The 115,343-nt window shown below is 64.3% G+C and carries 102 protein-coding genes and 3 tRNA genes (1 of these 105 running past the window's edge); 45 read left to right on the plus strand and 60 right to left on the minus strand.

Annotated elements, in window-relative coordinates; translation table 11 throughout:
- From AWB81_RS08010 to AWB81_RS08040, 7 genes are all read right to left on the minus strand, one after another.
- The coding region (locus tag AWB81_RS08010; RefSeq protein WP_144444089.1) for a methyl-accepting chemotaxis protein at positions 1-1,004 on the minus strand (1,004 nt) is incomplete at its 3' end.
- Positions 1,005-1,215: 211 nt separating this feature from the next.
- Positions 1,216-2,169, minus strand: a complete 954-nt coding sequence (gene rbsK, locus AWB81_RS08015) for a ribokinase (RefSeq protein WP_062633961.1) — start codon at positions 2,167-2,169, stop codon at positions 1,216-1,218.
- A 45-nt stretch (positions 2,170-2,214) separates the two neighbouring features.
- Positions 2,215-3,255 carry a LacI family DNA-binding transcriptional regulator gene (locus AWB81_RS08020; protein ID WP_062633964.1) on the minus strand — a complete coding sequence of 347 codons (1,041 nt, stop codon included), beginning with the start codon at positions 3,253-3,255 and terminating at the stop codon, positions 2,215-2,217.
- A 251-nt stretch (positions 3,256-3,506) separates the two neighbouring features.
- Positions 3,507-4,523, minus strand: a complete 1,017-nt coding sequence (locus AWB81_RS08025; protein WP_062633965.1) for an ABC transporter permease — start codon at positions 4,521-4,523, stop codon at positions 3,507-3,509.
- Positions 4,524-6,182 carry a sugar ABC transporter ATP-binding protein gene (locus AWB81_RS08030; RefSeq protein ID WP_062633967.1) on the minus strand — a complete coding sequence of 553 codons (1,659 nt, stop codon included), beginning with the start codon at positions 6,180-6,182 and terminating at the stop codon, positions 4,524-4,526.
- A 223-nt stretch (positions 6,183-6,405) separates the two neighbouring features.
- Positions 6,406-7,368 (minus strand): sugar ABC transporter substrate-binding protein, encoded by a 963-nt coding sequence (locus tag AWB81_RS08035; protein ID WP_062633969.1) that lies wholly within the window; start codon positions 7,366-7,368, stop codon positions 6,406-6,408.
- Between the two features lie 217 nt (positions 7,369-7,585).
- Complete coding sequence (locus AWB81_RS08040) at positions 7,586-7,867, minus strand: hypothetical protein (protein WP_062633971.1); 282 nt, start codon at positions 7,865-7,867, stop codon at positions 7,586-7,588.
- Between the two features lie 427 nt (positions 7,868-8,294).
- Here AWB81_RS08040 and AWB81_RS08045 point away from each other — a divergent pair, with 427 nt between their 5' ends.
- The 3 genes from AWB81_RS08045 (at position 8,295) to AWB81_RS08055 (ending at position 10,357) form a co-directional block, all read left to right on the plus strand.
- Positions 8,295-8,612 (plus strand): PsiF family protein, encoded by a 318-nt coding sequence (locus AWB81_RS08045; RefSeq protein ID WP_062634197.1) that lies wholly within the window; start codon positions 8,295-8,297, stop codon positions 8,610-8,612.
- Positions 8,613-8,875: 263 nt separating this feature from the next.
- Positions 8,876-9,346, plus strand: a complete 471-nt coding sequence (locus tag AWB81_RS08050) for a hypothetical protein (RefSeq protein ID WP_062633973.1) — start codon at positions 8,876-8,878, stop codon at positions 9,344-9,346.
- Positions 9,347-9,766: 420 nt separating this feature from the next.
- Entirely contained in the window at positions 9,767-10,357 is a 591-nt protein-coding gene (locus AWB81_RS08055; RefSeq protein WP_062633975.1) for a BPSL1445 family SYLF domain-containing lipoprotein, read from the plus strand.
- A gap of 121 nt (positions 10,358-10,478) precedes the next feature.
- On the opposite strand, the gene AWB81_RS08060 is transcribed toward AWB81_RS08055, so the two are convergent.
- The 10 genes from AWB81_RS08060 to mltG all read right to left on the minus strand — a co-directional run bounded on the left by AWB81_RS08060 (position 10,479) and on the right by mltG (position 20,213).
- Complete coding sequence (locus tag AWB81_RS08060; protein WP_062633977.1) at positions 10,479-11,546, minus strand: glycosyltransferase family 4 protein; 1,068 nt, start codon at positions 11,544-11,546, stop codon at positions 10,479-10,481.
- Between the two features lie 331 nt (positions 11,547-11,877).
- Positions 11,878-13,263, minus strand: a complete 1,386-nt coding sequence (gene otsA / locus AWB81_RS08065; protein ID WP_062633978.1) for an alpha,alpha-trehalose-phosphate synthase (UDP-forming) — start codon at positions 13,261-13,263, stop codon at positions 11,878-11,880.
- A gap of 95 nt (positions 13,264-13,358) precedes the next feature.
- Positions 13,359-14,636 (minus strand): mechanosensitive ion channel family protein, encoded by a 1,278-nt coding sequence (locus AWB81_RS08070; RefSeq protein ID WP_062633980.1) that lies wholly within the window; start codon positions 14,634-14,636, stop codon positions 13,359-13,361.
- A gap of 191 nt (positions 14,637-14,827) precedes the next feature.
- Positions 14,828-15,184, minus strand: a complete 357-nt coding sequence (locus tag AWB81_RS08075; protein ID WP_062633982.1) for a Rap1a/Tai family immunity protein — start codon at positions 15,182-15,184, stop codon at positions 14,828-14,830.
- A gap of 180 nt (positions 15,185-15,364) precedes the next feature.
- Complete coding sequence (locus AWB81_RS08080) at positions 15,365-16,117, minus strand: ankyrin repeat domain-containing protein (RefSeq protein WP_062633984.1); 753 nt, start codon at positions 16,115-16,117, stop codon at positions 15,365-15,367.
- A gap of 52 nt (positions 16,118-16,169) precedes the next feature.
- Positions 16,170-16,958, minus strand: a complete 789-nt coding sequence (locus AWB81_RS08085) for a TatD family hydrolase (protein ID WP_062633986.1) — start codon at positions 16,956-16,958, stop codon at positions 16,170-16,172.
- 44 nt (positions 16,959-17,002) lie between these two features.
- Positions 17,003-17,524, minus strand: a complete 522-nt coding sequence (locus AWB81_RS08090) for a GNAT family N-acetyltransferase (protein ID WP_062633988.1) — start codon at positions 17,522-17,524, stop codon at positions 17,003-17,005.
- A gap of 18 nt (positions 17,525-17,542) precedes the next feature.
- Complete coding sequence (locus AWB81_RS08095; protein ID WP_062633989.1) at positions 17,543-18,574, minus strand: DNA polymerase III subunit delta'; 1,032 nt, start codon at positions 18,572-18,574, stop codon at positions 17,543-17,545.
- An 8-nt stretch (positions 18,575-18,582) separates the two neighbouring features.
- On the minus strand, positions 18,583-19,203 hold the full coding sequence (gene tmk, locus AWB81_RS08100) for a dTMP kinase (RefSeq protein WP_062633991.1): 621 nt from the start codon (positions 19,201-19,203) through the stop codon (positions 18,583-18,585).
- Entirely contained in the window at positions 19,203-20,213 is a 1,011-nt protein-coding gene (gene mltG / locus AWB81_RS08105; RefSeq protein ID WP_062634199.1) for an endolytic transglycosylase MltG, read from the minus strand. Before mltG ends, tmk begins: the two co-directional genes overlap by 1 nt.
- Before the next feature lie 78 nt (positions 20,214-20,291).
- Between mltG and ygfZ the strand changes: the two genes are divergently transcribed.
- Both ygfZ and AWB81_RS08115 read left to right on the plus strand, forming a co-directional pair.
- Positions 20,292-21,278: a CAF17-like 4Fe-4S cluster assembly/insertion protein YgfZ gene (gene ygfZ, locus AWB81_RS08110; protein WP_062633993.1), complete on the plus strand. Its 987-nt coding sequence runs from the start codon at positions 20,292-20,294 to the stop codon at positions 21,276-21,278.
- A 22-nt stretch (positions 21,279-21,300) separates the two neighbouring features.
- Positions 21,301-22,134 carry an NRDE family protein gene (locus AWB81_RS08115; RefSeq protein WP_062633995.1) on the plus strand — a complete coding sequence of 278 codons (834 nt, stop codon included), beginning with the start codon at positions 21,301-21,303 and terminating at the stop codon, positions 22,132-22,134.
- A 9-nt stretch (positions 22,135-22,143) separates the two neighbouring features.
- Here AWB81_RS08115 and AWB81_RS08120 read toward each other — a convergent pair whose 3' ends face one another.
- From AWB81_RS08120 to AWB81_RS08160, 9 genes are all read right to left on the minus strand, one after another.
- Positions 22,144-23,100 (minus strand): alpha/beta hydrolase, encoded by a 957-nt coding sequence (locus AWB81_RS08120; protein WP_062633997.1) that lies wholly within the window; start codon positions 23,098-23,100, stop codon positions 22,144-22,146.
- Between the two features lie 23 nt (positions 23,101-23,123).
- The gene (locus AWB81_RS08125) at positions 23,124-23,993 is read right to left on the minus strand and encodes an SDR family oxidoreductase (RefSeq protein WP_062633998.1); all 870 of its coding nucleotides are present in this window, start codon (positions 23,991-23,993) and stop codon (positions 23,124-23,126) included.
- A gap of 36 nt (positions 23,994-24,029) precedes the next feature.
- Positions 24,030-25,028, minus strand: coding sequence for an NADP-dependent oxidoreductase (locus AWB81_RS08130; RefSeq protein ID WP_062634000.1), 999 nt, complete (start codon positions 25,026-25,028; stop codon positions 24,030-24,032).
- A gap of 114 nt (positions 25,029-25,142) precedes the next feature.
- Positions 25,143-25,613 (minus strand): PaaI family thioesterase, encoded by a 471-nt coding sequence (locus tag AWB81_RS08135; RefSeq protein ID WP_062634002.1) that lies wholly within the window; start codon positions 25,611-25,613, stop codon positions 25,143-25,145.
- An 8-nt stretch (positions 25,614-25,621) separates the two neighbouring features.
- The gene (locus AWB81_RS08140; protein WP_062634004.1) at positions 25,622-25,924 is read right to left on the minus strand and encodes a Dabb family protein; all 303 of its coding nucleotides are present in this window, start codon (positions 25,922-25,924) and stop codon (positions 25,622-25,624) included.
- Between the two features lie 78 nt (positions 25,925-26,002).
- Positions 26,003-27,169, minus strand: coding sequence for an acetyl-CoA C-acyltransferase (locus tag AWB81_RS08145; protein WP_062634006.1), 1,167 nt, complete (start codon positions 27,167-27,169; stop codon positions 26,003-26,005).
- A gap of 31 nt (positions 27,170-27,200) precedes the next feature.
- Entirely contained in the window at positions 27,201-27,830 is a 630-nt protein-coding gene (pncA, locus tag AWB81_RS08150; protein ID WP_062634008.1) for a bifunctional nicotinamidase/pyrazinamidase, read from the minus strand.
- 27 nt (positions 27,831-27,857) lie between these two features.
- On the minus strand, positions 27,858-29,942 hold the full coding sequence (locus tag AWB81_RS08155) for a 3-hydroxyacyl-CoA dehydrogenase NAD-binding domain-containing protein (protein ID WP_062634201.1): 2,085 nt from the start codon (positions 29,940-29,942) through the stop codon (positions 27,858-27,860).
- A 175-nt stretch (positions 29,943-30,117) separates the two neighbouring features.
- A complete protein-coding gene (locus AWB81_RS08160) occupies positions 30,118-31,776 on the minus strand; it encodes a 3-(methylthio)propionyl-CoA ligase (protein ID WP_062634010.1) in 1,659 nt (552 codons plus the stop codon).
- 118 nt (positions 31,777-31,894) lie between these two features.
- Between AWB81_RS08160 and AWB81_RS08165 the strand changes: the two genes are divergently transcribed.
- The 5 genes from AWB81_RS08165 to AWB81_RS08185 all read left to right on the plus strand — a co-directional run bounded on the left by AWB81_RS08165 (position 31,895) and on the right by AWB81_RS08185 (position 35,785).
- Positions 31,895-33,466, plus strand: a complete 1,572-nt coding sequence (locus AWB81_RS08165; RefSeq protein ID WP_062634012.1) for a protein adenylyltransferase SelO — start codon at positions 31,895-31,897, stop codon at positions 33,464-33,466.
- Between the two features lie 51 nt (positions 33,467-33,517).
- On the plus strand, positions 33,518-33,940 hold the full coding sequence (gene msrB, locus AWB81_RS08170) for a peptide-methionine (R)-S-oxide reductase MsrB (protein ID WP_062634014.1): 423 nt from the start codon (positions 33,518-33,520) through the stop codon (positions 33,938-33,940).
- Between the two features lie 121 nt (positions 33,941-34,061).
- Entirely contained in the window at positions 34,062-34,598 is a 537-nt protein-coding gene (locus AWB81_RS08175) for a septation protein A (RefSeq protein WP_062634015.1), read from the plus strand.
- Positions 34,595-34,912: a BolA family protein gene (locus tag AWB81_RS08180; RefSeq protein WP_062634017.1), complete on the plus strand. Its 318-nt coding sequence runs from the start codon at positions 34,595-34,597 to the stop codon at positions 34,910-34,912. Before AWB81_RS08175 ends, AWB81_RS08180 begins: the two co-directional genes overlap by 4 nt.
- 90 nt (positions 34,913-35,002) lie before the next feature.
- Entirely contained in the window at positions 35,003-35,785 is a 783-nt protein-coding gene (locus AWB81_RS08185) for a peptidylprolyl isomerase (protein ID WP_062634019.1), read from the plus strand.
- 72 nt (positions 35,786-35,857) lie between these two features.
- Here the strand turns inward: AWB81_RS08185 and purL are convergent, their stop codons facing one another.
- Entirely contained in the window at positions 35,858-39,892 is a 4,035-nt protein-coding gene (purL, locus tag AWB81_RS08190; RefSeq protein WP_062634021.1) for a phosphoribosylformylglycinamidine synthase, read from the minus strand.
- A gap of 474 nt (positions 39,893-40,366) precedes the next feature.
- Here purL and AWB81_RS08195 point away from each other — a divergent pair, with 474 nt between their 5' ends.
- The 3 genes from AWB81_RS08195 (at position 40,367) to pgi (ending at position 45,061) form a co-directional block, all read left to right on the plus strand.
- Positions 40,367-41,644: an FAD-dependent oxidoreductase gene (locus AWB81_RS08195; RefSeq protein ID WP_062634023.1), complete on the plus strand. Its 1,278-nt coding sequence runs from the start codon at positions 40,367-40,369 to the stop codon at positions 41,642-41,644.
- Positions 41,645-41,703: 59 nt separating this feature from the next.
- Positions 41,704-43,254: a bifunctional ADP-dependent NAD(P)H-hydrate dehydratase/NAD(P)H-hydrate epimerase gene (locus AWB81_RS08200; RefSeq protein WP_062634025.1), complete on the plus strand. Its 1,551-nt coding sequence runs from the start codon at positions 41,704-41,706 to the stop codon at positions 43,252-43,254.
- Between the two features lie 184 nt (positions 43,255-43,438).
- A complete protein-coding gene (gene pgi, locus AWB81_RS08205) occupies positions 43,439-45,061 on the plus strand; it encodes a glucose-6-phosphate isomerase (protein WP_062634027.1) in 1,623 nt (540 codons plus the stop codon).
- Positions 45,062-45,107: 46 nt separating this feature from the next.
- Here the strand turns inward: pgi and AWB81_RS08210 are convergent, their stop codons facing one another.
- Positions 45,108-45,809 (minus strand): ABC transporter ATP-binding protein, encoded by a 702-nt coding sequence (locus AWB81_RS08210; RefSeq protein ID WP_062634028.1) that lies wholly within the window; start codon positions 45,807-45,809, stop codon positions 45,108-45,110.
- Between AWB81_RS08210 and AWB81_RS08215 the strand changes: the two genes are divergently transcribed.
- Both AWB81_RS08215 and AWB81_RS08220 read left to right on the plus strand, forming a co-directional pair.
- On the plus strand, positions 45,808-46,491 hold the full coding sequence (locus tag AWB81_RS08215; RefSeq protein WP_062634030.1) for an arylesterase: 684 nt from the start codon (positions 45,808-45,810) through the stop codon (positions 46,489-46,491). The two genes, AWB81_RS08210 and AWB81_RS08215, sit on opposite strands and share 2 nt — an antisense overlap.
- A gap of 141 nt (positions 46,492-46,632) precedes the next feature.
- On the plus strand, positions 46,633-46,974 hold the full coding sequence (locus AWB81_RS08220; protein WP_062634031.1) for a hypothetical protein: 342 nt from the start codon (positions 46,633-46,635) through the stop codon (positions 46,972-46,974).
- 114 nt (positions 46,975-47,088) lie between these two features.
- Here AWB81_RS08220 and AWB81_RS08225 read toward each other — a convergent pair whose 3' ends face one another.
- The 8 genes from AWB81_RS08225 to tig all read right to left on the minus strand — a co-directional run bounded on the left by AWB81_RS08225 (position 47,089) and on the right by tig (position 56,096).
- The gene (locus tag AWB81_RS08225) at positions 47,089-49,014 is read right to left on the minus strand and encodes a SurA N-terminal domain-containing protein (RefSeq protein ID WP_062634033.1); all 1,926 of its coding nucleotides are present in this window, start codon (positions 49,012-49,014) and stop codon (positions 47,089-47,091) included.
- Positions 49,015-49,102: 88 nt separating this feature from the next.
- Positions 49,103-49,179: transfer RNA gene (locus AWB81_RS08230), tRNA-Asp, on the minus strand.
- A 47-nt stretch (positions 49,180-49,226) separates the two neighbouring features.
- Positions 49,227-49,302: transfer RNA gene (locus AWB81_RS08235), tRNA-Val, on the minus strand.
- 66 nt (positions 49,303-49,368) lie between these two features.
- Positions 49,369-49,641 (minus strand): HU family DNA-binding protein, encoded by a 273-nt coding sequence (locus tag AWB81_RS08240; protein ID WP_062634035.1) that lies wholly within the window; start codon positions 49,639-49,641, stop codon positions 49,369-49,371.
- Between the two features lie 267 nt (positions 49,642-49,908).
- Positions 49,909-52,332, minus strand: coding sequence for an endopeptidase La (gene lon, locus AWB81_RS08245; protein WP_062634037.1), 2,424 nt, complete (start codon positions 52,330-52,332; stop codon positions 49,909-49,911).
- A 189-nt stretch (positions 52,333-52,521) separates the two neighbouring features.
- Positions 52,522-53,793: an ATP-dependent Clp protease ATP-binding subunit ClpX gene (clpX, locus tag AWB81_RS08250; protein WP_062634039.1), complete on the minus strand. Its 1,272-nt coding sequence runs from the start codon at positions 53,791-53,793 to the stop codon at positions 52,522-52,524.
- A 163-nt stretch (positions 53,794-53,956) separates the two neighbouring features.
- On the minus strand, positions 53,957-54,610 hold the full coding sequence (clpP, locus tag AWB81_RS08255) for an ATP-dependent Clp endopeptidase proteolytic subunit ClpP (protein WP_062634041.1): 654 nt from the start codon (positions 54,608-54,610) through the stop codon (positions 53,957-53,959).
- 139 nt (positions 54,611-54,749) lie between these two features.
- The gene (gene tig, locus AWB81_RS08260) at positions 54,750-56,096 is read right to left on the minus strand and encodes a trigger factor (RefSeq protein ID WP_062634043.1); all 1,347 of its coding nucleotides are present in this window, start codon (positions 56,094-56,096) and stop codon (positions 54,750-54,752) included.
- A 460-nt stretch (positions 56,097-56,556) separates the two neighbouring features.
- Between tig and AWB81_RS08265 the strand changes: the two genes are divergently transcribed.
- Entirely contained in the window at positions 56,557-57,702 is a 1,146-nt protein-coding gene (locus AWB81_RS08265) for a glycerate kinase (RefSeq protein ID WP_062634045.1), read from the plus strand.
- A 98-nt stretch (positions 57,703-57,800) separates the two neighbouring features.
- On the opposite strand, the gene AWB81_RS08270 is transcribed toward AWB81_RS08265, so the two are convergent.
- From AWB81_RS08270 to AWB81_RS08280, 3 genes are all read right to left on the minus strand, one after another.
- Complete coding sequence (locus AWB81_RS08270; protein WP_062634046.1) at positions 57,801-59,228, minus strand: PepSY-associated TM helix domain-containing protein; 1,428 nt, start codon at positions 59,226-59,228, stop codon at positions 57,801-57,803.
- A 38-nt stretch (positions 59,229-59,266) separates the two neighbouring features.
- Positions 59,267-61,642, minus strand: a complete 2,376-nt coding sequence (locus AWB81_RS08275; RefSeq protein ID WP_062634048.1) for a TonB-dependent receptor — start codon at positions 61,640-61,642, stop codon at positions 59,267-59,269.
- A gap of 81 nt (positions 61,643-61,723) precedes the next feature.
- A complete protein-coding gene (locus tag AWB81_RS08280) occupies positions 61,724-62,176 on the minus strand; it encodes a DUF2946 domain-containing protein (protein WP_062634050.1) in 453 nt (150 codons plus the stop codon).
- Between the two features lie 277 nt (positions 62,177-62,453).
- On the opposite strand from AWB81_RS08280, the gene AWB81_RS08285 reads away from it, so the two are divergent.
- Positions 62,454-62,540: transfer RNA gene (locus tag AWB81_RS08285), tRNA-Leu, on the plus strand.
- A 196-nt stretch (positions 62,541-62,736) separates the two neighbouring features.
- Positions 62,737-63,576 carry a squalene/phytoene synthase family protein gene (locus tag AWB81_RS08290; RefSeq protein ID WP_062634052.1) on the plus strand — a complete coding sequence of 280 codons (840 nt, stop codon included), beginning with the start codon at positions 62,737-62,739 and terminating at the stop codon, positions 63,574-63,576.
- A 4-nt stretch (positions 63,577-63,580) separates the two neighbouring features.
- Here AWB81_RS08290 and AWB81_RS08295 read toward each other — a convergent pair whose 3' ends face one another.
- A complete protein-coding gene (locus AWB81_RS08295) occupies positions 63,581-64,591 on the minus strand; it encodes a DUF1501 domain-containing protein (RefSeq protein WP_062634054.1) in 1,011 nt (336 codons plus the stop codon).
- Positions 64,592-64,610: 19 nt separating this feature from the next.
- Positions 64,611-65,015, minus strand: a complete 405-nt coding sequence (locus AWB81_RS08300) for a hypothetical protein (RefSeq protein WP_062634203.1) — start codon at positions 65,013-65,015, stop codon at positions 64,611-64,613.
- 246 nt (positions 65,016-65,261) lie between these two features.
- Here AWB81_RS08300 and ompR point away from each other — a divergent pair, with 246 nt between their 5' ends.
- From ompR to AWB81_RS08320, 4 genes are all read left to right on the plus strand, one after another.
- The gene (gene ompR / locus AWB81_RS08305) at positions 65,262-65,987 is read left to right on the plus strand and encodes a two-component system response regulator GluR (protein WP_062634056.1); all 726 of its coding nucleotides are present in this window, start codon (positions 65,262-65,264) and stop codon (positions 65,985-65,987) included.
- Positions 65,988-66,039: 52 nt separating this feature from the next.
- Positions 66,040-67,410 carry a two-component system sensor histidine kinase GluS gene (locus AWB81_RS08310; protein WP_062634057.1) on the plus strand — a complete coding sequence of 457 codons (1,371 nt, stop codon included), beginning with the start codon at positions 66,040-66,042 and terminating at the stop codon, positions 67,408-67,410.
- 212 nt (positions 67,411-67,622) lie between these two features.
- On the plus strand, positions 67,623-68,171 hold the full coding sequence (locus AWB81_RS08315) for a peroxiredoxin (protein WP_062634059.1): 549 nt from the start codon (positions 67,623-67,625) through the stop codon (positions 68,169-68,171).
- A gap of 110 nt (positions 68,172-68,281) precedes the next feature.
- A complete protein-coding gene (locus AWB81_RS08320; protein WP_062634061.1) occupies positions 68,282-68,806 on the plus strand; it encodes a carboxymuconolactone decarboxylase family protein in 525 nt (174 codons plus the stop codon).
- 60 nt (positions 68,807-68,866) lie between these two features.
- On the opposite strand, the gene ispF is transcribed toward AWB81_RS08320, so the two are convergent.
- Together ispF and ispD are read right to left on the minus strand one after the other, a co-directional pair.
- The gene (ispF, locus tag AWB81_RS08325; RefSeq protein ID WP_062634063.1) at positions 68,867-69,358 is read right to left on the minus strand and encodes a 2-C-methyl-D-erythritol 2,4-cyclodiphosphate synthase; all 492 of its coding nucleotides are present in this window, start codon (positions 69,356-69,358) and stop codon (positions 68,867-68,869) included.
- A gap of 24 nt (positions 69,359-69,382) precedes the next feature.
- A complete protein-coding gene (ispD, locus tag AWB81_RS08330) occupies positions 69,383-70,099 on the minus strand; it encodes a 2-C-methyl-D-erythritol 4-phosphate cytidylyltransferase (protein WP_062634065.1) in 717 nt (238 codons plus the stop codon).
- Between the two features lie 111 nt (positions 70,100-70,210).
- On the opposite strand from ispD, the gene mfd reads away from it, so the two are divergent.
- The 3 genes from mfd (at position 70,211) to AWB81_RS08345 (ending at position 76,328) form a co-directional block, all read left to right on the plus strand.
- The gene (gene mfd / locus AWB81_RS08335) at positions 70,211-73,687 is read left to right on the plus strand and encodes a transcription-repair coupling factor (RefSeq protein WP_062634067.1); all 3,477 of its coding nucleotides are present in this window, start codon (positions 70,211-70,213) and stop codon (positions 73,685-73,687) included.
- Positions 73,688-74,079: 392 nt separating this feature from the next.
- The gene (argE, locus tag AWB81_RS08340; protein WP_062634069.1) at positions 74,080-75,297 is read left to right on the plus strand and encodes an acetylornithine deacetylase; all 1,218 of its coding nucleotides are present in this window, start codon (positions 74,080-74,082) and stop codon (positions 75,295-75,297) included.
- Between the two features lie 23 nt (positions 75,298-75,320).
- A complete protein-coding gene (locus AWB81_RS08345; RefSeq protein WP_062634071.1) occupies positions 75,321-76,328 on the plus strand; it encodes a threonine/serine dehydratase family protein in 1,008 nt (335 codons plus the stop codon).
- A gap of 57 nt (positions 76,329-76,385) precedes the next feature.
- Here the strand turns inward: AWB81_RS08345 and AWB81_RS08350 are convergent, their stop codons facing one another.
- From AWB81_RS08350 to AWB81_RS08365, 4 genes are all read right to left on the minus strand, one after another.
- Positions 76,386-77,204 (minus strand): ABC transporter permease subunit, encoded by an 819-nt coding sequence (locus tag AWB81_RS08350; RefSeq protein ID WP_062634206.1) that lies wholly within the window; start codon positions 77,202-77,204, stop codon positions 76,386-76,388.
- Positions 77,204-78,130 carry an ABC transporter permease subunit gene (locus AWB81_RS08355; RefSeq protein ID WP_062634073.1) on the minus strand — a complete coding sequence of 309 codons (927 nt, stop codon included), beginning with the start codon at positions 78,128-78,130 and terminating at the stop codon, positions 77,204-77,206. Before AWB81_RS08355 ends, AWB81_RS08350 begins: the two co-directional genes overlap by 1 nt.
- Positions 78,127-79,293 (minus strand): ABC transporter ATP-binding protein, encoded by a 1,167-nt coding sequence (locus AWB81_RS08360; RefSeq protein WP_062634075.1) that lies wholly within the window; start codon positions 79,291-79,293, stop codon positions 78,127-78,129. The genes AWB81_RS08355 and AWB81_RS08360 overlap by 4 nt, the downstream gene beginning before the upstream one ends.
- 154 nt (positions 79,294-79,447) lie before the next feature.
- Positions 79,448-80,551 carry a polyamine ABC transporter substrate-binding protein gene (locus AWB81_RS08365; protein WP_062634077.1) on the minus strand — a complete coding sequence of 368 codons (1,104 nt, stop codon included), beginning with the start codon at positions 80,549-80,551 and terminating at the stop codon, positions 79,448-79,450.
- 611 nt (positions 80,552-81,162) lie between these two features.
- Here AWB81_RS08365 and AWB81_RS08370 point away from each other — a divergent pair.
- From AWB81_RS08370 to AWB81_RS08380, 3 genes are all read left to right on the plus strand, one after another.
- Positions 81,163-82,488: an Nramp family divalent metal transporter gene (locus AWB81_RS08370; RefSeq protein ID WP_062634079.1), complete on the plus strand. Its 1,326-nt coding sequence runs from the start codon at positions 81,163-81,165 to the stop codon at positions 82,486-82,488.
- Between the two features lie 267 nt (positions 82,489-82,755).
- Positions 82,756-84,024: a phospholipase A gene (locus tag AWB81_RS08375; RefSeq protein ID WP_062634081.1), complete on the plus strand. Its 1,269-nt coding sequence runs from the start codon at positions 82,756-82,758 to the stop codon at positions 84,022-84,024.
- A gap of 57 nt (positions 84,025-84,081) precedes the next feature.
- Positions 84,082-84,285: a DUF1289 domain-containing protein gene (locus AWB81_RS08380; protein ID WP_062634083.1), complete on the plus strand. Its 204-nt coding sequence runs from the start codon at positions 84,082-84,084 to the stop codon at positions 84,283-84,285.
- On the opposite strand, the gene AWB81_RS08385 is transcribed toward AWB81_RS08380, so the two are convergent.
- From AWB81_RS08385 to AWB81_RS08405, 5 genes are all read right to left on the minus strand, one after another.
- Entirely contained in the window at positions 84,286-85,440 is a 1,155-nt protein-coding gene (locus AWB81_RS08385) for an NAD(P)H-dependent flavin oxidoreductase (protein WP_062634091.1), read from the minus strand.
- 200 nt (positions 85,441-85,640) lie between these two features.
- Positions 85,641-87,233 (minus strand): ABC-F family ATPase, encoded by a 1,593-nt coding sequence (locus AWB81_RS08390; protein ID WP_062634093.1) that lies wholly within the window; start codon positions 87,231-87,233, stop codon positions 85,641-85,643.
- A 198-nt stretch (positions 87,234-87,431) separates the two neighbouring features.
- Positions 87,432-88,880, minus strand: a complete 1,449-nt coding sequence (gene thrC, locus AWB81_RS08395; RefSeq protein ID WP_062634094.1) for a threonine synthase — start codon at positions 88,878-88,880, stop codon at positions 87,432-87,434.
- A gap of 10 nt (positions 88,881-88,890) precedes the next feature.
- A complete protein-coding gene (locus AWB81_RS08400; RefSeq protein ID WP_062634096.1) occupies positions 88,891-90,213 on the minus strand; it encodes a homoserine dehydrogenase in 1,323 nt (440 codons plus the stop codon).
- Between the two features lie 23 nt (positions 90,214-90,236).
- Positions 90,237-91,475: a pyridoxal phosphate-dependent aminotransferase gene (locus AWB81_RS08405; protein WP_062634098.1), complete on the minus strand. Its 1,239-nt coding sequence runs from the start codon at positions 91,473-91,475 to the stop codon at positions 90,237-90,239.
- Positions 91,476-92,018: 543 nt separating this feature from the next.
- Between AWB81_RS08405 and AWB81_RS08410 the strand changes: the two genes are divergently transcribed.
- The 13 genes from AWB81_RS08410 to AWB81_RS08475 all read left to right on the plus strand — a co-directional run bounded on the left by AWB81_RS08410 (position 92,019) and on the right by AWB81_RS08475 (position 104,873).
- Positions 92,019-92,393, plus strand: coding sequence for an Mth938-like domain-containing protein (locus AWB81_RS08410; protein WP_062634100.1), 375 nt, complete (start codon positions 92,019-92,021; stop codon positions 92,391-92,393).
- 357 nt (positions 92,394-92,750) lie between these two features.
- Complete coding sequence (locus AWB81_RS08415; protein ID WP_062634102.1) at positions 92,751-94,430, plus strand: glycosyltransferase family 39 protein; 1,680 nt, start codon at positions 92,751-92,753, stop codon at positions 94,428-94,430.
- A gap of 67 nt (positions 94,431-94,497) precedes the next feature.
- Positions 94,498-94,869, plus strand: coding sequence for an SMR family transporter (locus AWB81_RS08420; protein ID WP_062634103.1), 372 nt, complete (start codon positions 94,498-94,500; stop codon positions 94,867-94,869).
- Positions 94,870-94,896: 27 nt separating this feature from the next.
- The gene (locus tag AWB81_RS08425) at positions 94,897-96,057 is read left to right on the plus strand and encodes a DegT/DnrJ/EryC1/StrS family aminotransferase (RefSeq protein WP_062634105.1); all 1,161 of its coding nucleotides are present in this window, start codon (positions 94,897-94,899) and stop codon (positions 96,055-96,057) included.
- A gap of 30 nt (positions 96,058-96,087) precedes the next feature.
- Positions 96,088-97,125: a glycosyltransferase gene (locus AWB81_RS08430; RefSeq protein ID WP_062634107.1), complete on the plus strand. Its 1,038-nt coding sequence runs from the start codon at positions 96,088-96,090 to the stop codon at positions 97,123-97,125.
- Positions 97,122-98,108 (plus strand): formyltransferase, encoded by a 987-nt coding sequence (locus AWB81_RS08435; protein ID WP_062634109.1) that lies wholly within the window; start codon positions 97,122-97,124, stop codon positions 98,106-98,108. The genes AWB81_RS08430 and AWB81_RS08435 overlap by 4 nt, the downstream gene beginning before the upstream one ends.
- A complete protein-coding gene (locus tag AWB81_RS08440; protein WP_062634111.1) occupies positions 98,105-99,148 on the plus strand; it encodes a bifunctional UDP-4-keto-pentose/UDP-xylose synthase in 1,044 nt (347 codons plus the stop codon). The genes AWB81_RS08435 and AWB81_RS08440 overlap by 4 nt, the downstream gene beginning before the upstream one ends.
- 9 nt (positions 99,149-99,157) lie before the next feature.
- Positions 99,158-100,054 carry a polysaccharide deacetylase family protein gene (locus AWB81_RS08445; RefSeq protein ID WP_062634113.1) on the plus strand — a complete coding sequence of 299 codons (897 nt, stop codon included), beginning with the start codon at positions 99,158-99,160 and terminating at the stop codon, positions 100,052-100,054.
- Between the two features lie 105 nt (positions 100,055-100,159).
- Complete coding sequence (locus AWB81_RS08450) at positions 100,160-100,621, plus strand: peroxiredoxin (protein WP_062634115.1); 462 nt, start codon at positions 100,160-100,162, stop codon at positions 100,619-100,621.
- A gap of 90 nt (positions 100,622-100,711) precedes the next feature.
- Positions 100,712-100,891: a hypothetical protein gene (locus AWB81_RS08455; RefSeq protein WP_062634116.1), complete on the plus strand. Its 180-nt coding sequence runs from the start codon at positions 100,712-100,714 to the stop codon at positions 100,889-100,891.
- Between the two features lie 126 nt (positions 100,892-101,017).
- Positions 101,018-102,874, plus strand: a complete 1,857-nt coding sequence (locus AWB81_RS08465; protein WP_062634117.1) for a PhoH family protein — start codon at positions 101,018-101,020, stop codon at positions 102,872-102,874.
- 179 nt (positions 102,875-103,053) lie between these two features.
- Positions 103,054-104,004 (plus strand): C40 family peptidase, encoded by a 951-nt coding sequence (locus AWB81_RS08470; RefSeq protein WP_062634118.1) that lies wholly within the window; start codon positions 103,054-103,056, stop codon positions 104,002-104,004.
- A gap of 62 nt (positions 104,005-104,066) precedes the next feature.
- A complete protein-coding gene (locus AWB81_RS08475) occupies positions 104,067-104,873 on the plus strand; it encodes an SDR family oxidoreductase (protein ID WP_062634119.1) in 807 nt (268 codons plus the stop codon).
- Between the two features lie 38 nt (positions 104,874-104,911).
- Here the strand turns inward: AWB81_RS08475 and AWB81_RS08480 are convergent, their stop codons facing one another.
- From AWB81_RS08480 to AWB81_RS08515, 8 genes are all read right to left on the minus strand, one after another.
- Positions 104,912-105,922, minus strand: coding sequence for an inorganic phosphate transporter (locus tag AWB81_RS08480; protein ID WP_062634120.1), 1,011 nt, complete (start codon positions 105,920-105,922; stop codon positions 104,912-104,914).
- A gap of 107 nt (positions 105,923-106,029) precedes the next feature.
- Positions 106,030-106,656 (minus strand): DUF47 domain-containing protein, encoded by a 627-nt coding sequence (locus AWB81_RS08485; RefSeq protein ID WP_062634122.1) that lies wholly within the window; start codon positions 106,654-106,656, stop codon positions 106,030-106,032.
- A 149-nt stretch (positions 106,657-106,805) separates the two neighbouring features.
- A complete protein-coding gene (locus AWB81_RS08490; protein WP_062634124.1) occupies positions 106,806-108,197 on the minus strand; it encodes a replicative DNA helicase in 1,392 nt (463 codons plus the stop codon).
- Between the two features lie 121 nt (positions 108,198-108,318).
- Entirely contained in the window at positions 108,319-108,774 is a 456-nt protein-coding gene (gene rplI, locus AWB81_RS08495; RefSeq protein WP_062634126.1) for a 50S ribosomal protein L9, read from the minus strand.
- Positions 108,775-108,802: 28 nt separating this feature from the next.
- A complete protein-coding gene (gene rpsR / locus AWB81_RS08500) occupies positions 108,803-109,078 on the minus strand; it encodes a 30S ribosomal protein S18 (RefSeq protein ID WP_062634128.1) in 276 nt (91 codons plus the stop codon).
- A gap of 2 nt (positions 109,079-109,080) precedes the next feature.
- Positions 109,081-109,380 (minus strand): primosomal replication protein N, encoded by a 300-nt coding sequence (gene priB / locus AWB81_RS08505; RefSeq protein ID WP_062634130.1) that lies wholly within the window; start codon positions 109,378-109,380, stop codon positions 109,081-109,083.
- A 32-nt stretch (positions 109,381-109,412) separates the two neighbouring features.
- Entirely contained in the window at positions 109,413-109,784 is a 372-nt protein-coding gene (rpsF, locus tag AWB81_RS08510) for a 30S ribosomal protein S6 (protein ID WP_062634132.1), read from the minus strand.
- A gap of 182 nt (positions 109,785-109,966) precedes the next feature.
- Entirely contained in the window at positions 109,967-110,878 is a 912-nt protein-coding gene (locus AWB81_RS08515) for a LysR family transcriptional regulator (protein ID WP_062634133.1), read from the minus strand.
- 163 nt (positions 110,879-111,041) lie between these two features.
- Between AWB81_RS08515 and gcl the strand changes: the two genes are divergently transcribed.
- The 4 genes from gcl to lysM all read left to right on the plus strand — a co-directional run.
- Complete coding sequence (gcl, locus tag AWB81_RS08520; RefSeq protein WP_062634135.1) at positions 111,042-112,817, plus strand: glyoxylate carboligase; 1,776 nt, start codon at positions 111,042-111,044, stop codon at positions 112,815-112,817.
- A gap of 75 nt (positions 112,818-112,892) precedes the next feature.
- Entirely contained in the window at positions 112,893-113,705 is an 813-nt protein-coding gene (hyi, locus tag AWB81_RS08525) for a hydroxypyruvate isomerase (RefSeq protein ID WP_062634136.1), read from the plus strand.
- A 22-nt stretch (positions 113,706-113,727) separates the two neighbouring features.
- Positions 113,728-114,636, plus strand: a complete 909-nt coding sequence (locus AWB81_RS08530; protein ID WP_062634138.1) for a 2-hydroxy-3-oxopropionate reductase — start codon at positions 113,728-113,730, stop codon at positions 114,634-114,636.
- 362 nt (positions 114,637-114,998) lie between these two features.
- Positions 114,999-115,343, plus strand: partial view of a peptidoglycan-binding protein LysM gene (gene lysM, locus AWB81_RS08535; protein ID WP_062634140.1) — the 5' portion only. Its footprint extends 150 nt past the window's final position; 345 of the gene's 495 nt are visible here — the first part of the coding sequence; it begins with the start codon at positions 114,999-115,001; the stop codon falls past the right edge of the window.

The following is a 115,343-nucleotide window of genomic DNA, read 5'->3' on the forward strand; positions in this document are numbered from 1 at the left end:
CTGCCCTTGTTGGCGATCTCCGACGCGTTCGCGGCGAGCGTGCTCGCCTGGCGGGCGTTGTCGGCGTTCTGTTTGACGGTGCCGGTGAGCTGCTCCATGCTCGACGCCGTTTCCTGCAGTGCGGAAGCCTGTTCCTCCGTCCGCGACGACAGGTCGATATTGCCCGCTGCGATTTCCTTGGTCGCCGAGGCGATGGATTCGCTGCCGGAGCGCATCGTTTCGACCGTACCGACGAGACTCGCCTGCATCTTCGCGAGGCCGCGCAGCAACTGGCCCATCTCGTCGTTCGAGCGCACGTTGACCTTGTGGCGCAGGTCGCCGGCGGCGATTGCGTCGAAGTGACCGAGTGCCTCGTCGAGCGGACGGGCGATTGCACGGCGCAGCGACACCCATGCGAAACCGGCCGCGAGCAGGCCCGCGACGATCGCGGCGATGCTCACCGTGCGGAACAGGCTGAAGCGCTGTTGTGCTTCGTCGTAGGACTGGCGCGAGCCTTCCGTGAGTTCCTTGCGCAGCGCGTCGTTGGCATTCGACAGGTCGTTGTAGCTCGCCTGCATCGCCTTGGCTTCGGCGATGATGCGGTCGTGATCGTTGGCCACGACGGCCGCGATGCCCGCGTCCACGCGCTTTTGCAGTTCGAGCCGCCGGGCCTGCGCGGTGTCCGCGAGCGCCTTTTCGGACGGCGACTGCGGCAGCGACGTGTATTCCTTCCAGTACTTGTCGGCGCGCTCGCGCATCATGCGCGCACGGTCGATGGTCGCAGCCGCTTCCGTGGTGCCCGCGAGGAGCGCCGCGCGGTCGAACACGAGGCGCTCGCGCGCCGCGTACAGCTCGGTGTTGCCGACCGCGATCGCGCTCGGCATCTGGTTCGAGAACGTATCGAGAAATGCGTCGTTGGAACGGCTCATGCCGACCAGGCCGAGCGCGCCGATCGCGATGAGCAATGCGCCGAGAAACGCCATCGAAATGCCGAGGCGCGCCTTGATCGTCAAACTCTTGGTCATGATTGTCCTTGATGCCCGGTTGTCTTGATGCCGGAAGCGAGTACGGTCATTGGGATCGCCGACAGCCCTGCGCCGTCGCCGCAAGCGGAACGCCGTGCGCGCCGCTTATCTCCGGATTACGGCGTTCGCCCGGGGCACTTGAGGAATATTTTTCGTCTGACGAAAAGCGGTGCGCGAACAAACGTTCTTTTTATGCGCCCACTGAAGAGCTTTATTCCTCGATTTCGCTGCGGTGCGGAATGGACGGCTGGGCGCCCTCTCGCGTGACCGCGACGGCCGCCGCGCGCTGGCCGAAAGCAATCGCTGCCGGCACCGCGCTACCACGCGCCAGTTCCGCGGCAAACCCGCCGATAAAGGTGTCGCCGGCGGCGGTGGTGTCGATGGCCTGCACTTCCGGTGCGCCGATGTGCTCGCCCGCGCCGTCTTCCAGGAGCGCGAAGACGCCTTTCGAACCGAGCGTCACAATGACGTTTCGAGCCCCTTTTTGCCGCAGTGCGAGAGCGGCGCGACGGGCGTCTTCGGGACTGGCGATTTCGATGCCGGAAAGCGTCGCCGCTTCCAGTTCGTTCGGAATGAGATAGTCGACGAGCGGAAACCAGTCGTCGGGCAGTGCGTTCGCGGCCGGGGCCGGATTGAGGATGGTCGTCTTGCCGAGGCGCCGGCCCGCGGCGAGCGCCGCGCGCACGGTGTCCGGCGGCGTTTCGAGCTGGCAGACGATCACGTCCGCCGTGGCGAGAAGCGCCTCGTTTCGGGCGATGGTCTGCGGCGTGACGTCTGCGTTGCTGCCCGCGACGATGACGATCGCGTTCTGGCTGCTGTCGTCGACGATGATCAGGGCAACGCCCGTCGGCGATGCGCTCGTGCCGAGCGCTGCACAATCGACCGATTCGGCTTCCAGGCCCTGCCTGAGCGTCGCGCCGTTCGGATCGTCGCCGATGCAGCCTAGCATCGCGACCCTTGCGCCGAGCCGTGCCGCCGCCACCGCCTGGTTGCCGCCCTTGCCGCCCGGCACCTGCGCGAACGCGTGACCGGCGAGCGTTTCGCCCGGCAACGGCTGCCGCGGCGCCCGCGCGACGAGGTCCATGTTCAGGCTGCCGACCACCACTACGCGGCCACGGCGATCGTCCGTGGAAGAATTCGAGGGTGTTGCCTGGGCGGCGGACATTTCGAGTTCGTCTCCGTTCTGAGTTCGGGCCGCGTCGTCCGGCGCTCAGCCCTTCTGTGCGGCCGTGCGCCTCGGTACGCGCGTTTCGGATACTACTGCCGTCGACTCGCGCCACAAAAGGCGCGGCGGCACCACGCGCCGGCGCGTCGTGCCGGCGAGCTTGCCGGTGATGCGGTCGATCAGCGTCAGCGCGGCCATTTCGCCCAGCGCGCGCACCGACTGGCCGACCGTCGACAGCGCCGGATACGTGTAGCGGCTCAGCTCGACGTCGTCGAAACCGATGATCGAGCAGTCGCCCGGCACGCTGATCTGGCGCTCCGCCGCCGCCCGCAATGCGCCGATGCCCATCATGTCGTTGCACGCGAAGATTGCGCTCGGTTTCAACGAATCGAACAGCTGCGAGGCCGCCGCGTAACCGCCCGTCGCGGAAAAATCACTTTCGACGATCGCGCCCGGCTCGATCTCGATGCCGCGCTCTGCCATGGCGCGGATGAAGCCGTGCACGCGCATCGCGCTCACCGCCGTCGACACCGGCCCCGTGATGCAGCCGATTTCCGCGTGGCCGAGCTGCAGCAAGTGCCGGGTCGCGAGATAGGCGCCCTTTTCGTGGTCGATCTGCACGAGATCGGCCGAGATGCCCTCAATGTTGCGGTCGACGATCACGAGCGGCTCGCGCGAACCCGCGAGCGACTGCGCGAGCACCGCGTCCTCGCCCGCCGAGGCGATCACGAGCCCGTCGATGCGTTTTTCCTGCAGCACGCGCAGGTAGCTGCGCTGCTTGGCGGGGTCGTCGTCGGAATTGCAGAAGAACACGCAGTAGCCGTTCTTCGCGCAGCCGTCCTCGACGCCGCGCGCCAGTTCCGCGAAATACGGATTGGTCGCGTTAGGCACGAGCAGGCCGATCGTCGCCGTCGAGCGCGCCTTCAGCGAGCGCGCGACCGCCGACGGCACGTAGTCCAGCTCGCGGATCGCGCGCTCGACTTTCGCCCGTACATCGGCCGACACCGGCCTCGAATTGTTCACTACGTGGGATACCGTCGTAAACGACACCCCTGCAATGGCTGCCACGTCTTTGATCGTCGCCATACTTGGTCCTTCTCCGACTTTGGTCCGACTTGCTGCTTTTTTTGATGGAGGGCTACCGGCACGCGCAACCCTTTCGCGCGCTCGCTTTCATCGATTCCGCCTTGACGGTCGATGTTCCCCGTCCGGTCACCCGCTCTGTCGTGTTGCTTTCTGCGTTCCTGCTGTTTCGTCTGCCAGTGTGGCTGGTCTGTCGCCGCCGGCGGCTTGCGCCGCCCTTGCAGGCTCGTGTCCGGTTCTGTTCTCCACTGCGTTCACGCGCGCCTTTTCTTGCTGCGATACGTGTCGAGCACGACCGCCACCACGATCACCGCACCCGTGATGATGCGCTTGGTTGGCTCGTTCGCGCCGATCTGCGCAAGTCCTGCCGCCAGCACCGATATGATCAACACGCCAAAAAAAGTACTGATCACGGAGCCGCGTCCGCCCATCAGGCTCGTCCCGCCGATCACGACCGCCGCGATCACCTGCAGTTCGAGCCCCGCGCCCGCGTTCGGATCGGCGGCTTCGAGCCGGGAGATCTGAAACAGCGCCGCGAGCCCCGAAAGCGCGCCCATCAGCGCGAACACGATCACTTTGTAGGGCCGCGGATTGACGCCCGCGAGCCGCACGGCTTCCTCGTTGGTGCCGATTCCGACCAGATAGCGCCCGAACACCGTCCGGGTGAGTATGAGGTGCGCCACTATCATTACGGCAACTGCGATCAAAAATGCAGGGGAAATTCCAAAAGCGATCGGATTCGACAAAAAATCGAATGCGTCGCCGATATAGGCCGTCCGCGAATTCGTCATCTGATACGCGAGTCCGCGCGCCGCTTCGAGCACGCCGAGCGACACGATGAACGACGGAATCCGCCATGCGACCGTCACCATGCCTGTCACCGTGCCGGTCAGCGCGGCGGCCGCAAGCCCTAGCAGCGCGGCGGGCAGCGCCGGCCAGTGCCACTGCAGGGCCGCCACGCTCACGACCGACGCGCCCAGCGCCAGCACCGATCCCACCGACAGGTCGATCCCCGCGATGATCAGCACGAACGTCATGCCCACCGACATCACGACGAGATCGGGAATCTGGTTCGCGATCGTGCTGAACGTGTCGTAGGTGAGAAAGTGCGAACTCAGCGTCGAGAACAGCGCGATCATCACGATCAGCGCGCCCGCGAGGCCGAGATAGTTCGAAAACCCCAGTCGCGTGCCGACTGCCTTCGCCGCCTTGGGCGGCTCGGCCTGCACATCCGTCCTCCCCGGCTCCGTCCCGCTCGGCTGGCTCGTCATTCAATGCTCCAACGTGTTGTTGTCCGCCGCGTTCGCGCCCGGCAGGTCGGGCGCCTTCGCATCGGGTTCGAGCGGCTCGTGCATGATCGCCTCGCGGTTCTCGTAACCCGCGAACGCGGCGGCGAGCAGCGCATCCTGCGACCAGTTCTCGCGGCTGAACACGCCCGTCATCCGCCCGGCAGACATCACGCCGATCCGGTCGCAGATCAGCATCAGTTCGCGCAAATCGCTCGACACCACGACGAGCGCGCGCCCCTGCCGTCCGAGCGCGCCCATCAGCCCGTAGATATCGAACTTCGCACCGACGTCGATGCCGCGCGTCGGTTCGTCGAAGAGCAGCACCGTGCAGTCGCGCGCGAGCCAGCGGCCGATCACCACCTTCTGCTGGTTGCCGCCCGACAGTTCCGACACCGCCTGCGCCGGGCCCGAACTGCGGATGCGCATCGCGTCGATCTGAGTCTGCGCGAGCGCGGCTTCCTTTTTCGCGTCGACGATGCCATGCCGCGCCACCTCGCCGATGTTGCCGAGCGAAATGTTCGCGGCGATCGGCAGCGGCAGCAAGAGGCCCTCGCCCTTGCGATCCTCGGTGATGAGCGCGATGCCGTGCTTCACGGCGTCCGCAGGCGAAGCGATCCGCGCCGGCTCGAGCGGTCCCTTGTGGGCCACCTTCACGACGCCCGCATCGGCTTCGTCCGCGCCGTAGATGAGGCGCATCAGTTCCGTGCGTCCCGCGCCGATCAGCCCGCTCACGCCGAAGATCTCGCCTGCGCGCACCTCGAACGACACGTCGCGCACGACTTTCCCGCGCGTCATTCCTTCGACCTTCAGCGCCACCTCGCCGATCCGGCGCTCGCCGAGATCGATCCGCTCGCCGATGTCGCGCCCGACCATCAGCGTGACGATCCGCTCGCTCGACAGTTCGGCCATCCGGCCGACGTGCACGAGCCGTCCGTCGCGCAGCACGGCCGCCCGCTCTGCGATGCGCTTCAGTTCCTCCAGCCGGTGCGAGATATAGACAAGCGCCACCCCGCGCGCCTTCAGGCGCTCGACCTGCTCGAACAGCAGGTCGACTTCGCGCGCGGTCAGCATCGCCGTGGGCTCGTCGAGAATCAGCACGCGGCAGTCGCCGATCAGGTTGCGCGCGATCTCCACCATCTGCTGGTGGCCGATGCCGAGTGCGGCGACCGGCGTGTCGGGATCGATCGCATCGAGCCCGACCTGCGCCATCGCGTGCCGCGCGTTCTCGGCAAGCGTGCGGCGGTCGATCCAGCCGAGCCGGCCGCCTTTCGTCGGCAGCCGGTTCAGAAAGAGGTTCTCCGCGACCGACAGCGTCGGCAGGAGATTCAGTTCCTGCATCACCATGCGCACACCGAGCGCCTCGGCGTCACCGCGGCTCGCGGGCGCGTACGGCGCGCCTGCGAGCGTCATCGTGCCGGTCGTCGGCGTCACGAGCCCGCCGACGATCTTCGACAGCGTGCTCTTGCCCGCGCCGTTCTCGCCCGTCAGCGCGAGCACTTCGCCGGCATGCAGGTCGAGCGAGACGTCGGACAGAACTGGCTCGACATAAGTCTTGCCGATCCCGTCGACGCTGAGCACGGCGGGCGCTCCCGGCGCTCCCGGTCCGTCAATGGCGGCTGCAGGTTGGGCTTGGTTGGGCATCCTGTTCCTAGTGGAAAAAGCGACGCTCGCTTCTTCCGGGGCGCGTGAGACATGGCGCCGCTGTGTCTCGCAACGTAGCGGCGGCCGCCCGCCCCCGGCGCTTCTGCGACCAGCGGGCGGCGCCCGGCGTACCGGGAATCACGCTCTTCACCGGCTTATCGGCGCCGCTCGGGGAAACTTTAGGCCTTCCGGCACGCGCGGCGCGCGGCTTCGCGACGGACCGCTACTTCGTGACCAGATCGACCGGCGTTTCCACCACGCCCGACAGCTCCGACTGCTTCTTGTGGCCGGCGATCGCCTTCAATGCGACGTCGATGCCGAACACGGCCTGCTTCGCCGCGTACTGGTCGGCGGTGGCGAGCACGCGGCCGTCCTTGAGCATCGGCTTGATCGCGTTGATGTTGTCGTAGCCGACCACCTGCACCTTGCCCGCCTTGCCCGCCGCGCGAATCGCCGAGACGGCGCCGAGCGCCATGTTGTCGTTGCCGCAGAGAAGCGCCTTGACGGTCGGATTGGCGTTGAGAATCTGCCCGGCCACCGCGTTCGCCTTGTCGATTTCCCAGTCGCCCGACTGGAGCGCGACGACCTTCATGCCGCCCGCTTCCATCGCGTCCTTGAAGCCGGCGGTGCGCTGCTGCGCGTTGGTCGTAGTCGAGACGCCTTCGATGATCGCGACGTCGTCGCCGGATTTCAGGCGCTTGGCGAGATAGTCGCCGACCTTCTTCGCGCCCTTGCGGTTGTCCGGGCCGACAAACGGCACGTTCAGGTCCTTCGACTTGAGCACGTCCGGGTCGAGCCGGTTGTCGATATTGACGACGATGATGCCCGCATCGACCGCTTTCTTGATGACCGGCACGAGCGCCTTCGAATCCGCCGGCGCGATGATGATCGCGTCGACCTTCGAGACGATCATCTGCTCGACGATGCGGATCTGGTTGGCGGTATCGGTTTCGTCCTTGATGCCGTTCGTGATCAGGTCGAACTGGCTGGCGTTGTGTTTCTGGTAGTCCTTGGCGCCGGATTCCATCGTGAGGAAGAACTCGTTCGCGAGCGACTTCATCACGAGCGCGACTTTCGGCTTCGCCGGCGTTTGCGCCTGGGCGACGGAAAACGGCAGCGGCAGGACAGTACAAACGGCGAGCGCGACGGCAGCCGACAGAACGCGCCGGCGGATGTTTCGGTTCATGCGTATCTCCAGTTATATCGTTTTGCGTTGTCTGGTTCGTGCAGCTTCGACGGGCGGTTGCGGCCTGTAGCGTGCTGGACGCAATGCGGCCAGCGTTTGCATGCAGCGCATGACTTTTCCGGCACTTGCCCGCTCCGCCCGCCGTCGATTCTCGGTTGCGGCGCGCCTCTGGTCAACCGGGCATCGCCCCGTGGTGGCGGCCGACCTGAACGCGGACTTACAACTCGTCGACGGACTGGCCTTCCACCTTGTTGTCGATGATGTCGCGCGCGTAGTCAATGCCGGCGCGCGTCGCGTCGATCGGGCTCTCGAACGGCTCCTGGTCGGGCACGCCGAACATTTCCGCGCGGCCGCTCTCGCCGCTCGAACTGCGCGAAATGGTCACGACGATGTCGAAATGTCGCGGGCCGTCGTCGGGTTCGTCGCGTTCCTTCGCGCGCCGCAATGCCTGCACCTTGATTTCGAAGCCTTTGTAGTGATCGGACAGCGGGGTAGACATGAGCGACTCCTTCGATCGGTTTTAGTGTGGCGCAGGCACAAGGCATCGCGACGACATTCCGACGCATGCGGCAGGCGCGCTGTTGTGGTCGTGCAACGCAAATGTGCGGAACACGCACGACTTGGCGGGATGGTCTGCAAGCGATGTTCCAGCCGGCATCGGCGCAACTGTAAGGCGAATCCGCCAGATGCACGGGTCGCGCGCCATTGCAGCTTACAACCGGCGGAGTGTTTCCGCGAACCGCGTCGTGGACAGTTCGCCCGCCGTGGCGTCCCGATTTCCCCTGAGCTCGCACAATCGCGATATTCGGTTTGCCATAATGCGCTGGCGAACGCCGGTCCGCATGCCGCGCATCGATCTTCCTCGCGTCGCCGTCCTTCCCACAAGAAGCGCCAAGCAGGTCAAAATCAACTCAAGGGAGCGTCATATGAACATCCGATCCAACCGATTCATCCAGTCGAGCGTCGCCGTTGCCGTGCTCGGCATGGCGCTCGCCGCACCCGGCGCATTCGGCGCGAACAGCCAGCAGTCGAAGATGACCGACTGCAACAAACAGGCGGCCGACAAGAAAGGCGACGAGCGCAAGGCGTTCATGCAAACCTGCCTCTCGGCATCGGCGCCCGTGGCGGCTTCGGCGCCGATGACGCAGCAGGAGAAGATGACCGCGTGCAACAAGTCGGCGAACGGCAAGAAAGGCGACGAACGCAAGGCGTACATGAAGGATTGTTTGAGCGCCAAGGGCTGAGCGCGCGCACTTTCTCAAACACCTCACCGCACCTCGCCGCGCCGGGCCGGAAAGCCCGGCTCATCTTCCCGCACGATCTTCTCCAAGAGATGTGCGCGGCATTTCGCCCCACTCATATTGCAGTGCACCTATAAAGGTGATACGCGACGCCGCCTTTTTCTCATAAGATGGCGCGAAGGCGGCCCCCACATTCGAACTAGAAACGCGCCATCGGCCGCCGCGGGTTTTCCGGCTTGCAGCATTGCATCGGACGGAGACAGTGGATGGCCTGGAAACACAAGAACCGCTGGTTCCGGCGGTGGCTGCTGGTGATCGTCTTCTGGGCGGTCCCGGTGATGATTGTCGCGGTCAACGAGATCCGCGAAGAGATGGCCTATAACAAGGTCGATCTCGAACGCGCGCTGTCCACCTGGCAATTCACCGACGTCCAGCGCGCGCAAGGCGCGCCCGCGCGCTGCCACGGCTCGCCCGACGAGGCCCGCACCGCAGGCTGTCCGGCCGACGTGCTCTCCGCCAACGCGGCGAAGCATCAGGACGCCATCGACGAATACGAGCATCGCAAAAGCACGCTCGCCGCCTACCTGTGGCACGCGTTCGTCGGTTATTGGGTGGTCCCGGCGGCGTTCCTATTCGGACTGGGCGTCGTGATCGGCGCGATCCGGCGGGCGCTCCGCCGCCCTTCGCAGCAGGCGCACGCGAGCCGGCCCGAAGTCGAATCGACGCCGCGTCCCTGAATCGCTGCCACCCTGGCACGCTCATTGCTGTTCATTCCCCGCCGAAAGAAGAATGCGGCATTCGCGCAACATGGCGGGGGTGATTTCCCTGATCCTTCGGATCGATCCTCATACCAAACGCGCGGGTAGTTTTGACCGCTTTCGCCCGCCGGACGTACAGCGAGCGACATCGCGACGGGTTGTTCCGATGCGACAAAGCTCAGTGCAATACCCGTTTAAAACCTCGCAAATACGTTGTAAAACGGAGTAAGCTCTGAAGTCAAAATTACCGCCTGAATTCGTGCGGGATCAGCCGACCCAAGCTGGACAAGGCTTGGCGCGATTCTCACGAGACGTTGTGCGCAGGTTGCTGTGCTATAACTTCGCATGCTGCACCCTCCCGCTTAAATGGGGTTTCCCAAGACCACGATGGAGAAAATGATGCAAAGACGAAACTTCATGCTCAAGTCGACCGCTGCGCTCGCTCTGGGAGGCCTCGCGCTTGCCGGCTGCACGACGACCTCGAACAAGGGCGAGCAAAAGACCGCCGGTGAGTCGGACGAACGGCGCTCCATCGACGCCGACGTCGACGCAACCATGCAGCGTCTGTACGCGACCGTCCGCGGCTCGCGCGAACTCGTCGGGAAGTCGCGCGGCGTGCTGGTGTTCCCGTCGGTTATCCAGGCGGGCTTCGTGATTGGCGCGCAATACGGCAAGGGCGCGCTGCGAGTCGGCGGCGGCACGGTCGGCTATTACAGCACGACCTCGGCATCGGTCGGCCTGCAGGCCGGCGCGCAATCCAAGTCGCTGATATTCCTGTTCATGACGCAGGACGCGCTCGACAAATTCCGCAACTCCGACGGTTGGGCTGCGGGCGTCGACGCATCGGTGGCGCTCGTGAAGATGGGCGCGAACGGCACGGTCGACACGACCACCGCCACTGCACCGGTCGAAGCGTTCATCCTGACGAATGCCGGCCTGATGGCCGACGTTTCGCTGGCCGGCACGAAGGTCTCGAAGCTGAAGATCTGACGCATCGCACGCCGGCTTCGGCTGGCGCGTTGCTCGCGGCAAAGCAAAACCGCCGCGCGGTACGACTTCCGGGGCGTGCCGCGCGGCGGTTTTGTCTTTTACCGGGACGCTCGCCTGGAGTTCAGGTCGTCGCGCGGTCGATCAGCTTGAAGCGTGCGCGTTTTTGCGCGCGCACGACAGCCTGATAGGCATCGACGTATTGCTGCGCCATCCGGTGCGACGTAAAGCGCTCTTCGAAGCGCTGCCGCACGCGTGCGCGCGAGAGCGTATGCAGGCGGTTGACGGCAGCCACCGCACCGATCTCGTCCTCGACAATGAAGCCCGAAACGCCCTCGTCGATCACTTCGGACACCGCGCCGCGGTTGAACGCGATCACCGGCGTGCCGCACGCCATCGACTCGATCATCACGAGGCCAAAGGGCTCCGGCCAGTCGATCGGAAAGAGCAGCGCATGCGCGCCGGAGAGAAAATCGGCCTTCTGGCTGTCGTTGATTTCGCCGACGAATTCCACGTAAGGCAGCTTGAGCAGCGGCGCAATCTCGCGCTCGAAGTACTCGTGATCGGCGGAATCGACCTTGGCCGCGATCTTGATTTGCATCCCGCAGCGGCCCGCAATGCGGATCGCGGTATCGACACGCTTTTCCGGCGAGATACGGCCGAGAAACGCGAGGTACTTCTGCTCGACGGGCTGCGGTTCGTAGAGCTTCTCCGGCAGGCCGTGATAGACCGTGGTCAGCCACTTGGCCTGCGGCAGCGGATGACGCTGCGAATCCGAAATCGAAATCACCGGCGCCGTGTTGAACGTATCGAAGACGGGCTGCTGTTCCGGCAGATCGAGCCGGCCATGCAGGGTCGTGACGAACGGCGTGTCCTGCCGCTTGAAGAGCGAGAACGAGTAATAGTCCATATGGAAATGGAGCACGTCGAATTCGTCGGCGCGGCGACGGACCATCTCCATCAGCAGCATGTGCGGGGCGATCCGGTCGCGGATTGCCGGATCGAGGCGCAGCGCGCGCGGCCAGACGGCTTCGAGGGTCGCTTTCGTCTGCGAATCGCCGGTTGCGAACAGCGTCACGTCGTGGCCGAGTTCGACAAGCGCCTCGGTGATATAGGACACGACGCGCTCGGTGCCGCCATACAGCTTCGGCGGAACCGACTCGGTCAGAGGGGCAATCTGGGCAATTCTCATTGATTCGTCTCCACGGGTCTTCACTTGCGGATGTCGGGCGCTCGATTGCGTTCGCGTTTTGCGTTCACGCTCGCGCGCCGTCGCTCCGGCTCGGCGCGCGCGGCCGTCCGGGCGCACGAGTATGACAGCCGCGCGGTGCGCCGGACAACGAGGTTTGCCCTAACTGGCGGCGCGTGGCGGATCGCGTTTCGATCCGGCCGCGCATGCACTTCGCGCCATGTAACGCGCGCAGGACCATTATCGACGCGAGCCGGGCAACTTCGTCCGACTCTTTCATTTCCATTGCCCTGTTACATTCAGGAAACATTCCCCCGACCAGGCCCGTGGGGGCCTATTTGACAGCTGCGCCCCGCAAATCGGCCAGAAAATTGTCGCGCCACACGCCCAGATCGTTTTCGCGCAGCGCGACCATGTTCGTCTTGTAGCGCTCCTGGCGCTCGGCGAGCGGCATCGAGAGCGCGCGTCCGAGCGCATCGCTCATGCCGACGATGTCGTGCGGATTGACCATCAGCGCACCCGTCATTTCGTCGGCGGCGCCGGCGAATTGCGACAGCACGAGCACGCCCGGATCGTCCGGATTTTGCGCAGCGACGTATTCCTTCGCGACGAGATTCATCCCGTCGCGCAACGGCGTGACAAGCCCGATCTGCGATTCCCGGAACAGCGACATCAGTTTCCAGCGGTCGTATCGCTGGTTGAGATACCGGATCGGCGTGTAGTCGAGGCCCGAATAGCGGCCGTTGATCCGCCCCGCTTCGTATTCGAGGTTCTGGCGGATCTGCTGATAGGTGTCGACGTCCGAACGCGTCGGCGGCGCGATCTGCACGAGCGTGACATTGCCGCGCCACTCGGGCGACTTCTCCAGGAACTGCTCGAACGCGCGAAAGCGCTCGACGAGACCCTTCGAATAATCGAGCCGGTCGACGCTCATGATCAGCTTGCGGCCTTCGAGGCTCTGCTTCAGGTCCATCACGTCCTGCCGCGCTTCGCCACGCCGCGCCTGCTCTGCGATTTCGTCGGGGAACACGCCGATCCGGTAGACGCCCGTCTTGAGCTTGCGCCCGAAGGCCTCGACCTGCCCGTCGGGCGTGGCGGTGCCGTGCGCGTGCCGTACGATGTAGTCGTGAAAAGCGATCCGGTCACCTTCCGTCTGAAATCCTACGACGTCATAGCAGCACAGCGACTTCACGAGTTCCGCGTGCGGCGGGATGTTCAACAGAATCTGCGGCGACGGAAACGGAATATGCAGGAAGAATCCCATGCGATTCGTCACGCCTTCGGAACGCAGCGCTTCGCCGAACGGGATCAGGTGATAGTCGTGGACCCAGACGATGTCGTCGGGTTGCAGCAGCTTGATCGCCTTGTGCGCGAGCCACGAATTCACGCGACGATAGCCCGCGTATTCCTCGCGGTCGTACACGGCCAGATCGTTGCGGTAGTGAAAGACCGGCCACAGCGTCGCGTTCGAAAAACCGCGGTAATACTGGTCGTAGTCCTTCTTCGGCAGGCCGACCGTCGCGAAGGTCACGGCACCGTCCTGGACGAGCGTCGGCCCGGAGTTCGCCACGCTCTCGCTCACCACGTCGCCGCTCCAGCCGAACCAGACACCCCCGCTGTCCTTCAGCGCGCCGAAAACGCCGACGGCAAGGCCGCCCGCCGAACCCTTGGTTTCGGTGGGCGAGGCAACTCGATTGGATACGACAACCAGGCGACTCATGTACTTCTCCTTGCTTCGAATCTGGGATGGGCTCGGGTTCGACGATGCGCATGCGCCGGGCATCCGGCGGGCGACACGTCGAACCGCGTCTGATTTTACGACTCGCGGGAAAGCGCAGGGTTTCCGGCGCCGTCGACCGGCGGCTGCTGCGTGGTCGAGGCCATCGCATGCGCGGACGGGTCGGGACCGGAGCGCTCGCCCCGGCTCGCCACCGGGTCGGCGGCCGTGTTGGCCGTGCTCGCCGCCTTCGGCGCGGGCCCCGCGCGTTCGAGCGGCGGCGCGAATTCGGTGTGCGGGACGTGCTCCTTGTCCGACGACAAATCCGCCCGCGTGCGCGGCAGATACTGCGGGTACGCTGCCTGCACGAAATTGAGCAGACCCTCGCGCACGCGGCATCGCAGGTCCCAGTTCAGGCCGGAATCGAACGAGCTGACGAGCACACGCAACTGCATCGAGCGCTCGGTGGCGTCGGTCACCTGCAGCACCTGCACGCGGCCGTCCCACTCCGGTGCGTGCTCCAGAATGCGTTCCAGTTCCTCTCGCAATGGCAGGATCGGCATGCGGTAATCGACGTAGAAGAACACCGTTCCGATGATTTGCGAGCTGTTGCGCGTCCAGTTCGTGAACGGGTTCTCGATGAACCATTGCAGCGGCACGATCAGGCGCCGCTGGTCCCAGATACGGATCGACACATAGGTGCCGGTGATTTCCTCGACGCGCCCCCATTCGCCCTGGATCACGACGACATCGTCGAGCCGGATCGGCTGCGAGAGCGCGATCTGAAGGCCCGCGATCAGGTTGCCGAGCACCGGCCGCGCCGCGATACCGGCGACCAGTCCGGCGACGCCCGCCGACGCGAGCAGGCTCGCCCCGATCTGCCGCACGCTCGGGAAGGTCATCAGCGCGCCGCCGAACCCGATGATCACGATCACGACCATCACCGAGCGCGCGAGCACGCGCGCCTGCGTGTGGATGCGGCGCGCGTGGAGGTTGTTCTCGGTGTCGAGCGGATGCGCCTGCACGATCGCCTCGCCGACCGCGCCCGCCGAACGCGCCGCGAGAAACGTCAGCGCGACGATCAGCGCCACGGTCGCGAGATCGCGCAGCACGGCGGCGAACGGCAGCGTATCGGGCGCCTCGAACAGCACAAAGCCCAGCGCGAGGATGATAAGCAGGACGAGCGCGGGCGTGTCGATATAGCGCAGCACGACGCTTATCAGCGGATACGGCCGCGCGATGCGCTTAAGGATGCGCGAGCCCACGCGATGCACGCCGATCGCGAACACCACGCCGACCGCCGCGACACAGAGCGCGCCGGGCCACGTGTGCAGCGGCGCTTCGGCAATGCGAAGGAAATCGTCGAAGGAGATCATGAGCGTCGTGGAATCAGCCTCGCTGGAAGGTGTTGACGACGGTCGGAATACCACGCGTGACGACGCGGGCCCGGCGCGGAGAAGGCGCAAGTCACGGGCAAAAAAACAAACGGCCGGTCACGCGGACCGGCCACGCCGGTTCTGCGCCGGACGCGGGGCAATGCCCGGCATCCGGCGTCAGCACACGATATTCAGCGCTCCGCCTTGCACGGAAATGCCTTGCCGAGGCCGAGCGAAACCATCGTGGTGGCGTTGAAGCCCGCCTTGTCGGGGTTGTCGGCGATGTACTTGCGCACCGCGTCGGTGAGTTGTTGCGGTTTCACATCAGCGGGCAGACAAAAGTATTGTCCGACTTGCGGGCCAGAGGTTCCCCCGATCGCCTCGATCGTGTTGTAAATGCCGTCCGACGCGCCTTCGATATAGGACGCGCACGCGCTGCGCGACACCGGATCGGTCTTGGTGCAGAGCTTGTTGAGATCGTTGCCGGTGAACGCGGCCGCGGAAAGCGGCGCTGCAAGGACACTGGCCATCACGAAAAACCGCAGCATGATGTTCCTTTTCTAGTTGAGCGGTTGCGATTCGGGTGTTTGAGTCGGGGTCCTGGCCATTCGATTGGTCGCGCGCAACTCTCGTTTTCGTTTTGCCCGCGCCGACGCCTCGCTGAACGTGTTTCGCCGCCGGGTTTCCACAGAACGCCGGGCGTGGGTCATCGCACCCCGGCAACCGCATTATTTTGCACTGTTTGCGCCGCTTTGCGGAGCGCTCGCGCCGCCTTGCTGCATCGACTGCAGACGGGCCGCGAGCCCTTCCGCGACGTCCTTCTCGTTGTATTTCCACGCGAAATCGACCGCGGTCATGCCGATCTGGTTCTTCACGCGCAGGTCGGCGCCTTCGTCGAGCAGCAGCTTCACCGTCGACAAATGCCCGCCGCGCGCCGCCATCATCAAAGGCGTCGTGCCGTTGGGCGAGCCGGCGTCGATATAGGCCGAATGGTCGAGCAGGATTTTCACGATGTCGTCGTGGCCGTTGGTCGCCGCGTAATGCAGCGGCGTCCAGCCCTTCTTGTTCACCTCGGCTTCCTTTGCGATCAGCAGGTTCACGAACGTCGCGTCGCCGTTGAGGGCCGCGAGCATCATCGCGTTTTCGCCCGCCGGGTCCTGCTTTTCGAGGTCGGTCTTCGGGTTGTCGGCGAGAATCTGGCCGACCTTGTCCGATTTCTCCCGCGCCGCGATCACGAGGAGCGGCGTTCCGGTGTTGTCGACGAGATTCGGGTCCATGCCCTGAGCGAGCTGCTTCTTCACCTCCGATACATCGTCGAACTTGATGGCCTTGATCATCGTATCGACGGGTGCGGCGAACGCGGGTTGCGCGAGCGCGCAGGCCGCAAGCACGACACCCGCGAGCACGGCGCGCGCGTGACTGAACCGGCGACCGGAGTCGAAACGGGACGAAGAAGCGTTGAGCATCGAGTAGTTGTTCATGTGAGCCTTGAATTGCCTGATTGCGTTCGTTGAAACTGCTGATCGAGTCGCATCATGCGCCCGGCCGCGCGATCTTGAAGAGCCGGAAGAAGTTGTCGGTGGTGGCCTCGGCGAGCGCTTCGTCGGCCATGCCGCGCAGTTGCGCGATGAAACGTCCGACATAACTGACGTAAGCAGGTTCATTCGGCTTGCCGCGATACGGCACGGGCGCGAGATACGGCGAATCGGTTTCGATCAGAAGCCGTTCGAGCGGCACGCGTTGCGCGACATCCTGCACGTCCTTCGCGCTCTTGAACGTGACGATGCCTGACAGCGAGATGTAAAAATTCTGCGCGAGTGCGGGTGCGGCGACGCTCCATGGCTCGGTGAAACAGTGCATCACGCCGCCGGGCACGCTCGCGCGCTCCTCTTCCATGATGCGCAGCGTGTCTTCCGACGACGAGCGCGTATGCACGATGAGCGGCTTGCCCGTCGCGTGCGCCGCGCGGATATGTGTGCGAAAGCGTTCACGCTGCCATTCCATGTCGGCGATGCTGCGGCCTTCCAGGCGGTAATAGTCGAGCCCCGTCTCGCCGATCGCGACGACCTTCGGATGCGACGCCAGTTCGACCAGTTGCGCGACGCTCGGCTCTTCGGCGTCTTCATGATCGGGATGCACGCCCACCGACGCGTAGATGTTCTCGTGCTTTTCCGCGAGTTCGAGCACCGAAGGCAGCGTCTCCAGATCGACCGATACGCACAGCGCGTGCGTGACCTGAAGCTCGCGCATTTTGGCGAGCACTTCAGGCATGCGGTCGGCCAGGCCTTCGAAATTGATGTGGCAATGTGAATCGACAAACATGTGGCGTTCCTGTGTTGACTCGACGGCAGTGCGGATCAGGCGGATCAGGCGGTTCCGGCGGTGCTCGGCGCTTCGAGACGCCGGCCGAGGATCACTAGATCGCGCTCGACGCCATCGAGCGCCGCTACGCGCGGCAGCGTGCCCCACGCTTCGAAGCCAAAGGCCTGGAAGAGTCTGACGCTCGGCACGTTGTGTCCGAAGACGAAGCCGAGCACGGTATCGATCTGAAGCTCGGGCGCCTTTTCGAGCGCAGCTTGCAGAAGTTTCTTGCCGAGGCCTTTACCGCGCGCGCTTTCATCGAGATAAATGCTGACTTCGGCCGTGCGCGAATAGGCCGGGCGACCGTAGAAGTCGGAAAAACTCAGCCACGCGACGATCTTCCCGCCCTCTTCGACCACCCACAGCGGCCGTGCGTGCGGTCCGTGCGCATGAAACCACGCGACGCGGCTTTCGACCGTCACCGGATCGAGGTCGGCGGTGACCTGACGGGAAGGCACCGTCGAGTTGTAGATGGCGACGATCGCGGGAAGGTCGTCGAGAGTGGCGTCGCGGTAGGTCGGGCTCATGAATGACAGTGGCAGTGTTCAATTCGCGAAAACGTCGCGATAACCGATGAAAAGCTCTTCGAAGACGAGCCGCGCGTTCAGCGGATGGTTTTCCACCGCGCGCTGGCGGGTGACCGTCTTCATGTAGCGGACGAGCGCGTCGCCGTCTGCCTGGCGGGCGCAGCGATCGAGCGCCTTCGCGGCATTCGGAAAGTAGCGCGGACGGCCCGCCGTGCGCTGCGCGAGCAGATCGTAGAGCCAGCGCTGCAGCCAGCCGAGCACCAGCGGCACGGGCAGCTTTTGAAGATTTTCGCCGCACGCGAAGGCGTCGCAGTTCGGGCCGGCTGCGAGTTGCGCCAGGGTGAAATCGCGCAGCGGCCGATTTTCGTCGGCGGCGAGCGCGAGCGCTGCGAGCGGCGCGCCGCCGGCTTCCGAGAGAAGCGCCGCCGGATCGGCGACGCCCTGCTCCGCGAGCCAAGCGACTGCCGCGTCGGGCTGCGGCACGGACATCGGCCACTGGCGGCAGCGGCTGATGATCGTCGGCAGCAGGCGGTCGACGCGCGCCGAAACCAGCAGGAACACGACGCCCGAAGGCGGTTCTTCCAGTGTCTTCAGCAACGCGTTCGCCGCGGCGACGTTAAGCGCCTCGGCCGGATACAGCAGCACGACGCGCGCGCCGCCGCGATGCGAGCCGAGACTGCAGAAATCCAGCAGCGCGCGAACCTGTTCGATCTTGATTTCCTTGCTCGGCGTGCGCGTTTTCTTGCCTTCGTCGCCGTCGGACTTTTCGTCCGATTCGCCTTGCTGCGCGCCGACGAGCGCCGCCAGCGCCTCGGGCACCAACGCGCGGTAATCCGGGTGATTGCCCTGGCTGAACCACACGCACGCCGCGCATTTCCCGCAGGGCTCGCCATTGGGCTGCTGCGCTTCGCAGAGCAGCCCCTGCGCGAGGTGCTGCGCGAACTTCAGTTTGCCGATGCCCGCTTCGCCATGCAGCAACAGCGCATGCGGCCAGTGCGCGCGCAATTGCTGGAGTCGGGACCAGTCATCGGTTTGCCAGGGATAGATCATGTTCTATATCAGATACTTGCGACGACTTCTTCGAGTTCTTGCTGAATATCTTCGATGGACCGTGTTGCGTCGACGATCACGAAGCGTTCCGGCGATTCCGCAGCCCGTCGCAGATATTCGTCGCGCGTGCGGTTGAAAAACGCCTCCGACTCGCTCTCGAACTTGTCCGGCGCGCGTGCCGCGCCGCGCCGTTCACTGGCGGTCGCCGTCGGCACGTCGAAGAGCACGGTCAGATCCGGCTGGAAACCGCCCTGCACCCACCGCTCCAGCGCCTCCAGCTTGTCGCGCGGCAGCCCGCGGCCGCCACCCTGATACGCGAATGTTGCATCGGAAAAACGGTCGGAGAGCACCCAGTCGCCGAGCGCGAGCGCCGGCTCGATCACCTGCGCGAGATGTTCGCGGCGCGCCGCGAACATCAGGAGCGCCTCGGTTTCGAGGTCCATCGGCTGGTTCAGCAGGATGCCGCGCAGCGTCTCGCCGAGCGCCGTGCCGCCGGGCTCGCGCGTCATGACAACCGAACGCCCGAGCGGTGCGACGCGCGCTTCGAGTCGCTTTCTGAACCAGTCGAGATGGGTCGTCTTGCCCGCGCCGTCGATACCTTCGAACGTGATGAATTTGCCGCGCGCCATCATTGACCCCGGATGTACTTGTCGACGGCCTTGTTGTGCTCGCCGAGATTGTCGGAAAAGATGCTGCTGCCGTCGCCGCGCGACACGAAATAGAGCGCGGTGCTCGACGCCGGATTCATCGTCGCGGCGAGCGCGGCGACGCCGGGCAGCGCGATCGGCGTCGGCGGGAGGCCGTTGCGCGTGTAGGTATTGTACGGAGTGTCCGTTTGCAGGTCCTTTTTCTTCAGCCGCCCGCCGTAAGCCGGGCCGAGACCGTAAATCACCGTCGGGTCGGTCTGCAGCGGCATGCCGATCTTCAGCCGGTTCGCGAATACCGCCGCGACGAGCGGCCGGTCTGCCGCGCGCCCGGTCTCCTTCTCGACGATCGACGCCATGATGAGCGCCTCGTAAGGCGTCTTGTAAGGCAGATCCGGCGCGCGCGCGTTCCAGGCTTCGGTAAGCCGCAGTTGCATCAGCCGGTACGCGCGCTTGTAGACGGCGAGATCGCTCGTGCCCTTGTCGAAGAGATAGGTGTCCGGGAAAAAGAGCCCTTCCGCCGACGCCTTGTCCACTTCCGGCGCGCCGATCGTCTTCAGCAAATCAGTGTCGCTCATGCCGGCGGTGTCGTGCGCAAGCGCCGGATTACCGTCGAGTTCGGCGCGCATTTTCTGCAGCGTCCAGCCTTCGATGACGGTTGCCACGTATTCGTTCACGTCGCCGCGCGCGATCTTCTGCAGCACCTCGTAAGGTGTGATGCCGCTCTTGAACTCGTAATTGCCCGACTTCAGCTGCGATTGCAGGCCGAGCACGCGCGTCATCAGCACGAAGAGCTCGGGCTCGACCGAGACGCCGCCGCGGTTCAACTGGGCGCTGACGCTGCGCAGGCTGCTGTGGGGCTTGATGGTGACGTCGAGTTGCGGCGAGGCGAGCGTAACGGGGCTCGTCGCCCAGTGATACACGCCGCCGGCGAGCGCGATCACGATCGCGACGGCCACCGCCGCCGCGATGAAGCATTTCTTCAAGAGGGACATGCGAAACACGCTTGAGATAGACCCCATATAATACTTGTTCGCTTCCGCCAAAGTCAGGATTGACTTCCAGCACACTCCATGAATTCCCCGACCGCCTCACCCGACATCACCGAATTCACCGCCGTGCTGAACGCGGGCGCGTTCATGCCGCTCACGCAGTTCGGCGTCATCGACGTCAAGGGCGAAGACGCCGCCACGTTCCTTCACACCCAGCTGACCAACGACGTCCAGCATCTCGATGCCTCGACCGCACGCCTCGCCGGCTATTGCTCGCCGAAGGGGCGCTTGCTCGCATCATTCCTGATGTGGCGCACGGGTGATGCCGTGCGCCTCCTGATTTCGCACGACGTGCAGGCGCCGGTCCAGAAGCGTCTCTCGATGTTCGTTCTGCGCGCGAAGGCGAAACTGTCCGACGCGACGCCGGAAGTCGGCGCGATCGGCTTTGCGGGCGACGTCCGCGCGGCGCTCTCCGGCATCTTCGACGCGTTGCCTGACGGTGTGCACGTGAAAGTGGAAGGTCCGCACGGCGCGCTGATCCGCGTGCCGGACGCGGCGCACCGCGCGCGGTTCCTGTGGGTGGGACCGAAAGCCGATATCGAGGCGCAACTTCCAAAACTCGAAGCGAAACTCACGCGCGCGTCGGCGTCGATGTGGGACTGGCTCGACATTCACGCGGGCGAACCGCGCATCACGCAGCCGACGTCGGAGCAGTTCGTCCCGCAGATGGTCAATTTCGACGTGCTCGGCGGCGTGAACTTCAAGAAGGGCTGCTATCCGGGACAGGAGATCGTCGCGCGCAGCCAGTATCGCGGCACGCTCAAGCGGCGCACGGCACTCGCGCACGCGGAATCTGCGAATCCCGGCGACGAGGTCTTTCACTCCGACGACCCCGGCCAGCCGTGCGGCATGGTCATCAACGTGGCGCCGGCGCGAGATGGCGGCGTCGATTGCCTCGTCGAGATCAAGCTCGCGGCGCTCGATCACGGCGCGGTGCACGTCGGCTCGTCCGACGGACCGGCGCTCGCGTTTTTGCCGCTGCCCTACGCTTTCCCCGCCGACGCCTGATAACCCGAGCCTGAGCGCAACCATGTGCCTGATCGTTTTCGACTGGCGGCCCGATGCGCATCGCTCGGGGAGCGTTCGTCCACTTCTCACGCTTGCCGCGAACCGCGACGAGTTCTTTCGCCGCGACACCGAGCCGCTTTCCTGGTGGGCGGATGCGCCGAACGTGCTCGCGGGCCGCGATTTGTCGGGCGGCGGAACGTGGCTCGGCGTGACGCGCGACGGACGTTTCGCCGCGCTCACGAACTATCGCGCGCCGAGCGAAGTGCGCACCGATGCGCCAACGCGCGGTGCGCTCGTTTCCGACTTTCTCGCCGATGCGCCGGTTGCACCGCTCGACTATCTGCACCGCGTGGCCCGCGAAGGCGATCGCTATAACGGTTTCAACCTGCTCGTCGGCGATTTCACGCGGCGTGAGATCGGCTGGTACGGCAATCGGGCCGATACGCCGCCGTCGCTGCTCGAACCGGGCGTGCACGGGCTGTCGAACAGCCTGCTGAACACGCCCTGGCCGAAGCTCGTCGCCCAGCGCGACGCGTTGCGCGACCTGATCCACGAAAGCGATGAAAGCGGACAGCCTTCGCTCGACCTGCTGATTGACACGCTGCGCGATCCGCGCATCGCCAACGACGACCTGCTGCCCGCAACCGGCATCTCAATCGAACGCGAGCGCGTGCTCTCGGCGGCATTCATCGAATCGCCCGACTACGGCACGCGCAGCACGACGGCGCTGCAAGTTTTCGAATTCGACGACGGCCTGAAGGTCGAGATCAAGGAACGCAGCGACGACGACGGCTCGCATCGCATCGTGCGGCCGGGCGCGTTCGAGCGCAGCTTCGCGTTCGACGTGGAGCGCTAGGCGCCTCGCCTACGATTCGAGCGCATCCCGCAAAGCGCGGACCGCGTCGGCGTGCGCATGCGCGACGTCCGGCACGAAGCCGCCCATCTTGAAGAATTCGTGGATCATCCCTTCGTAGCGCACGAGCGTCACGGTCACACCCGCGTCATCGAGTTTCCGCGCATAGGCGACGTCTTCGTCGAATAACGGATCGTGGTCCGCCGCCGCGATCCACGCGGGCGCCACGCCTTTGAAATCGGGCTGGCCGCGCGCGGCGTCGAGCGGAGCAAAGCGCCAGTCGTCGCGTTCCGAGTCGTCGTTGAGATATTGCGCGAAGAACCACTGGATCGTCTCGCCCGACAGCAGAAAACCTTCTGCATAGCGCGTGTGCGAGCCGGTCTGCTGGCGCGCGCTCACGCCCGGGTAGATCAGCAACTGCAGCCGCAGCGCGAGCCCCGCGTCACGCGCAAGCGCCGCGCAGACGGTCGCGAGCGTGCCGCCCGCGCTGTCGCCGCCGACCGCCATGCGCGCCGCATCGATACCGAACGTGCCGGCCTGCGCGTGGAGCCACTGAAGCGCGTCGAATGCGTCGTTCATGGCGACCGGAAACTTGTGCTCGGGCGCGAGCCGGTAATCAACCGATGCCACGACGCAGCAGGCATCGCTCGCGAACTTGCGGCACAGCGCGTCGTGCGTGTCGACGCTGCCGACGGTGAAGCCGCCGCCATGGAAAAACACCAGCGCGGGCGCGGGCTGCGCCCAGCTTGGCTCGAACGGAAAATAGAGGCGCGCGCGGATCGCGGCGCCATCGCGGGTCGGGACGTCGACGTCCTGAACGTCGTACATCGGCGCCGGCGCAATGTCGAGGATCTGCGCGCTCATCGCGTACGCCGCGCGCGCCTGTTGCGGGGACAGCGTGTGATACGGCGGACGATTGGCCCGCGCGACCATTTCGAGAATCTGCGCGATCTTGGGATTGAGCGGCATGGATCAGGAAAACGCGTTCGGAGTCAGTTGCCCGCTTTCACGCCAGGCTTCAACGAAAGCGGATCGGTGGGATTGCGCAACTGCGCGATGTCGTCGAGGCGCAATTGCACCGACGCCATGATGATCGGATGCGTGATCACGTAGAAACGGCGCTCGCGGATGGCGTCGAACGTGATCTCGGCGACTTCCTGCGCCGAGAGCCGTCCGCCCTGCACCGCCTTCGTCAATTGCCTGCCGGCGAGTTTCTGCGACGCGGTCAACGGCGCGTCGTTGCGCAGGTCACCGGGACGCACGCGCTCGGCGTTCGCGATGCCGGTCGGCACGAACGCCGGACACAGCAGCGAGCAGTCGACCTGGCCGCCCGCGAGCCTCAGGTCGTGATAGAGCGTCTCCGTCATTCCGACGACCGCGTGCTTGGACGCGTTGTAGACGCCCATCGCGGGCGCCGCGAGCAGGCCCGCGACCGACGCCGTGTTGACGATATGCGCCGGCTCGTTCTGCGCGAGCATGACCGGCGTGAAGGCGCGCAACCCGTTCGCGACGCCCATCACGTTGACGCCGAACACCCATCGCCAGTCGTTCGCGCTGTTTTCCCAGACGAAGCCACCCGCGCCGACGCCCGCATTGTTGAAGAGCAGATGCACGGCGCCGAAGGTGTCGAGCGTGGTCTTGGCGAGGGCGTCGACCTGCGTGGCATCGGCGACGTCGGTCGGCACGCCGAGCGCCTCGGCGCCCGATGCGCTCAGCATCTCGACGGTTTCGGCGAGCGCGTTCGGGTCGATATCGGCAAGCACGAGCTTCATGCCGAGCGACGCGCCCTTGATCGCGAACTCGCGGCCGAAGCCGCTGCCGCCGCCGGTGATCACCGCGACCTTGCCTTCGAACTGATCCACGCTCGGTTCCTTTTTCGCTGTGACTGGGTCGGGAGGTCAGATCAGCTTCACGAGCTGCTTGCCGAAGTTGCGGCCCTTGAGCAGGCCGAGGAACGCTTCCGGCGCGTTTTCGAGGCCGAGCGCAATGCTCTCGCGATAATGCAGCTTTTTCTGCGCGACCAGCCCGCCGAGTTGCGCGAGCGCCTGCGGCCAGTCCTCCATATGCTCGCTCACGATGAAGCCCTGCAGTTTCAGCCGCTGCGTGAGGATGAGCGCGGGGCGCTTGAGCGGCAGCGGCGCGCCGTCGTAGCCCGCGATCATCCCGCACAAAGCGATGCGGCCGAACGCGTTCATGCGCAGGAGCACCGCGTCGAGCACTTCGCCGCCGACGTTCTCGAAGTAGCCGTCGATGCCGTTCGGCACGGCGGCCTTCAGGTCTTCGTGAAGCTTGCCGGCCTTGTAGTCCACGCAGGCGTCGAAGCCGAGCGATTCGACCACGTAGCGGCACTTGTCCTCGCCGCCCGCGATGCCGACCGCGCGGCAGCCCGCGGCCTTCGCCAGCTGCCCGACGACGCCGCCGACCGCGCCGCTCGCCGCGCTCACGACGACGGTTTCGCCCGCTTTCGGCTCGATGATCCGGTTGAGCCCGTACCAGCCTGTTACGCCCGGCATCCCGACCGGGCCGAGATAGGCCGAGAGTGGCACGTGGGTGTCGTCGACGACTTTCAGGTTCGTGCCGTCCGACGTGCCGTAGTCCTGCCAGCCGAACATGCCGACGACCTTGTCGCCCGCCTTGAACTTCGGATGTTTCGACTCGACCACTTCGCCCACCGTCCCGCCGATCATCACTTCGTTAAGCGGTTGCGGCGGCGCATACGACTTGGTGTCGTTCATGCGGCCGCGCATGTACGGATCGAGCGAGAGGTAGTGATTGCGCACGCGCACCTGGCCGTCGCCGAGCGGAGCGAGCGGCGTTTCGACGAGCCGGAAGTTGTCGGCGCGCGCCTCGCCTTCGGGGCGCGAGACCAGCAGGATTTGTCGGTTTTGCTCGGTCATGCGTGTCTCCTTTGTCGACCAGGGTTGGCCTCTCAGCGCTTACTCTAGTCCCTTGCAACAGGGTTGCTGACGTTATCGCGGCTCATCTTCGCAGCCCAAGCCGGGGACCGATCTTCAGGCATCGCTCGGACCGGGCTTCGCGGCGGGATCGGAGCGGAGCTTCTGTTTCACGATGTCGCGCCCGACGGCGAGCCGCTTCATGTATTTGAACGTGCCGAGCGCCTTCGCGACGAAGTGGCCTTCGCTGTCGCGGATTTCGCCTTCGCAATAGGCCATCGTGGTCGAGCGGTGCAGCACGCGGCCGAAAGCGCGCAGCTCGCCCCGGCCGGGCTGCATAAAATTGACTTTCATCTCGACGGTGACGACGCCGATGCCATCGCCCGCGAGACTGCGCGCGGCCATGGCGAGCGCGACGTCGGCGAGGGTCATCGTTACGCCGCCGTGAGCGATGCCCCACGTGTTCAGGTGGCCGCTCGCGAGCGGCATCGCGACTTCGCTCGCGCCGTCGGCGGCTTTGATGAGCTGGACGCCGAGGTTGTCTACAAAGGGACTCTCGATGACGGGGTCGCGCGGGTCTTGGGACATCGTTGCGCTCACACTTCGTAGTCGACGCACTGGCGCCCTTCGGTCACGGCGCCGACGAAATCCTTGATCGCGACGTGCTTCGGGTGCTTTTGATAGGAATCGAGGGCGGCGCTGTCGTCGAAGTCGGAGACGAGGACGACGTCGAAGGTCGAGCCCGGAAGACCGAGCCCGATGCCCACTTCGAAATGCCCCTGCCCCTGGACGATGCTGCGGCAGGTTTCCAGCGTGGCTTTCAGTTTTTGTGCGTTCTCGGCGCGATCGGCGCCTTCGGCGGTTGCCTTCAGTTTCCACATGACGATGTGACGCAGCATGGGCGGCTCCTTCGGGGAATTTGATCGAGGGCCCCAAGCGTATCAAATGCGGCAGCGACGCGCTTGGGCTCCCTCACTTCAAACGACCTCGAACAACCCTGCCGCCCCCTGGCCGCCCCCAATACACATCGTCACCACGACGAACTTCGCCCCGCGCCGTTTCCCTTCGATCAGCGCATGCCCGGTCAGCCTTGCGCCCGAAACCCCATACGGATGCCCGACCGCGATCGCACCGCCGTTCACATTGAGCCTGCCGTTCGGAATTCCGAGCGTGTCGCGGCAATACAGAACCTGCACGGCAAACGCCTCGTTCAGTTCCCACAGACCGATGTCCTCGACCTTGAGACCGGCGCGCTTGAGCAATTTGGGAACAGCAAACACCGGTCCGATTCCCATCTCATCCGGCTCGCACCCCGCCACCGCGAACCCGCGGAAAATCCCCAGCGGCTGCAGCCCTTCCCGCTCCGCAACCGACGCGTTCATCACGACGCAAGCTGAAGCGCCATCGGAAAACTGGCTCGCGTTGCCCGCCGTGACGACGCCGCCCGGCAGCGCAGTACGAATCTTCGATACCCCTTCAAGCGTTGTATCCGCCCGAATGCCCTCGTCCGCGGCGATCGTCACTTCCTTCGTGAAGAGTTGCCCCGAGGCCTTGTCGGCGACACCGGCCAGCACCGTCATCGGCACGATCTCGTCGTTGAAGCGACCCGCCGCCTGCGCCGCCGCCGCGCGCTGCTGAGACTGCACGCCGTATTCGTCCTGGCGATCCCTCGAAATCTCGTAGCGCTTCGCGACGTTTTCCGCTGTCTGCAGCATCGACCAGTAGATCGCCGGCTTGTGCTCCATCAGCCAGCCGTCGGTCAGCATGTGCTGGTTCATTTCGTTCTGCACGCACGAAATCGACTCGACCCCGCCCGCCACATAAACATCGCCCTCGCCCGCGATCACGCGCTGCGCCGCAAGAGCGATCGTCTGCAGGCCCGACGAGCAGAAGCGGTTCACCGTCATGCCGGGCACCGTGACCGGCAGGCCGGCGCGCAGCGCGATGTTCGCGCCCGTCGCGCCTTCGGGATTGGCGCAGCCCATGATCACGTCCTCGACGCGCGCCGGGTCGATCCCCGCGCGCTCGACTGCGGCCTTCGTCACATGGCCGCCGAGCGTCGCGCCGTGTGTCATGTTGAATGCGCCGCGCCAGGATTTGGCGAGGCCCGTGCGTGCTGTCGATACGATTACTGCGTCCGTCATGTTGTCTCCTGCAATTGATGTTCGGTGTATTTCAGCGCGCAAGCAAAGCGCTCGAATCGATGCGCCCGACGCCCGCGGCCGTCATGTCTTCCCAGGCTTTCGCGAGCGACCCGTTGAGGTCGATCGCGCGGCACGCGTCTTCGATCACGCTCACCGCGAAGCCCGCGCTGCGCGCATCGAGCGCAGACCACGCGACGCAATAGTCGGTCGCGAGTCCGCACAGATAGACGTGCGTGACGCCCACGTCGTGCAGATAGCCGGCGAGGCCCGTCGGTGTCCTGCGGTCGGCTTCGACGAATGCCGAGTAGCTGTCGACATCCGCGTGATGGCCCTTGCGGATCACGAGCCGCGCGTGCGGCACGTCGAGATCGCGATGCAGCGCGGCGCCTTCGGTGTCCTGCACGCAATGGGTCGGCCAGAGAACCTGTTCGCCGTAGGGGAGCGTCGTCATCTCGAAGGGCGCGCGGCCCGCGTGATTGGCCGCGAACGAAATGTGCCCGCGCGGATGCCAGTCCTGCGTCAGCACGACATGCGAAAACTCGCGGGCAAGGCGGTTCACGATGGGCACGATTTCATCGCCGCGCGCGACCGCGAGGGCACCGCCCGGCATGAAATCGTTCTGGACGTCGACTGCGAGCAGGACTTCGTCTGCGCCTTTCATCGCCGGCTCCGTGTTGGCTGTGAAAACTTAGCTGTTGAAACCCTTGCCCTGCGCGGCGAGTTCAGTCACGCGCTTCGCGGGCACCCAGGCGTCGCCGTTCGGCTGCGCGGCGTATTTGCGGATCGCGCGCTCGACGTTGTAGAGGCCGACCGTATCGGCGTACAGCATCGGGCCGCCGCGATAGAGCGGGAAGCCGTAGCCCGTGAGATAGACCATGTCAATATCCGACGCCTTCGACGCAATCCCCTCATCGAGAATCGTCGCGCCTTCGTTGACGAGCGCGAGCACGAGCCGCTCGACGATCTCGTCGTCGGAAATCTTGCGGCGCTCGATGCCCCGCTCCTTCGAATACGCAACGATCATCTCGTCGACGAGCTTCGACGGCAGGGCGTTGCGCTCGCCCGCCTTGTAGTCGTACCAGCCTGCGCCGGTCTTCTGGCCGAAGCGGACGGCCTCGCACAGGCGATCCGCGATGCGCGAATAGTGCAACTCCGGCTGCTCGCGATAGCGGCGCTTGCGGATCGCCCAGCCGATATCGTTGCCGGCGAGATCGCTCATGCGAAACGGTCCCATCGCAAAGCCGAATTTCTCGATCGCGCGATCGATCTGCGCGGGCAGCGCGCCTTCTTCGAGCATGAAGAGCGCCTGGCGGATGTACTGCTCGATCATCCGGTTGCCGATGAAACCGTCGCAGACGCCCGAGACCACCGCGGTCTTCCTGATCTTCTTCGCGAGCTGCATCACGGTGGCGAGCACGTCCTTCGCGGTCTTCTCGCCACGCACGACTTCGAGCAGCTTCATCACGTTGGCGGGACTGAAGAAATGCATGCCAACCACGTCTTCCGGACGCTTCGTGAAGGCGGCGATCTTGTCGACGTCGAGCGTCGAGGTGTTCGATGCGAGGATCGCGCCGCGCTTCCCGACTTCATCGAGCTTGCTGAACACCTGCTCCTTCACGCCGAGTTCCTCGAACACGGCTTCGACGATGAGATCGGCCTGCCCGAGGTCTTCATAAGCGAGCGTCGGTGTGATGAGCGCCATGCGCTGTTCGAGCTTCTCGGCCGTGAGCTTGCCCTTCTTCACCTGCGCTTCATAGTTCTTGCGGATGGTGGCGATGCCGCGGTCGAGCGCTTCCTGCTTCGTCTCCAAGAGCGTGACCGGCAGCCCCGCGTTGAGGAAGTTCATCGCGATGCCGCCGCCCATCGTTCCCGCACCGATCACGCCGACGCGATCGATCGCGCGCACGGGCGTGTTCGACGGCACATCGGGAATCTTGCTCGCCGCGCGTTCGCCGAAGAACGCATGTCGCAGCGCGCGGCTCTCGGGCGTCTGCACGAGCGCGAGAAAGCACTCGCGCTCGAAGGCGAGACCCTTGTCGAAGCCTTGCTTCACGCCCGCTTCGACGGCGTCGATGCACTTGTGCGGCGCCGGGAAATTCCTGGCGATGGCCGCGACGCTGTTGCGCGCGAACTGGATGAAGCCCTCGGCATTCGGATGCTCGATCTTGCGGTCGCGCACTTTCGGATGCGGGCCGCTGCGTGCGCCGGCTTCTTTCGCGAAGCGGATGGCTTCGTCGAGCAGATCGCCCGCGGCAATCGCATCGAAGAGCGCCGTGCCCGCGAGCTTTTCGGACATCACGGGCGTCCCCGACACGATCATGTTCAGCGCGGTTTCGAGGCCGACGGCGCGCGGCAGGCGTTGCGTGCCGCCTGCGCCCGGCAGGATGCCGAGCTTCACTTCGGGCAGCGCGATCTGCGCACCCGGCGCGGCCACGCGGTAATGGGCGCCGAGCGCCAGTTCGAGCCCGCCGCCCATCGCGACGCTGTGGATCGCCGCGACGACTGGCTTCGCGCTGCCCTCGACCGCCTGAATGACGGTGTGCAGCGTCGGTTCCTGGGTGGCTTTCGGCGTGTTGAATTCGGTGATGTCGGCCCCGCCGGAGAACGCGCGGCCGGCGCCGGTGATCACGATGGCCGACACCGCTGCATCGTCGCGCGCACGCTCGATGCCTTCGACGATCCCGAGCCGCGTCGAGTGTCCAAGGCCGTTGACGGGCGGGTTGTCGAGCGTGATGACGGCGATGCCGTCGCGGATGGTGTAGTCCACTGCCATTTCGTCTGCCTCCATTCGATACCGCCTGCGCTGACGCGAAGCGGTCACGGTGTCTCGGGATATTCTGAGTTACCGCGCCAGAATACACAAAAAAGAACGATCGTTCAATTTGTGATGGCAATCGAATGTCGGGGATTACCCGGTCCTGCCCGTCCCGGTGTCCGCGAAAGGGGCGTCAGGCGGGGTCTTCGGCGACGCTCGGCAGCACGTAATCGCGATACAGCTCGCGCAGACGGAGCTTCAGCAGCTTGCCCGTTGCGGTGTGCGGAAGTTCGTCGGCGAAGACGACGTCGTCGGGTACCCACCATTTCGCGACCTTGCCTTCGTAGAACCCGCGCAGTTCCTCGCGCGTCACCGTCGCGCCCGGACGCAGCACCGCCACGATGAGCGGCCGCTCCGTCCACTTCGGATGCGAGCACGCGATGCATGCCGCCTCCGCCACCTGCGGATGCGACACAGCGATGTTCTCCAGATCGATTGAGCTGATCCACTCGCCGCCCGACTTGATCACGTCCTTGCTGCGGTCGGTGATCTGCATGAAGCCGTCGGGATCGATGGTCGCGACGTCGCCGGTCGGGAACCAGCCGTCGACTAGCGGCGACTCGTCGCGGCGGAAGTAGCTGTCGATCACCCACGGTCCGCGCACGTGCAGGTCGCCGAACGAGCGGCCGTCCCACGGCAGTTCGCGGCCGTCGTCGCCGACGACTTTCATGTCGACGCCGAAGATCACGTGCCCCTGCTTCTCGCGCGACTTGCGCTGCTCTTCGGGCGGGCGCTGCTTCTGCCTGAAGTTCAGGCGCGCGAGCGTGCCGAGCGGCGACATCTCCGTCATCCCCCACGCGTGAATCACCTCGACGCCGTACTGGTCCTCGAATGCGCGCAGCATCGCGGGCGGACACGCCGAGCCGCCGATCACCGTGCGCCTGAGCGTCGAAAAGCGTACGTCCGCCTCCTTCATGTAATTGAGCAGGCCGAGCCAGACGGTCGGCACGCCGGCCGAGTAGGTGACGCCCTCGGCTTCCATCAGTTCGTAGAGCGACTTGCCGTCGAGGTCCTTGCCCGGAAACACGAGCTTCGCCCCGACGAGCGGCGCCGCGTGCGGAATGCCCCACGCGTTCACATGGAACATCGGCACGACGGGCAGGATCGCGTCGCCAGCGGAGGCGCCCATTGCATCGGGCAGCGACGCGCCGTACGCGTGCAGCACGGTCGAGCGATGCGAATAGAGCGCGCCCTTCGGATGGCCGGTCGTGCCCGATGTGTAGCAGAGGAACGAAGCCGTGCGCTCGTCGAAGACCGGCCATGCGTAGTCGCCGTCCTGCGCGGTCACGAGCGTCTCGTAGGAGAAGAGCGGCACTTCCATGTCGCCGAGATGCTCGCTGATGCACGACGCATCGCCGAGCGCGATCCAGCCTTTCACCTTCGGACATTGCGGCGCGACGATGTCGACGAGCGGCGCGAACGTCATGTCGAAAAAGACGTAGGCGTCTTCGGCGTGATCGATGATGAACGCGATCTGGTCGGGAAAGAGCCGCGGATTGATCGTGTGGCAGACGGCGCCCATGCCGGTCGTGCCGTAATAGCACTCGAGATGCCGGTAGCCGTTCCATGCGAGCGTGCCGATGCGCTCGCCGGGTTGCACGCCGAGCGCGATCAGCGCCTGCGCGAGTTGCTTCGCGCGCTTCTCGCAGCCGCGGTACGTGTAGCGGTGAATGTCTCCTTCGATACGGCGGGAGACGATTTCGGTATCGCCGAAATAGCGTGCGGCGTGAGACAACAGCGACGAAGCGAGCAGCGGTACATCCATCATCTGGCCGTAAAGCGGCGACGTCATGGGCTAGGTCCTCAGTGGTTCCGAATGGTCCGCGTCTTGTACTTTTGGCGCATTGGAGCGGCTTCTGCAGCGCCGCCTGCGCGGAATTACAATATCGTTTAACCCAGAGGCGCTCAACATGTCGTTTTCCCCAAGCAATGCCTTGCAAGCTGAACCAGGCGACGCTCTCTCGATGGACGAAGTCACCGCCGCCATCGATATCGACCGCCCCGATGCATTCGTCCAGCTGGGCACGCGGTTCCTGACCCGCCTCCCCGCCGCGCCCGTGCCCGATCCGTATCTTGTTGCCGTTTCCGCGGATGCGGCGCGGCAACTCGGCATCGACCCGGCGCTTGCGCACGAACCCGCGTTCGCCGAGTTTTTCGCCGGCAATCCCACTCGCGACTGGCCCGCGCAGAAGCTGCCTTATGCGACGGTCTATTCGGGCCATCAGTTCGGCGTGTGGGCAGGGCAACTCGGCGACGGCCGCGCGATCGGCCTCGGCGAAATCGAATCCGGAGGCAGGCGCTTCGAGCTGCAACTGAAGGGCGCGGGCCGCACGCCCTATTCGCGCATGGGCGACGGCCGCGCGGTGCTGCGTTCGTCGATCCGCGAATTTCTGTGTTCGGAAGCGATGCATCACCTCGGCATCCCGACGACGCGCGCGCTCACCGTGATCGGCTCGGACCTGCCGGTGCGCCGCGAAAGCATCGAGACGTCGGCAATCGTCACGCGTGTCTCGGAGAGCTTCGTGCGCTTCGGTCATTTCGAGCATTTCTATTCGAACGACCGCGTGGACGACCTGAAGGCGCTCGCCGATCACGTGATCGACCGCTTCTATCCGCAATGCTGCGAAGCCGACGATCCTTACCTCGCGCTGCTCGGCGAAGTCATGAACCGCACCGCCGACCTGATGGCAGACTGGCAGGCGGTCGGCTTCTGCCACGGCGTGATGAACACGGACAACATGTCGATCCTCGGCCTCACGATCGACTACGGCCCGTTCGGTTTCATCGACGGCTTCAACGCGCATCACGTCTGCAACCACTCTGACACGCAGGGCCGCTATGCGTACAGCCGCCAGCCGCAGGTCGGCTACTGGAATCTCTTTTGTCTTGCGCAGGCGCTCGTGCCGCTGTTCGGCCAGCAGTATCCCGAGGAAGGGCGCGCCGAACGCGTGATCGAAGACGCGCAGCGCGTGCTCGAAGGCTTCAAGACGCGTTTCGCGCCGGCGCTCGAAGCGCGCTTTCGCGCGAAGCTGGGCCTGACCGATCCGCGCGAGGGCGACGAGAAACTCGCGAACGCGCTGCTTGAAGTGATGCACGCTAACCGCGCCGACTTCACACTCACGTTCCGCAATCTCGCGAAGATGTCGAAGGCGGACGCGTCCAGCGATGCACCGGTGCGCGATCTCTTTGTGGACCGCGCGGCGTTCGATACATGGGCAGCCGACTACCGCAAGCGCCTCGCCGACGATTCGCGCAGTGACGAGGAACGCGCGGCCGCGATGAATCGCGTGAACCCGAAGTACGTGTTGCGCAACCACCTCGCCGAGCAGGCGATCCGTCAGGCGAAGGAGAAGGACTTCTCGGAAGTAGAGCGCCTCTTGCACGTGCTTTCCCGCCCGTTCGACGAGCAACCCGAATTCCACGCCTACGCGGGCCTGCCGCCCGACTGGGCGAGCGATCTGGAAGTGAGTTGTTCTTCCTGAAATCGCCCTTATCTAGATGAGCCGACCCAGGCCGACAACCAGAGGATTGATATGAACAGAGACGACATCACCCGCGAACCGGCGCACCCGCTGCAAAAGGACGACGACACCTATCGCCGGGAACTCTCCGGCATGCAATATCAGGTCACGCGTCACGCCGCGACCGAGCGGCCGTTCAGCGGCGAGTACTGGGATCACACCGAGCGGGGCATCTACGACTGCGTGTGCTGCGGCACGCAGCTCTTCGAATCGGATGCGAAGTTCGACGCCGGCTGCGGCTGGCCGAGCTACTTCAAGCCGATCAACGGCGAAGTGGTCGCGGAGAAGACGGACCGCTCGCACGGCATGCTGCGCATCGAGGTGCAGTGCAAGAACTGCGGCGCGCATCTGGGCCACGTGTTCGAAGACGGCCCGGCGCCGACCGGCCTGCGCTATTGCATCAACTCGGCTGCGCTACAATTCGAACCCAAGTAATTTCCGCAGCCGGTCGCACCTGTCGCCCCGGTTGATCTGCACGCGTCGTTCGCCACCGCCCTGAAAGCGGCACGCGAACGGCGCGTGCTCACATGCTCATGCTCTCCTCGTCCGAACGTCCATGAAATTTCTGTTCGATCTGTTCCCGATCATCCTTTTTTTCGTCGCATTCAAGATCTGGGGCATCTACACGGCAACCGCCGTGGCGATCGTCGCGACGCTCGTGCAGATCGCGTGGGTCGCGTTCCGTCATCGCAAGGTCGACGCGATGCTGTGGGTGAGCCTGGGTGTCGTCGTCGTGTTCGGCGGCGCGACGCTCGTGCTGCACAACGACACCTTCATCAAGTGGAAGCCGACGGCGCTCTACTGGCTTTTCGCGGTGGCGCTGATCGTCGCGCAGCTGGGGTTCAGGAAGAACCTGATCGAAGCGATGATGGGCAAGCAGATCGTGCTGCCGCATCGCGTGTGGGGGCAGCTGAACGTCGCGTGGGCGGTGTTCTTCGCGATTCTCGGCATCGTGAATCTGTTTGTCGCGTACAACTTCACGACCGATCAGTGGGTGAACTTCAAGCTCTTCGGCGCGACCGGCTGCCTTTTCGTATTCATCGTGCTGCAGAGCCTGTGGCTCGCGAAACACATGAAGGAGGACGAGCGATGACTCATCATCTTGGCGATTTCATGAGCGCATCGGCGGCGGACAAGATCGCGCATCTCGAAGCGCGCCTGAACGCGGCGCTTGAACCGACGTCGCTCCATATCGAGGACGACAGCGCAGCCCACGCCGGACATGCCGGCGCGGCGTCGGGGAGCCACTACACGGTGACGATCGTGTCGGCGCAGTTCGCGGGCAAGCCCCGCGTGGCGCGGCACCGGCTAGTGTATGATGCGCTGGCCGAGGAGATGCGGCGCGGCGTCCATGCGCTCGCGATCAAGGCGTACACGCCCGAAGAATTTGCAGAACAATTCGAATGATCTTCCCCGCCGTTGCAGGCGTTCCGTTGGCCTCCTATTTCATTCTTTAACCTGCCTCAACGGCATCTGTTGCCTCGTTAGGAACTTCCGATGACTTTGAAAAAACCCCGTATCTGGGTGTTGCTGGCTGCGTTCGCGGCGGTGCCCGCATTCGCGCAAAACATCGCCGTCGTGAACGGCACGCCGATCCCGACCGCGCGCGCCAATGCGCTCGTGAGCCAGCTCGTCCAGCAGGGTCAGAAGGACTCGCCGCAACTGCAGGCAGCCGTTCGCGAAGAGCTGATCAATCGCGAGATCCTGAGCCAGGAGGCTGCGCGCCGCGGTATCGCGACCCGTCCGGATGTGAAGGCGCAGCTCGCCGTCGCGCAACAAACCGTGGTGCTGCGCGCGCTGATCGAAGACTTCGTGAAGAACAACGCCCCGACCGACGCCGAAATCAAGGCGCGCTACGACGAGCTCGTGAAGCAGGCGGGCGGCGGCAAGGAACTGCATTTGCATCACATTCTCGTCGAGGACGAAGCGCAGGCGAAGGACCTGATCGCGAAGATCAAGGGCGGCGCGAGCTTCGAAGACCTCGCGAAGCAGTATTCGAAGGATCCGGGATCGGGCAAGAACGGCGGCGATCTCGACTGGTCGAGCCCGCAGGCTTATGTGCCTGAGTTCGGCGCGGCCGCGGAAAAGCTGAAAAAGGGTGAAGTGACGCCCGAGCCGGTGAAGACGCAATTCGGCTGGCACATCATTCGCCTCGACGATTCGCGCGATGTCCCGCCGCCGCCGCTGGAGCAGGTGAAGCCGCAGATCGCGCAGCAGATCCAGCAGGAGAAGCTGCAGGCGTTCGAGGAAGGCCTGAAGAAGAAGGCGGTGATCAAGTAAGCCCGCAGCGCTCATAAAAAAAAGCCACGAACTTCGTTCGTGGCTTTTTTTCTTTCTGCCAAACGCAGAGGATCAACCGATCCACCGTCGCGCGTTTTGGAACACGCGCAGCCACGGGCTGCCGTCGGTGGTCCAGTCCTCGGGCGTCCAGCTCATCTGCACGTTGCGATGCACGCGCTCCATGTGCGGCATCAGCACCGTGAAGCGGCCATCGGGCGTCGTCACCGACGTGATGCCTTCCGGCGACCCGTTCGGATTGAACGGATAGCGCTCCGTCGCGTTGCCGCGATGATCGACGAAACGCATCGCGACCAGCGCCTTCGACGCATCGCCTTGCTGCGAGAAGTCCGCGAAACCTTCGCCGTGGGCGACCGCCACCGGAATGCGCGAGCCTTCCATGCCGGCGAAGAAGATCGACGGCGAGCTTTGCACTTCCACGAGCGAGAAGCGCGCCTCGAACTGCTCCGACTTGTTACGCGTGAACTTCGGCCACGCATCGGCGCCGGGGATGATCGACGCCAGGCTGCTCATCATCTGGCAGCCGTTGCAGATGCCGAGCGCGAACGTATCGGTGCGGCCGAAGAACGCGGCGAACATGTCGGCGAGACGCGGATTGAAACGGATCGTCTTCGCCCAGCCTTCGCCCGCGCCGAGCACGTCGCCGTAAGAGAAGCCGCCGCATGCCACCGCACCCGCGAAGTCCGCGAGCGTCGCGCGTCCTTCGAGCAGGTCGCTCATGTGGACATCGTGCGCATCGAAACCCGCGCGATCGAACGCGTAGGCCGTCTCCAGATGCGAATTGACGCCCTGCTCGCGCAGGATCGCCACGCGCGGGCGCGCTGACTTGATGAACGGCGCCGCCACGTCCTGCGCCGGGTCGAAGCTCAGCACGGGTGTGATGCCCGGATCGCTCGCATCCGACAGCGCTTCATATTCCGCATCGGCGCAGGCGGGGTTGTCGCGCAGACGCGCGATGCGCCAGCTCACCTCGCTCCACGCACGATGCAACTCGACGCGCGACGCTTCATAGATCTTCTTCGCGTCGCGATAGATTTCGATGGTGTCACGCTCGTTCGGCTTGCCGATCACGTGCGAGCACGCCGACAAACCGTGTTCGCGCAATCCGACGAGCACCGCGTCGCGGTCGGCCGCGCGCACCTGCACGACCGCTCCGAGTTCTTCGGAGAAGAGCGCGCGGATCGTGCGATCGTCGCGGCGGCCGCTCGTCTGCTTGGCCCAGTCCTTCGCGTCGCCGTAGTCCGACTCGTGGTTCGCGTCGAGCGTCAGCATGTCGACGTTCAGCGACACGCCCACGTGCCCCGCGAACGCCATCTCGCAGACGGTCGCCCACAGGCCGCCGTCCGAGCGGTCGTGGTAGGCGAGCAGCTTGCCGTCGGCGTTGAGCGACTGGATCGCGGTGAAGAAGCGCTTGAGATCCTCTGCGTCATCGACGTCGGGCACCGTGTCGCCGACCTGCTGCGTCACCTGCGCAAAAATGCTGCCGCCGAGGCGATTGCGTCCGCGGCCGAGATCGATCGCGATCAGGACCGTGTCGGCGTCGCGACTCAGTTGCGGCGTCAACTGGCGGCGCACATCTTCGACCGGCGCGAACGCCGAGATGATCAGCGACACCGGCGACACCACTTCCTTCGCCGCGCCCGTCGCATCCTGCCACTTGGTGCGCATCGACAGCGAATCCTTGCCGACCGGAATGCTGATGCCGAGCGCCGGGCACAGTTCCATGCCGATGGCCTTCACGGTATCGAAGAGCGCGGCGTCTTCGCCCGCGCTTCCGCACGCCGCCATCCAGTTCGCGGAAAGCTTCAGCTTGTTGAGCGACTCGATCGGCGCGGCGGCGATGTTCGTCACCGCTTCGCCCACCGCCATGCGGCCCGACGCCGGCGCGTCGATCACGGCGAGCGGCGTGCGCTCGGCAATCGTCATCGCTTCGCCGCGAAAGCCCGCGTAGTCCATCGTCGTGATCGCGCAGTCGGCGACGGGCACCTGCCACGGACCGACCATCTGGTCGCGCGCGGTCGTACCGCCCACCGAGCGATCGCCGATGGTAATCAAAAACGACTTGCTCGCGACCGTCGGGTGCTTCAGCACGTCGACGGCAATTTCCGAGAACGTCACGCCCGTCACGTCGACCGGCTCGAACTTCGCCGCTTCGCGCTTCACGTCGCGATGCATCTTCGGCGGCTTGCCGAGGAGCACGTCCATCGGCATGTCGACGGGTTCCTGACCGTCGCTTTCGTCGTCGATCAGTTCCAGCTGGCGCTCTTCCGTCGCGACACCCACCACCGCGACCGGGCAGCGCTCGCGCTCGCAGATGGCTTCGAAGGCCGGCAGATCGGCCGGGGCGATCGCGAGAACGTATCGCTCCTGCGCCTCGTTCGACCAGATTTCGCGCGGCGACAGCCCCGTCTCTTCGAGTTGCACCTTGCGCAACTCAAAGCGCGCGCCCTTGCCCGCACCATCGACGAGTTCCGGGAACGCATTCGAAATGCCGCCCGCGCCGACGTCGTGAATCGACAGGATCGGATTCTTCTCGCCCTGCTGCCAGCACGCGTTGATCACTTCCTGCGCGCGGCGCTGGATTTCTGGATTGCCACGCTGGACCGAGTCGAAGTCGAGTTCGGCGGTGTTCGCGCCAGTCGCCATCGAGCTGGCCGCGCCGCCGCCCATGCCGATGCGCATGCCCGGACCGCCGATCTGAATCAGTAGCGTGCCCGCCGGCAGGTCCATCTTGTGCGTGTGCTGGTCGGAGATGTTGCCGATGCCGCCCGCGATCATGATCGGCTTGTGATAGCCGCGCACGCGGCCCGCCACGTTCTGCTCGTAGGTGCGGAAGTAGCCGCCGAGGTTCGGGCGGCCGAATTCGTTGTTGAAGGCGGCGGCGCCGATCGGCCCGTCGATCATGATCTGCAGCGGCGACGCGATGCGGTCCGGCCGGCCATACGGCTCGTTCGCGTCGACGGGATTGCGCTGCGGCACGGGCGTCGCGCTGTCGCGGGCGTTTTCCCACTTCTGGCGCGCGTCCGGAAGATCGAGGTTCGACACCGTGAAGCCCGCGAGTCCCGCTTTCGGACGCGCGCCGCGCCCGGTCGCGCCTTCGTCGCGGATTTCGCCGCCCGAGCCGGTCGCCGCGCCCGCGAACGGCGAGATCGCCGTCGGGTGATTGTGCGTTTCGACCTTCATCAGCGTATGCGTCAGTTCGACGTTGCGCTCATAGTGCTCGCTGCCGCCGCGCGGGAACCAGCGCTCGGCGATGCCGCCCGCCATGATCGCCGAGTTGTCCGAATACGCGACGATCGTGCCTTCGTGATTGAGCTTCTCGGTATTGCGGATCATCTGGAAGAGCGAGATGTCCTGCTTTTCGCCGTCGATGGTCCACTCGCCGTTGAAAATCTTGTGGCGACAGTGCTCGCTGTTCGCCTGCGCGAACATCATCAGTTCGACGTCGGTCGGATTGCGCTCTAGCGACTTGAACGCATCGACGAGATAGTCGATTTCGTCGTCCGCGAGCGCGAGGCCGAGTTCCAGGTTCGCCGCTTCCAGCGCGCCGCGACCGTGGCCGAGGATGTCGACGGTTTGCAGCGGCTTGGCCGGCAGTTCGTCGAAGAGATGCAGCGCGTGATCGCGCGAAGGCGCCACGTTTTCGGTCATGCGGTCGTGCAGCGCCGCCGCGACCTGCGCGCGCGCTTCGTCGGAGAGCGTTTTCTTGCCGCCGAGCAGGCCGCTTTTCAGGACCACCGTGTATTCGATCCCGCGCTCGATGCGCCGCACCTGCGTGAGACCGCAGTGATGCGCGATGTCGGTGGCCTTGCTCGCCCACGGCGAGACGGTGCCGAAGCGCGGCACGACCATGAACGTCGCGACGTTGCCGCGGTCCTTCTGATCCTCGAACGGTGCGCCGTAGTGCATCAGCGCGTGAATGCGGTTGGTGTCTTCGTCGGTGAGCGGCTCGGCCGAGTTCACGAAGTGCAGATACTGGCCGCGCACGCCGACGATATTCGGGTCGATGCGGGCAAGCGTTTCGAGGAGACGAGCCTGACGGAAATCGGAGAGGGCCGAAGCGCCGGGGAAACACGAGAAGTGGGCCATTGTGACGGTGCGTCGATGACGTCGATGGGCCGTTTTGTCCATTGCAGACGAAGCGGCGTGAGGCGAAGGGAAGACCCGGATTATAACCGGAAGTGTCTCGAAATCGGCCGGGCACCCCGCCGGGAGCGCCCGCCGATGCCGCTCGCCGGGCTTCGCCGCCGCGCCGCACGGTGTATCGAAATGAGCGCCGGGAGAAAAATTCGCGTATTTTTTTCGAATCCCGTGCAACGCCGGCCACCGCTGGTTCGCACGATTGCGGCAAGCGGCGCCGCCCGTGCGTGACGGCTGCCGAGGCGTCCCGGCGACCGTCGTTTGGCGCTATCATGGCGCGCTTTCCCCGGGCGGGCGGGCCTTTCGAACGTCGCCGGCCCGTCGATTTCACGGCATTGGCCGCGGCTCGCGTCCATTCGCAGGAAGCCGCGCACTACACGCCACACAACACGCAAGTCTCACGCCCTCGGGCGACAAAGAATCATGGATGTAATCGTCATCGGCGGCGGGATCGGCGGAATCGCCACCGCTTACCAGTTGCATGCGGCCGGGCACCGCGTATGCGTGATCGAGCGCCACGCGACCGTTGCACAGGGCGCGACCTACGGCCATGGCGGTCCCATGCTGCCGACGCCGCTCGACGTCTGGTTCGGCCCGACCTTCATGGGCTCCCGCAGCGCCGCGAAGACGGGCATCGTCTTCAGGCCGGGTTTCGACTCCGCCGCGCGCGATTTCGCGAAGAAACTCGCGCTCCTGCGCGAACCGGAGGCGTTCACCGCCCAGTACGCACGTCTCAGGCCTCTCGTCGAGTTGTCGCGGCGCGTGATCGGCGAGATCGAAGCGGCGTTTGGCCTCGATTGCGAGCAGCGTCGCGGCGTACTGCACGTGTTTCGCCGTCCGCGGGAGCTCGAACAGGCGGCCGCGGCCATCGATCTGCTCCGGCGCTTCGAGGTGCCGCATCGCGTGCTGAGTCCCGCCGAGTGCGCCGCCGCCGAGCCGTCCGTGCCGGAAGATCCGCCCTTCGCCGGCGGCGTCATGCTCGACGACGAGCGCACCGCAAACTGTCCGCTCTTCACGAAGCAACTGAAGCAGATCCTGGAAGAACGCGGCGTGCAGTTCCGGCTCGGCCGCGAGGTCGCGTCGATCCATCTCGACAACGGCGGTGTGGCCGTCGAACTGATGCCGATCGCCGGCGTGCAGTACGACCGCGTCACGGCCGACGCGATCGTCGTGGCGGCGGGCATCGGCACGCCGGCGCTCGTGTCGCGCGTGAACGGCAAACTGCCGCTCCATCCGCTGCGCCTGCACAGCCTCACCGCGCCGATCGCCTACGAGGAGCACGCGCCGCACATCACGATCGTCGATTCGGTCAAGCGCATCGCGATGACGCGCGTCAACCAGCGCCTGCGCGTCGCGGGCGCGGGAGTCCTGCAGAGCGAGGCGAAGACGCTCAAGCCGCTTGGCGCCGGACTCGCCGACCGCGTGTTCGCGCTCCTCGGGCAAGGCACGCATGACTGGGTGCCGGGCGCCGCGAAAGTGTCGGCGGCGCGGACGTGGGAAGGCTTGCGCCTGTTGTCGCCGGACGGGCTGCCGGTCGTCGGCGCGACGGGCCACGCACGGCTTTTCGTCAACGCCGCGCATGGCCCGGCGGGCTGGGGCCTCGCGTGCGGCTCTGCTAAAGTGGTCGCGGATCTCGTTTCCGGGCTCACCCCCGACATTCCCGCCGATACCCTCGCGGCGTTGCGCATCGACCGGTTCTGACCGCACGGCGATGCGGGGCGCGAGCGTCCGGCCGATGCCGCTCATCACGCCATTTCGCCATGACCTCGTCCCGATCGCCCTACCACACCCCGAACGACGACGCCCTCGCTCTCCTCACGCTCGACGAGCTGCGCTCGCTCGAAGCGCGCGCAGCCAGCGCGCTGCCCGCGCACACGCTGATGGCGCGCGCGGGCGCCGCCGCCGCGCAATTTCTCCTCGACTCCGACCAGCATTCGCCCGAGCGCCAGTCGCTGCCCGTGTGGATCGTCGCGGGCCCGGGTAACAACGGCGGCGATGCGCTCGTGCTCGCCGCCGAACTGCGAAAAGCGGGCGTGGCCGTCGAAGTGTGCATGCCTGTCGAAGTCAAGCCGGACGACGCCCGCTGGGCGCTCGATTCCGCGCGCGCGGCCGGCGTGCCGATCGCGAGCGGGCCGCCGGAGTCGCTCGCGGGCTATAGCTGGGTCGTCGACGGCATGTTCGGCATCGGGCTGGCGCGACCGCTCGACGGCGTGTTCGCCGAGATCGCGACGCGCCTCGCGCGCCGCTCGCGCGAGGACGGCGGCGTGCTCGCGCTCGATATCGCCAGCGGCCTGAACAGCGACACCGGCGAAGCGGTGAGCGGCGGCCCGGCCGTGCGCGCGACGCATACGATCAGCTTCATCGGCGCGAAGCCGGGGCATTACACGGCGCATGGCCGCGACCTGACGGGCAAGCTGTATGTCGCGACGCTCGACGTTGATCCGCCCGCGCAGCCGTCGATCGTGCTCAACGCGCCTTCGCTTTTCGCGACGCATCTGCCGCCGCGCGACTACGCGAGCAACAAGGGCACGTTCGGCACGCTTGCCGTGATTGGCGGCGATACCGGCATGTGCGGCGCGCCGATACTCGCCGCGCGCATGGCGCTCTACGGGGGTGCGGGCAAGGTCAACGTCGCGTTCCTGGGCGAGGGCGCCCCGCCCTACGACCCGCCTCATCCGGAACTGATGCTGCATCACGTCGACGGCTTCGCACTCGACAAGATGGACGCGCTCGCGATCGGCTGCGGAATGGGGTCGAACGATCGCGCGAAACGCGTGCTCGCCGACGTACTCGCGCTCGACGTGCCGAAGCTCCTCGACGCCGACGCGCTCAACCTGATTTCCCGCGACGACGCACTGGCCGCGCGCGTCGCCGCGTGTGGTGCGAAGGGTGATCCGTGCACCCTGACGCCGCATCCGCTTGAAGCGGCGCGCCTTCTCGGCCGCGACGTGAAGGACGTGCAGAGCGACCGCATCGCCGCCGCGCGGCAGCTTGCGGCGCGGTTTGCCGCCGTCGCCGTGCTGAAAGGCTCGGGCACCGTGATCGCGTCACCCGACGGACGCGTCGCGATCAATCCGACCGGCAACGCCGCGCTCGCGACGGGCGGCACGGGCGACGTGCTCGGCGGATTGATCGGAGCATTGCTCGCACAGCGGCTGCCCGCGTACGAAGCCGCGCTGGCGGGCGTCTATCTGCACGGTCTCGCGGCACAGGTGTTGACCGACGAGGGCGAAGGCCCGGCGGGCCTCACGGCCGGCGAACTCGCGCCCAAGGTCCGCAGCTTGTTGAACCGCCGCTTCTATTCGAGCTGAAACGGCAGGAATCGAGGCGAACGACGTTGCAAGCCATCGTTCATGCATCGTCGCTATACTCATCAGTGGACCGCGCACCTGCTTCGCGTCTCGCGGGCATTCGCACGGAACGTTCCCTTCAGCCATTGACGGCCATGAAGACACATCGAAGCAACTCAAGCCAACTCAAGCCAATCGGACCGCTATGACGCTCAATTCGCTCCCTGCCTGGTCGGCGCTCCAGTCCCATTACGACGAAATCTCCGGCGAGCGCCTGCGCGACTGGTTCGCGCCGCAAAACGACACCGCGCCGACGCGCGCCGAGCGCTTCACGTTCGACGGCGGCGGCCTCGCCATCGACTTCTCGAAGAACCGCATCACCGATGCGACGCTCAAGCTGCTCGTCGACCTGGCGCGGCAGGCGAAGGTCACCGAACGCCGCGACGCGATGTTCGCGGGCGACATCGTCAACATGACCGAGCATCGCGCGGCACTGCACACGGCGTTGCGTGCCACCGCCGACGACGCCCCGTTCCAGCAGCAGGTCCGTGCCGAGAAGGCGAAGATGGCCGCGTTCGCCGACAAGGTCCGCGACGGCTCGTGGACGGGCTATACCGGCAAGCGCATCCGGCACGTGGTGAACATCGGCATCGGCGGGTCGGACCTCGGGCCGAAGATGGTCGTGCATGCGCTGCATCATCTGGCCTCGCCGGAACTGGACACGCACTTCGTGTCGAATGTCGACGGCGCCGATCTCTACAACGTGCTGCAGACCATCGACGCCGAAGAGACGCTCGCGATCATCGTGTCGAAGACCTTCACGACGCTCGAAACGATGACCAACGCGCGCTCGATGCGCGACTGGTTCACGCAGCAAGGCTGCCCGGAAAATGCGTTGTCGAAGCACTTCGTCGGCGTGTCGGCGAATCCGGAGGAAGTGGTCAAGTTCGGGATCGCGAAAGAGAACGTGTTCGAGATGTGGGACTGGGTCGGCGGCCGCTATTCGCTGTGGTCGGCGGTCGGCCTGTCGATCATGATCGCGGTGGGTCCGAAGAACTTCGACGGACTGCTCGAAGGCGCGCACATGATGGACGAGCATTTTCGCACCGCGCCGCTCGAAAAGAACCTGCCCGTGCTGATGGGCATGATCGGCATCTGGTATCGCAACTTCTTCGGCTCGCAAAGCGACCTGGTCGCGCCGTATTCGGAAGCGCTGCATTTCCTGTCCGCGTATCTGCAGCAGCTGGAAATGGAGAGCAACGGCAAGTCGGCGCGGCTCGACGGCACGATGGTCGATTACCCCACTGCCGCCGTCATCTGGGGCGAGCCGGGCACGAACGGCCAGCACGCATTCTTCCAGATGCTGCACCAGGGGCCGACCATCATCCCGATCGACTTCATCGCGGTGCTGACGCCCGAACATCCGCTCGTCGATCATCACGCGAAGCTGCTCGCGAACTGCTTCGCGCAGAGCGAGGCGCTGATGCTCGGCCGTACGCTGGAAGAAGCGAAGAAGGTGGCAGGTCCCGGCAAGGAAGAACTCGCGACGCACCTTAGCTTCCCCGGCAATCGCCCGACCACGACCATCCTGCTCGATGCGCTCACGCCGCAGACGCTCGGCGCGCTGATCGCGCTTTACGAGCATAAGGTGCTCGTGCAGGCGTCGGTGTGGGACATCAATCCGTTCGACCAGTGGGGCGTCGAGCTGGGCAAGATTCTCGGCAAGGTCGTTGAGGCCGACATCACCGCGGCAAGCGCCGATCCCGCGAAGCACGATTCGTCGACATCGACGCTGATTGCTCGTGCGCGCAAGGCATTGAAACGCTGAGCGCTTCAAGGGGCGCCGTTTTCGTACAGGACGGCGCCCGTGTGGTTTACACGCCGAGGCCGTTCACGAGCCGCCCTGCTTCGATCGTCACCGTCGCATCGCAGCGCCCGGCGAGTTCGGTGTCATGCGTGACGAGCACGAGCGTCGCGCCGTTGCGGCGGTTCATTTCGAACATCAGGTCGATGATCGCGTAGCCGGTCGCGGCGTCGAGGCTGCCGGTCGGTTCGTCGGCGAAGAGGATGGCCGGATGCGTGACGAACGCGCGCGCAAGCGCGACGCGCTGCTGTTCGCCGCCCGACAGCAGCTTCGGATAGTGCCCCGTGCGTTGTGCAAGCCCGACCTGGTCGAGCAGCGACCGCGCACGCGCCGCGATCTCGCGGTGCGGCATCTCAGCGCGCAACTCGAGCGGCAGCATCACGTTTTCGAGCGCCGTGAGATGCGGCATCAACTGGAACGACTGGAACACGAAACCGACCGAGCCGCTGCGGAGCGCGGCGCGCCCGTCTTCGTCGAGTTCCCCGAGTTCCTTGCCGAGCAGGCGAACCGAGCCCTCGCTCGCGCTGTCCAAACCGGCGAGCAAGCCGAGCAGCGTCGACTTGCCCGACCCCGATGCGCCGACGATTGCCACGCTGCTGCCCTTCGGAATCGCCAGGTCGATCTGATCGAGGATCGTCAGTTCACCTGTTGCGTCCTTGACCCGCTTGCTCAATCCCCGTACTTCGATGACTGGTTCGATATTGTTTTGCATGGAAAACTTCAAGGTGAACTGGGACGCACGCGCTGCGGTGCTCGTGACGCTGGCGGCGCTTGCGCTGACTGCGGGATCGCCACTCGCCCATGCGGCGGACGCACAGGCTGCTCAGTCGAAGCCGACGATCGTCGTGCTCGGCGACAGTCTCTCCGCTGAATACGGCCTGCCGCGCGATACGGGCTGGGTCAACCTGCTGCGCGAGCGCCTCGCCAAAGAGCGTCTCGATTATAGCGTCGCCAATTCGAGCATCAGCGGCGACACCACGAGCGGCGGGCTAGCCCGGCTGCCGGCGGTGCTGAGCCGCCTGAAGCCGGCGGTCGTCGTGGTCGAACTGGGCGCGAACGATGCGCTGCGTGGCGTGCCGCTCGCGACGACCGAGGCGAATCTTCGGTCCATCGTCGAACGATCGGAGGCCGCGCACGCGAAGGTTTTACTCATCGGCATGTACGTTCCTCCCAATTACGGCCCCGACTACTCGCAAAAGTTCCACGGCGTCTACGAGCAGTTGTCGAAAGAGAAAAAAGTGCCGCTCGTCCCGTTCCTGCTGGCCGGGATAGCTGACAAGCCCGCCATGTTTCAGGCCGACCAGATCCATCCAACGGTTCAGGCCCAGCCCTTGCTATTGGAAAACGTCTGGCCAAACCTGAAACCGCTGCTGGGCGCGACGGCCTCCAGATGATTCGTTGACATGAGTCGGGAGACCACGGCGCCGGGCACATTTCAGACAAAACGCGGAACAAGGCCATGATTCAGGTATCTGAGACTTTCGCGTCACTCTTAAAACCCGGCTCCGCAGTGAGCGCCCCAACAAGGAGGTAACGTGAAATATTTATCCCTTCTCGCCATGACCGTTGCGATCTCGGCGTGTGCCGCCCAGCCGCCCGCAGGTGTGCAGCAGGTGGGCACGAGCCAGAAGGCTCCGAAAGTCGTCGCGCAGTGCATCTCGCAGAAATGGGCTGACAAGTCGCAGCAGCAGGTCGTGTCGCAGAATACGCTCGCCAATGACCAGGCCCTCGATGTCTACGTTCCGGGCCAGCAGCCGCCTGCGGGCGCCGCAGCGGTCGTGCGTCCCAACTGGACGGGTCCGGGCTCGTGGGTCGGCTTCCGTGCCTCGGGCGCGGCCGGCAGCGAAGCAACCGGCGATATCCAGACTTGCCTGTAATTCACGAGTCGCGTCCACGCGACCGCTGACGCTCAAACGCTCAAGCGACAAAAAGCCCCGCTGGTTTTCACCAGCGGGGCTTTTTTTCATTGGCCCTGATTTCGCCCTGATCGCTTACTGCTGGCCAGCCGTCGCCGGCGCTTGAGTGATCTTCACCTTGGAGCGCGCCTTCAGCGACTCGAGATACGCTTCCATCTCCGCTTGCGCATAGACCTGCGCGACCTGCTGCTGCGCGCCCGCCAGGCGGTCCGCGGCGACCGGCGTGGCCTTCTGGATGCCGTTCACGCGGTAGATCGCATAACCGTCGTTGCCGAGATCGACGCCGACATAAGCCGGCAGCTTCGACGCATCCGCCTTGAAGATCGCGCCGAGCGCAACAGGCGGCATGCCTTGCGGGTCGTTGCGCGACACCGTCGATACCGACGAGAAGCCCGCCGTCGAATTCGATTTCTGCACTTCGGCCAGCTTCGCCGCGCCATCCTTCCTGGCCATCGCAGCTGCTTCCTCAGCGACGACCTTCGCGCGCACCGTGTCCTTCACCGTGTCGAGCGCGGGCACCGCGGCTGGCTTGTAGTCGGCCACACGGGCGGCGATCAGCGTGTTGCCGCCGACGTCGATGGCTTGCGTGTTATTGTGGTCCTTCACCGAGTCCGGCGCGAACACGGCTGCGAGGAACTTCGCGTTATTGAGCGGGTTGTCCTGCGGCAATTGCGGATTGGGCGTCGGCGCGACGGTCGCCGTCTGGATCTGGAGCTTGTACTTGTCGGCGGCGGGCTGCAGCGTCTTCGACTTCTCGTACACGGCGTCGGTGAAGCCCTGCGCATCGTCGGCCAGACTCTTCGACGCCTGCTGCGCCACGTAGTCCTTCGTGAGGGCGTCCTTCACTTCGTCGAACGGCTTCGTGCTCGCCGGCTTCACGTCGGTGGCCTGGATGATGTGATAGCCGAAGTCGGATTGCACGACATCGCTCACTTCGCCCTTCTTGAGGCCGAACGCGGCGTCGTCGAAGGCCTTGCCGCCCGCGATCATGCCACGGCTGAAGTAGCCGAGATCGCCGCCCTTCGATGCCGAGCCAGGGTCTTCCGAATTTTTCTCCGCGATCTGCGCGAACTGGTCCGGATGTGCCTTCACCTGCGTGAGCAATTCGTCGGCCTTTGCCTTCGCCTTCGCCTTGTCGGCCGCGCTCCCGTCCTTCGGGGCGTTGATCAGGATGTGGCTCGCCCGCACTTCGCCTTCCGTGCGATAGCGCTGGATATTGTCGTCGTAGTACTTCTTCAGGTCGGCATCAGTTGGTTTGATGACAGCCGACAACGTCGACGGCGACAACACCAGGTACTGGATCGAAGCCGTCTCGGGCGTCGCGAATTCATTGCGATGCGCGTCGTAGTAGAACTTGATCTGCGCGACGGTCGGCTGGACCTTCGACGTGTAGTCCGCCGTGCGGAACGCGAGCCCCTGCACGTCGCGGCGCTGCTCGGCAAGCTCGGTGAGACTCTGCGCCAGCGCCTTCGAAGTGAACGCGCTCGCCTGGATGCTGCCCGGGATCTGGTCGGTGGCGAGGCCATAGCGGATGCGCTCGTCGTATTGCTCGGGCGTCATGCCCTGCATCGCGAGCAGTTGCTTGTAGCGTTCGACGTCGATCGTGCCGTCGGGCTTGCGCAGCGACGAGATCACCGGATCGGCGAGCAGCGCGCGGCGCACGGCCTCGTCGGATGCGGTCAGATGCAGGCGCTGCGTTTCGTCGGCGAGCGCGCGCTGCTGCACGAGGCTGTCGACGAGCGCCGTGCGCATCGCGGGCGTCTCGAACATCTTCGGATCGAACTGCGCGCCGAGCATCTGCCGCGCGCGATCGACTTGCTGGCGCAACGCGTTGTCGTATTCGATGCGTGTGATCTTGTGACCGTTCACGCTCGCGACATTCGCGTTTTCGTCGAAGAAACTGCTGAACCCCTGAATGCCGACGATCCCCAGACCCGGCACAATGATGAGGATCAGGAGCGCCATCATCAGGCGTTGGTGATTGCGGAAAAAATCGAGCATGCGTAACGCTGCCTTAAGACAAAACGCCCGATATTACAGCAGCGGGCAATAAAAAAGGCGAACCGGAGTTCGCCTTTCTCGTAGATGCTGGCGGAGTGGACGGGACTCGAACCCGCGACCCCCGGCGTGACAGGCCGGTATTCTAACCGACTGAACTACCACTCCTTTTGTTGCTGCTTACTGCTCTTGGTATTGCTCTTCGAATTCGGAACTGGTGGGTGCTGAGAGGCTCGAACTCCCGACCTACGCCTTGTAAGGGCGCCGCTCTACCAACTGAGCTAAGCACCCGCTCCGCGATTCGTCCACCGGATTGTGAAGACGCTTTTTTGAAGCACCCCCTATCCAGCGAGTCCGCTAGTTTAGCGCATCTTTCAGCGCTTTGCCAGGGCGGAATTTGGGCACCTTGGCTGCCTTGATCTTGATCGCATCGCCCGTGCGCGGGTTGCGTCCGGTGCGCGCGACGCGCTTGCCGACCGCGAACGTACCGAAGCCCACGAGGGTCACCGTGCCGCCCTTCTTGAGCGTGCTGCGCACGCCGCCGATCACTGCGTCGAGTGCGCGGCCGGCTGCTGCTTTGGAGATATCGGCTTGCTGCGCAATATGGTCGATCAGTTCCGTTTTGTTCATTGTGATCCCCGAGTCTTTAGTTGCACGATGTTGTCGATGTAGTCCTTCATCGAAGCCGATCGCTTCGACGGGCGTCCGGCCAAGCCGGGCGCGGCGCTCATTAGAAGCAGCCGAAAGAGCCGTGTCAACGAGGGTTGCGCCTGATTTGGACCGTTGTGCAGCGCTTTAGAAGTCGTCGTCGAAAATGAAAAAACCCGCGGGGATTCGAGTCCGCGGGTTTTTAGTGCTCAGTAACGCAACAAGTGTTGCGTTACCGATGTCGACGCCTTAGTGCTTGACGAACTCGCCGGCTGCAGGCGAATCCTTTTGCGCTTCGGCGGCGACCGGTGCCGGCTTCGCTTCCTCTTCAGGCAGCGCCTCCGGCACACGTTCGAGCGCGAGTTCGAGCACCTTGTCGATCCAGCGAACCGGAATGATCTCGATTGCGTTCTTCACGTTGTCCGGGATGTCCGCGAGATCCTTCGTGTTCTCTTCGGGAATCAGCGCGAGCTTGATGCCGCCGCGATGCGCCGCCAGCAGCTTCTCCTTCAGTCCGCCGATCGGCAGCACTTCGCCGCGCAACGTGATTTCGCCGGTCATCGCCACGTCGGCACGCACCGGGATGCCGGTGAGCACGGACACGAGCGCCGTCGTCATCGCGATACCGGCGGACGGACCGTCCTTCGGTGTCGCGCCTTCGGGCACGTGAATGTGGATGTCCTTCTTCTCGAAGGCTTCATCCGCCACGCCCAGACGCCGCGAACGCGAGCGAACCACCGAGCGCGCCGCTTCGACCGATTCCTTCATCACGTCGCCGAGCGAACCCGTGCGGATCACGTTGCCCTTGCCGGGCATGGACGCCGCTTCGATCGTCAGCAGATCGCCGCCGACTTCCGTCCACGCGAGACCCGTTACCTGGCCGACCTGGTTTTCCTTCGCAGCCAGACCGAAGTCGTACTTGCGCACGCCGAGGAAGGTGTCGAGATTGCTGCCGTCGACCTTGACCGCACCTTCCGCCTTCTTCAGCAGCAGCATCTTCACGACCTTGCGCGAGATCTTCGAGATTTCACGTTCGAGCGAACGCACGCCCGCTTCACGCGTGTAGTAACGAATGATGTCGCGGATGGCCTGCTCGGTCACATCGACTTCGCCGTCCTTCAGGCCGTTGTTGCGCTTCTGCTTCGGCAGCAGGTAACGCTGCGCGATGCTGACCTTCTCGTCTTCGGTGTAACCCGAGAGGCGGATGACTTCCATCCGGTCGAGCAGCGGCGGCGGAATGTTCAGCGAGTTCGACGTCGCGACGAACATCACATCCGACAGGTCGAAGTCGACTTCGATGTAGTGATCGGCGAACGTATGGTTCTGTTCGGGATCGAGCACTTCGAGCAGAGCCGACGCCGGATCGCCGCGGAAATCCATGCCCATCTTGTCGACTTCGTCGAGCAGGAAGAGCGGATTGCGCACGCCGACTTTCGCGAGGCTTTGCAGGATCTTGCCCGGCATCGAGCCGATATACGTGCGGCGGTGACCGCGAATTTCGGACTCGTCATGCACGCCGCCCAGCGCCATGCGCACGAACTTCCGGTTCGTTGCGCGTGCGATAGACTGCCCGAGCGAGGTCTTGCCGACGCCCGGAGGCCCGACCAGGCACAGGATCGGCGCCTTCACCTTCTCGACGCGTTGCTGGACCGCGAGATACTCCAGAATGCGTTCCTTGACCTTTTCGAGGCCGAAGTGGTCTTCGTCGAGCACGCGTTCTGCATTCGTGAGGTCATTGTTGACCTTGCTCTTCTTGCGCCACGGCAGGCCGATCAGCGTGTCGATGTAATTGCGCACGACCGTCGCTTCCGCCGACATCGGCGACATCAGCTTGAGCTTCTTCAGTTCGGCGTCGGCCTTCTTCTTGGCTTCCTTCGGCATGCGTGCGGCGGTGATGCGCTTCTCGAGTTCCTCGAGATCCGCGCCCTCTTCGCCTTCGCCCAGTTCCTTCTGGATGGCCTTGACCTGTTCGTTCAGGTAGTACTCGCGCTGGCTCTTTTCCATCTGACGCTTCACGCGTCCACGGATGCGCTTTTCGACCTGCAGGATGTCGATTTCGGCTTCGAGTTGCGCGAGCAGATGCTCGAGGCGCTCGATGACCGGGAACATCTCGAGGATGTGCTGCTTCTGGTCGAGCTTGAGCGGCAGATGCGCGGCGATCGTGTCGGCAAGGCGACCCGCTTCGTCGATGCCCGACAGCGAGGTCAGGATCTCCGGCGGAATCTTCTTGTTGAGCTTCACGTACTGGTCGAACTGCGACACGATCGCGCGACGCAGCGCTTCGGTTTCGGCGCTGTCGGCGTGGTCGGGTTCGAGCGGCATCACGTCGCACGAGAATTGGGTTTCCTGCTCTTCGATGGAGAGCGTCTTCGCGCGCTGCAGGCCTTCGACGAGCACTTTCACGGTGCCGTCGGGCAGCTTCAGCATCTGCAGGATGTTGGCGATACAGCCAACTTCGTACATGTCCTTTTCGGTCGGCTCGTCCTTCGCCGCCGTTTTCTGGGCGACGAGCATGATGTGCTTGCCGCCTTCCATCGCGGCTTCGAGCGCCTTGATCGACTTGGGCCGCCCGACGAAGAGCGGAATCACCATATGCGGGAAAACGACTACGTCGCGCAGCGGAAGCAGCGGGAGCGTGATGCGTTCCTGCGGGAGGAGTTGGGTTCCTGACATTTCATTTCCCCAGTAGTGGAATCAGTTCGTTCGTAAGTAAGGCCTGCGGACATCAAATACAAGCCTACGCATGAGGGAAAAGTTCAGTTCGAAAAGATCGCGTCAGTAACGTCCACAAGATATCCGAAAAATAAACAAAAAGCCGTTCACGTTGCCATGAACGGCCTTTCGCCGACACACAGCCCAATCTCAGTTCGAGCCCGCTACCTTCGGTGCATCTTCATAGATGAGCAGTGGCTTGCCGTCGCCGTCGATCGTGTTGTCGTCGACAATGACCTTGCTCACGCCCTTCATCGTCGGGAGTTCGTACATTACGTCCAGCAACGCCTGTTCCAGAATCGAACGCAGTCCGCGCGCGCCGGTCTTGCGGCGGATCGCCTTCTGCGCAATGGCCTGCAACGCCGCCGGACGGATTTCGAGTTCGACCCGTTCCATGTTGAAAAGCTTGTGATACTGCTTCACGAGCGCGTTCTTCGGCTCGATCAGGATCTTCACGAGCGCGGTTTCGTCGAGCTTGCCGAGCGTGGCGACCACCGGCAGACGGCCGATCAGTTCCGGAATCAGGCCGAACTTGATCAGGTCTTCCGGTTCGACGTCGCGCAGCACTTCGCCCGCATCGCGCTCCTGCTTGCTCTTCACGCTCGCGCCAAAGCCGATGCCGGTCTTTTCCGTGCGATCGGTAATGACTTTTTCGAGCCCGTCGAACGCGCCGCCGCAGACGAACAGGATGTTGGTCGTATCGACCTGGATGAAATCCTGGTTCGGGTGCTTGCGCCCGCCTTGCGGCGGCACCGACGCCATCGTGCCTTCGATCAGCTTGAGCAACGCCTGCTGGACGCCCTCGCCCGACACGTCGCGCGTGATGGACGGGTTATCCGACTTGCGGCTGATCTTGTCGATTTCGTCGATATAAACGATGCCGCGCTGCGCCTTGTCGACTTCGTAGTTGCAGTTTTGCAGCAGCTTTTGAATGATGTTCTCGACGTCTTCGCCGACGTAGCCGGCTTCCGTCAGCGTCGTCGCATCGGCGATGACGAACGGGACGTTCAACATTCGTGCAAGCGTCTGCGCGAGCAAGGTCTTGCCCGAGCCGGTCGGCCCGATCAGGAGAATGTTGCTCTTGGACAGCTCGATCTCGTCTTTCTTGTCGAGATGTTTGAGACGCTTGTAATGGTTGTACACAGCCACCGCGAGAATCTTCTTCGCGCGTTCCTGGCCGATCACGTACTGATTAAGAATATCGCTGATTTCCTGCGGGCTCGGCAGGTCGGACTTCGAGAGTCCGGCTTCTTCCGCCGCGCCGGCTGCTTCGTCGCGAATGATCTCGTTGCACAGATCGATACATTCGTCGCAGATGAACACCGACGGGCCAGCGATGAGCTTTTTAACCTCATGCTGGCTCTTGCCGCAAAACGAGCAATACAACAGCTTTTCGCTGTTTGAACCTTTTTTGTCCGCCATAGATGTGTAAGCCTCCGGACACTCGATTACATAATACGCCCTTCGATCTCGTCACGCAGATACGGCCGGCGCGACAACGAAAGGTCACTGGCGTTCTGCCGCAGGCGCTTCGGGCGGGCTGGCTTCGTTCGGCAAGCCAGCGCGATGTTGCTTGAAAATGCGATCAGGGACGCTTGTGCAGCACCTGGTCGACGAGACCGTAGGCTTGCGCGTCATCGCCGGACATGAAGTTGTCGCGGTCGGTGTCGCGCGCAATGCGCTCGACCGGCTGACCCGTGTGATGCGACAGCAACTGGTTCAGGCGCTCCTTCAGGTACAGGATTTCGCGCGCCTGAATCTCGATGTCGGACGCTTGGCCGCGTGCGCCGCCAAGCGGCTGGTGGATCATCACGCGGGCGTTCGGCAGCGCAACGCGCTTGCCCTTCGCACCGGCCGCCAGCAGGAACGCGCCCATGCTTGCAGCAAGACCCATGCACAGCGTCGCGACGTCGGGCTTCACGAACTGCATCGTGTCGTAAATCGCCATGCCCGCCGAAACCGAACCGCCCGGGCTGTTGATATAGAGGCTGATGTCCTTGTCTGGATTCTCGCTTTCGAGGAACAGCAACTGCGCGACGACGAGATTCGCCGTCTGGTCGTTCACTTCGCCGACGAGGAACACCACGCGCTCTTTCAGCAGACGCGAGTAGATGTCATAGGCACGTTCGCCGCGGCCACTCGTTTCCACGACCATCGGAACGAGGCCGAGCGCCTGGGCTTCGAAGTCCCGCGGCGCATTTGAGGCGAGTGTGTCGAGCAATTGAGCGCGAAAGGTCATGCAATTTCCTTGTTCGGAATAGGGATACTGGACCACACAAGAACATTCAGCGGAACAACGGCATCCGCTCGCACAAACTTTAATGCAAAAAGGCGTGCGGGCCGTCACGCCGACGACCCGCACGCCCCTTGGACGTCGCTTAAGGCTGCGCTGTTGCGCTCGCCAGTTCCTCGAAGCTGACTTCCTTGTCGGTCACCTTGGCCTTCCCGAGCACGAAGTCGACGACGTTGCTCTCTACAACGTACGCTTCCATCTCGGACAGGCGCTGCTGGTTGGAATAATACCAGCGGACGACTTCCTTCGGGTCTTCGTAGCTTTTGGCGAATTCGTCTACTTCCGCACGGATCTGTTCCGGCTTCGCCTGCAACTCGTTCGCCTTCACCAGCTCTGCAAGAACGAGGCCCAGTTTCACGCGGCGCTCGGCCTGCTCGGCGAACATTTCGGCCGGGATCGGCGCGTCAGCCGCGTTCGGCACACCGCGCTGCTGCAGATCCTGGCGCGCCATCTCGACGAGACGCTCCTGATCCTGCTCGATCAGCGCCTTCGGCACGTCGAGTTCGGAGATCTTGAGGAGCGCATCCATGACCTGGTTCTTCACGATCTGCTGCGTACGGCGCTTCGCTTCGCGCTCGAGGTTGTCCTTGATTTCGGCGCGCATCTTCGAGAGATCGCCGTCTTCGATCCCGAGTGACTTCGCGAATTCGCCGTCGATTTCCGGCAGATGCGGCCACTCGATCTTCTTCATCGTGATCGTGAATTGCGCCGTCTTGCCCGCCACTTCCTTGCCGTGGTAGTCCTCGGGGAACTTCAGGTCGAATTCGCGCGATTCGCCGACCGCGAGGCCGAGCGCCGCCTTTTCGAATTCCGGCAGCATGCGGCCTTCACCGAGCACGAACGAGAAATCTTCCGCGCTGCCGCCCTGGAACGCTTCGCCGTCGATCTTGCCGACGAAATCCATCGTCACGCGGTCGCCGTCCTTGGCCGCGGTTTCGCCGCCGCCGTCGCCATGCTCGCCCGCTTCGCCGCGCGCGTGGTAGTGCACGCGCTGCTTGCGCAGGATGTCCAGCGTCCGGTCGATTTCGGCTTCCGAGATGGTCGTGACCGTGCGCTCGATTTCGGCCGTCGCGACGTCGCCCAGCTTCACTTCCGGATAGATCTCGAAGGTCGCGTCGAACGCGTAGGCGTCGGCCGGCGCTTCGTCACCCTTCGGCGCAAAGCTCGGCTGGCCTGCGACGCGCAGGTTTTCGGCGCGCGTCACGTCGAAGAACTCCTTGCCGACCTTGTCGCTCAGCACTTCGGCTTCGACCTGGCCCTGGTACTGCTGCGTGACCATCTTGAGCGGCACCTTGCCCGGGCGGAAACCCGGCATGCGCACGTTCTTCGCCAGTTGGCGGATACGCGAATCCACTTCCTTCTGCACCGTGTCCTTCGGCAGGGAAATGGTCACGCGGCGTTCGAGCTTGCCGAGGTTTTCAACGTTAGCCATGGCTTCTATCGTCCTAGAGTATTCGGGTATTCGGGTTCGTTTGACGGGTGTGTCTGGTCTGTGGCTGGTTCGTACCGCGCCATGCCCGGCGCCGCGCACCGGGAGCGCTCGCGCGCTGCATGTTCCGATGTCCGGGCTGCCGTCGACGTGTTACGAGTCAACAGAGCCGAACATTTTAGCAAACAATTCGATGCCCTCGCCGCGTTTGCCTGCCCGGTGCATAAATCGGGGCATTTCCGGGCCGATTTCGGCGTTAATCCGCGTTTCTGAAGGCCGAATCCGCGCGCACAATGCCGGCTATCGCAGCGACGCTATTTTGCGCAGCGCGACGCGCTGATAAGCTTGCCGGCGCGACGCGCATCCGCTTTTGGCCGTCCGGCCACGCGGGGAGCGCATGCGGCAAGGGAGTTACATGAGTCCTCGCCGCGCGATTTCAATCCATTCCAATACCCGAGACACCATGCCAAACGCCATGTCCGCACCTGTCGTCGTCATCGCTCCTGATTCCTTCAAAGGCTCGCTCAGCGCCGAACAGGTGGCGAACGCCATCGCGACGGGCGTGCGGCGCGCACGCGCGGATGCCGTCGTGCGGATCTGCCCGATGGCCGATGGCGGCGAAGGCACGCTCGACGCCATGCTCGCGGCGGGAGGCGAGCGCCGCATGCTGGACGTGCGCGGCGCCGCGGGCGACCGGCGCCAGGCGGCGACGGGCCTGCTCGGCGACGGCAGCGCGATTCTCGAGACGGCGGAAGTCGTCGGCATCACCGACGCGGACGGCATGGCCGTTCCGGTTACCGAACGCGATACGCGCGGCATGGGCGAAGCGATCCGCGCGCTGCTCGACCTGGGGGCGCGGCGCTTCTATGTGGCGCTCGGCGGAAGCAGCACCAATGACGGCGGCGCGGGCCTCCTGGTCGGCCTCGGCCTCAGGCTTTTCGATGCCGACGGCAACGAACTCGCGCCGACGCCGTCGTCGCTGCCGAAGATCGCCCGCATCGACGCCTCCGGGCTCGATGCGCGACTGAAGGACGCGGAATTCATCGGCATGTCGGATGTCGACAATCCGCTCACCGGCGAGCACGGCGCGACCGCGATCTTCGGGCCGCAGAAAGGTGTCGAACCCGCGCAGGTGAAGGACGTCGATGCTGCCCTCGCCCATTTCGCCGATCTGCTCGAACCGGCGCTCGGACGCGACACCCGCGACAATCCGGGCGCGGGCGCGGCGGGCGGCCTCGGCTTCGCGCTGCACATGCTGGGTGCGCAGTTCGAGCCGGGCGCGGAGGTCGTCGCGCGCAAGATCGGGCTCGATGCGGCGCTCGAGGGCGCGAGCTGGCTCATCACCGGCGAAGGGCGCTCGGATGTGCAGACGCTGCACGGCAAGGCGCCGTTCATCGCGTGCAAGCATGCGCGGGCAGCGAACATCGAAGCGACGCTGATGTCGGGCGGGATCGATCCGGCGGCGCTGCCGCGCCTGTCCGAATTCTTCAGCGGATGCTTTTCACCGGCGCCGGGCCCGATCACGCTCGAAGTCGCGATCCGCGATGCCGCGACGCTGCTTGCGAACGAAGCCGAGCAGCTCACGCGGTTGAAGTTCGGCGTGCGGTAAGGCGGGTTGACGCGCTCGCGCGACTGACGCTCGTCGGCGAGCTGCCTGGCGAGCGCGCGGCGCCGCGTCGGCGTCGCGTGCCTTGCATCGTGACCCGCTCACGACTCCGCCCGCTGCACCCGCCCGAACACCAGCCGGTCCGATACCCACACGATCAGCATCGTCAATCCCATCAGCGGGAACACGAGGCCGAGCATCGTCAGGCCGCTCTTCCACGCGCGCATCGGGAGGCGCTGCGCGGGCCGCGCCGGCGCGCCGAGCGCGCGCTCCGGACTGCGCTTCCACCACATCACGAAACCGGTGAGCGCCATCGCGGCGAGCCCGAGCGAAATCGCCCCGCAGACGAGCTGGTTCGCGAGCCCGAAATAGCGCCCCATGTGCAGCGACGTCCCAAACGAAATCCACTGCGCGACGCGGCCGTAATCGTTGTAGGCGATGTCGGCCAGGACCTTGCCGCTGTACTGGTCGACGTGCAGCGTGCGCTCGTCGCGCGGATCGGCGGGAAAGGACGACACCGTATAGACGCCATTCGCGGACGTCGGCAGCGCGATGCTGTAGCCGTCGCTCACGCCTGGCGCCGACGCCAGCGCGACCACCGAGTCGAGCGAAATGCGTGCGGCGCCCGCTTCGGGCGCGGTGGCGTCCGGCACCGGCGTGAGGCCCACGGCCCACGGCGTCTGCGCGAGCGGCAAGTCGTCCATCTTCATGCCGGACATGCCGGCGTGCGCATTTGCGTCGGCATCGGCAGCGGCTTCGGCGGGTGCCGACGGTTTCTCCGAATGCACGTGAGCCTCGCCCCAGGCGCCCTTCGGATAGCCGAGTTGCGCCGATGTCGCGAGCGCCTTGAACTGCTTGCCCCACGAGCCGGACCACGGCAGCCCGCTCAGCACGAAGAACAGCGCGCCTGCCGCGAGCCAGATGCCGCCGACCGCATGGATGTCGCGCCACCACGCGCGCCCGCGAAGTGTCAGGCGCGGCGTCCATACGCCGCCTTTCTGTCGCGCCTTCGGCCACCACAGCGCGATGCCGGTTCCGATCATCACGAGCGTCCAGCAGCCCGCGAGTTCCATCACGAGTTCGCCGGTCTTGCCGAGCATCAGTCCGCGATGCAGGTTGCGGATCTGCTTCATCAGGCGATGCTCGACGGAGAGCGTGCCGAGCACCGCGCCCGTGTACGGATTCACGTATACGCTTTCGCTCTCGCCGGACGGCAGGCGGAACACGAACTCCGCGCTGCGGCGCGGATCGGCGTCGATCTGCGCCGTGGTCGGCACGGCGTTGCGCGGCTCGCTCGCGACGGCTTTAGCGAGCAGCGTGTCGCGCGGCAGGCGAGGCGCGGCCTGCTCCTCGACGATCATCCGGTCGCGATAGAGCAGCGGCTCGATCTGCGGCTGGAAGCAGTACAGCGTGCCGGTGATCGCGAGCACGATCAGGAGCGGCATCACGAAGAGTCCCGCGTAGAAATGCCAGCGCCACAGCGTCCGATGCTGGTCGGCCGCGACGTTCAAAGTGTTGCTTCCTTGCATGAGCGTATCCCCAGGAATGAATGACTGACGGCCCCGGCTCAGATGCCGATGCGCCCTTCGAGATAGAAGGTCCGCCCTGCATACGGATGGAACACGTAATAGCGATGGTCGAAGAGATTGTCGACACCGATGCCGATCTCGGTTTTCCTGGTCGGCCGGTAGGTGAACTTCGTGTCGACGACCGCGTAGGTGCTCGTGCCGCCGTACGTGTTCGGATTGGTGTCGGTGTTGGTGAGCGTGTTGTACTGGCGGCCCGAATAGCGCGCGGCGAGCGTCACCGCGGCCTTCTCGGTGGCGCGATACGTCGCGACGACGTTCGCGCGCCAGAGCGGTATGCGATAGAAGTACTTCCCGACCGACGCCGGATTGCTGCTGTTCGCGATGATCTTCGACTGCGTGTAGGCGACGTTCGCCGCGAGGTCGAGCCCGCGCAGCAGCACGTCCTGCCCTTCGTAGCTCGTCTCGATGCCGCGCGAGCGCACCTTGTCGATGTTCTGGAAGTTCGTGACGTTCGGAATGACGGTCGTATTGGTCTGGCTGAAGATGGTGTTCTTCACGTCGTCCTGGAACAGCGTGAAGCGGTACAGGCCATTGCCGTGCTGCCACTCCGCGGTGAGTTCCTTCGAGAGATCGTCCTCGGGCTGCAGGTTCGGGTTGTTGTTGACGATCGAGATGCCGTTGACCTGCCCCTGAAACAGCTCGCCGACCGTCGGAAAACGATAGGCGCGGCCGATCGACGCACGCAGCAGCAGGTTCGAAGTGACATCGAACGAAAGCGATGCCTTCGGCGACCAGTGGCTTTCGCTGGCATCGCCATAAGCGAGCGACGTCGCGCCGAGCGAGCGCGTGCCGTCATACGCGTTCCAGTTCTCGTAGCGCGCGCCGTAGGTCAGCCGCCAGCGCGGCAAGAAGCGCCACGAATCCTGCACATACGCGGCCTGGGTCTGCGTGCGGCCGCCAAATGCATTCGCGAACGACCCGTTGCCGCCATCGCGCCAGGCGGCGGTGTTGTACGTCTCGTTGTCGAGAAAGTAGTTGTCGTAGTGGTAGCCGAACGAGACCCAGTGCGCGGCGAGTCCCGCATCGGCCGAGGGCGGCGTCCACGTCGCGCGCAGATCGAGCGACTTCCAGCCGGCGCCGTCGCCATACGCGATCGTGCCCGGGCCGTCGCCCGGCACGCCCGAACTCGCCGTGCGCGCGATGCTCTGCGTCACGTCGAAATAGGATGCGACTGCTTCGCCGTTCCAGCCGGTTTCATTGCGCGTCCTGAGCGACAGACCGTAGAGGAAGTTTTCGCTCGATCCCTGGCTCGGCGCGAACGCCGCCGCCGACACGTTGTACTCGAACCCGCCGATATTCACGAGCCCGCTATACACCGGATTGCCGTTCGCGTCGCGCAGGAAGGTTTGCGTGTCGCTGTTGTACTTCTGGTGCCAGTAGCCGAGCGTGAACCCTGCCTGCAGCGTCGGCGTGAGGTCGTAGGCGAGCCTCGCCCTCAACTGGTCCTGAAACGTGCGCTCGATCCCTTCCGCCGACACGCCGAGCACCGCCGTGCGGGCGTTGTTCTGGTCGTTATAGAAATACGCGCCGGTGACGGGCCGGTCGGTCGGCTTCGCCGCTGTCGTCGATTGCGGGAGCGTCGCGAACTGCAGCGGCTGGCTCGTGTTCTCCAGATGATCGACGCCGATCAGGTACGAGAACCGCCCGATCTTGTCGCCGATCGTCGCCGAACTGTTCGTGCCGTTGAAGCTGCTGTTCACGCCGAACAGGTCGAAGTGCTGCGTGTAGCCCTGCACTTTCGCGTCGGCCTGGAACTGCGTCGGCATGCGCGTCGTGATCGCGACCGTCGCGCCCATCGAGTTGCCCGGATACAGCGCGGAATACGGGCCGTAGATCACGTCGGTGCGATCGATGTCGTCGGCGAAGACCATCGACCAGCGAGGCGCGAACGTAAACGTGTTGCCGAGGAAGTTGCTAAGCAGGAGGCCGTCTGCATAGACGAGGCCGCGCGCCGTCTGCGAGTTGCTCGTGCCGCGCACGGCGATCGTCGAATTGACGTCGCCGATAAAGCGCTTGCGCACGGCCATGTTCGGCGCGTACTTGAGCACGTCTTCGAGCGTGACGACGTTCCAGTACTGGAACTGGTCAGCCGTGACGGTCGAGACGCTCGCCGGGAGATTCGAATCGAGCGGCGGCCGCGACGCCGCGGCCGTCACGACGACCGGAGCGAGCGCGGCGGCTTCGTTCTCCGACTGAGCTGGTGGCGCTTCTGCAGTGGTTGCGGCGTACGCCGCCTGCGCCATCAGCGAGAGAGGAAGCCAGGCGTACGGCAGGCGCACGCGGGCGAACGTGCGCGAGCGCACGGGAGCGCGGCAGCCCGATGGCTGCCGCGCTCGCCTGAATAAGTCGAGCATCGGAAAATCCTGAAGAGGTGAACGCGGGATCGGCCGGGCGCAAAGACGCACCGGCGTGGCGATCCGGACGAATGACGGACCTCAGGAAACGATGGGAGGCGCGCGCGGACGCGCCGCGTTGAAGGACTTGGCGTGGACGGCTGGCGTCCCGGCCGTGACGGCGACGCGGGTAACGCGCTCGACCCGCTCTGCGCGCGGCGCCGCGCCGGGCAGCAGCGGGAGACTATGGGCGAGCAGCCCGCAGTACGAGCACGCGTCGAAATGATCCGCAGCCGACGCGTGGTGGCTATCCGGAGCGGCGGCTCGGGCGGTCTGTTGATAGCCGCCGTGATGGTGCCCGCCCTCGTCCTCCTGCGCGGCGAGCGCGCCTGACGCCAGCGTCGAAACGAATTCGGCCGAGCACATCGGCGCTTCGGCATCGGCGACGCCTGAGCGCGCCGCGATCGTCTGGCTCACGACCGGCGCGACAATAGCGAGCCACATGGCGGCAATGCCGAGCCATGCAACGATGCGATTGCGCGATGTGCGGGTCATGGATTGCCTGAGCAATATCGAGACAGGAATTGTAGGCAGGACGCATGACACGCGCAATCGCCGGCGGTGAATGCCGTGTATCGGGCGCGAAAGCCTTCGTCGCGATACCGGCCGGCCGTGACAGGGCGTCTGTCGGGACGGTTCCCCTGGTGCAGACATCACAGGTCGAATCGGTTAGAATCTTGCGCTTGGCGCGGCGGGCGCGCGGTTTTTTCAAACGTCCGTGCAAGCCCCGACAGAGCGGATCGCGCGTTCATTGCGGCGCGCGCATCAGGCGGCGAGGATGGCGAAATTGGTAGACGCACCAGGTTTAGGTCCTGACGCCAGCAATGGTGTAGGGGTTCGAGTCCCCTTCCTCGCACCATCACTGCGGTTCCAAAGCAGTGACGACTCCGCAAAGTAAAACCCCGTGACACTCGGCGCCATCGTGCTGCAGCATCGGGCGCCACGAAAAAAGCCATTGATGTTCAATGGCTTTTTTTGCTCAGGCCGATAGTTCCCGACATGCCTCCGGAGAGAAGCATGTAAAGAGAACATGCCATCCCACTACGCCGACTCCAGTGAACTTCGACGACTACTGCCAGCAAAAGGCCGCTCCCGATGGCTCAAGCACGTACTACGCGCTGCGTCGCGCGCCGGCCGCGAGCCAGCCGCTCCTGACCGCGCTCTACGCGCTGCGTCGCGAGCTGGAGGAGACCGTCAAGGAAACCAGCGACCCCACCATCGGCCGCACGAAGCACGCGTGGTGGCAGAAGGAACTCGCGAGCCTCTTCGGCGGCGAGCCGTCGCATCCGGTGACGAAGGCGCTCGCCGCGCACGGCGGCCGCTCGAATGCGGCGCTGGACGATGCAGGCCTCGCGTCGTTGCAGACGCTCGTCGACGGCTTCGGCATGGATCTCGATCAGGCGCGTTACCTCGACTGGCCCGGCCTCGCCCGCTATCTCGGCCAGACGGGCGGCGCGTTTGCCGTCGCGGTGGCGCGTGTGAACGCCCGCGACCCGGCGCAGGCCGCCGTCTGGGCCGCGTCGCTCGGCTCGGCACTGATGCTGGCGGAACGCGTGCTGGAACTCGGTGATGATGCGCGTCACGGCCGCATCTACATTCCGATCGACGAGTTGCAGCGCTTTGGCGTGACGGCCGCCGACCTCATCAACCGCAAGTACAGCGACGACTTCACCGCGCTGATGCGCTTTCAGGTCGAACGGGCGCGCAAGTCGCTGAACGACGCGCTCGCTGCGATTCCCGCGAGCGAGCGCACAGGCCAGCGGCTTTTGCGCGCGCAGGCGGCGCTGGCGCTCGCGGCGCTCGACGAAGTCGAACGGGAGAATTTTCAGGTGCTGCATCAGCGCATCGCACTCACGCCAATTCGCAAGCTGTGGATCAGCTGGCGCACGCGCTGACTGTTCACGCGAAGAGCAGCGGCAACGGCTCGAAGCGCTGACGCAGGATCGCGCTGGCATCGAGATCGAGCCATGAGCCGAGCACGGTGGCATAAAGCCGGCGAAAGTCGATCGCGACCGGCAGGTTGCCGTTGCCGTCGATGCTCGCGAGTGCCGGCGTCGCGCCGTACAGCCCGCCGCGCACGCTGCCGCCCGCGACGAAATGTGGCGCCGCACTGCCGTGGTCCGTTCCGCCGGTCTGGTTTTCGCGGGCGCTGCGTCCGAACTCCGAGCACGTCATGATGAGCGAGTCGTCCCAGCGCTTTAGGGACACGAGTGCGCGGCGAAGCGCAACGAAACCGTCCGACAGCTCTTTCAGCAGCGCGGCATGCCGAAGCGCCTGATTCTGATGCGTGTCGAAGCCGTTGAGCGTCAGGCGCAGCACGGTAATGTCCTGATTGGAATCGGCCGTGGCGAGCATCCGCATCGCCGTATCGACCGATGCGGCGAACGACGGCGCGGCAACGTGCCGCATCGGGAGGCCTTCTATCGTGCCCTTCGCGAACGGCCCGGCCTCCGCACTGCCGATCGCGATCGTCTCGGCGCGCAGCGAGCTTCCGAGCGCACGTGCAAGCCAGCCGTCGCGCAGGTACTGATCGGCGTGCGATGCGGTGTCCCAGATTTCCGTCGACCGGAAGTGCGAAAGATTCGGCTGCGCATAACCGACGCCCTGCACGACGGCCAGCCGGCCATCGCGCCAGAGTGGCATGAGCGGCTCGATGGCGGGATGAAGCGCGATGCGTTCGTCGAGTTGCAGCAGGCGGTCGCGCTCGAGACCGACCGTCGGGCGCAGCGTGCGATATAAGGAATCGGCAAACGGGACCACCGTATTGAGCCCGTCGTTGCCGCCCTTCAGTTCGACGATGACGAGGGTCTTGCCGGGGTTCTTTCTGGTCGACGCATGTGACGTGTCGACAAGTACGCCCGGCGCGCACATGGCAGCGCCGCTCATCGACAGGAACTGGCGCCGGTTCATCGCGGACCGCCGGGAAGGCTCACCGCTTGTAGAGATCGCGGACCGCTTCCTCGATATGCTGCCGCAACAAACGTCTTTCGTCGGCGGTCATGACGGCATGACGGGGCGGCCGCGCGGGCGGCTGGTCGGTCTGCTGGATGGTTTGCATCGACGCGGGCTTCGGCGGATCGCTGTTGCGACTACCGGCCTGATTCTTGCCCATGTTCTGGTGCGCGCGGATGATACGGCCGTCGTAGCGGTTGGGCGGCGTGGTCACGGTGCGGTCTGACGCGGCGGCGTCGCGGGTCGAATTCCACGAGGTCTGCGCGTAGGCGGGAGCCGCCACGGGGGGCATGGTCAGTGCGCCGTAAAGCGCGCTAGCAAGTAGCGTCTTCTTGAAGATGCGCTCGGGGCGCACAGGTACGCGCTGACGCGCTCCCTTCATGTTGTTCCCTTCGTTGCTCGACAACCGGACAGTTCTCAGTCTCTTTTGCGCGGGCGGCACGGCCTCTGTGCGGCGCCGACGCAGAGCGTTGGTCTAATGAAGTATCTACCGAATGACGGGCTTAGGTAAAGGAGTGTACGCACAGAACCTATATGGCGTGCCACAGCCCCCGTAAATTTTGTAACCAACTGTTACGCTGGAATTGTTACAAACTCGGCCCCTTTCTAATCGCGCTAAGATGCCGCCATGGAAACCAAGAATCCTTCAAAAATACTCGTAGTCGACGACGATCCCCGCCTTCGCGACCTGCTTCGGCGCTATCTCGGCGAACAGGGCTTCAACGTCTATGTGGCTGAGAACGCGCCGTCGATGAACAAGCTATGGGTGCGCGAGCGTTTCGACCTCCTCGTGCTCGACCTGATGCTTCCCGGGGAAGACGGCCTGTCGATCTGCCGGCGCCTGCGCGGCAGCAACGACCGTACGCCGATCATCATGCTCACCGCGAAGGGCGAGGATGTCGATCGCATCGTCGGCCTGGAGATGGGCGCGGACGACTATCTGCCGAAGCCGTTCAATCCGCGCGAACTCGTCGCGCGCATTCATGCGGTGCTGCGTCGCCAATCGCCGTCGGAACTGCCGGGCGCGCCTTCGGAAACCACCGAGGTGTTCGAGTTCGGCGAATTCGCGCTGAACCTCGCTACGCGCACGCTCACGAAGAATGGTCAGGAAATTCCGCTGACCACGGGTGAATTCTCGGTCCTCAAAGTGTTCGCGCGCCATCCGCGCCAGCCGCTCTCGCGTGAAAAGCTGATGGAACTCGCGCGCGGCCGTGAATACGAAGTGTTCGATCGCAGTCTCGACGTGCAGATCTCCCGTCTGAGAAAGCTGATCGAGCCCGATCCGAGCAGCCCGCGCTTCATCCAGACCGTGTGGGGCCTCGGCTACGTCTTCATCCCAGACGGCGCCGCATAAGGCGTCCCGAATCACGCTTGGTGACCTTCACCGGGCAGGACCAGAAAGACTCATGCGCATCGACAGGCGGCTACTGACGCTCGCGTTCGGCGGCCTGTTCTGGCGGACTTTTGCGCTGATCGCGCTGTTGATCGCGGTCAGTCTCGCCGCCTGGTTCCAGAGCTTTCGCGTTATCGAGCGGGAGCCGCGCGCGCAGCGCGTGGCCCTGCAGCTCGTCGCGGTCGTCAAACTCACCCGCACCGCCCTCCTTTATTCCGATCCCGATCTGCGCCGCGCCTTGCTGCAGGATCTGGAAAGCAATGAAGGCGTGCGCGTGTACCCGCGCGAAACCAGCGACAAATACAAACTCCAGCCGGACGAATCGCTGAACCGGCTGATCGAGCGCGACGTGCGCGGCCGGCTCGGCAACGAGACGATCATCGCGCAGTCGGTGAACGACATTCCGGGCGTCTGGATCAGCTTCAAGATCGACGACGACGACTACTGGGTCGCGCTCGACCGCGATCAGCTCGATACCGTCACCGGCCTGCAGTGGGCCGGCTGGGGCATATTCGCGCTCGCCCTCTCGCTCTTCGGCGCGGCGTTCATCACGAGTCTCGTGAACCGGCCGTTCGCCCGGCTTGCGCTTGCCGCGCGCAAGGTCGGCTCGGGGCAGTCGCCCGAACCGCTGCCTGAGCGCGGCATGGGCGTCGCCGCGGAGACCAATCGCAGCTTCAACCAGATGGTGCAGGACCTTGAGCAGCTCGAAGCGGACCGCGCGCTGATGCTCGCGGGCATCTCGCACGACCTGCGCACGCCGCTCGCGCGTCTGCGGCTCGAAACCGAAATGAGCCCTTCCGACGAAACCACCAAGCTCGCGATGATCGACGACATCGAGCAGATGGACATGATCATCGGGCGCTTTCTAGATTACGCACGGCCAATGCAGCGCATGCCGGAAGCCGTCGACCTGTCGATGATCGCCGGTGAACTGGCCGCGCGGTTTCATGCGGACGAAGGCGTCGTGATGAAGACGGATTTCGCTCAGGGTGCGATGATCGAAGGCGATCCGACGGATGCGCGGCGCGTGATCGGCAATTTGCTGGAGAACGCGCGCAAGTACGGCCGCAGCGAGCACGACGACATCGCGCGCATCAGGCTGGAGACGCATGTGACACATGGACGCGTCGAGCTGACCGTGATGGACGAGGGCCGCGGCATCCCCGACGATCAGGTCGCGTTGATCACCCGCCCGTTCTATCGCGTCGACACCGCGCGCACGCAGGCGAACGGCACGGGCCTCGGCATGGCGATCGTGCAGCGGCTCGTCACGCGCCAGCGCGGCACGTTGCGGCTGCGGAACCGTTTGCCAGGTCCCGGCTTCGAAGTCACCATCGACTTTCCCGTCGTCAAGGGCGGCAAGTTCGATGCTCAACGGGACTAGCCAAAATGCGCAATCCAGGGGCAAAAAACTATCACGCCGTTCGCCAAAAGCTATCCGGTGCGTTAGTTAAAATCTATTGAATAAATTGTTTAATAGAGTTATAGTGGGATTCGTGTGACGGCAGCGGCAAACGCTTCGGGCGTCATGTCATGCTGGCGTTACGGCGATCAGGTAATTTGGTTTGTCCTTCCAACGAACACAGGAGTAGTCATATGAAGACCGTGGGCGATAAAGTCGAAGCGTTTACCGTCACCGCTGCAAAGCCGGGTTTCAACAATCACGAAGAAAACGGCCAGTCGGCGTTCGAAGAGATCACCGAGCAGTCGTTCCCGGGCAAGTGGAAGATCATCTATTTCTACCCGAAGGACTTCACGTTCGTCTGCCCGACGGAAATCGTGGAATTCGGCAAGCTCGCCAACGACTTCGCCGACCGCGACGCCATCCTGCTCGGCGGCAGCGTCGACAACGAGTTCGTCAAGCTCGCATGGCGCCGTGAGCACAAGGACCTGAACAAGCTGAACCACTACTCGTTCGGTGACGTGAAGGGCGAGTTGATCGACCAGCTCGGCGTGCGCGACAAGGAAGCCGGCGTGGCCCTGCGCGCGACGTTCATCGTCGACCCGGACAATGTCATCCAGCACGTTTCGGTGAACAACCTGAACGTCGGCCGCAGTCCGGAAGAAGTGCTGCGTATCCTCGACGGCCTGCAAACGGACGAACTCTGCCCGTGCAACCGCGCTGTCGGCGGCGCAACGCTGTAAGCATTCGCGCACGCGTCACGCGCGTTCGACGGCTTGACGCCAGGCCCGCTATGCTTGTCCAGTCGATGAGCCAGCGGGCTTTTTCATCGGCATTCGCATAGGAGAAATCAATGGAATTTCTGTCTTCGATTAAAGAACTTATTCCCGATTACGCCAAGGACATCCGCCTGAACGTCGACGGCACGATCGCGCGCTCGTCGCTGGAAGGCAACGATGCGGTCGGCGTCGCGCTGGCGGCGGCCTATGCCGCGAAAGCGACGAAGATCGTGACCACGATCCGCTCGGCGGGCGTGCTGTCGCCGGAAGAGACGAACGCCGCGCTGACCGCCGCCGCCTTGATGGGCATGAACAACGTCTGGTATCCGTATCTCGAGATGGCCGGCAACGCCGACCTGAAAACCCAGCCCGCCGGCCTGCGCATGAACGCGTACGCGTCGCATGGCGGCGTCGACAAGCGGCGCTTCGAGATGTACGCGCTCGCCGCGTCGATCATCGGAAAGTGCCACTTCTGCGTGAAGTCGCATTACGAGAACCTGGTCGCGGAAGGCATGAGCACGACGCAGTTGCGCGACGTCGGCCGCATCGCGGCGGTAATCAACGCCGCGGCGCTCGCCATCGAAGCCGAAGCGAAGTAAGCCGCTTTGGCGGCCCAGATGCAAAAACGCCACGTCGGTTCGACGTGGCGTTTGCGCTTTTCAGTGATCGATCGAAGTCCTTCGCAGCAACACGGCCGCCTGCGCTTCGATACCCTCGCCTCGTCCGAGATAGCCGAGCTTCTCGTTGGTTTTCGCCTTCACGTTCACGCGATCGAGCGGCAGTTCGAGGTCGGCAGCGATGTTCGCGCGCATGCCTTCGATATGGGGCGCGAGCTTGGGCGCCTGCGCGATCACGGTGGAATCGACGTTGGCAATCGCGAATCCCGCCTCCGATACGCGCCGGAACGCCTCGCGCAGCAGCACGCGGCTGTCGGCGCCGGCAAATTCCTTCGCGGTGTCCGGAAAATGCCGGCCGATGTCGCCCATCGATGCCGCGCCGAACAGCGCGTCCGTGATCGCGTGCAGGAGCACGTCGGCGTCGGAATGGCCGAGCAGGCCGCGTTCGTAGGGAATCGTCACGCCGCCGATGATGAGCGCGCGCCCTTCCACCAGTTGGTGAACGTCGTAGCCCTGTCCGATTCTGAAATCCATCGATAAAACCCTGCTGTAAAGAGATTAGGACGCGGCGCCGAGCATCGCCGCGGCGAGCGCGAAGTCTTCCGGATAAGTGACCTTGAAGTTGCGCAGGCTGCCCTGGATGAGCCTCGGCGCATGGCCGAGCCATTCGATCGCGCTCGCTTCGTCGGTGAGATCGTGGCCGTCCTGCTGCGCGCGCTGGATCGCGTCGCGCAGCATGCCGAGCCGGAACATCTGCGGCGTCTGCGCCTGCCACAGGCCGTTGCGCGACTCCGTGCGGGCGATGCGCCCGGCTGAGTGCGCCTCGCCTTCGGCCTCGATCCGCTTTAACGTATCCGCGACCGGCAGCGCCAGAATGCCGCCGACGGCGTCGTCCCGCAGCTCCCCGACCAGCTTGCGGATCAACTCCGGCGTGATGCCGGGGCGCGCCGCGTCGTGGACGAGCACCCAGTCGTCGTCCTTCGCGCCGAATTCGGCGAGCGCGTGAAGCCCGTTGAACACCGACGCCTGCCGCGATGCCCCGCCGCAGCGCTGAACCGCGAAACGCAGGCCGGCAAAGCGGCGGGCATCGAAATGGGTGTCGTCGGGAGCGAGAACGACGAGCGTCTGCGAAAATTCGGAGCACGCATCGAATGCAGCAAGCGTATGACCCAGCATCGGGCGGCCGCCCACGGTCTGGTATTGCTTCGGCATCGGCGCGCCGGAGCGGCTGCCGGTGCCGGCGCACGGAATCAGGGCATAGAGGCGTGCAGTCACGAGTGGGAAATGTTGCCGAGTCAAAGTGAAGCACGGATTTTATAATAGGTCCTTCGCGACCACGCCGGTCCCGTGCACACTTTCGCGCACGAACGGTTCCCCGCACACCTTATGTCTTCAAAAGCCGTCACCTCGCAGTTCACTTCTCCCGTCGCCCTCGTCAAGGCCGGCCAGCGCTTCGTGTTCAATGGCGCCGTCGGCTCGTCCGATGCGCTCGCCATTGCGCGCTATCACTTGTCTCACCGCGAACAGGTGCCGCTTCTGACGGTTCTGTGCGCGAGCGCCGTCGACGCGCAGCGTCTCGCGGCCGAAATCCCCTATTTCGCGCCCGACGCGCGCGTGCGCCTCCTGCCCGACTGGGAAACGCTGCCTTACGACACGTTTTCGCCACACCAGGATCTCGTCTCCGAACGGCTGGCTACGCTGCACGATCTCGGTGAGGGCCGCTGCGACATCCTGCTCGTGCCCGCGACCACCGCGCTCTACCGGATGCCGCCGGCGTCGTTTCTCGCGGCCTACACGTTCTCGTTCACGCAGGGCGAGCGGCTGAACGAGGCGAAGCTGAAGGCGCAACTGACGCTCGCGGGCTACGAGCACGTGAGCCAGGTCGTGCGTCCGGGCGAATATTGCGTGCGCGGCTCGCTGCTCGACCTCTTTCCGATGGGCTCGCCGCTGCCGTACCGGATCGACCTTTTCGACGATCAGGTCGACTCGATCCGCGCGTTCGATCCCGACACGCAGCGCAGTCTTTATCCAGTTCGCGACGTGCGCCTGTTGCCGGGCCGCGAATTCCCGTTCGATGAAGCCGCGCGCACCGCGTTTCGCAGCCGCTGGCGCGAGGTGTTCGAGGGCGATCCGAGCCGCTCGTCGATCTACAAGGACATCGGCAACGGCGTGCCGTCGGCGGGCATCGAGTATTACCTGCCGCTCTTTTTCGACGAAACTGCGACCCTCTTCCATTACCTGCCCGAGGGCGCGCAACTGGTGTTCGTCGGCGACATGGACGCGTCGATCAAGCGCTTCACGAACGACACGAAGCAGCGCTACAACTTTCTGTCGCATGACCGCGAGCGGCCGCTCCTGGAACCGCATCGCCTCTTTCTCACCGACGACGACTTCTTCGCGTTCGCGAAGCCCTTCGCGCAGCTCAAGTTCCCGCCCGCGCCCGAAGGCGGCTGGGCGGCGCCGCTGCCGGGGCTCGCGATCGACCGCCACGCCGACGAGCCGCTCGCCGCGTTGCGCCACTATCTCGAACAGACGCCGAATCGCGTGATGCTCGTTGCCGAATCGGCCGGGCGTCGCGAGACGATCCAGCAGCTGCTCGCCGACAACGGCCTGCGTGGCGCATCCGACGACACCTTCCAGCAATGGCTAGCCGGCGACGCGAAGTTTTCGCTCGGCGTGGCGCCCCTCGCGAACGGCTTCGCGCTGCCGGGCGAGGAACTGGCGATCGTCACCGAGACGGAACTGTACGGCCCGCTTGCGCGCCGCGCGGGACGCCGCCGTCAGGAACAGGCGAGCAACGTCGATTCGATGGTGCGCGACCTGTCGGAACTGAAGCTCGGCGATCCGGTCGTGCACACGCAGCATGGCATCGGGCGCTACATGGGGCTCGTTTCGATGGACCTCGGCGAAGGCGAGACCGAATTCCTGCATCTCGAATACCAGAACGAAAGCAAGCTCTACGTGCCGGTCGCGCAACTGCACGTGATCTCGCGCTACAGCGGCGCGGACCCCGACAGCGCGCCCTTGCACGCGCTCGGCTCCGGCCAGTGGGACAAGGCAAAGAGGAAGGCGGCCCAGCAGATCCGCGATACCGCCGCCGAACTGCTCAATCTTTACGCGCGCCGCGCCGCGCGCTCGGGCTACGCGTTCAAGCTCGAACCACGCGACTACACGAAGTTCGCGGAAAGCTTCGGCTTCGAGGAGACGCCCGACCAGGCCGCGGCGATCACCGCGGTCATCGGCGACATGACGAGCGGCAAGCCGATGGACCGCCTCGTGTGCGGCGACGTCGGCTTCGGCAAGACGGAAGTCGCGCTGCGCGCAGCGTTCATCGCGGTGATGGCGGGCAAGCAGGTCGCGATTCTCTCGCCGACCACCCTCCTCGCCGAACAGCACACGCAGACCTTCACCGACCGCTTTGCCGACTGGCCCGTGCGCATCGCGGAACTGTCGCGTTTCAAGAGCACGAAGGAAGTCGGGGCGTCGATCGCGGCGATCAACGAAGGCACGATCGACATCGTGATCGGCACGCACAAGCTGCTCTCGTCGGATGTGCAGTTCAAGCGGCTCGGGCTCGTGATCATCGACGAGGAACATCGCTTCGGCGTGCGGCAGAAGGAAGCGCTCAAGTCCTTGCGCGCGGAAGTCGATGTCCTCACGCTCACGGCGACGCCGATTCCGCGCACGCTCGGCATGGCGCTCGAAGGCCTGCGCGATTTCTCAGTGATCGCGACCGCGCCGCAGAAGCGCCTCGCGATCAAGACCTTCGTGCGGCGCGAGGAAGACGGCGTGATCCGCGAGGCGATGCTGCGCGAACTCAAGCGTGGCGGCCAGGTGTACTTCCTGCACAACGAGGTCGAGACGATCGAGAACCGTCGCGCGATGCTCGAAGCGCTCGTGCCCGAAGCGCGCATCGCGGTCGCGCATGGACAGATGCACGAGCGCGAACTCGAACGCGTGATGCGCGATTTCGTCGGCCAGCGCGCGAACGTGCTGCTGTGCACGACGATCATCGAAACCGGCATCGACGTGCCGAGCGCCAACACGATCCTTTTGCATCGCGCCGACAAGTTCGGGCTTGCGCAGTTGCATCAGTTGCGCGGTCGCGTCGGGCGCTCGCACCATCAGGCGTACGCGTACCTGCTCGTGCACGATCCGTCCGCTCTCACGAAGCAGGCGCAGCGGCGGCTCGAAGCGATCCAGCAGATGGAGGAACTCGGTTCGGGTTTCTATCTCGCGATGCACGACCTGGAGATTCGCGGCACGGGAGAAGTGCTCGGCGACAAGCAGTCGGGCGAGATCCAGGAGATCGGCTTCCAGCTCTACACCGACATGTTGAACGACGCGGTCAAGGCGCTGAAGGAAGGCCGCGAGCCCGATCTCACCGCGCCGCTCGCGGCGACGACGGAGATCAACCTGCACGCGCCCGCGATCCTGCCCGCCGATTATTGCGGCGATGTGCAGGAGCGGCTCTCGCTCTACAAGCGGCTCGCGAACTGCGAATCCAGCGATTCCATCGACGGCATCCTTGAAGAACTCGTCGACCGCTTCGGAAAACTGCCGCCGCAGGCGCATGCGCTGGTGGAAACCCACCGCTTGCGACTGGCCGCGAAGCCGCTCGGAATTTCGAAGATCGATGCCGCCGAGCAGGTGATCGGGCTCCAGTTCATCCCGAATCCGCCCGTCGACGCGATGCGCATCATCGAGATGGTGCAGAAGCACAAGCACATCAAGCTCGCCGGGCAGGACAAGCTGAGGATCGAGACGCGCAGCCCGGATCTGTCGGTGCGGATCGCGACGGTGAAGGAGACGTTGCGGGCGCTCGGAGCGCCGGTGCGGCAGGCGGTGCCGGCGGCGCGGTAGGGTTTTACTTTGTCGACGGAACGAGAAGCCGGCACTTGATGGCCGGCTTTTTGTTTTGGGACGCGGATGCTGCCGGTATTCGTCGATTTCGATTGCATCGTAGCTAATCTGTGCGGCCCGCGAAGTCAGAAATCGTCAGCAATCCTCAAGTAATCTCGATCCAGTCTCGGACAACCGCCTTTCGAACAATGCCCACACTCCAAGTGCGCAGAATTTGCTCAACCGACAGCTCCGACTTCTGCCGCCAATCAGCACGACCGGACAAACCGAAGCCCGCTCGCCAAGCAGCGCCACGCCCGACGACATGAGTCCGGCCCCGCAGCAAATGCCCCTCCGACAAACCCGCCCCCAAACTTTTCGGTATGATCGAACTCTAATCAGCAGGAGCCAACATGTCCCACATCGCTGAACCGGCGAACACCGAAACCGCTTCTCCCGTCGCGCTTCCCTGGGTGAAGCGGCTCGTCTCCTTCGACACCGTCAGCCGCAATCCGAATCTCGGCCTCATCGAAACCGTGCGCGACGAACTGCGCGCCGCGGGCATCGAATCGACGCTTACCGTCGACGAGCGCGGCCAGTGGGCGAATCTCTTCGCAACCGTGCCCGCGCACGACGGCGAGACCAACGGCGGCATCGTCCTGTCGGGCCATACGGACGTCGTGCCGGTCGACGGCCAGGACTGGTCGAGCGACCCGTTCAAGCCGGAAGTCCGCGACGGCCTGCTCTACGGCCGCGGCACTTGTGACATGAAGGGCTTCATCGGCACGGCGCTCGCTCTGCTGCCGAAAATGCAGTCGACGAAGCTCGCCAAGCCGATCCACTTCGCGCTTTCCTATGACGAAGAGATCGGCTGCGCGGGCGCGCCGCTCATGATCAGCGACCTGCAAAAGCGCGGCGTGCGGCCGGACGGCTGCATCGTCGGCGAGCCGACCTCGATGCGCCCGATCATCGCGCACAAGGGCATCAATACGTACAACTGTTGCGTGCGCGGCTTCGCGGCGCATTCGTCGCTGACGACGCAAGGCCTGAACGCCATCGAATACGCGGCGCGCCTTATCTGCTTCATCCGCGACGTCGCCGACGAATTCCGCGCCAAGGGCCCGTTCGACGAGCTTTACGACGTGCCCTTCACCACCGCGCAGACAAGCACGATCAAGGGCGGCAACGCGATCAACACGGTACCGGCCGAGTGCAGCTTCCAGTTCGAATTCCGCAACCTGCCGACGATGGACCCCGAGAGCGTCTACCGCCGCATCGAGGCCTACGCGCGCGAGTCGCTCCTGCCGAAGATGCAGAAGGAGCACGCCAACGCGGCGATCGAGTTTTCGAAGATCGCGTCGGCGCCCGGGCTCGACGCGTCCGAGCAGGCGGCGATCACGCAGCTCGTGCGCGCGCTCACCGAGAACCAAGACAAGCGCAAAGTCGCCTACGGCACCGAAGCCGGCCTTTTCGCGCTCGCGGGCGTGCCCAGCATCGTGTGCGGCCCCGGCAATATCGAGCAGGCCCACAAGGCGAACGAATACGTGTCGCTGGAACAACTCGCTGCGTGCGAGGCGTTTATCGGCAAGTTCATCCACAGCATGTCGGTCGACGCCCAGGGCGTCCGCTGATCCACTTACACCGTCAAGCCGCCATGTCCGCCGCAAGCCAGCACACCGACCACACGATCGACGGCACGCCGATCCCGACCCTCGACGACATCGCCGAGCAACACATGGCACTCGCGCCGTGGGTGACGCGCACGCCGACTTTCGAGCGCCACGACTTCCCCACGCTCGAAGGCACGCCGGTCACCTTCAAGTTCGAGCTGCTGCAGGCAAGCGGCACGTTCAAGGCGCGTGGCGCGTTCTCGAACCTGCTCGCGCTCGACGCCAGCGAGCGCAGCGTGGGCGTGACCTGCGTATCGGCGGGCAATCACGCAGTGGCGGTCGCGTACGCGGCGATGCGCATGGAGGTCGGCGCGAAGGTGGTGATGATCCGCACCGCGACCCCGACGCGTGTCGCGCTTGCCCGGCGCTATGGCGCGGAGGTCGTGTTTGCGGAAAACGGCGCGGAGGCATTCGAGATCGTGCGCCGGATCGAAGCCGAGGAAGGCCGGTTCTTCGTGCATCCGTTCAACGGCTACCGCACCGTGCTCGGCACGGCGACGCTCGGCTACGAATGGACATCGCAGGCGCCGGACCTCGACGCGGTGATCTTGCCGATCGGCGGCGGCGGCCTCGCGGCAGGCGTATCGACGGCGATGCGGCTCGCGAATCCGTCGATTCATGTGTATGGCGTCGAACCGGCGGGTGCGGACGTGATGAGCCGCAGTTTCGCCGCGAAGCACACGGTGAAGATGGGTGCGATGCACAGCATCGCCGATTCGCTGATGGCGCCGCACACCGAGGAATACAGCTACGAGCTGTGCCGGCGGCATATCGATGAAATCGTGACGGTCACCGATGCGGAGTTGCGCCGCTCGATGCTGCAACTTTTCAATGAGCTGAAGCTGGCCGTTGAGCCGTCGTGCGCGGCGGCTACGGCCGGGTTGCTCGGGCCGCTGCGCGAGCGACTGCAAGGCAAACGCGTGGGCGTGCTGCTGTGCGGGACAAATACCGATTCGTCGTCGTTTGCGAGGCATATTGCCAGCGCAACGTGAGATGCGCTTTCGCTGGCGTTCGGGTGACATGCTCGCCTCCCGAGCGCCAGAGAAACGTCAGACCAAACACGCCATCTTCCGCCGCTCATTGCGCTGCATGAAGTAATTCGCCGCAATCACGCCGACGGTGACAAAAGCGATGAACAAAGTCGCGAGCGCATTCATTTCCGGATTGAGCCCAAGCCGCACGCGCGAAAACACGACAAGTGGCAGCGTGGTCGACCCCGGCCCGGAAAGAAACGCCGAAAGCACCAGATCGTCGATCGAAAGCGTGAACGACAGAAGCCACCCGGCCACGAGCGCCTGTGAAATCAGCGGCAGCGTAATCGAGAAAAACACCCGCAATGGTGTCGCGCCAAGATCGAGCGCGGCTTCCTCGATCGACCGATTCAATTCCCGGACCCGCGATTCCACGATGATCGCGACATAGGAAATGCACAGCATCACATGCCCGATCCAGATCGTGAGTAATCCGCGCCCGGCAGGCCAGCCGAGCACCTTCGCCATTTCGACGAAAAGCAGCAAGAGCGAAATGCCCTGAATGACTTCGGGAATTACGAGCGGCGCATTGATCATGCCGGAGAAAAGCGTGAATCCGCGAAACCGTCCCATGCGCGCGAGCACGAATCCCGCCCACGTGCCAATCACGACCGACGCACATGCCGTCAAAACCGCGATTCGCAGCGAAAGCCACGCGGCATTGATCAGTTCCTCGTCCTGCCATAACGCCTTGTACCAGCGCAGCGAAAACTCGGTCCACACGGTCACGAGCTGCGACTCGTTGAACGAATAAACAATCAGGCTGATGATCGGGATATAAAGAAACAGAAACCCGATTCCAAGCGACGTGAACTGGAGCGAACGACTCGGCTTGATCATCGCCGTTCCTCCAGTTGCTTCGCTTGATAATGCTGGAAAAGCGCCATCGGCACGAGCAGGAGCAATACCATCGCGCAGGTGACCGCGGATGCCATCGGCCAGTCGGCGTTATCGAAGAACTCGTTCCACATCACGCGGCCGATCATCAGCGTATCCGCGCCGCCGAGCAATTCCGGAATCACGTATTCGCCTACCGCCGGAATGAATACGAGGAGACAGCCCGCGATAATCCCGTTTTTCGACAGCGGCAAAGTGATCTGCACAAAAGCCTTCCACGGTTTCGCACCGAGATCGTAAGCCGCTTCGAGCAAGGTCAGATCCATTTTCACGAGATGCGCGTAAAGCGGCATTACGAGAAATGGCAGATACGAATACACCATGCCGATATACACCGCGATATTCGTGTGATAAAGCTCGATCGGCGACTGAATCAGCCCGATCGACATCAGGAAATTATTGAGCAGCCCGTTGTTCTTCAGAATGCCGATCCACGCATAGACGCGAATCAGAAACGAAGTCCAGAAAGGCAGCATCACCGCCATCATCAGCAGATTGCGCTTCTCCGGATTCGAGCGGGCGATGTAATACGCCATCGGATAACCGATCAGAAGACACAACACCGTCGATACCGCCGCCACCAGCAGCGAATTCATATAGGTGGCGAAATATAGGCTGTCGGTGAAAAGGAACAGGTAATGCGAGAAATCGAGCGCGATACTGAGCACGCCCTCCTTCATCGCGACGAGTTCGGTATAAGGCGGAATCCCGAGTCGCGAATCCGCGAAGCTGATCTTGACGACCAGCAGGAACGGCACGAAGAAAAAGAGCAGCAGCCAGACGAACGGGCCGCCGATCACCGCCGAGCGTCCGGTGAACCCGAGCCGCCTCCACGGCGTCACGACGAGATCGAGCACGCGCTTCATGACGTCAGCACCACGCCGGCCGAGGCACTCCAGCGCACGTAGACTTCGTCGTCCCAGGTGGGCGAGTCGATTTCGCCGAGCGCGAGGCTCGACACGCTCGCGACCACGGTCTTGCCGCTGTCGAGCTTGACGTGATAGAGCGAATAGCCGCCCATGTACGCGATGTTCGACACGGTGCCGCGTCCCCAGTTGTACGCGCCTTCGGGCGGCTTTCGCATCAACGCGATGCGCTCGGGGCGCACGGAGATCGTCACCGGCATCCCGAGCGGCCCGGTGATGCCGTGGTTCACGTAGAGGCGCACGGGCAACTCGGGCGACTCCACGAAGACATGGTCCGGCTCGTCCTCGACGACGTTGCCGTCGAACAGGTTCGTCGAGCCGATGAATTCCGCCGAAAAACGGCTGTTCGGGAATTCGTAAACCTCGTGCGGCGTGCCGAGCTGCACGATCTGGCCTTCGCTCATCACGGCGAGGCGGTCGGCCATCGTCATCGCTTCTTCCTGGTCGTGCGTGACCATGATGCAGGTCACGCCCACCTGATCGAGTATGTTCACGAGTTCGATCTGCGTGCGCTGGCGGATCTGCTTGTCGAGTGCGGACATCGGCTCGTCGAGCAGCAGCAGTTTCGGCCGCTTCACGAGACTGCGCGCCAGCGCCACTCGCTGCTGCTGGCCGCCCGAAAGCTGGTGCGGCTTGCGGTTCGCGAAACGTGCCATCTGCACGAGTTCAAGCGCGCCGTGCACGCGATCCTTCAGTTCCGCGCCGCGCACGCCTTCCTGCTTCAGCCCGAACGCGACGTTCGACTCCACCGACATGTGCGGAAAGAGCGCATACGACTGGAACATCATGTTGGTCGGCCGGCTGTACGGCGGCATCTTCGCGAGGTCAACGCCCTCGATCAGGATCTGCCCCGACGTCACGGTTTCGAGACCCGCGAGCATGCGCAGCAAGGTCGACTTGCCGCAACCGGAACTGCCGAGCAGCGCGAACAACTCGCCCTTCTTCACCGACAGGTTCACGCCCTTCACGGCCACCGTCTCGTCGAATTTCTTCACGACATCGACGATCTGCACAAAATTGTCCGTGCCGGCGACGGCCGGACTGGCCGGCTGCGGCCTGCCGGAATTAGGCGCTGCATGCACTGCGCTCGACTGCTCACTCATGATTGCCTGCTCGACTCCTGCGATATTCGTTCTGCGCTGACGTTTTCCGCCGGGGACGCGCAGCAATCCATCGTCCCGGCGACGAACAAAGCCCCCGGCGGTCCAGGGGCTTCGAGTTTTACACCGACTTATGACGGTTCAGGCGTCATCCAGTCTACCGGCCGGACTTGAATTCGGTCCAGAGCCGCGTCTGCAGCCGCTGGATCTCCGGCGGCAGCGGCTTCAGCAGGAACAGCGTCTTCACGACGTCCTGCGGCGGATAGACGGCCGGATCGTTCGCCACGTCCTTGTCGACATACTTGCGCGCTTCGGCATTCGCACTCGGGTAGTAGACCGTGTTCGTGATCGCGGCGTGGACCTGCGGCGTCTCGATGTAGTTGATCCATTCGAGCGCGGCTTCCTTGTTCTTCGCGTCCTTCGGAATCGCCATCACGTCGAACCAGACCGGTGCCCCGCCCTTCGGGATGTAATACTCGATCTTGAACGCCTTCTTCGCGTCGACCGCGCGATGCTTCGCGATCACGACGTCGCCCGACCAGCCGTACGCAAAGCAGATGTCGCCGCCGACCAGATCGTTAATGTAGCCGGACGAATTGAACTGCCTGATGTACGGGCGGATCTTCTTGAGCATCGCGAGCGCGGCACGATAGTCGGCCGGGTTTGTGCTCATCGGATCCTTGCCGATGTAATGCAGCGCGGCGGCGAACATCTGGTCCGGCGCGTCAAGCACCGAGACGCCGCAGGCCTTCAGCTTCGAGATGTTCTCGGGCTTGAAGAGGATGTCCCAGCTGTCGAGCGCGACGCCGCTGCCGAGAAGCTGCTGCGCCTTCGTCACGTTGTAGCCGAGGCCGGTCGTGCCGTAGGCCCAGGGCACCGTGTACTTGTTGCCCGGATCGGCGCCCTCGACGAGCTTCATCAGATCGGGATCGAGATACTTGAGGTTCGGCAGCTTCGACTTGTCGAGCGGCGCGAAGATGCCCGCGGCGATCTGCTTGCCTGCGTAGTTGCTGGTCGGCACGACGATGTCATAGCCGGAATTGCCCGTGAGGAGCTTGGCCTGAAGGGTGTCGTCGCTGTCGTAGTTGTCGTACTTGACCTGGACGCCGGTTTGCTTCGTGAAGTTCGGGATCGTGTCCTTGGCGATGTAATCCGACCAGTTGTACACGTTGAGTTGCGTGTCCTTCGCGGATGCCGCCGCCGGGACCAGCGCTGCGGCGCAAGCGACCAGTCCGGCCAGGACCGCCAATTTTTGTTTCATCTCGATTCTCCGTCGTTCGACTTTCGACCGCGTCACGCCGCGCGGATCGCCGCCTCTTGATCCGGCTGATCCGCGGCTCCCTTTAAAAACCCGAAAACTACCATTAAACAGCGGTGGGACAAAAAACAATTGCCGCCTGTCGCGCGAAATTCACAGCGGCCGCGCGCACCGTGCACGCTCGCAATGGCGCTCGCCCGGGCGCCTGAGCGCGAGTCGCCGGCGCATCGCCGACGGTGATCGGGCCCCGCGAGAAGCGGCGCAATTTTAGCCGTTAAATCCGGCGCGCGACACAGGCAGAAACCACACTCGCATCAATGAATCCAGATACCCGTTCGCTGCGTAATGCGAATATCCGTCTTTGGAAGTCGCGGGCCCTCTGGCGAGTCTTGTATTTGAAGCCGGCCGGGCCTTGACGGGATCGAATAGCCAGGCGGAACAGTCGTTGCTGAGCCATTTCGGATGCGCGCCGCAGGTCGGGCGCGCGCAGGACGGGCAGCGCGCATATCCGCGCTGCCCGACGCGGGCGGCAAATGCAATGGCTCACAGAGCGCTGCCGCCCACCTTTGACGTGCGCCGCAGTCCGTTGCAGCCATTCCAGGCCAAGATCCGCGATGAACACCAATCCGTCCGCCCTCACGCCGTGCCCCGCCGAGCGACCGTCGTCCGATCGCGAATTGCGTGAGGGCCGACGCCCGCATGCACCGCGCGGACGGTGGTTCTCGTTCGTCGGCGCGGGCGCGCTCGTCGCGGTTGGCTACATGGACCCCGGCAACTGGGCGACCGCGCTTAGCAGCGGTGCCAAATACGGCTACCGGCTCCTCGGCGTCGTGCTGCTCGCGAGCCTGATGGGCATGTTGCTGCAATGGGTGGCGTCGCGGGTGGGCGTCGTCACCGGGCGCGACCTCGCGCGCCTGTGCCGCGAGCGTTTCAGCCGCCGTACGACGCTTTTTCTCTGGATCACCTGCGAGATCGCGATCATCGCGTGCGATGTCGCTGAAGTCGTCGGCAGCGCGGTGGCGCTCCAGTTGCTGCTCGGCGTCTCGCTGACGGCCGGCGTCCTGATGTCGGCCGTCGCCACCTTCGCGATGCTCGCGCTGCAATGCCGCGGCCGCCGTCCGCTGCAGATGTTCATCTCCGCGCTGATCTTCTTCATCGGCTTTTGCTTCGTCGTGGAACTGGCGCTTGCCAAGCCGGCCTGGCACGAAGCACTCGCCGGACTCGCGCCGCCGAAGGAACTCGTGCGCGACGCCGGGATGGTCTGGCTCGCGGCCGGCATCCTCGGCGCGACCGTGATGCCTCACAACCTCTACTTGCACTCCGCGCTCGTGAAGGACCACGCGCCCGGCGGCGACGACCGATCGGTTGCGGCGGCGCTCTACGGCGTCAACATCGATACCTTCGCGTCGCTCGCGCTGGCTTTCACTGTGAATGCGTCGCTGCTGATCGTGGCGGCGGCGGTGTTTCACGCGAGCGGCCACGTCGACGTCGAGGATCTCGCCGATGCTCACCGGCTGATCGCTCCGCTCGTCGGCAACCAGTGGGCGAGCATCTTCTTCGCCGCAGCGCTGCTCGCCTGCGGGCTGAACGCCACGGTCACCGGCACGCTCGCCGGCCAGGCGGTGATGGAAGGCTTCCTGCGGCTGTCGATTGCGCGCTGGGCGCGAGCGCTCCTCACGCGCGGACTCGCGATCGGGCCGGCACTCGTCGCGGTGAGTGCGTTCGGCGAACACGGCTCGAATCAGCTGCTCGTGGCGAGCCAGGTCGTACTCACGCTGCAGCTTCCGCTCGCCGTCATTCCGCTCGTGCGTTTCGCGTCCGACGCGGGACTGATGGGCCGCTGGCGCGTCGCGCGCGTGCCGCTCGCGCTCGCGTGGGGCTGCGTGGGCGTAATCGTCGCGCTCAACGGCGCGCTGCTGTGGCAACTGGTTATCAGCTGAGAGCCGCGGATGAAACCGGCTAAGCGCGCGTGGCTTATTGACCGTTCCGCGCTGGCGTCTTAAGCACGTTTACAATTACATTTTTCTTGCCATATTGCCGGGAAGAGGACACGGCGGCGCGCCCTTCAGCGATATTCACTGCCTGAGCAGAAACTGGACACTGACTTCCGCGCGCGTCCATGGGTCCTGTTAAAAATCGGTTGAAACTCATTGAATTCAATGAGTTAGACGAGCCTCCGGCATCCCATCAATCAGGACGATCGTTTCATGGCCCGAGGCCCTTTGCATTCCAGAAAGCTGTCCATCCGACGCGTGGCGGTCCTCGCTGCACTTGCAGCCGCGCTCTGCTCTGCGAGCCTCGCCCATGCGACCGTCGCCGTATTGCAGCCGGTGCGCGAAGCCGCCGCGCAGCAGCCGCTGGAACTGACGCTGATGTACACCGCCGACGACGGCAAGCCGCTCGTCGTCGAGGTGCCGAAGCAACTGACCGTGACGCTGACCAATGGCGACCTGCCGCCGCAGCCGCTCGCGCTGATCCGCGAGGCCGCCGTGCCGGACCGCCTGCAACTGCGCGCCGGGCAGTATCGGCGGGTACGCTTTTCGGCACCGTGGCCCGATTCGGCACGCGGCACGGTCAAGATCGATCCGGTTGGCTTCGATTCGTCGCCGATGCTCGTGACATTGAATCGCGGCGAGAACCAGGCGCAGATCGTCGCCGCCGAGCGTGCCGAAACGCAGGCCGCGACGCCCGCTCAACTGGCCAGCGCATCAGCCGCGGCAAACGCGACCGCCGTGCCGACCACGACCACCGATCGCATGCTCAGCGGCCGTCTTTCGACCTTCGAGCCGATGTATTTCGGCGACGGCCAGAATGGCGACAACCTCGCGAAATTCCAGTTCAGCTTCAAGTACCGGCTGATGCTTCCCGACGACCCGCGCTCGCGCAGCATGCTCGACAACCTCTATTTCGGCTACACGCAGACATCGATCTGGGACTTGTCGGCCGATTCCGCGCCGTTTCGCGACACGAGCTATCAGCCGCAACTGTTCTACTACCTGCAGGACACGGGCTGGAAGAGCCCGTTGTTCACGCGGATGGGCATCGCGGCGGGCTTCGGCCACGAATCGAATGGCAAGAGCGGCGACGAATCGCGAGCGATCAACATTGTGTTCGTGCGCCCGACGTGGGATTTCGGCGACCTGAATTCGAATCACCTGACACTTTCGCCGAAGTTCTATTACTACCTGACGAAGACAGGCAACGAGGATATCGCCGACTATCGCGGCTACGTCGACTTCCTGGTGAAGTACGGCAGCCCCGATGGCTGGCAGCTCGCGACGACCCTGCGAAAGGGCACCAAGCACTGGTACGGTAGCATCGACTCGCAACTGACGTATCCGCTCGCGAAGCTGATCGGCAGCGCGTGGGGCGGCTATCTGTGGATCGGCTACTTCAACGGCTATGGCGAGGACATCCTGGATTACAACCAGCGCAATCACTGGATCGCGCGGATCGGCTACAGTATCGCGCGCTAAAAGCTATTTTTCGACGCGCCCGCCGCCGTTCGTGGGGCAGGCGCCAACAGGTTTCCTATGTCATCGAATCTTCACGACTTGCCCGACAGCCCGTGCATCGGCGTCTGCTCCACGCTCTTCGACGACGTCTGCAAGGGCTGCGGCCGCACGGCGGGCGAAGTATCGAACTGGGTATTTCTCTCCGACCAGGAAAAACGCGCGATCTGGGTGCGCATCACGCGCGAGGGAACTGCGATGCGGTTCCGCAACGACCGGCTCTGATCAGGCGGCCGCCGGCCGCGTGGCCCCGAGCAGGAGATCGAGCAGTTCGCGCACGCTGCGGATCGCCGATCCGAACGGCAATGCCTCGCGCCCGCGAAAGAACAGGCCGTTCGCGACATCGCCGCGCAAGGCGGCAGAAAGGCGCGTATCGATGCAGAAGTGCCCGAATTTCTCGATGCCGTCGCGCAGTCCGCACACCGCCAGACAATCGAGCCCGGTCGGACAGACCTGCTTGCGCGCGCCGATCTTGGTGCGGATGCGCTCCTCGTTGCGCAGATAGCGCATGAGCCACGGCGTCTTCACCGCGCGCGCGGGAAGCCCGGTCACGCTGACAAAATCGACGATGTCGTCCGGCTCTGCTTCGGCCAGGATGCGCTTGAAGTTCGGGTGCGCATCGCCCTCCTCCGTGACGGCGAACGGCGTGCCGAGTTGCACGCCCGCCGCACCCGCCGCGAAACACGCCCGCACTGCTTCGTGGCTGTTCACCCCGCCCGCGACAATCAGGGGAATGCGCGTGCGTTCGATGCCGAGCGTATCGAAGGTCTGCATCGTTTCCGCGATCACGCGAGCGAAGTCGAAGCGCGCGTCCGGCACGTCGGCGAGGTGCGCGACGCCGAGATGGCCGCCCGCGTGCGCGGGATGCTCGATCACGATGGCGTCGGGCAGGCGGTTCTTCTTCAGCCACTTCTTCAGCACGAGCGCGATGCCGCGGCTGTCCGACAGAATCGGAATCAGCGCGATGTCGATGCCCTCCGTGAGATCCGGCAGGTCGAGCGGCAGGCCCGCGCCCATCACGATCGCGTCGGCGCCGCTCTCGCACGCGGTTCGCACCGACGCGGCGTAGGAGCTGACCGCGCGCATCACGTTGACGGCGATCATGCCGCGCCCCTCGCTCAAGCGCTTTGCCGCACCGATTTCGCGTGCGAGCGCTTCCTGATTGGCCGCTTCGAGCGTCGCGCGGGCGGGGTCCGCCTTGCAGCGCTCCAAAAGGTCCGGGTGATGATGGCGCAGGTCGATGCTCGCGATCGTGCCGAGCGCGCCCTCCCTGGCAACGGCACCCGCCAGGCGATGCGCCGAGATCCCGACGCCCATTCCGCCCTGCACGATGGGCAACAGCGCGCGGCCGCGGATGGTCAGCATGGGAAGCGTGGTCATTGATGGATGTCCTTCGATGGATTCAGGTTTGGGGAGTCTGATCGAAGGGACCGCGCGCGAAATTGAGATAAATCAAGGAACCGGTCATCGCGGCACGCTGGCCGCGATGACCGTCCGCGCTGAAGTCTCAGCGCAAAAGCAAAACGGCCCGCTTCGTCGGAAGCGGGCCGTTTTGAGGTGCGGCTATGTCGGGCAGACGATTATTGAATGCCCTGGCTCGTCAAAAACTCCTCGTACGTGCCGCCGAAGTCATTCAGCGTGCCGTTCGTGCGCACTTCGATGATGCGATTCGCCAGCCCGCTCACGAACTCACGGTCGTGCGAGACGAAGACCAGCGTGCCCTCGTACTTTTCGAGCGCGATCTGCAGCGACTCGATCGACTCCATGTCCATGTGGTTGGTCGGCTCGTCCATCAGGAGCACGTTGTGGCGGCCGAGCATCAGCTTGCCCCAGATCATGCGGCCCTTCTCGCCGCCCGAGAGCACCTTCACCGATTTCCTGATGTCGTCGGCGTTGAAAAGCAGGCGGCCGAGCGTTCCGCGCACCATCTGGTCATCGTCACCGTCCTGGCGGTACTGATCGACCCAGTCGGTGAGCGTCTCGTCATTCGGGAACTCTTCGTACGTGTCCTGCGGCATGTAGCCGACGTTCGCGTTCTCCGCCCACTTGACCTTGCCGCCGTCGAGCTGGATCGCGCCCTTCAGCGACTTGAGCAGCGTGGTCTTGCCCGCGCCGTTCTCGCCGATGATCGCGATGCGCTCGCCCGGCTGCACGCTGATGCTGAAGCGCTCGAAGATGGTCCGGTCGTACTTCTTCGTGATTTCCTCGGCAACCACCGCGATGTTGTGCAGCTTCTTCTCGAAGTCGAAGCGGATAAACGGATTCTGGCGCGACGACGGCTTGAATTCCTCGATCTTGATCTTCTCGATCTGCTTGGCACGGCTCGTTGCCTGACGCGCCTTCGACTTGTTCGCCGAGAAGCGGCGCACGAAGTCCTGCAAATCGGAGATGCGGTCCTTTGCCTTCTGGTTCGCGGCCTGCTGACGTTCCTTCGCCTGCGTGCTCGCGAGCATGTAGTCGTCGTAGTTGCCCGGATACACCTTCAGCGTGCCGTAGTCCATGTCCGCCATGTGCGTGCAGACCTGGTTCAGGAAGTGCCGATCGTGCGAAATGATGATCATCGTCGAGTTGTACTGGTTCAGCACGTCTTCGAGCCAGCGAATCGAGTTGATGTCGAGGTTGTTGGTCGGCTCGTCGAGCAGCAGCACATCGGGCTTCGAGAAGAGCGCCTGTGCGAGCAGCACGCGCAGCTTCCAGCCGGGTGCGACGCTGCTCATCGGGCCGTTGTGGTCGCCGATCGCGATGCCGATGCCGAGCAGCAGTTCGCCCGCGCGCGCTTCGGCGGTGTAGCCGTCGTACTCGGCGAATTTTGCTTCGAGTTCGGCGGCGCGCATGTAATCGTCGTCAGTGGCGTCGGGGTTTGCGTAGATCGCGTCGCGCTCGGTCATCGCGGCCCACATCTCGGTGTGGCCCATCATCACGACGTCGAGCACGCGCATGTCTTCGTACGCGAACTGGTCCTGACGCAGCTTGCCGAGACGCACGTTCGGCTCGAGCATCACGTTACCGGAGCTCGGTTCCAGGTCGCTGCCGAGGATTTTCATGAAGGTCGACTTGCCGCAGCCGTTCGCCCCGATCAGGCCGTAGCGATTTCCTTCCCCGAACTTGACCGAAATGTTCTCGAAGAGGGGCTTCGGCCCGAATTGCATGGTGATATTGGCAGTAGACAGCACAGCGCGTCCTTTTGAATGGTGTACGGCGAAAAACCGGATATTTTAGCAGATTTTGAAGCGATTTGCGGACTCGTCCGATGGCGGCGAAGTCGAGGCCGTCTGCCGGGACTTGCGAGGCGCGGGGAGCGCCGCCGCTCAAGCGAAACGGGGCGCGGCAGATGCGCCGCGCCCCGTAATTCCGCCCGATCCCACCCCGATTCAGTTCGTGCGATCGGCGATATACGCCTTCACGACGCCCGCGTCAGCAGGGACGATATCGAATCTTTGTGGCAGTTTTTCAAGCCCGACGAACGCGGCCGGCCGCTCCGGCTCGCGCAGGAGCGCCTCGCGGATCGTCTCGCCGAACTTGATCGGCTGCGCGGTTTCCAGCACGATCATCGGCACGCCCGGCTGAAGATGCTCGCGCGCCACTTTCAGGCCGTCGGCCGTGTGGGTGTCGATCATCGTGTCGTAGCGCTGAAACACGTCGCGGATCGCGTCGACGCGATCCGCGTGGCTGCTGCGCCCCGAGACGAAGCCGAATTCCTGCACGCGCGCGAAATCGCCGCTCGCCGCGAGGTCGAAGCCGCCCTTCTCCTCGACGTCGCGGAACAATTGCAGCACGCGCGCCGGATCGCGCCCGAGCAGGTCGAAGACGAAGCGCTCGAAATTCGACGCCTTCGAAATGTCCATGCTCGGGCTCGTCGTGTGATACGTCTCGCTAGCGTCGCGCACGCGATACACGCCGGTGCGGAAAAATTCGTCGAGCACGTCGTTCTCGTTCGTCGCGACGACCAGCTTTTCGATTGGCAGGCCCATCATCCGCGCGATGTGCCCGGCGCAGACGTTGCCGAAGTTGCCCGACGGCACGGTGAACGACACGCGCTCGTCGTTGCTCGTCGTCGCCGCGAAATAGCCCTTGAAGTAGTACACGACCTGCGCGACGACGCGCGCCCAGTTGATCGAATTGACCGTGCCGATCTTGTGCTGCGCCTTGAACGCGTGATCGTTGGAGACGGCCTTCACGATGTCCTGGCAGTTGTCGAAGTTGCCCTCGACCGCGAGGTTGTAGATGTTCGGGTCCTGCAGCGAGAACATCTGCGCGGTCTGGAAGGCGCTCATCTTCTTGTGCGGCGAGAGCATGAACACGCGCACGCCCGCCTTGCCGCGCATCGCGTATTCGGCGGCGCTGCCGGTGTCGCCCGAGGTCGCGCCGAGAATGTTCAGCGTCTCGTCGTGTTTCGCGAGCGTGTATTCGAACAGGTTACCGAGCAACTGCATCGCCATGTCCTTGAAGGCGAGCGTCGGTCCGTTCGACAGTTCCAGAAGCGACAGCGGTGCCCCGTTCTCGACGCCAAGCGTCTTCAACGGCGTGATCTGCGTGGCGGCTTCCTCGTCGCGGACGTTGCTGTAGACCTGCGCCGTGTAGGTCTTGCTCGTGAGCGAGCGCAGTTCGTCGGCGGGAATGTCGCCGGCGAATTTCGACAGCACCTCGAACGCGAGATCCGCGTACGAGAGCGTGCGCCAGCGCGCGAGTTCGTCCGCGGACACGCGCGGATACTCGGCGGGCAGATAGAGGCCGCCGTCCTTGGCAAGCCCGCCGAGCAGGATGTCGGAAAACGTGTGGCGCTCGCCGAGGCCGGCGCCGCGCGTCGAGATGTAGTTCATGAGTCCAGTCCTAGTTCAGCGCTTCCATGCGCAGCTTCGTCACTTTCGACACGACCGTGGACAGTGCCTCGATCTCGGCGATCGCCGCGTTCAGGTTCTTTTCGACCGTCTCGTGCGTAATCAGGATGATGTCAGTCTCGCCCTTGGTCGAGCCTTCTACCTGCTCCGATTCCTTCTGAAGCAGCGCGTCGATGGAGATGGCCTTGTCCGCGAGAATGCGCGTGATGTTGGCGAGCACGCCCGTCACGTCCGCGACGCGCAGGCGCAGGTAGTAGCCGCTCGTGACGTCGTCGATAGGCAGGATCGGCGTGTTCGACAGGCTCTCCGGCTGGAACGCGAGATGCGGCACGCGATGCTCCGGGTCGGCCGTATGCAGGCGCGTGACGTCCACGAGATCGGCGACGACCGCCGACGCCGTCGGCTCGGCGCCCGCGCCCTTGCCGTAGTAGAGCGTCGTGCCGACCGCATCGCCGTGCACGACGACCGCGTTCATCGCGCCTTCCACGTTCGCGAGCAGGCGCTTTTCCGGAATCAGCGTCGGATGGGTCCGCAGCTCGATGCCCTTGTCCGTACGCCGCGCGATGCCGAGCAGCTTGATCCGGTAGCCGAGTTCCTCTGCATAGCGGATGTCGATGGCCGACAGCTTGCTGATGCCTTCCACGTACGCCCGTTCGAACTGCACCGGCACGCCGAACGCGATCGCGCTCATGATCGTGACCTTGTGCGCGGCATCGACGCCTTCGATGTCGAAGGTCGGATCGGCTTCCGCGTAGCCCAGCTCCTGCGCCGCCTTCAGGGCGGTCGCGAAGTCGAGGCCGCGGTCGCGCATCTCCGAGAGGATGTAGTTCGTCGTCCCGTTGATGATGCCCGCGATGTACTGGATACGGTTGGCCGTCAGCCCTTCGCGCAGCGCCTTGATGATCGGGATGCCGCCCGCGACCGCCGCCTCGAACGCTACCATCACGCCCTTCGCACGCGCAGCCTCGAAGATCTCGCTGCCGTGCACGGCGAGGAGCGCCTTGTTGGCCGTCACCACGTGCTTGCCGTTCGCGATCGAGCGCAGCACGAGTTCGCGTGCGAGCCCCGTCCCGCCGATCATCTCGCAGACGATGTCGATGGAAGGATCGTCGACGACGGCATTGAAGTCGTCCGTCACCGCGATGCCGGCGTCCGCCGCGGCCTGCGCCTTGGCCGGCGTGCGCACGGCGACGCGCGACACTTCGATGCCGCGCCCCGCGCGGCGTTTGATTTCTTCCTGGTTGCGGCGCAGTACCGTAAAGGTGCCGCTGCCGACCGTGCCGAAGCCCAAGAGTCCAACTTTGATCGGTTCCATGCAGCGTGATTCTTATAGAAGGGTTAAGCGGAGTGACGTTTGCGATAACCGTCGAGGAAGCGCGCGATGCGATGAATCGAATCCGCGAGGTCGTCGACGTTCGGCAGGAACACAACGCGGAAGTGGTCCGTCGTCGGCCAGTTGAAGCCCGTGCCCTGCACGAGCAGCGTGCGCTCTTCGAGCAGCAGGTCGGTGATGAACTGCTGGTCGTCCTCGATCGGGTACATCTTCGGATCGAGTTTCGGGAACATGTAGAGCGCCGCCTGCGGCTTTACGCAGGATACGCCCGGAATCGACGTGAGCATGTCGTACGCGAGTTCGCGCTGCTTGAAGAGCCGGCCGCCCGGGAGGATCAGTTCGTTGATGCTCTGGTAGCCGCCGAGCGCCGTCTGGATTGCGTACTGGCCGGGCACGTTCGCGCACAGGCGCATCGACGCGAGGATGCCGAGCCCTTCGATGTAATCGTTCGCGCGGCGCCGGTTCTCCTCGATCAGGCCCGAGATGAACATCCAGCCCGCGCGGTAGCCGCACGAGCGATAGCTCTTCGAGAGGCTGTTGAACGTGACGGTCAGCACGTCCTCGGAGAGCGCGGCCATCGACGTATGCGTCTTGCCGTCGTAGACGATCTTGTCGTAGACCTCGTCGGCGAAGATGATGAGGCCGTGCTCGCGCGCGATCGCGATCAGTTCGAGCAGCAGTTCGTCCGAATAGAGCGCGCCCGTCGGATTGTTCGGGTTGATGACGACGAGCGCCCGCGTATTCGGCGTGATCTTCGCGCGGATGTCGTCGAGATCGGGCATCCAGCCCGCGCCTTCGTCGCAGATGTAGTGGCGCGGCGTGCCCGACGACAGGCTCACGGCCGCCGTCCAGAGCGGGTAGTCCGGCGCGGGCAGCAGCACTTCGTCGCCGTCGTTCAGGAGCGCCTGCATCGCCATCACGATGAGTTCCGAGGCGCCGTTGCCGATGAAGATGTCGTCCAGTTCGACGCCTGTCACGCCCTTTTGCTGCGTGTAGTGCATGATCGCCTTGCGCGCGGCGAAGACGCCCTTCGAGTCCGAATAGCCCGATGAGTTCGGCAGGTTGCGGATCATGTCCTGGATGATCTCGTCGGGTGCGTCGAAGCCGAACGCGGCCAGATTGCCGATGTTGAGCTTGATGATCCGGTGGCCTTCCTCTTCGAGGCGCTTCGCGTGCTCGAGCACGGGCCCGCGGATGTCGTAACAGACGTTCTGCAACTTGTTGGATTTGAGGATCGGTTTCACGGCTGGCTGCTCTGGATGGTCAAGCGGACTGGTCGGCGTTCGTCCGGCGGCGGTTTTCGCGATTATCGGCGGTGCGGCGGCGGATGGCGCGGCGGCATCGGGTGGAATTTTAAGCGACGGCGGCCCGCCCCGCGACCGTTTTCGGGCCGATCCGGGGTCCGGGCGGTGCGAGCGCCGCTAGACCTGGACGGACGAAGCCGGAACGTACGGGAACTCTGGCGACCCCGGCTCGGGGTAATCGGGCGGCCAAGGCTTGCGCGACGGCGCCCGGCCCCGCTTGGGGCGCGACCGGCCGAGGATGTCGGACGGCGAAGCCAGGCGATTGCGTGTCGATGGCGGCTTGTGGCGGCGCGGCGAGTGCAATTGATGCCGGTCGAGCGGTCCCGCCGGCTGAAAAGTTATAATTTAGCGGAATATGACCGAGTTCCGCAATGCACCAATCGCAGGCCGATCGCACGCTCCGGCGCCCATGCCGGGAGGATCGGCTGCTGCGCGAACGACCGTCTTCTCTTCCCGCCACACTCGCCTGTCGGAATTAACGTCTTGAAACTACACCAGGAATCCAGCGGCGCGCTGAATACGATCACGAGCTACGGCGACGGCTACGTCGCGATCAATCTGAAACGGCACGAGGGCAGCATCATCGTGATGCCGGAGGCTCCGGTCATCCAGTGGCCCGTGTCTTCCTTCGAGGCGCTCGCGCCCGAACATTTCCAGGCGCTCATCGAAGCCGCGCCGGAAGTGGTGATCTTCGGCAGCGGTTCGCGGCTGCGCTTTCCGCATCCGCGTCTGACGGCCGGGCTCGCGAAACACCGCATCGGCGTGGAAACGATGGACTTCGGCGCCGCCTGCCGTACCTACAACATCCTGATGTCGGAAGGCCGGCGCGTCGCCGCGGCCCTGCTGATCGAGGCCTGAGAGCCCGACCGGGCGCACTGCTCGCCGATATCCAGGCACCGCGCCGCGCTGCCTTTGTCGTCCGGATAGACGAAATCGGGGCCGCAGTGCGGTAAACTCGCGGCCGTCGCGCGGAGTGCCGCTCCATCGCGCCCGTCGCGTCGCGCATACGGCCTGTTGCCCGACGAAAACGCCGATGAACCTTCACGGCCCGTACAGCACGAACCCTGTGGCCGGACCTCATCGTTCGCGGGCGTGCGCCGCGCGGCTGCGCCCCGATGGGCGTCCGTAAGCGTCGCTTAAGGTTGGTCGAGCGATACTCATGCCCTTTTTTGTTTGCTAGCGCCGCGCGTTGCGGCATCGGACAGGTCGAAACTCATGAACGATACGCCTTCGCGGCTACCGCTCACCCGCCTCTCACTGCTTCTTCTGATTGTCGCGCTCGCCGTGATCTGGTTCGCGCCGCTCGGCCTGCGCCATCTCGTGCCGAGCGACGAGGGCCGCTACGCCGAGATGGCGCGCGAAATGTTCGTCACCGGCGACTGGATCACGCCGCGCTACAACGGCTACAAGTATTTCGAAAAGCCGCCGCTGCAGACCTGGGCGAACGCGCTCACGTTCGCGTGGTTCGGCATCGGCGAATGGCAGGCGCGGCTCTACACGGCGCTCACGGGCTTTGCCGGCGTGCTGCTGATCGGCTACACGGGTGCGCGCGTCTTCAACGGCGTGACGGGATTCTGCACGGCGGCGATTCTCGCGACGTCGCCGTACTGGAACCTGATGGCCCATTTCAACACGCTCGACATGGCCCTGTCGTTCTGGATGGAGCTGACGCTGTGCGCGCTGCTGCTCGCCCAGCGCCCCGGCCTGCCGACCCGTCAGGTGCGCCTGTGGATGTGGCTCTGCTGGGGCGCGATGGCGGCAGCGCTGCTCTCGAAGGGCCTGATCGGCGTCATCCTGCCGGGCGCGGTGCTCGTGCTCTATTCGCTCATCACACGCGACTGGGCGCTCTGGAAGCGGCTTTATATCGGCAGCGGGCTGATCGTGTTCCTGATCGTGGCAGCGCCGTGGTTCGTCCTCGTGCAGATGAAGAATCCCGAATTCTTCAATTTCTTCTTCATCGTCCAGCAGTTCAAGCGCTATCTGACGCCCGAGCAGAACCGTCCCGGACCGCTCTACTACTTCGTGCCCGTGCTGATCGTCGGCTTTTTGCCGTGGCTCTCGATCGTCTATCAGAGCACGCGCCATGCGCTCAAGGTGCCGCGCCAGCCGAACGGCTTCGCGCCCGTGCCGCTCCTCCTGATCTGGACGGTCTTCATCTTCCTGTTCTTCAGCGCGTCGCACTCGAAGCTGCTCTCGTACACGCTGCCGATCGCCCCCTCGATTGCCCTCGTGCTCGGCATCTACCTTCCGCTCGTTACGCGCGTACAGTGGCACCGGCATCTGATCGGCTACGCGGTGTTCCTGATCGCCGCGGCGTTCGGCGCGATTTTTCTCGGCCGCGCGGGCAGCGCACATACGCCGAACGCGCTCTATCGCGCGTTTCAGGTCTGGGTGTACGCGGGCCTCGCGGTCGCGTTCGTCGTGACGCTCGTCGCGATCTGGCTGAATCGCCGCAGCACGATCGCGGCCGCGGTTGCGCTTGGCACGGCCTGGCTTCTGCTCGGGACCATCGCGGGAACGGGCCACGACGTGTTCGGCCGCGAAAGCTCGGGCGTGAAGCTCGTGCCGGCGGTCAAGGCCGCGATGGCGAAGCTGCCGCCCGACACGCCGTTCTACTCGATCGCGAAGCTCGATCACACGATGCCGTTCTACCTCGGCCACACGATGATCATGGTGCAGGAGGCCGACGAACTGCGCTTCGGAGTCGCAACCGAGCCGCAGAAGTGGGTGCCGACGATCGACGATTGGATAAAGCGCTGGGACGCCGACCGCTACGCGCTCGCGCTGATGCCGTCCGGACGCTACGACGAGCTGCTTGCCCGTCACGTGCCGATGCAGGTGATCGCGCAGGACGACCGGCGCGTGATCGTGCAAAAGCCCGTCCAGGCGCCGTAGTCGTGCAACAATTCGCACGCCCGTTCCAGAATCCGATGTTCAGGCCCCGAGCCTTCAACTGTCCACGATGAATCCGATATCCTTCATTTGCATCATCATCGGCGTATTGTTGAACGCCGGCGCGCAGTTGCTGCTCAAAGCAGGCGTCAACGCCGTCGGGCATTTCGAATTCAGCCGCGCCAACATTCTGCCCATCGGCTTCAAGATTGCGACGCAGTGGCCGATCATCGGCGGGCTCACGTGCTACGTGTTCAGCGTGGCCGTGTGGATCATCGGCCTGTCGCGTGTGGACGTGTCGGTGGCCTACCCGATGCTCTCGCTCGGCTACGTCGTCAACGCCTTCGCGGCATGGTATTTGTTCGGCGAGGTGCTGTCGGTGCAGCGGCTCATCGGGATCGGGATCATTCTCATCGGCGTCGCCGTTTTGGCGCGCGGCTGAAAACCTTTACTTTTAAGCAGACAGTCCATGAATCAGACATCGCTGCCCTTTTTGCCGTTTGTGCGCCCCGAAATCGACGAGGAGACGATTGCGGGCGTCGCGGACGTGCTGCGTTCCGGCTGGATCACGACCGGCCCGCAGAACCAGCAGTTCGAAGCCGAATTGTCGGCGTATTGCGGCGGCCGGCCGGTGCGCTCGTTCAATTCCGGCACGGCGACGATGGAAATCGGCTTGCGGATCGCGGGCGTCGGCGCGGGCGACGAAGTCATCACCACGCCGATGACGTGGGTATCCACTAGCAACGTGATCCTGGAAACGGGCGCGACGCCGGTTTTCGCCGACATCGACCCGGTCACGCGCAACATCGACCTCGGCTTGCTGGAAAAGGCCATCACGCCGCGCACCAGGGCGATCATGCCGGTGTACCTGGCGGGCCTGCCCGTCGACATGGACCGGCTCTACGAGATCGCGCGCGCCCACAAGCTGCGCGTGATCGAGGACGCCGCGCAGGCGTTCGGCTCGACCTGGCGCGGCAGGCGCATCGGCTCGTTCGGCGACATCGTCTCCTTCAGCTTCCACGCGAACAAGAACGTGACGTCGATCGAAGGCGGCGCGCTCGTGCTGAACAACGAGGAAGAAGCGGTCATCGCACAGAAATACCGGCTGCAGGGCATCACGCGCACGGGCTTCGACGGCATGGACTGCGACCTGCTCGGCGGCAAGTACAACCTGACCGATGTCGCGGCGCGCGTCGGCCTGGGTCAGTTAAAGCACGTGGAGCGCTTCACGGAACAACGCCGGCGGCTCGCGCGCGCCTATTTCGAGGCGTTCGCGGGCGGCGCGGCGACAGCGCTCGGCGTACAGTTTCCGGTGCAGAACTTCACCGACAGCAACTGGCACATGTTCCAGATCGCGCTGCCGCTCGAACGCCTTACGCTCACGCGCTCGGAATTCATGGCGCAGATGAAGGAGCGCGGCATCGGCACGGGCGTGCACTATCCGGCGCTGCATCTGTTCACGCTGTACCGGGCGCGCGGCTTCCACGAGGGCATGTTCCCGCATGCGGAGAAGCTCGGCGCATCGACGGTCACGCTGCCGCTTTTCACGCTGATGACGCAGGACGACGTGACGCGCGTGGTCCGCGCGGTCGACGAAATCTGCGAGCTGTACGGCAAGCACGGCACCTAAACCCAAGACCCCTAGGGAAACCAGCGCAACATGAGTCATACGGATTTTCTGCCGGCGGCGCCCGAAGTTTCGGTCGTCATCCCGGTCTACAACGAGGAAGCGGGCCTGGCCGCGCTGTTCGAGCGCCTCTACCCGGCGCTCGATGCCCTCGATGCGTCGTATGAAGTCATCTTCATCAACGACGGCAGCCGCGACAAGTCGGCGGCGCTCCTCGCGCAGCAGTTCCACGTGCGTCCCGACACGACCCGCGTGATCCTGCTCAACGGCAACTACGGCCAGCACATGGCGATTCTCGCGGGCTTCGAACAGTCGCGCGGCGAGATCGTCGTGACGCTCGACGCCGATTTGCAGAACCCGCCCGAGGAGATCGGCAAGCTCGTCACGAAGATGCGCGAAGGCTACGACTACGTCGGCACCATCCGCCAGCAGCGGCAGGACAGCCTGTGGCGCAAGAAGGCATCGCGGATGATGAACCGCCTGCGCGAGCGCATCACGCACATCAAGATGACCGACCAGGGCTGCATGCTGCGCGCGTACAGCCGGCACATCATCGACACGATCAACCGCTGCGGCGAGATCAACACGTTCATTCCCGCGCTGGCGTACACGTTCGCGCAGAACCCGATCGAAGTCGATGTCGCGCACGAGGAGCGCTTCGCGGGCGAGTCGAAATATTCGCTCTACAGCCTGATCCGCCTGAACTTCGACCTCGTCACGGGCTTCTCGGTCGTGCCGCTGCAATGGCTGTCGTTCATCGGCGTGATCCTCTCGGTCGGCTCGGCGGCGCTGTTCCTGCTGCTGTTGATTCGCCGCTTCATGTTCGGCGCGGAAGTCCAGGGTGTGTTCACCCTCTTCGCCATCACGTTCTTCATGCTCGGCGTGATCATCTTCGCGCTCGGCCTGCTCGGCGAATACATCGGCCGCATCTATCAGCAGGTGCGCGCGCGTCCGCGCTATCTGGTACAGACGATCCTCGAGCAGCGCGACGGCCATACGAGCGTCCACAAGCCGCTGCAGGAAGCCGTGCACACGATCGGCGTCGTGCAGCGCGAGGAACAGGGACGATGAAACCGCGCGCCGTTGTCTTCGCGTATCACAATGTCGGCGTGCGCTGCCTGCAGGTGCTGCTCGCGCGCGGCGTGGACGTCGCGCTCGTCGTGACGCACGAGGACAGCCCGACCGAGAACATCTGGTTCGGCAGCGTGGCGTCGGTGGCGGCGGAGCATGGCATCGACGTCATCACGCCCGCCGATCCGAAAGCGCCCGCAGTCTTCGATGCGGTGAACGCCGTAGCGCCCGATTTCATCTTCTCGTTCTATTACCGGCACATGCTGCCGGTGGACCTGCTCGCGACCGCCAGGCGCGGCGCGTACAACTTGCACGGTTCGCTCCTGCCGAAGTATCGCGGCCGCGTGCCAACCAACTGGGCGGTGCTCAACGGCGAAACGGAAACTGGCGCGACGCTGCACGAGATGGCGGCGAAGCCCGACGCCGGCGCGATCGTCGCGCAGACGCCGGTGCCGATCCTCCCTGACGACACCGCCGCCCAGGTATTCGACAAGACTACTGTCGCCGCCGAGCAGACACTCTGGCGCGCGTTGCCGGCGCTGCTGGTGGGCGAGGCGCCGCATCTGCCGAACGATCTCGCCACCGGCAGCTACTTCGGCGGCCGCAAGCCCGAGGACGGCCGCATCGACTGGGCGCAGCCGGCGCAGAACGTGTACAACCTGATCCGCGCGGTCGCGCCGCCCTATCCCGGCGCGTTCACCGATATCGGCGGCGAGCGCTTCATCGTCGCGCGGGCGCGGCTCGTGCCCGAGAGCGGCTTGCCGGGCTTGAGCGCGGAGAGCTTACGCACCGTCTCGAATTTGCCCGCGGGGCTTGCCGTGGCGGATAATGCGCTGTTTGGCGTCTGCGGCGATCGCCGCGTCATCGCCATCCGCGAATTGCGGCATCAGCAGCGAGCCGGCAGCGCGGACCCAGCCGACGGCGAACGCGTCGTCAGTCCCGCCGAATTCGGCCGAATCACTCAATCCACTCGTCATTCATGAAAAAAGTCCTGATCCTGGGTGTCAACGGCTTCATCGGCCATCACCTGTCCAAGCGCATCCTCGAAACGACCGACTGGGAAGTCTTCGGGATGGACATGCAAACCGACCGCCTCGGCGACCTCACGAATCACGAGCGGATGCACTTCTTCGAAGGCGACATCACGATCAACAAGGAGTGGGTCGAGTATCACGTGAAGAAGTGCGACGTGATCCTGCCGCTCGTCGCGATCGCCACGCCCGCGACCTACGTGAAGCAGCCGCTGCGCGTGTTCGAACTCGACTTCGAGGCGAACCTGCCGATCGTGCGTTCGGCCGTGAAGTACGGCAAGCACCTGGTGTTTCCGTCGACCTCGGAAGTCTATGGCATGTGCACCGACGAGCAGTTCGACCCGGAAGAGTCGCTGCTGTCGTATGGCCCGATCAACAAGCCGCGCTGGATCTACGCGTGCTCGAAGCAGCTGATGGATCGCGTGATCTGGGGCTACGGCATGGAAGGGCTGAACTTCACCCTGTTCCGTCCGTTCAACTGGATCGGCCCGGGCCTCGACTCCATCTACACGCCGAAGGAAGGCAGCTCGCGCGTGGTCACGCAGTTTCTCGGCCACATCGTGCGCGGCGAGAACATCAGCCTGGTCGACGGCGGAGCGCAGAAACGCGCGTTCACCGATATCGACGACGGCATCGGCGCGCTGATGAAGATCATCGAGAACAAGGACGGCATCGCGACGGGCAAGATCTACAACATCGGCAATCCGGCGAACAACTTCTCTGTGCGCGAACTTGCGCACAAGATGCTCAAGCTCGCGAACGAGATTCCGGAATACGCGCAGAGCGCCAAGGACGTGCAACTCGTCGAGACCTCGTCGGGCGCTTATTACGGCACGGGCTACCAGGACGTGCAGAACCGCGTCCCGAAGATCGACAACACGATGCAGGAACTCGACTGGAAGCCGCTCGCCACGATGGACGATGCACTGCGCAAGATTTACGAGGCGTATCGCGGCCACGTCGGCGACGCCCGCAAGCTGGTCGAAGGCTGAGGCTCACGCGTGGCCCGGATCGTCCTGAAGATCGACGTCGACACGCTGCGCGGCACGCGTGAAGGCGTGCCCAATCTCGCGCGCCTGCTCGACAAGTACAGCGCCCGCGCCACGTTTCTTTTCAGCCTCGGGCCGGATCACACCGGCTGGGCGCTGCGGCGCGTGTTCCGGCCAGGGTTCCTGAAGAAGGTGTCGCGCACGTCGGTCGTCGAGCATTACGGCGTCAAGACGCTGATGTACGGCGTGCTGCTGCCCGGACCCGATATCGGGCGGCATGCCGTCGCCGAGATGCGCGCGATCCACGAAGCCGGCTTCGAATGCGGCATCCACACGTGGGACCACGTCTATTGGCAGGATAACGTGCGTGCGCGCGACCGCGCGTGGACCGTCGCGCAGATGCAGCAGAGCCATGCGCGCTTCATCGAGATATTCGGTGCGCCGCCCGTCACGCACGGCGCGGCCGGCTGGCAGATGAACGGCCACGCGTTCGAGCAGATCGACGCGTGGGGCATGCAGTATGCTTCCGACGGCCGTGGACACACGCCGTATATCCCCGTGCTGGACGGCCGCACGCTCAGGCACATCCAGATGCCGACCACGCTCCCGACGCTCGACGAAGTACTGGGCGTCGACGGCATCGACGTCGGCAATGTCGCGGCCCATCTGCTGCGCCATACGGCGAACAATCCGCACGATCAGGTTTTCACGCTGCATGCGGAACTCGAAGGGCAGAAGCTCGCGCCCGTCTTCGATCAACTGCTCGCCGGCTGGCGGGCGCAGGGACACGGCTTCGCGACGATGGGCGACTATCACGCGACGCTAGACCGCTCGACACTGCCCACGTACCCTGTGACGTGGGGCGAAATTCCGGGCCGCGCGGGCGAACTGATCGTCCAGCCGGGCTGAAAGTCGGCCTTTGCGGTGGCGTCATCGGGCGCCGCTCGCCCCTCGCTTGGCCTTGAATCCGGTCAACCCGGCTTCAGGCACCCCACAACAACAGGAGAAACGTTCGTGCCGATTGCAGTCGACCAGCCCGTCCCCGATTTCACCGCGCCCTCGACGGCAGGTGTTTTTACGCTTTCCAGCCTGCGTGGCAAAAAGGTCGTCCTCTTTTTCTATCCCAAGGACAACACGCCCGGCTGCACGACGGAAAGCCTGCAGTTCCGCGACCTGTATCCGCAATTCCAGGCGGCAGGCGCCGAAGTGGTCGGCATTTCGCGCGACAGCCTCAAGTCGCACGACAACTTCAAGGCGAAGCTCGAACTGCCGTACGCGCTGGTGTCGGATGCCGACGAAGCGATCTGCGCGCTCTTCGGCGTCATCAAAATGAAGAAAATGTATGGCAAGGAAGTACGCGGCATCGAACGTTCGACCTTCCTCGTCGACGCCGACGGCGTGCTGCGCCACGAGTTTCGCGGGGTGAAAGTGCCCGGGCACGTCGAAGCCATTGTGGACGCTGTACAAGCGCTTTGAGGCCGGTTATATTGGTTCTCAATGAGCGCCTGTCCACCCCATTCCTCCTGCCGTAGCGCCCGCCACCACGCGCCTTTCAGCGCGGTCGGCATGGACCCGGGCTACGTGGCGAAGGAGAGCGTGAGGCGCCTCTTGATCGATGTCGAGCCGCTGTTTCCCATCATCGGGACGGCGGCTTTTTTGTTTGCGTCGCGAATACGCCACGCCTCCGGCGCCCGGCTCGTGACGTCAGTTTCTCAAGCAACCTCCAAGGAGCCGATCGAAACCTAGGCGAACCGGCGTTTTCGACAACGAAGCGCGTCTCCGGGCGCAAACTGCACGATCCGTACTACGGCTTACCAGCAGGATGCGACAGGCGGCGCACGATACACGACCCGATTCCTTTCGAGGGAAACCATGCCTTTGCCTACCGCCCCCGCCAAGCTCGGCAACCTCCTGCCGTCTGAAGAATACAAAGCCAAAGCCCGGCCTGCGAAACAGTCGAAGAAGCAGGAAGGCGATGAACCCGAGGTCGCCGAGTACGGCTCGGCTGCCGTCGGCAGCGCCCGGCCCGCCGCGAACGCGGCGAGCGCGCTGCACGCCGTAGCGAGCGAGACGATCGCGCGCGCCAAGGCCGCGCCCGCCGCGGCCAAGACGGAGACGCCAGCGCCCGCCGCGCGCAGCCGTCGCTCGAAACAGACCGCAGCCCTGTTGCAGCCGGCACCGGCGCCGAGCGTCGATGAAGACGAAGTCGTCAAGCCCGTCGCGCGCGAAGCACGCGGCGAAGCGCGTGGCGAAACATCCGCGCCGGCAGCGCCTGCAGCCGTCGCCGAGTCGCGCGCGCAGAACAAGCGCCGTCAGCGCGGCCAGCCGGAAGTGGAGATGCGCAAGCTCTTCGTGCTCGACACCAACGTGCTGATGCACGATCCGAGTTCGCTCTTCCGCTTCGAGGAACACGACGTCTATCTGCCGATGATGACGCTCGAGGAACTCGACAACCACAAGAAGGGCATGTCCGAAGTCGCGCGCAATGCGCGGCAGGTGAGCCGCACGCTGGATGCGCTCGTCGCGCATGTCGGCGAGATGTCGGCGGGGCTGCCGCTGTCGTCGCAGGGCAATCGCGACGCACTTGGCCGCCTCTACTTCCAGACGACCCTCACGCATATCGAGCCGGTCGAAGGCCTGCCCGTCGGCAAGGCGGACAACCAGATCCTCGGCGTCGTGCGCGCGCTGCAGAAAGAGCGCGAGGACCGTCAGGTCGTGCTGGTGTCGAAGGACATCAACATGCGCATCAAGGCGCATGCGCTGGGCCTGCCCGCCGAGGATTACTTCAACGACCAGGTTCTCGAAGACAAGGACCTGCTCTATTCCGGCGTGCGAGCGCTGCCCCAGGACTTCTGGACCAAGCACGCGAAGGGCATGGAAAGCTGGCAGGACACCAAGACCGGCACGACGTATTACCGCGTGACGGGGCCGCTCTGCGCATCGATGCTCGTCAACGAGTTTGTTTATCTGGAGCCGCAGAATGGCGAGCCGTCGTTCCATGCGGTTGTGCGCGAACTCAACGGCAAGACGGCGCTCCTGCAGACGCTGCGCGACTACGGCCATCACAAGAACAATGTGTGGGGCATCACGGCGCGCAATCGCGAGCAGAATTTCGCGCTGAACCTGCTGATGAACCCGGAAGTCGATTTCGTCACGCTGCTCGGCCAGGCGGGTACCGGCAAGACGCTGATGGCGCTCGCCGCCGGCCTCGCGCAGGTGCTTGACGACAAGCGCTACAACGAGATCATCGTAACGCGCGCGACGGTTCCGGTCGGCGAGGACATCGGCTTTCTGCCGGGCACCGAGGAAGAGAAGATGCAGCCGTGGATGGGCGCGTTCGACGACAACCTCGAAGTACTGCAGAAAACCGACGACGCCGCCGGCGAATGGGGCCGTGCAGCGACGCAGGAACTGATCCGCTCGCGCCTGAAGGTGAAGAGCATGAACTTCATGCGCGGCCGGACGTTCGTCGACAAATACGTGATCATCGACGAAGCGCAGAACCTGACGCCCAAGCAGATGAAGACGCTCGTCACCCGCGCGGGTCCGGGCACGAAGATCATCTGTCTCGGCAACATCGCGCAGATCGACACGCCTTATCTGACCGAGGGCAGTTCGGGGCTCACCTACGTGGTCGACCGCTTCAAGGGCTGGACGCACAGCGGTCACGTGACGCTCGCGCGCGGCGAGCGCTCGCGGCTAGCGGACTACGCGTCCGACATCCTGTAAGGCGTTACGACGCGGTTTCAAACGGCCCGGCAGCTTTCCGCCGGGCCGTTTTTCTTTGGGGTTCGTCCTGGACGCGCAACACTTGGCGCGCATTCTTCATGTAAAACATCAGGAAAACTTGCTGGAGCCCCGTGCGGCGGGCTAGTATCGGCAGACTGCCCTGCGCTCGTCCCTCTGAAATGCGTCGATTCTGGTTCTCGCTGCTCGTTACGATTCTGCTCGCCGCCTGTGGCAGCGCGCCGCAGAACGTATCGCGCAAACCCGCCTCCAGTTCGACCGCCAGCCGTACCTTCCCCACACCCTCCGGTTTCCCCAATTTCGTCGATCACAGCGTCGGGCGCGAAGAGATTTCGATTCAGGCGATGTCGCTCGTGGGCGTTCCGTATCGCTGGGGCGGGAATACGCCCGACGCCGGCTTCGATTGCAGCGGGCTCGTGCGGTATGTAGTGGACCGGGCGGCGTCGGTGAACCTGCCCCGCACGACCGCCGACATGAGCAGCCGCGGCGAATCGGTCGAGCCGGACGAAGTCGCGCCCGGCGACCTGATCTTCTTCAACACGACCGGACGGCCGCATTCGCATGTGGGCATCTATGTCGGCAAGCTGCGATTCGTGAACGCGCCGTCGACGGGCGGCACCGTGCGGCTCGACTACCTGACGAATCCGTACTGGGCGAAGCGCTTCGATGGAATCCGGCGCGTCGCGCCGCCGAAGTCCACGCCAACACCGTTCGACGGGCCGACTTATCTCGCGTCGCCGGGGAATGCCGCGCCTTCAGCCACGGTTGTCGATCGGACGGAAGCGCCGGCGCAAACGCGCGTGGTGAATGCCACCCACGCTGCGCCTTCGGATCGTTTCGAGCCGTCCGCGGTGCAATCGCAAGCCCGCATGGCAGGCGCCACAGTCGATCCACGCGCGCAGCCGCAAGGCGCGAGTGCCGCCGACCAGTTCGAACCGCCGCCATCGGCACTCGCGGCAGCGCAGCGACAGGCGGGGGCCGCCGGCGCGGTATCGCCCGCCGAACCGCCCGCTCGCGTGATGCGCGCATCGACCGGCACGCTTGCTGCACCGCGTCCGAGCACGCCTCCCGCCGACGATCCGATCGCCCGCTTCGCCACCGGCAGCGACTAACCTTTGTCCGCGCGTCTCTGCTATCGTGTCCGATTATCTCGGCTAGATAGGAGCGCAACGTCATGGACCTGGGACTTGCCGGCAAGGTCGTCCTGATTACGGGCGGCAGCAAGGGAATCGGTTTCGCTTGCGCACGCGCATTCGCGAACGAAGGCGCCAAAGTCGCGATCGTGTCGCGCGATGCGGCCAACCTCGCCCGCGCCCGCGAGCAACTGGCCAACGAGGGCCATCACGTGCATCTCGCCCGCGCCGACCTCCACGAAGCGCACAGCGCGCAGGATATCGTCGAGGAAGCGACCGGCGCGCTCGGTCCCATCGACATCCTCATCAACAGCGCGGGCGCGGCGAAGCGCTACGACCCCGACACGCTCGATGCCGCCGCGTTCAAGGCGGCGATGGACGCCAAATATTTCTCCTACGTCTATCCGCAGCAGGCCGTGCTGAAGCAGATGGCCGAGCGCGCGCGGGCGAACCCGAAGGCGGAACCGGGGGTCATCGTCAATATCATCGGGATGGGCGGCAAGATCGCGAGCGACATCCATATCGCGGGCGGCGCGGCAAACGCTGCGCTGATGCTCGCGACAGTCGGCCTCGCGCACCACTATGCGAAGCTCGGCATCCGCATCAACGCGATCAATCCGGGTGCTACGCTGACCGAACGCGTCGAGGAAGCGCTCGCGCTCGAGGCGCAGCAACAGGGCATCACGCGCGACGAGGCGCTTGAGCGCAGTCAGGCGAACGTGCCGCTCGGGCGCTATGCAAAACCGGAGGAAATCGCCGACGTCGCGCTCTTTCTGGCGAGCCGCCGCGCGAGTTATGTATCGGGCGCGATCATCCCGATGGACGGAGTCTCTGCGCCGCTCATCTGAGCGGCGCAGGCGCTTGCTCCGTCAAAGGCAGGAAGCCGTCAAAGGAAGTGGTGGCCGAACCACCAGCCAGCGGCCGCGAGCGCGGCCGAGGCGGGAATCGTCAGAATCCAGGCCCACACGATGTTGCCCGCGACACCCCAGCGCACCGCGCTGAACTTCTGCGTCGCGCCGACGCCGACGATCGCGCCGGTAATCGTGTGCGTCGTCGACACCGGAATGCCGAGGAACGAGGCGACGAACAGCGTGATCGCCCCGCCCGTTTCCGCGCAGAAGCCGCCGACCGGCTTCAGCTTCGTGATCTTCTGGCCCATCGTACGCACGATCCGCCAGCCGCCGAAGAGCGTGCCGAGCCCCATCGACAGATAACAGCCGCCGATTACCCACACGGGAGGCGCATCCGAGCTCGCCGACGCGTAGCCGGTTGCGATCAGCAGCATCCAGATGATGCCGATGGTCTTCTGCGCGTCGTTGCCGCCGTGGCCGAGCGAATACAGTCCCGCCGAGACGAGCTGCAGGCGCCGGAATCGCCGGTCGACGCGCGAGGGCGGTGTGCGGAAATACATCCACGACACGAGCAGCATGAAGAACGAGCCCAGCACGAAGCCGAGCAGCGGCGAGATGAAGATGAACGAAACGGTTTTGAGGAGGCCGTCGACGTTGAGCGAACTCCAGCCCGATTTCGCCAGCGCCGCGCCGACGAGACCGCCGATCAGTGCATGCGACGAACTCGACGGAATGCCGTAATGCCACGTGACGATGTTCCAGCCGATCGCGCCGACGAGCGCGCCGAAGATCACGTAATGGTCGACGATATTCGGATCGATCGTGCCCTTCCCGACCGTGGCCGCCACCTTCAGGTGGAAGATGAAATAAGCGATGACGTTGAATGCGGCGGCGAACGCGACCGCCTGTTGCGGCTTGAGCACGCCGGTCGAGACGACCGTGGCGATGGAGTTGGCGGCGTCGTGAAAGCCGTTCATGAAGTCGAACACGAGTGCGACGAGAACGAGCGTGGCGACTGCCCAGATTGCGAGTTGAATCGAATGCATCGGTGGTGGTTGTTTAACCCGTTTTTTTGACGCTGTTTGCGGCGGATTGCAGCTTCACGCCAGCCGCGCAGAGGATACCCGCGCGGCCGCGGCGCCGCGTTCCGGCTTCAGGCGTTTTCCAGCACGATGCCTTCGATGATGTTCGCGACGTCTTCGCACTTGTCGGTGATCGTCTCCAGCAGCTCGTAGATCGCCTTCAGCTTGATGAGCGTCTTCACGTCGTCTTCCTCGCGGAAGAGCTTCGACATTGCCGAGCGCAGCACGCGGTCGGCATCCGATTCCAGGCGGTCGATTTCCTCGGTGATCTTCAGGATCTCGCTTGCGCGCTTCATGTCGGCGAGCAGTTCCACGGCCTTCTGCACCCGGATCGACGTAGCCGTGCAAATGTGCGCGAGCTGGCTTGCCTCGGAGGTCACCTGGCGCACGTCGTACAGGAAGATGGCGGTGGCGACGTCTTCCATCAGGTCGAGGATGTCGTCCATCGTCGTGATCAGCTTGTGGATCTCGTCGCGATCAAGCGGCGTGATGAACGTCTTGTGCAGCAGGTCGATGGTTTCGTGCGTGAGCTTGTCCGCGCGTTTTTCGTTCGTCTGAACGTTCTGCTTGTGGATCTCCGCGTCGTCGAGGTTGTCGATCAGCAGTTCGAGCTCGCGGCTCGCATCGACGATGCACTTCGCGTGCGCGTTGAAGATTTCGAAGAATTTGCCCTCGGTGGGCATGAAACGACCGAACATGAAAATCCCGATAGATGGGTCAATACGATGGCTGACATCAAACCGTCATATTGTACCTTTGCGAGACAGCCGGTGCATCCGCGCCGGCTGTCGCAGTTATGGCATGAAGACCGCACGATGGCGGCCGATTGACGCAACGAGCGGCCTTTTTACTCGCTGCCGTAGAAATTCTGTGCGCCGGCAAAGTTGTCGAACTTGGTGTACTGGCCGTGGAAGGTCAGGCGCACCGGCCCGATCGGACCGTTACGCTGCTTGCCGATGATGATTTCCGCCGTGCCCTTGTCGGGGCTGTCCGGATTGTAGACTTCGTCGCGATAGATGAAGAGGATCACGTCCGCGTCCTGCTCGATGGCGCCCGATTCGCGCAGGTCCGACATGATCGGGCGCTTGTTCGGACGCTGTTCGAGTCCGCGATTCAGCTGCGAAAGCGCGATCACCGGCACGTCGAGTTCCTTCGCGAGGCTCTTGAGCGAGCGCGAGATTTCCGAGATTTCGGTCGCGCGGTTTTCGCCGCTGTTGCCCGAACCGCTCATCAGCTGCAAATAGTCGATGATGATGAGACCGAGCTTGCCGCACTGCCGCGCGAGACGCCGCGCGCGCGAACGCAGTTCCATCGGATTGAGGCCGCCGGTTTCGTCGATGAAAAGCTGCGCCTCGCTCATTTTCTGCACCGCGTGCGTGAGCTTCGGCCAGTCTTCGTCGGTCAGACGCCCGGTGCGCATGCGGTGCTGGTCGAGACGGCCGACCGAGCCGAGCATACGCATCGTGAGCTGGGTGCCCGGCATTTCCATCGAGAACACTGCGACCGGCAGTCCGTACTCGACGGCCACGTATTCGCCGACGTTCATCGAGAACGCGGTCTTGCCCATCGAAGGCCGACCCGCCACGATGATCAGTTCGCCGCCGTGCATGCCCGAGGTCATGCGATCGAGGTCGACGAAGCCGGTCGGCGTGCCGGTGACGTCGCTCGGATTGGCCGTGTGATAGAGCGTGTCGATGCGCTCGACGACCTGCGTCAGGAGCGGCCCGATCTCGAGAAAGCCCTGCGTGCCGCGCGCGCCGTCCTCGGCGATCGAGAACACTTTCGCCTCGGCTTCGTCGAGCAGTTGGCGCACTTCCTTGCCTTGCGGATTGAAGGCGTCGGCGGAAATTTCGTCGGCCACCGAGACGAGCCGCCGCAACACCGCACGGTCGCGCACGATCTCGGCGTAACGCCGGATGTTCGCGGCGCTCGGCGTGTTCTGCGCAAGCGCGTTCAGGTACGCGAGGCCGCCCACTTCGTCCGCCTTGCCTGACGAGGCAAGCGCTTCGTGCACGGTGATCACGTCGGCGGGACGCGTTGCGGCGATCAGCCTCCCGATGTGTTCGTAAATGATCCGATGGTCGTAGCGATAGAAATCGCCATGCGACATGACATCGGCGATACGGTCCCAGGCAGCGTTGTCCAGCAGCAGGCCACCGATCACGGACTGTTCGGCTTCGATCGAATGCGGCGGGACTTTCAGCGCATCGAGTTGCGGATCTTTCGACGGAGCGTTCATGGGGTGGAATTATCGATGAAATGGCCGGCTGCGGCCAACAAAAAAGGCAGGAACCGCGCGCGGTTCCTGCCCTTCTTTTCCTGCTTTTCGCGACGAGCGCCAGTGCTGGCGCTCGCGGCCTTTAGGCGTGCTCGCCCAGCACCGACACCGTGACGTCGACAACGACGTCCGTGTGCAGCGCGACTTGCACCGCGTGGTCGCCGACCATCTTCAGCGGGCCTTCCGGCATGCGAACCTGCGCCTTTTCGACTTCGGCGAAGCCTTGCTTCTTCAGCGCGTCGGCGATGTCCGCGTTCGTGACCGAACCGAACAGGCGGCCGTCGACACCGGCCTTCTGCGAGATCTGCACGGTCGAGCCGTTCAGCTTTTCGCCTTGTGCTTGCGCGGCGGTCAGCTTTTCAGCGGCGACCTTTTCCAGCTCGGCGCGGCGGACTTCGAATTCGGCGATTGCGTCCTTCGTTGCACGGCGGGCCTTCTTGCCCGGAATCAGGAAGTTACGTGCGTAACCGTCCTTGACCTTGACGATGTCGCCCAGGTTGCCCAGGTTGACGACTTTTTCCAAAAGAATGATTTGCATTTGGCTTGTTCCTTTTTACGTCGTCCGATTAGGCCTTGTGCAGGTCGGTGTACGGCAGCAGCGCGAGGAAACGCGCACGCTTGATAGCCGTGTCGAGCTGACGCTGATAGTGGGCCTTCGTACCCGTCAGGCGTGCCGGCGTGATCTTGCCGTTTTCGCCAATGAAGTCCTTCAGCGTTTCCGTGTCCTTGTAGTCGATGTAATCGACGCTGGCGGCCGTGAAACGGCAGAACTTCTTGCGCTTGAAGAGCGGGTTTTGTTGCTGACGACGCTTGTCGAATTTCTTACCAGTCGGGCGGGGCATGTTCAGTCCTTTCCAATGTCCTGTACTTCTGTGATGTGAAACACCAGGGTTCGTGCGTTGCGGCTCTTTTTTGCCAGAAAGCCGGTGAAGCGCGTTTCCGCGCCCATCTGACAGCTTTCGAGCCTGCCGCTCACCTCACCGGCGGCTACCGCCGGCATCGTCAGTTCGATCTGACGGGGAACGCCCGCTTCGACGACTTCCGTTTGGTGATGCAACGTGCAGCTTGCTATCGGAACGCCGGCGGGTGTGTACCGCACCGGTTCGCGCTCCACGACGCTCGCTGTCAGTTGCAGCCGATTCACTTGGATCCTGGTGGCTGACGAATCGAATCGTCTTAAGCCTGCGCTTCGGACGGCTGCGAGGCCGCCTTCTTGGCTTCTTCGCGCTGCACTTCCTTCATCATCGGCGACGGGCCGGTTTCGGCCTTCTTCATCTTGACGATCAGGTGGCGCAGGACGGCGTCGTTGAACTTGAACGCGTGTTCGAGTTCTTCGAGCGTTGCCTGGTCGCACTCGATGTTCATGCAGACGTAGTGAGCCTTCGCGAGTTTCTCGATCATGTAGGCCAGTTGGCGACGGCCCCAGTCTTCGATACGGTGGATCTGGCCACCGTGCGACGCGATCGTGCCCTTGTAGCGCTCGATCATGGCGGGCACTTGCTCGCTCTGATCGGGATGCACGATAAATACGATTTCGTAATGACGCATATTCACTCCTTGTGCTGACTTGTGGATTGAAGCCACCCGGGCGTCGGACCGGTGCGGCAAGTGAGAAGCCCAAGATTGTAACTGGCGGCCGCCCCGCGCGCAAGCTCGAAGGACATTTCGCGATTTACTTCTACTGTCTTTTCAAGCCTTTAGATCGCGCGGTGCAGCCGAGCGCATGGAAATCACGGCGCGCGGCTCCAGTAATCGGGCTGCGAGTAGATTTCCTTAAGATAATCAATGAAGTAGCGCACTTTCGCCGGAATGTAGCGCTGCTGCGGATAGACGGCGAGGATGTCGTAGTCCGGCAACGCGTATTCGTCGAGGACGGTTTCCAGCTCGCCCGCCGCCAGTTGCCGCTGGATTTCCCACGTCGAGCGCCAGCCGAGCCCGAGTCCTTCGGACATCCACCGGTGCAGCAATTCTCCGTCGTTGCAATCGAGATTGCCCGACACCCGCACGGTCGCGAGCTTGCCGTTGCGCCGGAAATACCAGCCGCGGTTCTGTCCGCCCTGCAGGTTGAACGCGAGACAGTTGTGACCGGGCAGGTCGTCGAGCGATTTCGGCTTGCCGTGCTTCTTGAAGTACGCAGGCGTGCCGCACACCACGCGCCGGTTGTTCGCCAGCTTCACCGCGACGAAGTTCGGATCGACCGCTCCGCCGATGCGGATGGACAAATCGTAGCCCTCGCGCACCAGATCGACGACACGGTCGGTCAGGTTGAACGACATCTGCAATTCGGGCTTGTCGGCGATGAAGGCCGGCGCGTGCGGCGCGACATGCATCCGTCCGAACGCGGCCGGCGCCGACACGATCAGATGCCCGTTTACCGCGCGCCGCCCAGCGGTGAGTTCGTTTTCCGCCTGATCCCATTCCGTCAGGAGATGGCGGCAGCGGTCGAGAAACGCGGCGCCATCCTCGCTGACGACGAGCCGCCGCGTCGACCGGTACATCAGCTTGACGCCTAGGCGCTTCTCCAGCGCGTCGATGCGCCGCCCGAGAATCACCGGCGACACGCCCTCCTCCAGCGCCGCCGCCGCGAGGCTGCCCGCCTCCGCGACGCGCACGAAGGTCTCTATCTGCTTGAAGCGGTCCATCTTCCGTCTCCTGATCGCGGGTCAGCGCGATTCCATACTTTTTGTTTCGAAGAAAGCGACCTGAGCTGATCTTATCAAACCTTTCGTGCGAGCTTAAAGTCCATCTCAGCCCTGCCCAACCGCAGTCAGAAACAATCGGAAGAGATTAAGGAAGGAGACAACCATGGCCAAGATGAGAGCCGTCGACGCAGCCGTACTCGTGCTGGAGAAAGAAGGCATCGACACCGCGTTCGGCGTACCGGGCGCAGCGATCAACCCGTTCTACTCGGCGCTGCGCAAAGCGGGCAGCATCAGCCATGTGCTGGCTCGTCACGTCGAAGGTGCGTCGCACATGGCCGAAGGCTATACGCGAGCCGCACCGGGCAACATCGGCGTGTGTATCGGGACGTCGGGCCCTGCCGGCACCGACATGATCACCGGCCTCTACTCCGCGCAGGCCGATTCGATCCCGATCCTCGCGATCACCGGCCAGGCGCCGCGCGCTCGTCTCTACAAGGAAGACTTCCAGGCCGTCGACATCGAATCGATCGCGAAGCCCGTCACGAAATGGGCCGTCACGGTGCGCGAGCCGGCGCTCGTGCCGCGCGTTTTCCAGCAGGCGTTCCACCTGATGCGCTCGGGCCGTCCGGGCCCGGTGCTGGTCGACTTGCCGATCGACGTGCAGATGGCCGAGATCGAATTCGACATCGACACCTACGAGCCGCTGCCGATCTACAAGCCGAAGGCAACGCGCGCTCAGGTCGAAAAAGCTCTGACGATGTTGAACGACGCCGACAAGCCCCTGATCGTCTCGGGTGGCGGCGTGCTGAACGCAGTGGCTGAAGACCTGCTCGTCGAATTCGCCGAAACGCTCGGCGTGCCCGTGATCCCGACGCTGATGTCGTGGGGCGCGATCCCCGACGACCATCCGCTGATGGCCGGCATGTGCGGCCTCCAGACCTCGCACCGCTACGGCAACGCGACGATGCTCGCCTCCGACTTCGTGCTCGGCATCGGCAACCGCTGGGCGAACCGTCACACGGGCAGCGTCGAGGTGTACACGAAGGGCCGCAAGTTCGTGCACGTCGATATCGAACCGACGCAGATCGGCCGCGTGTTCGGCCCGGATCTCGGCATCGTGTCGGATGCGAAGTTCGCGCTCGAACTCTTCGTGGAAGTGGCGAAGGAATGGAAGGCCGCGGGCAAGCTGAAAGACCGCGGCGAATGGGTGCGCGACTGCCAGCAGCGCAAGGGCACGATGCTGCGCAAGACTCACTTCGAGAACGTGCCGATGAAGCCGCAGCGAGTCTACGAGGAGATGAACCAGGTGTTCGGCCGCGACACGTGCTTCGTCACGACGATCGGTCTTTCGCAGATCGCCGGCGCCCAGTTCCTGCACGTGTTCAAGGCGCGCAACTGGATCAACTGCGGCCAGGCCGGCCCGCTCGGCTGGACGATTCCGGCAGCGCTCGGCGTGCGTGCAGCCGATCCGCAGCGTCCGATCGTCGCACTCTCGGGCGACTACGACTTCCAGTTCATGATCGAGGAACTGGCCGTGGGGGCGCAGTTCAAGCTGCCGTACATCCACGTGGTCGTGAACAACTCGTATCTCGGGTTGATCCGCCAGGCGCAGCGCGGCTTCGAGATGGACTACTGCGTGCAGCTCGCGTTCGACAACATCAACGCGCCTGAACTCGACGGCTACGGCGTCGACCACGTCGCGGTGGCCGAAGGTCTCGGCTGCAAGGCGATCCGCGTGTTCAAGCCGGAAGACATCGCACCGGCGCTCAAGCAGGCTCAGGCGCTGATGAACGAACACCAGGTGCCGGTCGTGGTCGAGATGATCCTCGAGCGCGTGACCAACATCTCGATGGGCACCGAGATCGACGCGATCAACGAGTTCGAGGAACTCGCCGAGAAGAAGGAAGACGCACCCACGGCGATCACGCCGCTCGACTGAAGACTGAAGCACGCGCCGGCGCCGTTCCACGCGCCGGCTGCAACAACCACTGACCGACCATCAGGAAGACAAAACATGCCGAAATTCGCTGCGAACCTGACCATGCTGTTCAACGAAGTCCCGTTCCTCGACCGCTTCGCTGCGGCGGCGGACGCGGGTTTCGAAGCGGTCGAGTTCCTGTTCCCGTATCCATATTCGATCAGCGACCTGCAAAGCCGTCTCGCCGACAACAACCTGAAGCTCGTGCTGCACAACCTGCCCGCGGGCAACTGGGAAGCCGGCGAGCGCGGCATCGCGTGCCTGCCGGACCGTGTCGCCGAGTTCCGCGAAGGTGTCGGACGCGCAATCGAGTATGCGAAGGCGCTGAAGGTGCCGCAACTGAACTGCCTCGTCGGCATTCCGACGGCAGGCGTGAGCCGCGAGCAGGCGCGCGCGACGATCATCGAGAACCTCGGATTCGCCGCGTCGGCGCTGAAGAAGGAAGGCATCCGGCTCCTGGTCGAGCCGTGCAACTCCTACGACATCCCCGGCTTCGCGCTGAACCGCTCGGCCGAAGGCCTCGACGTGATCCGCGCGGTCGGTTCGGACAACCTGTTCCTGCAATACGACATCTATCACATGCAGCGCATGGAAGGCGAACTGGCCGCGACGATCAGGAAGAACCTGCCGTCGATCGCGCATGTCCAGCTCGCCGACAACCCCGGCCGCAACGAACCGGGCACGGGCGAAATCAACTACGCGTTCCTCTTCGCCCTGCTCGACGAGATCGGCTACGACGGCTGGATCGGCTGTGAATACAAGCCGCGAACGAGCACCACCGAAGGCCTTGGCTGGCTTGAGGAAATCGCGGGCTGGCCCGCATCGAGCAACGCGCGCGCTGCTGCTTAAGACATCACGGAGATATTGAAGAATGGCAACAATCGGATTCATCGGCCTCGGCATCATGGGCGCGCACATGGCACGCAACCTTCTGAAGGGCGGGCACAAGCTGGTCGTGAACGGCAAGTTCCCGGTGCCGGACGACATCCGCGCGCAAACGAGCGTGGTGCCCGATTCCACCGCCGTCGCGCTGACGAGCGACATCGTCATCACGATGGTGCCGGATACGCCTGACGTCGCCGCGGTGCTCTTTAGTGACGACGGCGTCGCGAAGGGTCTCTCGAAAGGTAAGCTGGTCATCGACATGAGCTCGATCTCGCCGCTCGACACGCAAGAGTTCGCGAAGAAGATCAACGCGCTCGGCTGCGACTACCTCGATGCGCCGGTATCGGGCGGCGAAGTCGGCGCACGCGAAGCGACGCTCACGATCATGGTCGGCGGCCCGCAGCGCTCGTTCGATATCGCCAAGCCGCTGTTCGATTTGATGGGCAAGAACGTTTCGCTGATTGGCGACAACGGTGCGGGCCAGACTTGCAAGGTCGCGAACCAGATCATCGTGGCGCTCAACATCGAGGCCGTTGCCGAGGCGCTGCTGTTCGCGTCGCGTTCGGGCGCCGATCCGGAGCGCGTGCGCAAGGCACTGATGGGCGGTTTCGCATCATCGCGGATTCTGGAAGTGCACGGCGAGCGCATGACCAAGCGCACGTTCAATCCGGGCTTCCGGATCGAGCTGCACCAGAAGGACCTGAATCTCGCACTCGATGGTGCACGCAAGATGGGCCTCGCCCTGCCGCACACCGCGAGCGCGCAGCAATTGTTCAGCGTATGCGCGTCGAATGGCGGCAAGGCATGGGACCACTCCGCAATGGTGCGTGCGCTCGAAATCATGTCGAATCATAAGGTGGCCGAAGAGCCGGCGGAAGCGGCGAAGGCAGCCTGACCGTGGGGCGTCCCGCGTATGGGCACGCGGGACAACTGCCGCTCTGGGCTGAGAGCGGCAAGTGGGGTCCGAGAGCGGCACCCGGCGGCGCCGGGGAAGCCTTGGTCGGTCAGACGGTTTCGTCGGGTGTCCGCGTCGGATTCTTTGCTTCGAAGTTTCTTGCTTGAACCGGGCTGGCCCGGTCGTTGCGTCAGGTGCATGTCACACGCATGTCACCTTTTCGCTGCGGCCGCGTCAGCTTTTTTGTTTTCACGACTCCTGCTGACGATTCTCAGAACTATCTGGTGGCACGCGCGACTAATTTGCCTAGACTTCGCGAGCGGTCCAACCGTGGTTAATGTCGTCACTTAAGGAGTTGAACAATGGGTATTCTCAGTTTTATCAAGGAAGCGGGCGAGAAGCTGTTCGGGGCGGTGTCCACGCCGGCTGCGGCTGCGCCCGCCGCCGCTCCCGTCGATGTCGCGGAACTCAACAAGAAGGCCGGCGACGCGATCGCCACCTACATCCGCTCGCAGGGCCTGAACGCCGACAACCTGCAGGTCGCGTACGATGGCGCGTCGCATACGGTGACGGTATCGGGCGAAGCGGCCGATCAGGCGACCAGGGAAAAGATCCTGGTCGCGGCCGGCAACGTGCAACACGTCGACAAGGTCGACGACAAGCTGACGGTGCCGAATCCGGCGCCCGAATCGCAATTCCATACAGTG

The organism is Caballeronia arationis (assembly GCF_001544975.2).
Lineage (GTDB): Bacteria > Pseudomonadota > Gammaproteobacteria > Burkholderiales > Burkholderiaceae > Caballeronia > Caballeronia arationis.

Excerpts from the sequence above, each read along its gene's own strand:
- rbsK (WP_062633961.1), bottom strand. The coding sequence starts at position 2,169 with ATGTCCGCCGCCCAGGCAACACCCTCGAATTCTTCCACGGACGATCGC.
- AWB81_RS08020 (WP_062633964.1), bottom strand. The coding sequence starts at position 3,255 with ATGGCGACGATCAAAGACGTGGCAGCCATTGCAGGGGTGTCGTTTACG.
- AWB81_RS08025 (WP_062633965.1), bottom strand. The coding sequence starts at position 4,523 with ATGACGAGCCAGCCGAGCGGGACGGAGCCGGGGAGGACGGATGTGCAG.
- AWB81_RS08030 (WP_062633967.1), bottom strand. The coding sequence starts at position 6,182 with ATGCCCAACCAAGCCCAACCTGCAGCCGCCATTGACGGACCGGGAGCG.
- AWB81_RS08035 (WP_062633969.1), bottom strand. The coding sequence starts at position 7,368 with ATGAACCGAAACATCCGCCGGCGCGTTCTGTCGGCTGCCGTCGCGCTC.
- AWB81_RS08040 (WP_062633971.1), bottom strand. The coding sequence starts at position 7,867 with ATGTCTACCCCGCTGTCCGATCACTACAAAGGCTTCGAAATCAAGGTG.
- AWB81_RS08045 (WP_062634197.1), top strand. The coding sequence starts at position 8,295 with ATGAACATCCGATCCAACCGATTCATCCAGTCGAGCGTCGCCGTTGCC.
- AWB81_RS08050 (WP_062633973.1), top strand. The coding sequence starts at position 8,876 with ATGGCCTGGAAACACAAGAACCGCTGGTTCCGGCGGTGGCTGCTGGTG.
- AWB81_RS08055 (WP_062633975.1), top strand. The coding sequence starts at position 9,767 with ATGCAAAGACGAAACTTCATGCTCAAGTCGACCGCTGCGCTCGCTCTG.
- AWB81_RS08060 (WP_062633977.1), bottom strand. The coding sequence starts at position 11,546 with ATGAGAATTGCCCAGATTGCCCCTCTGACCGAGTCGGTTCCGCCGAAG.
- otsA (WP_062633978.1), bottom strand. The coding sequence starts at position 13,263 with ATGAGTCGCCTGGTTGTCGTATCCAATCGAGTTGCCTCGCCCACCGAA.
- AWB81_RS08070 (WP_062633980.1), bottom strand. The coding sequence starts at position 14,636 with ATGATCTCCTTCGACGATTTCCTTCGCATTGCCGAAGCGCCGCTGCAC.
- AWB81_RS08075 (WP_062633982.1), bottom strand. The coding sequence starts at position 15,184 with ATGCTGCGGTTTTTCGTGATGGCCAGTGTCCTTGCAGCGCCGCTTTCC.
- AWB81_RS08080 (WP_062633984.1), bottom strand. The coding sequence starts at position 16,117 with ATGAACAACTACTCGATGCTCAACGCTTCTTCGTCCCGTTTCGACTCC.
- AWB81_RS08085 (WP_062633986.1), bottom strand. The coding sequence starts at position 16,958 with ATGTTTGTCGATTCACATTGCCACATCAATTTCGAAGGCCTGGCCGAC.
- AWB81_RS08090 (WP_062633988.1), bottom strand. The coding sequence starts at position 17,524 with ATGAGCCCGACCTACCGCGACGCCACTCTCGACGACCTTCCCGCGATC.
- AWB81_RS08095 (WP_062633989.1), bottom strand. The coding sequence starts at position 18,574 with ATGATCTATCCCTGGCAAACCGATGACTGGTCCCGACTCCAGCAATTG.
- tmk (WP_062633991.1), bottom strand. The coding sequence starts at position 19,203 with ATGGCGCGCGGCAAATTCATCACGTTCGAAGGTATCGACGGCGCGGGC.
- mltG (WP_062634199.1), bottom strand. The coding sequence starts at position 20,213 with ATGTCCCTCTTGAAGAAATGCTTCATCGCGGCGGCGGTGGCCGTCGCG.
- ygfZ (WP_062633993.1), top strand. The coding sequence starts at position 20,292 with ATGAATTCCCCGACCGCCTCACCCGACATCACCGAATTCACCGCCGTG.
- AWB81_RS08115 (WP_062633995.1), top strand. The coding sequence starts at position 21,301 with ATGTGCCTGATCGTTTTCGACTGGCGGCCCGATGCGCATCGCTCGGGG.
- AWB81_RS08120 (WP_062633997.1), bottom strand. The coding sequence starts at position 23,100 with ATGCCGCTCAATCCCAAGATCGCGCAGATTCTCGAAATGGTCGCGCGG.
- AWB81_RS08130 (WP_062634000.1), bottom strand. The coding sequence starts at position 25,028 with ATGACCGAGCAAAACCGACAAATCCTGCTGGTCTCGCGCCCCGAAGGC.
- AWB81_RS08135 (WP_062634002.1), bottom strand. The coding sequence starts at position 25,613 with ATGTCCCAAGACCCGCGCGACCCCGTCATCGAGAGTCCCTTTGTAGAC.
- AWB81_RS08140 (WP_062634004.1), bottom strand. The coding sequence starts at position 25,924 with ATGCTGCGTCACATCGTCATGTGGAAACTGAAGGCAACCGCCGAAGGC.
- AWB81_RS08145 (WP_062634006.1), bottom strand. The coding sequence starts at position 27,169 with ATGACGGACGCAGTAATCGTATCGACAGCACGCACGGGCCTCGCCAAA.
- pncA (WP_062634008.1), bottom strand. The coding sequence starts at position 27,830 with ATGAAAGGCGCAGACGAAGTCCTGCTCGCAGTCGACGTCCAGAACGAT.
- AWB81_RS08155 (WP_062634201.1), bottom strand. The coding sequence starts at position 29,942 with ATGGCAGTGGACTACACCATCCGCGACGGCATCGCCGTCATCACGCTC.
- AWB81_RS08160 (WP_062634010.1), bottom strand. The coding sequence starts at position 31,776 with ATGACGTCGCCGCTTTACGGCCAGATGATGGATGTACCGCTGCTCGCT.
- AWB81_RS08165 (WP_062634012.1), top strand. The coding sequence starts at position 31,895 with ATGTCGTTTTCCCCAAGCAATGCCTTGCAAGCTGAACCAGGCGACGCT.
- msrB (WP_062634014.1), top strand. The coding sequence starts at position 33,518 with ATGAACAGAGACGACATCACCCGCGAACCGGCGCACCCGCTGCAAAAG.
- AWB81_RS08175 (WP_062634015.1), top strand. The coding sequence starts at position 34,062 with ATGAAATTTCTGTTCGATCTGTTCCCGATCATCCTTTTTTTCGTCGCA.
- AWB81_RS08180 (WP_062634017.1), top strand. The coding sequence starts at position 34,595 with ATGACTCATCATCTTGGCGATTTCATGAGCGCATCGGCGGCGGACAAG.
- AWB81_RS08185 (WP_062634019.1), top strand. The coding sequence starts at position 35,003 with ATGACTTTGAAAAAACCCCGTATCTGGGTGTTGCTGGCTGCGTTCGCG.
- purL (WP_062634021.1), bottom strand. The coding sequence starts at position 39,892 with ATGGCCCACTTCTCGTGTTTCCCCGGCGCTTCGGCCCTCTCCGATTTC.
- AWB81_RS08195 (WP_062634023.1), top strand. The coding sequence starts at position 40,367 with ATGGATGTAATCGTCATCGGCGGCGGGATCGGCGGAATCGCCACCGCT.
- AWB81_RS08200 (WP_062634025.1), top strand. The coding sequence starts at position 41,704 with ATGACCTCGTCCCGATCGCCCTACCACACCCCGAACGACGACGCCCTC.
- pgi (WP_062634027.1), top strand. The coding sequence starts at position 43,439 with ATGACGCTCAATTCGCTCCCTGCCTGGTCGGCGCTCCAGTCCCATTAC.
- AWB81_RS08215 (WP_062634030.1), top strand. The coding sequence starts at position 45,808 with ATGGAAAACTTCAAGGTGAACTGGGACGCACGCGCTGCGGTGCTCGTG.
- AWB81_RS08210 (WP_062634028.1), bottom strand. The coding sequence starts at position 45,809 with ATGCAAAACAATATCGAACCAGTCATCGAAGTACGGGGATTGAGCAAG.
- AWB81_RS08225 (WP_062634033.1), bottom strand. The coding sequence starts at position 49,014 with ATGCTCGATTTTTTCCGCAATCACCAACGCCTGATGATGGCGCTCCTG.
- AWB81_RS08240 (WP_062634035.1), bottom strand. The coding sequence starts at position 49,641 with ATGAACAAAACGGAACTGATCGACCATATTGCGCAGCAAGCCGATATC.
- lon (WP_062634037.1), bottom strand. The coding sequence starts at position 52,332 with ATGTCAGGAACCCAACTCCTCCCGCAGGAACGCATCACGCTCCCGCTG.
- clpX (WP_062634039.1), bottom strand. The coding sequence starts at position 53,793 with ATGGCGGACAAAAAAGGTTCAAACAGCGAAAAGCTGTTGTATTGCTCG.
- clpP (WP_062634041.1), bottom strand. The coding sequence starts at position 54,610 with ATGACCTTTCGCGCTCAATTGCTCGACACACTCGCCTCAAATGCGCCG.
- tig (WP_062634043.1), bottom strand. The coding sequence starts at position 56,096 with ATGGCTAACGTTGAAAACCTCGGCAAGCTCGAACGCCGCGTGACCATT.
- AWB81_RS08265 (WP_062634045.1), top strand. The coding sequence starts at position 56,557 with ATGCCAAACGCCATGTCCGCACCTGTCGTCGTCATCGCTCCTGATTCC.
- AWB81_RS08270 (WP_062634046.1), bottom strand. The coding sequence starts at position 59,228 with ATGCAAGGAAGCAACACTTTGAACGTCGCGGCCGACCAGCATCGGACG.
- AWB81_RS08275 (WP_062634048.1), bottom strand. The coding sequence starts at position 61,642 with ATGCTCGACTTATTCAGGCGAGCGCGGCAGCCATCGGGCTGCCGCGCT.
- AWB81_RS08280 (WP_062634050.1), bottom strand. The coding sequence starts at position 62,176 with ATGACCCGCACATCGCGCAATCGCATCGTTGCATGGCTCGGCATTGCC.
- AWB81_RS08295 (WP_062634054.1), bottom strand. The coding sequence starts at position 64,591 with ATGAACCGGCGCCAGTTCCTGTCGATGAGCGGCGCTGCCATGTGCGCG.
- AWB81_RS08300 (WP_062634203.1), bottom strand. The coding sequence starts at position 65,015 with ATGAAGGGAGCGCGTCAGCGCGTACCTGTGCGCCCCGAGCGCATCTTC.
- ompR (WP_062634056.1), top strand. The coding sequence starts at position 65,262 with ATGGAAACCAAGAATCCTTCAAAAATACTCGTAGTCGACGACGATCCC.
- AWB81_RS08310 (WP_062634057.1), top strand. The coding sequence starts at position 66,040 with ATGCGCATCGACAGGCGGCTACTGACGCTCGCGTTCGGCGGCCTGTTC.
- AWB81_RS08315 (WP_062634059.1), top strand. The coding sequence starts at position 67,623 with ATGAAGACCGTGGGCGATAAAGTCGAAGCGTTTACCGTCACCGCTGCA.
- AWB81_RS08320 (WP_062634061.1), top strand. The coding sequence starts at position 68,282 with ATGGAATTTCTGTCTTCGATTAAAGAACTTATTCCCGATTACGCCAAG.
- ispF (WP_062634063.1), bottom strand. The coding sequence starts at position 69,358 with ATGGATTTCAGAATCGGACAGGGCTACGACGTTCACCAACTGGTGGAA.
- mfd (WP_062634067.1), top strand. The coding sequence starts at position 70,211 with ATGTCTTCAAAAGCCGTCACCTCGCAGTTCACTTCTCCCGTCGCCCTC.
- argE (WP_062634069.1), top strand. The coding sequence starts at position 74,080 with ATGTCCCACATCGCTGAACCGGCGAACACCGAAACCGCTTCTCCCGTC.
- AWB81_RS08345 (WP_062634071.1), top strand. The coding sequence starts at position 75,321 with ATGTCCGCCGCAAGCCAGCACACCGACCACACGATCGACGGCACGCCG.
- AWB81_RS08355 (WP_062634073.1), bottom strand. The coding sequence starts at position 78,130 with ATGAAGCGCGTGCTCGATCTCGTCGTGACGCCGTGGAGGCGGCTCGGG.
- AWB81_RS08360 (WP_062634075.1), bottom strand. The coding sequence starts at position 79,293 with ATGAGTGAGCAGTCGAGCGCAGTGCATGCAGCGCCTAATTCCGGCAGG.
- AWB81_RS08365 (WP_062634077.1), bottom strand. The coding sequence starts at position 80,551 with ATGAAACAAAAATTGGCGGTCCTGGCCGGACTGGTCGCTTGCGCCGCA.
- AWB81_RS08370 (WP_062634079.1), top strand. The coding sequence starts at position 81,163 with ATGAACACCAATCCGTCCGCCCTCACGCCGTGCCCCGCCGAGCGACCG.
- AWB81_RS08375 (WP_062634081.1), top strand. The coding sequence starts at position 82,756 with ATGGCCCGAGGCCCTTTGCATTCCAGAAAGCTGTCCATCCGACGCGTG.
- AWB81_RS08380 (WP_062634083.1), top strand. The coding sequence starts at position 84,082 with ATGTCATCGAATCTTCACGACTTGCCCGACAGCCCGTGCATCGGCGTC.
- AWB81_RS08385 (WP_062634091.1), bottom strand. The coding sequence starts at position 85,440 with ATGACCACGCTTCCCATGCTGACCATCCGCGGCCGCGCGCTGTTGCCC.
- thrC (WP_062634094.1), bottom strand. The coding sequence starts at position 88,880 with ATGAACTACATCTCGACGCGCGGCGCCGGCCTCGGCGAGCGCCACACG.
- AWB81_RS08400 (WP_062634096.1), bottom strand. The coding sequence starts at position 90,213 with ATGGAACCGATCAAAGTTGGACTCTTGGGCTTCGGCACGGTCGGCAGC.
- AWB81_RS08415 (WP_062634102.1), top strand. The coding sequence starts at position 92,751 with ATGAACGATACGCCTTCGCGGCTACCGCTCACCCGCCTCTCACTGCTT.
- AWB81_RS08420 (WP_062634103.1), top strand. The coding sequence starts at position 94,498 with ATGAATCCGATATCCTTCATTTGCATCATCATCGGCGTATTGTTGAAC.
- AWB81_RS08425 (WP_062634105.1), top strand. The coding sequence starts at position 94,897 with ATGAATCAGACATCGCTGCCCTTTTTGCCGTTTGTGCGCCCCGAAATC.
- AWB81_RS08430 (WP_062634107.1), top strand. The coding sequence starts at position 96,088 with ATGAGTCATACGGATTTTCTGCCGGCGGCGCCCGAAGTTTCGGTCGTC.
- AWB81_RS08435 (WP_062634109.1), top strand. The coding sequence starts at position 97,122 with ATGAAACCGCGCGCCGTTGTCTTCGCGTATCACAATGTCGGCGTGCGC.
- AWB81_RS08440 (WP_062634111.1), top strand. The coding sequence starts at position 98,105 with ATGAAAAAAGTCCTGATCCTGGGTGTCAACGGCTTCATCGGCCATCAC.
- AWB81_RS08455 (WP_062634116.1), top strand. The coding sequence starts at position 100,712 with ATGGACCCGGGCTACGTGGCGAAGGAGAGCGTGAGGCGCCTCTTGATC.
- AWB81_RS08465 (WP_062634117.1), top strand. The coding sequence starts at position 101,018 with ATGCCTTTGCCTACCGCCCCCGCCAAGCTCGGCAACCTCCTGCCGTCT.
- AWB81_RS08470 (WP_062634118.1), top strand. The coding sequence starts at position 103,054 with ATGCGTCGATTCTGGTTCTCGCTGCTCGTTACGATTCTGCTCGCCGCC.
- AWB81_RS08475 (WP_062634119.1), top strand. The coding sequence starts at position 104,067 with ATGGACCTGGGACTTGCCGGCAAGGTCGTCCTGATTACGGGCGGCAGC.
- AWB81_RS08480 (WP_062634120.1), bottom strand. The coding sequence starts at position 105,922 with ATGCATTCGATTCAACTCGCAATCTGGGCAGTCGCCACGCTCGTTCTC.
- AWB81_RS08485 (WP_062634122.1), bottom strand. The coding sequence starts at position 106,656 with ATGTTCGGTCGTTTCATGCCCACCGAGGGCAAATTCTTCGAAATCTTC.
- AWB81_RS08490 (WP_062634124.1), bottom strand. The coding sequence starts at position 108,197 with ATGAACGCTCCGTCGAAAGATCCGCAACTCGATGCGCTGAAAGTCCCG.
- rplI (WP_062634126.1), bottom strand. The coding sequence starts at position 108,774 with ATGCAAATCATTCTTTTGGAAAAAGTCGTCAACCTGGGCAACCTGGGC.
- rpsR (WP_062634128.1), bottom strand. The coding sequence starts at position 109,078 with ATGCCCCGCCCGACTGGTAAGAAATTCGACAAGCGTCGTCAGCAACAA.
- rpsF (WP_062634132.1), bottom strand. The coding sequence starts at position 109,784 with ATGCGTCATTACGAAATCGTATTTATCGTGCATCCCGATCAGAGCGAG.
- AWB81_RS08515 (WP_062634133.1), bottom strand. The coding sequence starts at position 110,878 with ATGGACCGCTTCAAGCAGATAGAGACCTTCGTGCGCGTCGCGGAGGCG.
- gcl (WP_062634135.1), top strand. The coding sequence starts at position 111,042 with ATGGCCAAGATGAGAGCCGTCGACGCAGCCGTACTCGTGCTGGAGAAA.
- hyi (WP_062634136.1), top strand. The coding sequence starts at position 112,893 with ATGCCGAAATTCGCTGCGAACCTGACCATGCTGTTCAACGAAGTCCCG.
- AWB81_RS08530 (WP_062634138.1), top strand. The coding sequence starts at position 113,728 with ATGGCAACAATCGGATTCATCGGCCTCGGCATCATGGGCGCGCACATG.